We start from the raw sequence: 115,343 nt of genomic DNA, 5'->3' as shown, positions 1-115,343 counted from the left end.
ATCCTACTTGGTGTCGTATCGGCTTTTATTGTTAATTTAGTCTTTATGCCACCCAATTATGAGAACAAGCTCTACCATTTAATCGTTGGGCAAACAACAAAGCTGTTTACGTGGGTGCGCATGGTTACACAACATGCACCTGAACGCGCGACATTAAAGACGGAGTTGAAGCATTTTCAGGATCAAAAGTTTAAGATTGGTCAATTCTTTTTGTGGTATCAAGATGAGCGGAAATATTTAAGAAAGCATCGCTATGCCAAGAATAGAAAGACCGTGCTATTTCGACAAATGATTGCTACGACCAATAAACTCAATGAATTGCTGAGGACCATGAATGAAAATGATCATTTGTATCAGCAACTCCCTGATATCTTAAAAAATAAGATTCAGGATCGCCTGGAAAATATGATGGTCTACCATGAACGTCTGCTCATGCGCTACAATAACAAAGTTCGGGACACTGCAGAAGATCCAGGTGATTCTTTCCAATTAAAAACGGTCGTTACAGATGAATTTATTAAGTTCTATAAAACGCAATCTGAGGAAGAATGGATTCATCTCTTTCCTTTCATTGCTGCCATTATCGCCTATGCCCAGCAGCTCGAACGCCTTGATCGACTGATGGATAGCTTTCAAGCCTTTCATAAAAAGGAAAATGTTGTTGCAGTAAAAAATGAAGATGAGGATTAAACCACCAAGCAAAATACTTGGTGGTTTTTTTTAGAACGTTTGCTGAAGAAGTTAAATGTATAGCTAGATGTGCATGTTTGTTAAATTGAGCGTTCTTTTGTTATTTGGAAGTCAGAGCTTTGTTAGGAAAAACCGGGCTTAAAAACATGCCCGGTCCTTGTCTAGGTACAGAGCATCATCATATATGGAAGAGGCTTCATTGCCTGATCAAGTGGATTGGAGCGCAAGGCGAGAGAGAGTCGGAACACGCTATAATCGACGTGTTTCTGAGCAACGCTGACTCAAGCCAAAGGGCACATATGAGTTTTCCGCAAAGGTATAAATGTTAACGTTATAAAAAAGAGAGCAAGCGCTACATACAGGCTTGCTGCTTTTTATTTCAGCTCTCTAATTGTTGAACTTGGAAGAGGTCATAGTAGCTTCCTTCTCTGTGCATTAGCTCATAATGGTTGCCGATTTCCGTGATGGTTCCATTTTCAATCACGACAATGCGGTCAGCATGAGTAATGGTTGATAGTCTATGTGCCACAATAAAAGTAGTTCTGTTCTTGGCAAGCGCTTCTAATGACTGCTGGATCAGGTGCTCACTTTCAAGATCCAGAGCCGATGTCGCTTCATCTAAAATGAGGAGTGGTGGGTCATTTAAAAAGACGCGAGCTATGGATATGCGCTGCTTCTGTCCACCCGATAATTTCACACCCCGTTCTCCTACTTGTGTATCATAACCGTTAGGAAGAGCCATGATGAAATCATGGGCATTAGCGGCCTTTGCTGCTAATATCACTTCTTCGTCTGTGGCATTTGGATTCCCCATTTTAATATTGGAGCGGATCGATTCGCTAAAGAGCACCGAATCTTGTAAAACCATTCCAATTTTATCACGAAGCTGCCTTACCTTAATGGAGCGGATATCTTGACCATCCAAGGTAATCCGTCCAGAAGTGACATCGTAAAAGCGCGGGATAAGACTGACTAACGTCGATTTTCCACCGCCACTCATCCCAACTAATGCAATCGTTTCACCGGGATGGACATCTAAATTAATCTGCTTTAACGCAGGGCCGTCCTCCTTTTCATATTCAAAAGTGACATCCTCAAATTTAATATGCCCGTTGACCACTTGAAGGTCACGCGCTCCCGGCTGATCGACAATATCATACTTTTCATCAAATAGTTCAAAAACGCGATCCATTGACGCAATGGATTGTGTCAGGGTGGTCGATGAACTGACGAGACGGCGCAGTGGGCCATATAAACGATCCATATAACCAAAAAAAGCCACAACGGTTCCCACTTCTTTTAATCCCCCACTGATCAGTTCATAAGCGCCAACCATGATGACTAGAAGTGGAGCAATGTCCGTAATGGTATTAACCACTGCGAAGGTTTTCGCATTCCATGCTGTATGATCAAGGGCACGGCTTAAGAAATTGTGATTACGCTTGGCAAATTCCTTCTGTTCATGATCCTCTAAAGCAAAGCTTTTAATAACATCCATCCCCTGAACGCGTTCGTGGAGATGCCCTTGAACCTCAGCAAGTGCCTGCGAGCGTCTTCTCGTTAATGAACGAAGTCGGGTGTAGAAGAGCTTAATCGACAGACCATAGAACGGAAACATACAAATCGATACCAAGGTCAAAAGTGGGCTCATTGTTAGCATGATAGCGACAGCAATTAAAAGGGTACTCATATCTAACCAAATATTCATAAGGCCAGTCATAACGAAGGTCTTAGTTTGTTCAACATCATTCATTACCCTTGAAATAATTTCGCCTGCTTTATTGTTAGAAAAGTAGCGTAGGCTAAGGCGCTGGAGATGATCAAACAAGCGGTCACGAATATCATATAACACTTTATTTCCTGTCCATTGTGCGTAGTATTGGCGATAGTATTCAACGGGTGGCCTAAGAATGACAAAGACAAACAAAGAGACTCCTGTGATGACAAAAAGCTTATGGAGCTTAGCATCGGTTGAGAGCGACGTATTGATAATATCATCGATCACATATTTTAAAATCAGTGGCAATGCTAAGGGAATACCAAATTTAATAATGCCGATAAAAATCGTAATAATTATTTCTTTCTTATAAGGAAAAACAAATTTCATGTAACGCTTTATACTGCTCAGAAACCATCACCTTTTTTCTTTCAATGCTTTAAATTGGGCCATCCATTGTGCAAACTGTTGGGGGGCAAAAAGCTCTCTTTGCTCTCTGATCCACTGTTTGAGCTCTTCTACCGCTGCCTCAATAAGAGAGACGAGTGGTGCCGGATAATGCATCGCTTCCTTATGTAAGTCGAATTCGTCCTCATCAAGCAGTTGAAACGTTCGATCGCCTTTAACAGCAATATCTAAATCATAATCAATATAATCCAGCTCTTTATTTTGTAGCACGCTTGGTGAAGCAAGATTACAATAATATTCCACACCCTCTGCCGTTGAGAAGGCAACGACATTAAACCAATGGGACGCACTAAAATACACAATAGCTGACCCTTCTGTTCGCCACTGATCCCCATTTGCTTCTGTAACACGCGTACAGTGATTCCCGCCAATCAGCTTGTATTCATCACAATATAAAACCGTTGTCTCATCCCAAACTCGATGCACACTGCCATCATGTTTGAAGCTCTTGATTATGATGACGTCTCCACTATTTACGTCCTCAAAAAACATCGTTTCCCTACCCTCAATCTTTAAGTTGTTCCGCGCCTTCTACAGGAGCCAGAAGATCCTTAGCATCATTTTTGGCTGAATTGACAGCATCGGATACCTCATAATAGGTCATCTGTTCAGCGGGGTACTGCTGAAGAAGGCTTGTGATCGTTTGGAGATCAGTGCGCGGGTCCAACCAGATGTCTTCGGCTTCTTTTGGGAGGATGACAGGCATTCGATGGTGAAGATTACTCATTAAGGCATTCGCTTCAGTTGTGAGAATCGTACAAGTTGCCAGCTTTTCTCCATCCTTTTCCCACATCGACCACAGGCCAGCAAAAGCAAAGGCTTCCCGTTCTTTTAATGTAATGCGGAATGGCCGCTTTTTCTTTGCTTCTTCCTGCTTCCATTCGTAAAAACCGTCCGCAAGGATTAGGCATCTTTGATTTTTCAAGGCACTCCTAAAGCTTGGCTTCATCGCCGCCGTTTCAGCCCTTGCATTAATCATTTTAAACCCCACTGAAGGGTCCTTTGCCCAAGGAGGTACAAATCCCCAGCGAAGTTGCCCCATTTTATTCCCCTGCTGACCTCTTATAACAACTGTCACATTTTGTGAAGGGGCTATATTATAGCGATAGTCGTATTGAAAGCCAGTAGGATAGCTTATTTGAAAGCGTTCCATTAAAAACTTAAGATCGCAAGTCAATGTAAACCGCCCACACATCCTCCTCACCTCTTTTCTTATGTATACTCAATTTATCATATAAAGAGAAGGAAAGCATATAAAGCGCACTAAAGAACAAACTTAAAACTCCCTATCGCTTTTGATAGGGAGTTTCTTGTGTGCAAGGTGAAACTACTGTTGGTTTTTGCCCTTTTTCTGTTGGGACATTTGATTTTGTTGACGCACTTGTTGTGCGTTTGTTTCGCTACCAAATTCGGCTTGGAATTGGCCAGCTTGTTGAGATTTACCAGCAGAAGCTTGGTTTTGTTGTTTGACTTGTTGAGCATCTGTACCAGCTTTAGTTTTCTTTGCCATTGTGTATCACCTCCACGCTCATTAATTTAACCAGTACACTTGTTTTTATGTAAAAAAATGCTGATTAAATTTTTGGGAGGGACATAGAACTTTAAATGACCGTCATTAGTACGCTATACGCGCTATTTTCATGATCTTTTGCTGAGGAACGGGAAACGGGTAGTCCTTTAATTCAGTTTCAGCAATCCATCTCATAGGTTTTTCCTGTAAGCTGGGGACCTGCCCAGATAAAACCTTCCCCTGCACCACGTTTAACTGCCATTTTAAGTGGGAAAATATATGCTGAGCCGTCTCTTCACAAACAGACCATTTGATAGACAAAGTTCCAAAGGTTTCTTCAATAAATTGCTCCGCACTCGGCAGAACCTCATCTGTGGAAGCACTGATCTCCTGAAGAGGAAACTCCCAAAAGCCGGCTAATAAGCCTTCGCTTGGTCTTTGCTGTATGAGGTATCTTCCCTGATCGTCCTGTAAAACGACCGCCACATAATGGATGCCTTTTTGCTTAAGCTTTTTGCTTTTGACTGGGTAATCAGTCTGCTTTCCTGCTTGCCGAGCTTGACATAAATGAGACAAAGGACACGCTTCACATAAAGGGGTCTTTGGCTTACAAATAAGAGCCCCCAGCTCCATCAGCCCCTGATTAAAGGGGGATGCATCATCTTCCGGAATAAGTGTGTACACTAATTGCTCAAAAGTTTTCCGAGTTTTTGCTTTGGTAATATCCTCATCAATTTGAAAAATACGCGAGAGCACGCGCATGACATTGCCATCCACCGCAGGCTCTGGCTTTTGATAAGCAATGCTTAAAATCGCTCCTGCAGTATAAGGACCAATGCCTTTTACATTCAATAATGTCTTACGATCAGAAGGAATTTGGGCATCATAATTCTCTACTACTTCTCGGACACCCGCCTGCAAATTACGAGCTCTTGAGTAATAGCCTAATCCCTCCCAATGCTTAAGCACTTCCTCCTGTGGAGCTTGAGCAAGGGCGTGCATCGTCGGATAGTGGGTAATAAATTTTTCATAGTAGGGAATAACTGTATCTACTTGTGTTTGTTGGAGCATCACTTCAGAAATCCATATGTAATAAGGATCCACCGTTCGTCTCCACGGAAGGTCACGACGATTTTCTTTATACCATTTTAATAGGTATTTTTGGAATTCTATTATAAAATGAGATTGAAGCATATTGTTTATTGTGTTCCTTTCAAAACATCTTTATTAACGAAGCTTATCATATCATCATAAATTAATAAAAGAAAATACATGTTGTTATAGACAAGAAACTTCTTTGGCCTAATCACTTACTTAGAGTGCTAATTCCACCATTGAGCCAAGGCATTTGCTTTTACCTGAGGAGGGATCGATAGCCAATGGATACAAGCACACATATCGTCATGGGCATTGGGTTAACTGGATTGGCTGCCGTTGATCCTGCACTTGCTCATCATCCTGCAACATCAGATGCATTAATTTTTGGTACCATCATTGGCTCGGTGATTCCTGATATAGATACCGTCCTTAAAATGAAGGACAATGCCAATTATATTCGTCACCACCGTGGCATTACGCATTCTCTTCCAGCGACTCTATTGTGGCCGCTCATTATTACAGCAGCAGCAGCTTGGCTATTTCCACACGCCAATAGCTTCCATGTTTGGATTTGGACATTCCTAGCCGTGTTTCTTCATGTGTTTGTTGATATATTTAATGCCTATGGCACTCAGGCGGTCCGACCGTTAAGCTATCGCTGGGTGGCCTTTGGCATCATTTCGATTTTTGACCCTTTTATATTTAGCCTGCACGTCGCCGGCTTTATCGCTTGGTACCTTTTAGGGCATTCTGGAGGAATTTTCTTAATTGTTTATGGGGTACTAGTCCTCTATTATTTAATGAGGACCTTCCAGCACCACCAAGCTGTTATGAGTGTCAAAACAAAGTTTCCAGACGTCCAAGCTGTTTTCTTATCACCAACCTTTAAGTGGCGACAATATCATATGGCCGCCAGAAGTAATCATGAGCTACTGGTTGGCGAGGTAAAAGACAAGCAAGTAAGACTGATTGATACCTTTGTCCAACACCCACTACCTTCCATTGAAGCAGTGGGTGTTGCGAAACAGGATAAAAATATCCGTGCCTTCCTGTCCTTTTCACCGATTTATCGTTGGCAAATGACAGAAAAAAACGGCTTTACAGAGGTGCGTTTCATCGATCTAAGGTATCTCTCTAAAGGACATTATCCTTTTGTTGCTATTGCTTGGGTCGATTCATCACATCATATCATGTCTTCTTACACCGGGTGGGTGTATAGTGAAGAAAAATTGAGAAAAAAGCTGATTCTCTCTCTTACAGATTACTAGCCACGAAAAAGCTCGCAAGCATGAACCGATAATTCCACATGTTAGTTGGTGCCCTAGCATGTGAATCCGTTCAAAGCCGCGAGCTTTTTTAGGAATCATTCGCCCTCAAGTGGTTCCAATAAAGAAATGGGATAGGCGCTTAATTCCTCCGTTTCACCTCGATACCCCCAGGCAAAGACACCGTTTAAATAGGCGATTGTAAAAGGAATTTTGTCATCGTATTTTATATAATAGACCTCTCCCGGATGGAAAGCATCAGGATTCATTCGGTAGGCTTCTGCCATGGCCATCTTACGTTCATGAACAGCCACCTCATTAATCATCCCCATCTGCTCTGATTTTTGAATGTTTATTTTTAATTCAGCAATAACCGCCTCTAACTCGCGATCTGTCATTTCACTAAATCGTTTTTCCATGCCTTCTCCACCTCAATTATACATTTAAAAGACTGCTTCGCCTCTTTTGCTACTAGGCACAGCACTTCATAGCAGCACATTTTAACCTACCCAAACTTTTGACAAGGCTACACTTATCAAATCCTTTTTTAAAGGAGAACCATCTTATTTAACTTCTTTAGATGCTACAGTGTACTCTAGCCATCATACCCTTCTATGTAGCGTGCAATCAAATCAGAGGGGAACCCTTTTCGATATAGAAACTGCTTAACCTTGAAATTGCGCTCTCGATCCTCCAATTGGCGATACTTATGAGCGGCTTTTTCAGCTTGCCGACATAAGGCTACCCATTCTTCGTTTTCTCCTTTAATGCTGTTCAGATCATTTAGAACCTCCTGAACAACTGCTGCTTCAAATCCTTTTTGCATCAAGGATTGACCAATCTTATTTTTCTTCTCAAGATTAGAAAGCTTGTCCTTCGCCCTTGAACGCTGCCCAGCAAAGCGCAAGGCGTTCCCGTATTGTTCATTAAAGCTGTAGGCTTGAAGTGCAGGAGCCATATCACTATCGCTTACTCCCTTATTTTTCAGCTCTTGGGCGATAAGCCGAGGACCTTTAGTCGATTGCCGCTTGCGAGAGCGTACAAACAGCTCAGCAAACTGCTTATCGTCCACTAGCTTTTCTTCCTTTAACCGCTGTATAACTTCACTTATTCCTGGTTCCACAGCTTCCTTTTTGATGAGATAATCCCGAAGCTCTTTTTCGGTCCTCATGCGATAAGAAAGGTAATTGATCGCCAATAGATAAATTTTATTGACCTCTTGTAGCTTAACAAGCTGTTGGAACTCCTTTTCACTCAATTCCAGATCCTTACGCAAGCCATGCTTCACAAGAAGATCCTCATGGATCGTCATCGCCTGTGATTCCTCAGCCTTTGTAAATTCTAAAATATAGTAGCCTTTCTGTTTTGGATGAACACTAATTTTATCAATTGTAATCATTGTCATCCCCCTATAGCCATTCTATCATATCATTCAAGGGTGAAAAGCATCTTATCGGAGAGCACTAATGCTTTTTACCTGCCTTTAAAAAAATTTACTGGATTCGACATAAAATACCTATTTCCAAGCAAACAAAAATCGGATATAATCTTTTCGTAGGATATGAATAAAGGATTATTTAAAAGAAATAAAGATAATTAAAGAGAATTATCACAATATATTTATATAATCTTAATAAATAAACGGATTTGATAATAAATGGCTTAATATAGCTATATATACTCAACATACCTGGGAAGGCAATTGGGTGCGCCACCAAAGTCTCTTTGGTCCTAGTGGGTTCGATTCCCACCCCGTTCATGAATTAAACTTCGAGGTGGTTCGACCACCAAAATGGGAGGGTATCCAATGTTAAAACCACGTGACTTATTAGAGTGTGGCGCACTTTTCGACTTAATGAAACATCCTGAAGTCTTCCCCTACGTTAGACAAAAAGCAACTACAGCTGAAGAATATATGTTTCTCACCAAGCAACTTATCGAAGCCGAGGCACAGCATCAAGCGATATCTAGAACGATTCTAGATGAATGGCTTCAGCCAATCGGAACCATCACGCTTTACGATATTGACGAGCGCTCAGGCTATTTGGGGACATGGATCGGTCAACCGTATTTTGGAAAGGGCTATAACCAAAAAGCAAAAACTGCCTTTTTTAATGAATTATTTACCCAGACCGAGATTGACACGATTTTCATGCGCATCCGCAAGGAAAACATCCGCTCCCAAAAAGCCGCACTCAAATCACCTTACGTCAAGCCCTTTGAAGATCTTACTTCACCTCATTATCAGAAGCACAAAGAACACTATCACTTATATCACATCACAAAAGACAATTATCTTCTTCATCAATACCAAGTAGAAAGCTTCACACAATCCAGCGAACAAGAATTGCGCGAAGCCTAGACCCGTCTTAATGCGGGTTTCTTTTTTTATAACTTCAGAGTGCATCACTTAGAGGAGGACCTTATAATTTCGTTCTTTGCCTTTCGTCTTCTGTGACTTGACGATGCCCTTAGTGTGCCATTTTAAAAAATTACATTAGGAGCGCCTAGCGAAGTGGTACAAGCTAAATTTTCTAAGAAAATTGCTTTCATTGAAATACCTTGTTTTGGTCGTAGCATAACCACAGAGCTGGTAAAGGATTCGCGTTTCATCAGATGATTAAAATCCCTCTAATAGGAAATGAATAAGGATAATGCCTTTCAATTATTTCTGACGATCCAAAAAGGAGTCTGATACCATGGCAAAAGCAAAAAAGGATGTCCGCACGCATAATAACCTCACTAAAACACAGGCCGTTCTCTATCAACGGGAATTTAAGCGTGCGAACCGTGCCCTTCAAAACAATGACTAAGCATCAAGAATAGACTTCAAGGAGGAATTAAGAGTGGCAAAAAAGAAGAAACAACACGATCAAGAAAAGGAAGCTGTCCCTATTGCACGTGCGGCTGATATGCGCTATGGGCTGCCGCTTGATGAGGATGATTGGGAAGCTCGTGAGCGTATGGAAGCTGCCGAACACCGCGCAATGAAAAAGGATCGACCATAAAATAAAAGGATCGGACTATGGCCCGATCCTTTTATTTTATTCCTCTTCATAACCATTGGGGTGATGGCTATGCCATGCCCATGCGTGTTCAACGATTTTGTCAAGCTCAGTATACACTGGCTGCCAACCCAGCTCCTTCTCTGCTTTTTCTGACGTCGCAATCAACTCAGCCGGATCTCCTGAGCGCCGTGGGGATTCGATTGCCTTAATCTCCTTACCGGTTACCCTGCGACAGGCATTGATCACTTGCCGAACTGAAAAGCCTTGGCCATTGCCTAAATTATAAATGCCACTTTCATTCGTCTCTTCAAGCTTTTTCAATGCCAAGTAATGCGCTTGAGCTAAATCCATGACATGAATGTAATCGCGGATGCATGTTCCATCTTCAGTCGGATAGTCATTGCCAAATATCGAGATATGATCTCTTTGTCCAAGAGCGACTTGAAGAATGATTGGAATCAAATGTGATTCTGGTTTATGGTCTTCACCAATCGTTCCATCCGGGTCAGCACCTGCAGCATTAAAGTAACGGAGTGAAATGGATTTTAAACCGTATGCTGCTTCAGACCATTTAAACATTTTTTCAATCGCTAATTTTGTCTCCCCATATGGATTAGTAGGGGCAGTCTGATCACTTTCTTTGATAGGGATGGATTGGGGCTCCCCGTAAGTAGCAGCCGTTGATGAAAAGACGATTTTCTTAACATCATGTGCGATCATTTGCTTCAAAAGCGATAACGTCCCTGCAACATTATTATCATAATATTTTAGTGGGTCCTGTACACTTTCACCAACAAGAGAACTAGCCGCAAAATGCACCACCGCATCAATCGAATAGCTATCAAAAACTGATTTCAACTGTTCTTCATCATGAAGATCCCCTTCAATCAAGGGAACACCTTGCACAGCCCCCCTATGACCCGTTAGCAAGTTATCATAGACGACCACATCTAAACCTTTTTGTTTTAAATATAAAACGGTGTGACTGCCAATATAGCCGGCACCACCTGTGACTAAAACTGTCATAACCTCACCTCTTCAGTTCTTTCTGTGACACCATCACCCGTATCACAAATATAGAAATCTGCTTCTAATCCAGTTTGCTGCTTATAAATGCGTTGCACAGTTGTCTTGAAGGCCTCTACGCTCTTTTCATGAACAATACTAACAGTACAGCCACCAAATCCTGCCCCAGTCATTCGCGTACCAATACAGCCTTTCACAGCGCGTTGGGCTTCAAATAATGCGTCCAGCTCTTTACCTGTCACCTCATAATCGTCTCTTAAGGAAACATGCGAGGCCTCCATCAGCTTGCCGAAAGTAGAAAGATCATGAGCCTGCAGGCATCGCACGGCTTGTAGCACTCGAGCATTTTCCGTTATGACATGCCTCGCACGCGCGCGCAGGATTGGGGTAAGCTTATCCTGATTGGCCTCAAAGTCGCTTAGAGGCACTTGACTTAAATTTGTCCATTTTGAATTAATCCCTTGGAGTATCTTTAAAGCCTCACGACATTCTTCAAGTCGTTCATTATACTTAGAATCTGCCAATCCTCTGCGCTTATTCGTATTGGTAATAAGCAATTTATAGCTTCCAAGATTAAGTGCAACCTTTTCCTTTTCTAGGGTATCACAATTTAAGAAGAGTGCATGGTTTTTTTCTGCTAATCCAACCGCAAATTGATCCATGATCCCTGTATTCACACCAATAAAATGGTTTTCCATTCGCTGGCATAGAAAGGCGAGCTGCTGTTTATCCATTGGGAATTTTGCAAGCTTTGATAACCCATAAGCAGTGACCATACCAATTGAAGCTGAGGAGGACAGCCCTGCTCCATTTGGAATGTTCCCATAATAAAGGATATCAGCTCCCGTGAGTGGTACACCTTCAGCCATTAATTCATGAATGATACCTTTTGGATAATTTCCCCAATCGTCTTCTTTTATATATACTAGTTCGTTAAGTGAAAAGTCGACAGGATGCTCTTTAAAATTTTCACTTCTAAGCCGGAAAGCTCCATCCTTCCGAGAGCGAATAAGCATATAAGTCCCGATCGATAAAGCGGAAGGAAGAACATACCCGCCATTATAATCTGTATGTTCTCCAATTAAGTTCACGCGTCCTGGCGCAAAATAAACCCGAATATCATCATTATTTCCCGGAAAATAATGATGAAAGCGGTCGAACAGCTGTTGTTCCATATTATCGCTCCTTCCTCCATTCATTAATTTTAACTCGTAAGACTTGTGCTGTTTCTTCAACCTTCATCGGATTGGCTGCTGCCCACCCGCCGGTTTCCGATGAAGCATTATATTTAATGCGATCTTTACCTCGTAGGGGTGGATAAAACTCAATATGAAAGCGGTAAAAGTCCTCATAGTGCTTGCCATCTGAAGGGCGCTGATGCATCACCATCATGTATGGAAATAAACGATCATAAATGCGATCCATTCCTCCAACTACCTGCTGGAGCATCTCACCTAAATCCCTTTTTTCTTGCTCAGTAAACTCCGTTATTGCTGTTTTGTTCGCCTTGGAGACAACAAATGTTCCATAGGGGTAATCTGTAAAGAAGGGAATAAAAGCAATAAAGGAATCATTTTCTAAGACGATCCTTTGAGCAAAGCGTTGCTCCTCAGCAATCATATCCGCAAACATATTGCGTCCATGCTCTTGAAAGTATTCCTGACAGGAGACCAACTCTGTTTTCACCTTTAACGGTATAAACGGATAGGCATAGATTTGTCCATGTGGGTGTGGCATGGTCACCCCTACCTCTTCTCCGCGATTTTCAAAAATCATCACATACTTATGGTCTGGGTCCCTTTCCAATTGCGCAAAAGTATGACTCCAAAGCTCGACAAGCTTTTGCATATGTGCTCTCGATAAGTCAGGAATCGTCGCATAATGGTCAGGAGAATAAAGAATGACCTCACACTTTCCCTTGGCGGGTCTTGTTTTATATAGGGCGCCTCCAACAGCATCGGGCTCAGGGGGATTTTCTGATAATACTGGGAAATCATTGTGATAAACATGGACATCATAATGCTCGGGTACCTTCCCAGAGCCAGGACAAAATGGGCAATGCGAAGTCGGCATATTGGGCCGTTTTTGTCGTGCTGAAGCCACCATCGTCCAATCTCTAAGTAATGGATTATACCTTAATTCAGCCATACACTTTCCTCCTAAATGTCCGATCAGGTATATTAGAAAAACTTGGCTTCTCGTCAAGTCACAGGCGGCGAGAGTCAAATTTCACTTATACTAGATCCTTAAATAGCGTTAGTGAAGAATTATACTTTATGACAGTAGTAAAAAATGACACACTCACTTTATAAAATAAATTAATTAAGTATTAATTCTATTAAAACATAGGTACTGATTGTTGGCAAATGAAATTTCTATTCGCCTTCCCCGTATCCTCTGCGTCCACTTTTAGGTATACTATTAATTAAATAAATTTACTTAGGATAAATTTTTAACATTGGAGGTTTAACATGACACGCTTACCAGCAGGGAGCTTTCAGCTCATGAAGTCGCTCAATCGCTCCTTGATTCTCAATACCATTCGAAAAGATGGACCCATATCACGTGCGGACATTGCTAAAAAAACGCAATTAACACCGCCCACTGTTAGTAATCTCGTGAACGAATTATTAGAAACCAATTTAGTGATCGAGAGCAGTCAAGGTGAATCCAAAGGTGGGCGTAAACCAACGATGCTCATTATTAATGCTAAAAATTTTTATATCATCGGCCTTGATGTCGGTGCAAAATCCATTAAAGGGGTACTTGCTAATCTAAATGCCGACATTCTCAATTCAGTTTCCCTTTCACTAAGTCATCCGCTCACTAATGCACTATTTTTAAATCAGATGGATGAAGTTGTTGAACAGCTTTTAGCCAATACTTCTGCCTATAATAGTGACCACATTCTCGGAATTGGTGTCGCAATGCATGGGATTGTCGATGTCACCGAAGGAGCATCAATTTATGCCCCTTCCCTTCAGCTCCGCGATATTCCCATTAAGGCTCATCTTGAAGAACGCTTTAAAATGCTCGTTAAAGTGGAAAACGACGCACGGGCCCTTGCCTTAGGAGAGGCGTGGTATGGGAATGGGATGGATATCTCTTCCTTTATGTGCATCAATATAGGATATGGAATTGGCGCTGGAATCATCATTGATGGCAAGCTGCATCATGGCGATGATTTTCTAATGGGTGAAATCGGTCATATGACTATTGACCCCGATGGTCCTGTCTGTAGCTGTGGTAATTCTGGTTGTCTTCAGGCCTTAGCTGCGGGTCCATTCATTGCGGAGCGTGCTAGAAAAAGAATCACTGAAGGTCAAGAAAGCCTTCTTGCAGAAATGGTAAGTGACTTAGAAGACATAACGAGTGAGCTTATTTTTCAAGGAGCAAAGCAAAATGATGCGCTTTGTATCGATATTTTAAAAGAAGCGGGGACATATCTAGGCATTGGCATCACAAATCTTATTCACATCGTTAACCCCAGTCTCATTCTTCTTAGCGGTGGCGTCACTAAGGCAGGACACTTTATTTTTGACAGCTTAAGGGAGACGGTAAAAGCGCGTGGTCTAACCGAAAAGGCTAAACAAACAAAAATCGAAGAAGCCAAGCTTGGCGAACACGGGACAGCAATCGGGGCCATCAGTTTATTACTTGTCGAAATGTTTGCAACGCAGAACAGATAGACCCGCAAAACTGATATCAAATCGTACGTAAAAAACTGGAGCAGACGGACTTTACTCATAGAAAAACCCGAAATTTATTCAAATATTTCATTTGAGTCATTCGGATTTTCACCCTGATTTATTGATACTAAAAAAACAAGATTTAAAGTCAAGGCAAACCTTTTTAGGACTAATATTGAGAACTTCACTGCGATGAAACAATAAAATGATCGTGCACTAAAAAGTGAACTGTTTTTGGGCATCCTTCTCCCTTGGCGCCAACATAAATGTTGAAGTTGGGTATAACATTGACAGGTGATTTCCGCTTCTGGTACTCGCTGTCCACGGGCATGACCTCAGCTCACTTGGGAATGGACGATCTGTTTTCCCAAGTATTTATGATGAAAAGTCCCCTGTTCCTGCGTCTACGCGTATTTGCTTCGAAGTCAGCTTTCTCAGAACAACTCGAAGTTTACTCGTGAAGTAACGCTGGCCCCGTTCCCGTATGAGTCTCCTGCCCTGCGCTCCAATCACTCGAGTTTTAGTCTTTGAATGCGTTGCAGTACTTCCCAAAAAAGTGACGCGTACACGAAGCTAGAGGATCATTTAAAAGACAGCGATCGCCTTGATTTCACTCGTTTGCTGGCGGCTTTGATAATCTTTGTCCGTAGGGTTTGGATTGGCATCGTCTGTCGTCCCTTTGGAAAGCATAGTGTACGTAGCCAGTGCGTTTCCACGCCCCCGCTTGATAGTCGATCTCTTCATAGTAAATTTCCGTCTTTGATACATCAGACGGCGTCGTGTTGGGTTGTCGTTCTTTTGCAAGGTGTTGTAAAACGGCATTGGCTTTTAAACGAATGACGTAATAGACGAATTCAGCTTCACATAACGCATACAAAGCCGGGACGGCAAAGTCACTGTCCTACGTAATAGAGTCCTTTCTGATGGCTATTTCTTCGTCGTTTTAGCCTTATCAGAAAGGGATTCTTTTTTCATTTATTTGATGCGTAATCACTTGGACGAATCGCTTGCTGGATAAGTATTTTGACCTCATGACAAATTTTCTATGAATAATCTAGCTTTACTTATGTTTTTAGGAAAGTATAGCATTTTATCACATTGCTCTTTAACCCTTATTCCTTGATCATCCCATTTCTCTTTTTTTAAAAGACCTTTCTTGAGTAATCGATTGGATGGATATCGCTTTATATCACCTCTTCAATCGACGATCCCTGACAAATGCTTGAATTATGTTCTGAATGGTCAGGCATTCTAATAATTTGCCAGGAGTATTTTGATTTGATAAATATTTAAAAAGTCGCGGTTATCTTGATTCAATGATGATAGATGTCTTTTAATCAATGATGTGTGTTTCTCCAATGCTTTAAGAAATATTTTATCGCGGTCAAGGGTAAGCTAAAACCATCGTTTTTTTAGTTTTTTACCTCATAACTCCCTTGATATACATAAACCTTTGGATGTGATGAATGAGTGAAACACTCAAAATTATTCTTGCTTGCTTTACTTATTTTGCCGTGGCTGAGCATACCTTTATTAGGGAAACCCGCCTTCAAAAAATATCTGCCTTCAGCCCTATTCATTTGTACCTTCACGAAGGCTATCGATATCTTCGGTGAAAATAATAAATGGTGGAAATTTTATAAAGGCCTTCCACCACTTAATAGCATGAATTTCTTCAACTTTGGGCCCTATTTGATCACAAGTCTTTGGATATTAAAGTTGACTTATCGGAAGTTCTTTATTTATATGCTCTCTAATACAACACTTCACATTTTATTTACTTACTTCGGCTTGAAATACGTCAAACGTTTTAAAATTTTTTCCTTAGTAGAGCTCACAAAATTCCAATATCTTATTATTGATATCATTCGTGCCGTGCTGCTCTATAGTTTTCAGCGCATTACTGATTTAAGCCATGGTAAAGAGCTTATAAACAAAAATGAATGACCAAACAAAAGTAAGCCTCCAGAACTCTGGGGGCTTTACATTTGGTGCTTTTAACCTATAAATCAAATACTGTCACTCCATGTGACCCCAAATTTTATACCTACTTCTTATTATTAAGACAAAGCGGGCTTAAAAGCGTGCATGGTCAAGTGGAATGGCGCGTAAGGCGCGAGATTCGGAACACTCTAAAATCATGTGTTCCTCGGGCGCCGCTGACTCATGTTGCGGAGACTAGAGTCCTGCGGGAAGTGGGAGATCGGTAAGACCCCCGCAGTGCGAAGGCGCGAGCAGGCTTACCAAAGTGAGCGGCCTGGAGGAGAAATCCGCACCGTCCTCATGACCAGAAATTTTATACTTTCTTTTCTTTTTAAAAAGACTGCCGAGGCTTTTACTCGCGCAGTCTAATGGGACACTATTTATCTATTTATATTCTCCTAAAACAGCCACCGCTTTTTTAGCCAGTGAGGTATCAACCGCTTTATTAATATCTACAGAACCATCGATGCCCCCACGGGATTTGTACCATTCATATTGATCCTTGATGTTTGCTACATTCATCTTTCCATCAGGATCAAGTCCTGGTACACCAACTTTTTCCCATACCTTTTTATCTGTTAGTGATGTGTATTTTGTCATAATATTGATGATCGCGTCCTTATCCCCTGTCCCTTTGACAAAGGCATTATTATAATCTCTGACACCCTTCAAGTAAGCAACCATAAAGCGGAGCGCGACGTCTTTTTCGTCATCGATGAATTTGGGTGAACCCAAAACCATGGCAATTTGCGCATCAGGCGCATAATCGGTTGCATCACCAAAACGAACATTGACACCGTTAGCGATACCTTGGGTGATCAGCGGCTCAATTTGCAGAGCTGCATCAAGTGACTTACTCTTCAGTCCGGCAATCATATTGCCGAAATCAGACATGAGGACAAAATGAACATCGCTTCTTTTCAAACCAGCATGGTCAAGCATCTTTTGGAACATATAATCATCCACACCATTTTTAGTGGAAACCGCAACGTTCAGTCCTTTAAAATCCTTATAGCTCTTGATTTTATCCTGCAAGTCCTTACGAATGACAAAGGAAAAATATGAACTTCCTTTGATGTTGTGACCCTTATCTGCAATCATTTTAACATCTATCCCTTGAGCGATAGAGTTAAAAAACGATGCGGAGGAAATGCCACCAGCAATATCAATCTGTCCAGATGCTAAGGCTGGAAGCATGTCGTCACTATTAGAAAATTTCACAAATTTAACATTAATATTATAGTCTTTAAAATAGCCTTTTTCCTTTGCAACATAAAAACCCGCTCCTGATGAAGAGCCATCCTCAGCAATTTTTACTGTCACTTGTTTTTTCAATGGCTTTAGGTTGCCATCAACTGCCTTGGCGCTTTTATCTACGCCTCCTCCGCTCGACCCGTTACTTTCTTGCGCCCCACAGCCAACGAGTAAGAAGGCAAATAGCGGTATTATCATTAAAACAATACCTAATCTTTTTATCATTCTTCGATACTCCCCCCCTATTTTACAAAGCCTTGTCACGATGCTGCTGAACGGTCTCTTGCAAATGCTGCCAAATATCCACAAACTCTTTTCCCATCTGTGGATTGGAGCGTACGAGTTCTATACTACGTGGCCTGGGCAAATCTATCTTTTTCTCACGCAGGATGGTCCCTGGCTGAGCACTCATGAGAAAGATTCGATCGCTGAGCAATAACGCTTCATCAATGCTATGAGTGATAAAAACCACCGTTTTATGTGTTTCTTCCCAAATGTTCAACAGCTCTTCCTGTAGGATAAATTTATTTTGCTCATCAAGTGCGGCAAAAGGTTCATCCATAAGTAAAATTTCTGGATCGTTAGCAAAGGCTCTAGCGATACTCACGCGTTGCTTCATCCCTCCGGAGATTTCCGACGGATAGAGATGGCGAAATTCCCATAATCCCACTTTGTTTAAATAGTATTCTGTTCTTTCATTCAGCTCTTTTTTTGAGGCATGACGCATTCTCAGGCCAAAAGAAACATTATTTTGAACGGTCATCCAAGGAATGACCCCTTGCTCTTGAAAAATCATCGATTGCAAGGGTTTTCCCGCTTTTCCTGGTGTAATGTGGTAGCTTCCTGTGCTGGGGGTCTCAAGTTCAGCCAAAATCCGCAATAACGTCGTTTTACCACACCCGCTGGGGCCCAGTAAACAGACAAATTCGCCTTCTTTGATATCCAGGCAAATGTCTCTAATCGCTGTCACACTGGAATTTTTCTTAAAAAACACTTTGGTTAAATGATCCACCTTGATTTTCGATTCTGTCATACCAATGCCTCCTTACCTGTGCGCTGAATGCTTATTTTTGCCACGGGATCAGCTTCCTTTGTAAAGCGCGCAACAGTAAGCTAAAGAGATAGCCAAAGAAGGAAATCAGCACAAGACCTACGTACATATCCTTTAAGACAAAGGTTTTGTATTTTGTCCAGATCAAATAGCCAATGCCTGAATTTGCACCAATCATCTCAGCGGCGACAATGGTTAGTAAAGCGATCGCCTGCCCCATTTGAATGCCTTCCATCATCATTGGAAGCGCGCCAGGTAAGGCAATTTTAAAAAAGTAGTCTTTGGATTTTGCTCCATAATTCTTGGCAATATCCACATAGATGTGATCAATGTTGGTCACGCCTGCCACCGTATTAATGAGGACTGGAAAAAACACAGAGCCCGCTATCGTGATCATTTTCGAAAGATCATTGATACCAAAGACAATGATGATAATGGGCATGAGCGCAAGGGTTGGAATAGGCATAAGCGCCATAACTAAGGGTTGCAATGTATAGCGGACTGGCAAATACATTCCCATTAAAAGTCCGATAATAATCGCTGGAATCACGCCCATTAAAAATCCACCTAATATCCTGTATAAGCTGATTCCCACATGATGAAAGAGCTGACCAGTTGCTGCCAAATGAAAAAATTCAACAATAATTGTTGTCGGCGGTGGAAAAAAGCGTGGGTCAATCATTGCTGTTCGCGATAATATCTCCCATACAACAAGAAGCAAAATCGGCGATGCAATCGTTAAAGTTTGAAACGCTCTTGTTCTGCGTACCTTCCTTCTCCACAGCTGACGTTCAATTGATTCGGAACGTGTGATATGATTAGAGCTTTCCTTCATGTACTCACCACCTCTAATAAACACATCATATGCACAAACGCCCAGAGCGTTACAAAATGGGGATAACGCCACTTCCACTTGTGGATAATGTGGAAAACCTGGTTGATAACTTTTAAATAGCTGTTAGTATTGTGGATAAATTTGTGGGTATTTATAGCAGTAGTTCATCTTATGAGAAAATTGTAAGGGCGGGGATGTGGACAGGAGAATTTTCTGGGAAACAAAGTTGGGAGTGCTGCTTGGAAGAGAACCGCTTCGGGCTCCATTGGCCTTTGATTGGAATGCAGGACACGAGACGCCCGCGAAAAGCGCCCCCCAAATACAAATCAGCACCCAAACCTTCCTTATGCGTGATAAAAATAGGAAAACGGAACTTTTTAGTAGCTTCCTTCCTACCTGTCCGAACACGAAAAAGCCCTACCACTATGGGTAGAGCTTACCAAACAAAGGATGGAGTAGCTTGGTGGGCCATAAGATAGTCAAGGCTTCTGAAATGATAGCCCTGCTTTCTTAAATCATCAATGACACGGCCAAGCGCATCGGCATTATCCTTAGAAACACTGTGGAGAAGCATGATCGCACCAGGATGGACACGTCTCATGATACTTTTATAAGCGTAGTCACCACCTTTTTGCTGATCTCTGAGCCAATCTTGATAGGCAAAAGACCAGAAAACAGTCGTGTAACCTTCTTGCTCCCCGAGCTTCAGAGCACGTTCACTAAAGGTTCCCCTTGGAGGCCGGAGATAGACCATATCTGTTCTACCTGTTAATTCCGTGTAAGCTTGCTTCAACTTTTCAAGCTCTATTTTGTACTTTTCATTACTGATTTTGGACAGGTCAGGATGTCCCCAAGAATGATTTCCAATGATGTGCCCTTCCTTAACCATGCGTTGAACTAATTGAGATTGGTCCATAATAAAGTGACCTGTGACAAAGAAGGTAGCCGGTACCTTTTTCTGCTTTAATACGTCTAATATGTCATCGGTATAACCATTTTCATAGCCACAATCGAAGGTTAAATAGATATCCTTTTCCTTGGTATTTCCAATCCAAACACTATGATATTTTTTTAATAAGCTTTCATATTCAGGCTCAGTCGTTGATGGCTGATTGTTTTGACTAGGCTTAAAATACCAATCCTTTGCCGCTACAAACTGTGGCAATAAAAGCAGTGGTATAAGACTTAAAACAAGCATTACAAAAAGTTTGCGCATGGACATCCCTCCATTTTTATTCTTAGGATGACCTGCTTCATGAGATTTATGTTACTTTTTATCATAAAAAGCTCATCGATGAAGCTTGGAGATTAAGCAAGCTCCGATTAACATATAAGAAAAACCGGGCGAAAAGCATGCCCGGTCCTTATTAAAACACGGAATAAGATTTTAATCCCAAAAGGCAGCGTCAGCAACCCAGTTGATCGGAATGGAAGGCGCTCTGACTCCTTCGGGAACAGGGGTTTTTATTCATAAATACTTGGAACACCATTCATCCATTCCAAAATGAGCTGAGGCCACTCAGGACGATCGGCTAAAAACGTCACGTCCTGTGACAATGCCGACCCTACCCACATCGTGTGGGCATGAGGAAAGCGAGCGGCCTGGAGCGGAAATCCGCACTGTCCTCATAATCAGAAATTTTATACTTTCTTTTAGAAAACTTGGCTTGCACACTTCGCTGGTACTCCTGGTGTGATTTTTGCAAATCACACACTTAGGTTGTCACCAATCTTTAATGGCGAAAGTCAAAGCCCGCCTTATACTCTCTTCCTTTATGAGCGTCAGCTGAGTTATACATCCTGATAGTACAAAAAACACACGAGCGAAATCAGCAGGCCGACTTCGTGTGTGTTTTCAAATAGATGCAGGAAGACAAGAAAAAGATCTATCCGTTTGTCTCCCAATCCTTTTTAAAGCGTTCAAGCTTTATTTTAAGCTTATCTAGCATGGTGATGACATTGATTAAATCACTGGCAGTTGCTGACTCATCAAGTGTCCCCACTACATTAGAAAAAAGCTTGACTCTATTTTGAAGATAGCGAATCTGTTCACTTTTGCTCTCAACTGATTTTCCCATGGTGTCACCTTCCTAGGCTTTTCTCCACCATAGCAAAAGGCCGCTGTTTTTTACAATTAATTTGTGACTAAATAGCGGAGAGAGATATGATCCTGAACAGGAATCCATGCGCCAATGCCTTGTTGAGTGACATTTTTGACCTCAATGGATTTTTTCCCACCATGTAAAACTAAATAGACTTCACCATACGTAATCTTACCTTTTTCATTAACTGCAGGAACGTAGCCATTGAGATGTCCTACCTTCTTAGGTGCAACATGGTATGGACGATCAATTTTTGTTCCTGCGCCAACGTATGTTTCGAAGGCAATCGGTAGATGGGTTTTATCTGCAGCCCGATTAAGCATTAATTTCTTAACTTCATCCTGAGCGGGCACCTGTGCTGTTAACCCCCCATTCACCTTAACCTGTCTTTGTTGATTATAGCTCAGTGTTTGTTCCTTCAAACCCCCGCGGTTATCTGACAGGTTTTCGTTCACACGCTTATATTCCCAGTTCACTGTTGTTTTACTGGATTCATAATTAAGTGGCCATTTCCCTAGAAAAATTCGGGCATGATAGCCAATGGATAATTTTGAAGTATGAATATTAGACTCATTTAAGCGATGAATCAATGTCGGGTTTTCAATCTTTATCTTCGATGTATTCAATAATTCTTCAGTTAAAGCACTTGGCTGTAGTTCCGGCTCATCCTGATTGGGATTCGGATAGGTATTGTGTTGAGCAATATCCGTCACAGAATCAGGCTTCTTTATGCCCGCTTCTTTCTTATTTTCCTGCGTATTAGGGGCTTTTTCCTTCTTCATTGGAGTCTGTTTTTCCTGATGCTGCTGATTATCCTTTTGCGGTGCAGGCGCCTCTTTAGCCAGTGCGGGAACACTTATGAATAACATGAATAGGCAGATAACAATGATTTTCTTCAACTTAATCCCTCCTTTATGGTCTCCATTTATTTTTCCTAAGTAGTTTTTTCGGTATGTAGGTGATTTATCCATAAATGACATGAAAAAAATGTTATGATGGACACGATAATCACTTGTTGAAAGGAGATCGGGTATGATTGCAAAAAGTGCTTATGTTGGCATGATTATTCAGATTATTATCTCAGCTGGTGTACCGATCGCTCTTCTCATCTATCTACAGATCAAAAAAGCATTATCTTGGAAAGCTGTCGGTATCGGCATTCTCGTTTTTATTGTTTTCTCACGTATACTTGAGACCGCCGCCCATCATCTCTTCTTGAATGGAAATACTTTAAAGTGGACTGATAGTGGCATTGCTTTTGCCATTTATGGTGGGCTCGCTGCTGGAGTGTTTGAGGAAATCGGCCGTTACATCGGATTTAAATGGTTGCTCAAGGGGAAATCGCACCTTACTGACGGATTATCCTATGGCATTGGTCACGGAGGGATTGAATCCTTATTAATAGGTACCTTTGCTGGTGTCAATGCCCTCATCATCTCCCATTTAATTAATACAGGTACACTCGCTAGTTCACTCGGCAGCCAATTTTCAGCTGAAGATGTTCAGAGCTTAAAAGAAGGCTTTGTCAATCAAGGGTTGGGTCCTTACATATTAGGTTCCATTGAGCGTTTAATGGCGTTTATTTTGCAGCTATTCTTATCATTACTCGTGCTGCTTGGCGTACGGCGTCATGCCTTTAAATATGTGCTCGCTGCAATTGGGTTACATGCAGTCTTTGACTTCTTCCCAGCCCTCTATCAAGCCCACTTGATTTCTTCACTTTGGATCATTGAAGCGATTATCTGCCTTTTTGGCATCGCCGCTGCACTCATGATCTATATCATGAGACCTGCGTTTAATACTGTGGATAAACCGCTAGAATAGTGGTGTTCAAAGGGGCTGGGACAGAAGGATTCAGCTCATAGAGAATCCGAACGCATTTACACCTTGAAGAGATGCGTTCGGATTTTGGGTGAGTCATGAAGCGCTCCGTCAAACTGCTCGCTTTCCATTGGCACCGCCTCAGGCGCGCAGGATGCGCTAGCTTCAGCATTGTCACATGGATGTGGCAATTTTAGCCGAAGTGCCTTGAAAAATGTATGCTGCTTTGACTAAGAAGCCCTGTTCCTGCGTCTGCTAGTCTTGCTTCGTCGTCGGCTCCCTCGGAACAACGCGTCGGTTATCGTGAAGTCACCCTCTCCCCGTTCCCGAAAGCGTCTCACGTCTTCCGCTTTCATCCACTTTGTGCTGACATGCATTGTGGTAAGAAACATTTTAAAAGGCCTGACTGAATGAGGACCGGGCATGCTTTTCACCCGATTTTTCTTATTTATTTATTTTGTATCGAAAATTCGGATGTGCCTCCATCCTCCCTTCCAATAATAAGCCATCGCACAAAGACTGCTCACCACAAAGCTAAAGCCTATACCAATAGCAATTCCTTCCGAGCCGAGCCAATGGCCAAATAAATAAGCCAGTGGAAAGCGCAAGATCCAAAATGAAATTAAATTGAGTACTAAGATTTGGAACATCGCTCCCGCTGCCCGCACCACCCCATTTAAAACAAAATTAATACCCAAAAAAGGATAAAAGAAAGCGACGCCCCGCAGATAGCTTGAGCCAAAAGTCACCGTTTCAGCATCTGATGTGAACAGCCGAATCAGCTCAGGTGCTAGGATAAAAACAAGGATACCTATGAATAGCGATAAACCAAAATTAAAAAGGAGGGCATAACGCGTGATCCCCGCGATCCTTCCCCAATGTTTGGACCCAATATTTTGCCCTGCCATACTTGTCACAGCCACCCCTAAGGTTTGGATTGGGATCATGATGAGATTATTAACGCGCTGAGAGGCCCCATAACCAGCAAGAACCTCCTGACCAAAATGAGCAGCCACACTTGTAATAGCTGCAGAACCACCCGATATCGCCATCATTTGCAGGCCAGAAGGGAGTCCAAGCTTCATAAGCATATTAAAATTTTCCACGCCAGGTAGTCTGGGAATTGCAAAGGGAACCCTTGCTTTTTTAATTGAGAAATACAGACCGTAGAGAAAAGCAACACCTTGAGCAATGACTGTAGATAAGGCGGGTCCCATGATGCCCATACCAAAGCCCTTTACAAAAATAGGGACCAAAACGGCATTCAAGATAACCGCAATAAAGACAAAACGAATGGGTGAGCGGCTATCTCCTAGTGCTCTTAGAACTGTACTGATGAAATTATAACCAAATAAAAACAGAATACCTGTAAAATTAAGCCGTAAATAAATAACTGCCATTGGAAGGACTGAAGTAGGGGCACCGAGAAGCTTCAATAATGGAGCGGCAAACAAGATGCCAAGGATCCCCAAAATAACAGCCATAAACCCTAGAACAAAGACAAAGCCATTTAAGGCCTCCTTTAACCCCTCACCATCCTCTGCTCCTTTTTTCTGTGATAACACGGTTAAAGTTGCGTTGTTCACACCTATGATAAAGGAAAGTACCGTGAAAATGACGGGCCCAGATATTGCTAAAGCAGCTAATGCTTTGGCTCCGAGTAAGTTGCCCGCCCACAGACTATCAATGAGTTGGTAGGAGGTTTGCAGCATGTTCGTTAAAAAAATCGGGAAGGCAAAGGCTATCATTTTTTTCGGAATGCTTCCCTCTGTGAAATCGAGCTGTGCTGTCAAATCTGTCACCTCTTTTTACAACGCCTATCAAATAGGCCCTAGACTAGCTCAAAGGACTCTGTAATATGAATGGACTCGTGAACCGATTGCACCATCGAACAATGCTTTCTCGTCAAATGTAAAATTCTCTCCATCGCTTCTTCACTGAGTCCTTGTGCGCTAATTTGAAAGGTCATATGTATGCTTTCTATTCTATCAGCCGCATCCGGATTACGTACAACTTCTGTCTGAATCCGAAAAGCTTCGATTTTTTTTCGCTTTTTCTTCAATATTTTTCTAATCACTGTGCCACTGCAAATGGCGACTGACGCCACCATCAACTGAACAGGAAGAAAACCTGCTGTTTCATCTGCCGATATATGTAAAGGGCCAAATGCAGTCTCCGTTGTAAAGCCATCCTCTGTCATTTTAAATTCCATCACACGTCTTCCCTTCCATAATAGTCGCTTTTCTTATGATAGCGAATGGATGACGTTTTGTCAGTCCGAAGGTATAATTGAGAAGGATTCTAGTGATATGGAGAAAAACGATGACACATATACAGCACAGTACTTACCGATTAGCCATTCTTGTTGCGGCTGTCTTTGTTTCTGGTGCCGCCCAAGGTATGTTACTCCCGCTTCTTTCGATTCTCTTAGAGAAACAGCATATTTCAGCAGCCCTAAACGGGTTTAATGCCTCAGCCCTTTATATTGGCGTTCTCCTCGCCTCACCCTTTATTGAAAAACCCATGCAACGCTTTGGCTATCGCCCAATTCTATGCATGGGACTCATCATTACCGGAGGTGCCCTCCTTCTATTTCCTATCTGGCAAAGCTTTTGGATGTGGTTCGTTCTGAGACTTTTGACAGGGATCGGAGACAATATGCTGCACTTTAGTGCTCAAGTCTGGATCATGACCACCAGCCCTAAAAAGAAAAAGGGGAGAAACATCGCCATCTATGGTCTTTCCTTTGGCCTTGGATTCGCCTTTGGTCCAACACTCTCACGCTTATTGGATATCAACATTTATATGCCCTTCTTTCTCGTCGCCGCAGGCTGCATTGTCTTTTTGCTTGCCAGCTTACTGTTAGAGAATGCTTATCCAGAAAAAGAGTTTTCAGAGGACATTGGCGAAAGGATAACAAGCTTTAGCCGTTATAAAAAAGCGTTACAGCTTGGCTGGGCAGGCTTAGCCGCAACCTTTGCCTATGGATTTCTGGAAGCTTCATTGAATGGTAACTTCCCAGTCTTCGGCATCCGCAATGGCTTTACGGTTGAACAAATTGCTTATCTCCTTCCCATCTTTGTCATTGGGGGCTTAATCACGCAAATTCCCATCGGCAGTCTTGGTGATAAAATCGGGCGACGGCTTCTGATTTTATGTGTCACCCTATTTGGTATGAGCGGTTTTGTCGGAGCTATTCTTGCCTCAAACTCTTTTATAGGACTGGCGTTGATCTTCTTATTCACCGGCATGTTTATTGGTTCCTTATATTCTAATGGGATGACCTATATTAGTGATCTCCTCCCAAATGCCCTACTGCCAGTGGGCAATATTCTTGCTGGGATCACCTTTAGCTTCGGAAGCATGCTTGGGCCATTTGTTGGCGGAGTATTGATTCGCTGGTTCCCAGATGGATATTTTTTTGGTGGTATCGCTGGTGCCATGGGCGTAGCCTTCTTATGTACACTCTGGAGCAAGCAACCAAATTCCTCAAAAAGGCATATAAATGGTTGACGAGGTTCTCGCTTATCTTTAAAATAAATCTTAATGATAATTATTCTAATTAGGCTAATTACAAACCAATGAACCCGCCATTACATTAAGGAGCTGACATCATGCGTATTAAAGATAAAATGCCTGAGCTTGAGGGCGCAACAACCTGGTTAAATGGAGAAGTAACAAAAGATGAGCTCATCGGTGAAAAGCCGACACTCATCCACTTTTGGTCTGTGAGCTGTGGACTCTGTAAGGAAGCCATGCCAAAGGTCAATGCCTTCCGTGAGGATTTTAAAGATCAATTAAACGTTGTGGCTGTCCACATGCCACGCTCTGAAAAGGATCTTGACATCGAGCAAATTAAAACGATTGCTGAAGAACATGATATTACTCAGCCCATCTTTGTTGATAATGAGCATAAGTTAACCGATGCCTTTGAAAATCAATATGTCCCCGCCTATTATGTTTTTGATGCTGAGGGGAATTTGCGCCACTTCCAAGCAGGTGGAGATGGCATGAAATTATTAACAAAGCGCGTCAACCGTGTACTCGGAATTAAATAATGGATCAAGAAGTGCCCTTAAGTCTTAACTTGTGGGCACTTTTACTTTATAAGGGAGGATGCTTTGTGGAACAAAGATTACATATCATTGTCAAAGGGCTCGTACAAGGTGTGGGATTTCGCTATTTCACACAATCAAACGCAGTCAAGCATCAGTTGAAGGGCTGGGTGCGTAATCTCACTAACGGAGACGTTGAAATCGATGTTCAAGGTGCCTCTTCCAATCTTGAACATTTCATTAATGCTATTAAAGCAGGACCACCTTACGGACGCATCGATGCTATTCACATCAACGATGATTCGCTCCCCCTAAAGGGCTATACAACCTTCAACATTACTTATTGAATCAAAAATACTTTGTAGGCAAATTTATTAAAAGGCCGCCCCAAAGCAACCTATATATGGTACTTTGGGGCGGCCCGATTCATGATCAACTTATCTTCGCACAATCTTTTTGAAAAATAGAGCGTAAAGCTTGTAGACAAGCTTAAACACAATCCAACCAAGAATAGCCCCTGCTGTGTTGAGGACGATGTCATCTACATCAAAGATCCGTTCCGCAAACTCATATTGGCAAATCTCAATCAGGGCACTTGTAAACAATGAGATAAAAAAGCAATTGGAAAAAGAACGCAAAAAATAAAAAAGTGTAGGTGCCAGAAAACCGAACGGGAAAAATAGGACCACGTTGCCGAGAATATTCTTCATAATCAGCCAAATATTCCCGCTATCCAGCATGAGCTTAATGCTATCAAAAAACACTAAATTAAACGACTTTCCATAGACGTAATAGTTATATGTAAACAAAGTTAAATAGACCAAAATAAGCAGATACGTAAAAAAGATTCCTGCACAAAACCGTTTGACCCTTCTCCTAACCAGAAGATATGTCTCTTCCATAATGGCACTCCATTTCTTTCTCTATCTATACTTCTTACTATTATATCGAAACAACCTCATAACTACTATAGGCTTTTCCATATTTAATACATTTGAAACGTTCCTACCTTTATATCCTATGAAAGTCTCCCCCATTCCATGTGAAAGTACACCTCATCCATTTTAATCATTCAAAACCGAATGTATACAATTTTCCCTTGAGTACATGATCGCAAAGCTTGCCTTTCTTCGGCCTGCTAAGTGCCCCGCATTTATTTTGTAAAAAGCAATCATTTTTCTTTATTTTTATAAGAACCATGTTATAATAATAATAAATTCTAATTAATAATTATTATAATTAAAGGAACAAAAGAAAAACACCATTAGAACAGCTTATATTGGTGTATTCGCTGAATTAGAACGATTTTCATTCTCAATTAGAAAGGATGGCCATGATGGCAGAAATAAGTTTTCAATCCAAACTGCACACACAAAAAACCTATTTTCCAAATTTAAAAAAGCATTATGAAATGCTCTTTGCTCTTCTTTCAGGCATTCTATTGCTCATCGGCTGGTTGCTTGAACACTATCTAGACCATTCCGTATGGTATATCTATCTTGCCGCTTATCTGATCGGCGGTTATGCCAAAGCTAAAGAAGGCTGGGAGGAAACCATTCACCAAAAGCGTTTAAACGTTGAGCTTCTAATGATACTGGCAGCTATTGGGGCAGCCTGTATTGGTTATTGGCAGGAAGGGGCCACATTGATCTTTATCTTTGCCCTTAGCGGAGCACTTGAAAGCTATGCCACACAGCGCACCTCCAATGCTCTATCCGAGCTCATAGCCTATAAACCCGCAACCGCACGTTTGGTTGTCAACGGCATAGAAACAGTAGTTCCAGTTGAACAGCTCAACATTAACGATGTGATTCGCATTAAACCTGGTGAAAGAGTCTCAGCTGATGGTCACATCATTCAAGGAGAAACGACGGTTGACCAATCGACGATTACCGGAGAATCTATTCCTGTATTTTGTCAATCTGGAGCACAGGTTATGGCAGGAACAATGAATATAGATGGCTCCATCCTTGTGCAGGTCGATAAAAAGAGTCACGAAACACTCTTTAGCAGAATTCTTAAAATGGTAGAGACCGCTCAAGCAGAAAAGGTCCCTTCTCAACAATTTATTGAAAAAATAGAACCACATTATGTCAAAGGGGTCCTGGTGTTCACAGCATTTATGCTGATTCTCCCTCCCTTTATCTTCGGATGGGCATGGGATGTAACCTTTTATCGCGCAATGATTTTACTTGTTGTCTCTTCACCTTGTGCATTGGTCGCTTCAACGATGCCTGCCGTTCTATCTGCCATCGCCTTTGGCGCTCGACAAGGGATTCTTGTCAAAGGGGGTATGCCGCTCGAACAGTTTGCCAAAATTCGCGCCTTGGCTTTTGACAAAACTGGCACGTTGACAGTCGGTAAACCAGAGGTAACCGCTCTTGCCCTAAGACCGGAAATTAATAGAGAGCGATTTTTAAGTCATGTGGCTGCCATTGAGCATGAATCAACACATCCTTTAGCAACGGCGATCGTTGATTTTGCCGCTCGAGAGTATCAAACTGCTGAACGCCCTACTGTACAATCCATTCGTACTCAGCCTGGCTTTGGTGTAACAGGCCGCATTGACAATATCTCATATACCATTGGTAAAGCAGGTTGGATTAATCAAGAGAAGATCAACGCCTTTCATCAAATGATCGCCACACCACCTTTTGCTCAAGAATCACTCGTTTATGTTGCTGTAGATGATGAAGTGATCGGGTGTATTGCTTTAAAAGATCAGATAAGGACCGATGCTCAGACCGCCATTACAGCTCTCCAAAAAAATGGGATGGCGACCGTCATGCTGACAGGCGATAACAAGCAGACCGCCGAAGCAATCGCTAAAAAGGCGGGTGTTACAGAAGCCTTAAGCAATTGTCTTCCTGAAAATAAGGTCCAGCATCTCAAACATTTACAGAAACGCTATGGCAAAGTCGCTATGATCGGTGACGGAGTCAATGACACGCCTGCTTTAGCCACTGCAGATCTTGGGATAGCAATGGGTGGAGGAACAGATGCTGCCCTTGAGACAGCCGATATTGTTTTAGTAAAAAATGATTTAAAACAATTGGTGAACATCCTGCGCTTTTCAAGAAAAATGAATCGCATCATCAAGCAGAATATTATCTTTTCTTTAGGTATGATCGCCTTTCTCATTATCAATACCTTTCTAGGTGACCTTTCTCTTCCCCTAGGGGTAATTGGCCATGAGGGTAGCACAATCCTTGTCATCTTAAACGGATTGCGCCTCTTAAGAGGATAAGATTTTAAATAAAGCAAAGGGGCTGGGACAGAAGGATCCAGCTCATAGAGAAGCCGAACGCATTCACAATTTTGAAGGGATGCGTTCGGCTTTTTGAGTGAGTCATGAAGCGCTCCGTCAAAACACTTCGCTTTCCTCATGACCAGAAATTTTATACTTTCTTTTCTTAAGAAAAAACGGGCTTAAAAGCCCGCCTGTTCCTCATTCATTCAGGTATTAAAAATGTTTCTTACTAAAATGCTCCGTCAGCACAAAGTGGATAGAGCAGAAGACCTGAGACGCCTTCGGGAATGAGGCGAGAGTTGTTCCGAGAAAGCTGACCACGAAGCCTATCTAGTAGACGCAGGAACAGGGGATTTTGAGTCAATAATACTTTGGAAAAGATATAAACCTATTGCCAAGTTAGCTGAGGCTGACTAGAATCGTCACATCCGTTAATCCATTCACCTTTGTCACGCTCTAGCTCTGACATAAAAACTCCCGCTTTCTTTTTAAAGGGCGGGAGTGCGTGCTGTGAAAATTTATATTACAGTAATATATTTCTCAGATAATTCGTTAAGACGCTGAATGATCGCCTGCTCACAATCCGCATCCATTTCTATACTCTCCGTCGCCAATTCGGCTAATTGTGGATGATGACCAATCATTACAGAATGGAGCGCATGCTGAAACATTGTCAGATCGTTGGCATCATTGCCAAAGGCAATATAGCCTTGGTCTTCGATACCCAGACGATGTAAGGTCTGCCATTTATCAATATGCTTTGGGCTGATGTCTATAATGTGCTCCTGCGTATGTTGGCGGACAACTATATCCATTGACTGTAAGGCTTGTACCATTCCATCATAATCCACCATCGATAAAAGAAGTATTTTCACGATAGAGTCCAATTCTTCGATAGAGCGACGTTGGGCAAGTTGGTGGACATCTAAATGATTTAAAATTGGATGATGTCCTGATCCAGTATAAGCATAATCCCAATCTCCATCAATGAGATAAGTTGCTTGCTGGCTATCTATCAACGCTAAAAGGTCGGCAAGCTGTTGCTCAGTGAACGCTCGCTGTACTGAGATTTTGCCGTTTTTGGAAATCAATACGCCGTTACCACCGATAAGAGTGTGATGATGAAACCGCGGTGCAAGAACAGGAAGCATATCGCGAATAGGGCGTGCTGATGCAAAGAACACGCCATGTCCATTTTGTTCTAAACGCTCAAAGCACTGCAGCAAGGCTTCCGATACTGGTTTTCCCCGAAAACAAATGGTCCCATCCAAATCAAAAACAAAGCGCATCATGCTCCTCCTTAACTAAAAGCAAGGGAGGACATTATGCCTCCCTCTGCTCTCTTACATTTATGATGTTTGTCTGACATCTTTATAGAGCTGATCCAGCGTGAGCATCCGTCCTTTATCATCTTGATAAGCGATATGTTCCTCTGTGAACTCCACTGGTGAATTCAGCCCGGCGGCAGCCGCTGTCGTAAAGAGGCCTTGACGAAGGGTTAACAAATAATTAACCACACGATATTTTTTCTCTTCAATCACAAGCGCCTTTTGTAGCTTCGGATCGGTTGTTGCAACACCAACAGGGCAAGTATTTGTGTGACAGCGCTGCGCCATAATACAACCTACTGAGAACATAAAAGCACGCGCAATATTAACGAGATCAGCACCCATTGCTAACACCACAGCAATGCGATCTGGGGTAAAGAGCTTACCTGAAGCAATCACTTTAACACGGTCTCGCACACCATGAGCCTTCAAAGCCCGATGCAAGGTCATCACTGCGGGTTTTATGGGAAGACCTACGCTATCAGCTAACTCTTGATATGTCGCTCCTGTTCCCCCTTCACTCCCATCTACGGTAATAAAGTCAGGGCCACGACCACTTTCCTTCATAAAAGAAGCCAGCTGATCCGCTTCACTTTGATGCCCAACAACCATTTTCATGCCTACAGGCAATCCAGAGATATCCCGGATTTTATCGATAAGATCAAACATGGATTCAAGGCTGTCAAATTCGTTAAACCGATTGGGACTATCGACTGTTTTCCAAGGCTCTACCCCACGTATTTCAGCGATTTCCGGTGTTACCTTACTGCCGTCCAAATGGCCGCCGCGAGCCTTTGCCCCTTGAGCTAGCTTGAGTTCAATCGCTTTAACCTGCTTGAGATTGGCCTTTCGTTTTAGCTCATCGAAATCCAGTTCTCCCTCTTTCGTCCTCACTCCAAAGAGTCCCGGACCAATCTGCATAATAATGTCCACATCGCCTTTTAAATGATAAGGCGAAAGGCCGCCTTCCCCCGTATTCATCCAGGTACCCGTTGCCATGCCAAGCCCTGTAGATAACGTTGTGATCGCTCGGTCTCCTAGCGAACCATAGCTCATCGCTGACATGCCCACTAGCCCTTTCACCTTAAATGGATGCTTACAGTGCTCACCAATGACGACGGCATCTTCATCAGCCAGTAACCAAGGTTTGGATTGAATCTCCTCCATATGCTCCTTGCGCTTAAAGAGGTCATCCTCTTCAATGGTGTACTTTTTGGTATCAATGATGCCGTTATTATCCACCCGAAGCTCTCTAGCTTGTTTGGGAAACATGGCATTGCGAATGAAATACCCCTTTTGATCAAAGTCTCGTTTAGATCCAAAGCTCAACATGTTGTTTTGATATTTAGCAGGAATAATAATATTTTGATAATCCTCTCTAGAAAAAGGCTTACCTGTCGTATCATGATCAAATAAGTATTGACGCATTTCAGGCCCGATTTTTTCTAATATGTATCTCACTTTTCCAAGCAAAGGAAAATTGCGAAGAATCGCATGTTGTTCCTGTTTTGCATCAAAATAATAAAGATAAGCAACCGTTGCCAAGGGCACCCCAATAAGTAAAATAACAATGATCAGTAACGCTAGTTCTAACCCACTCATCTTATTCCCCTCTCCATCATCTAGGTCGCCAGACAAAGCCCCCCTCTTTGCCTAGCGCTTTCTATGTTTACTTTATATGCTTTATTTAAAAATTACAATCTAATTGTTCTAGATACTCCGTTAACTTCATATTTTCCGAATAATCAACAGGACATTCCACAACAACAGGACCCTCATGGCTCAGCGCCTCTTTTAATACGGCTTCCAGCTCTTCAGTTTTTTCTACACGCATTCCCTTCGCTCCATATGACTCCGCCAATTTCACAAAATCAGGGTCACTGAATTTAATATGTGAGGTGCGCTCAAAAGCCTTTTTCTGCTTCCATTCAATAAGGCCATATCCATTGTCACGCCAGATTAAAACAACCATTGGCAGCTTTAGTCGCACGGCGGTTTCCAGCTCCATCCCTGTCATAAGAAAGCCTCCATCTCCACATACAGCGACGACTTTTTTCTCAGGATAGGTCAGCTTTGCTCCAATGGCGCCAGGCAGCGCAATCCCCATAGAAGCTAACCCATTTGAAATCAAGCAAGTGTTCGGCTTATAGCAATGAAACATGCGAGCCATCCACATTTTATGTGCCCCTACATCGGATAAAACAATATCATCCTCTCCTAATGCCATACGCAAATCATGGATAATTTTTTGTGGTTTTACCGGAAAATGTGTATCTTTTTTAAAGGAATGAAACTCTTCAAGAATCCGCACCCTAATGCGTTTAAAAGCTTCTCCCAACTGTTCGCGTTGAGGGAGACGTTCAGTAAGTGCCGCAAGATTCTTCTTAATATCACCAACGACACTTTCAACCACACGATAGGAAGCATCGACCTCGGCATTTTTTGTATCGATGTGAAGAATAGGAATCTTTCCTTCTGGATCCCAGCGTGTTGGCGGCATTTCTGTCATATCGTAGCCTATGGAAATGATTAAATCGGACTGATCTAGCGCACAGCTGACATAATCCTTATCCGATAGTCCTATCGTCATCAAACTGAGGGGATGCTCCCATGAGATCGCTCCTTTTCCCATAAAGGTTTCCGCAACGGGGGCTTGGAGTTTTTCCGCTAACACTACAAGCTCATCGGAGGCCTGACAACGCGTCGCACCATTCCCCACCAAAATAACTGGGCGCTCCGCCGTCTTAATAAGCTCTGCGGCATCTTGAATACTCTCATGTGTCCCCATCGGGGCATCATTATCTGAAATAGCAAGGGATGCCATTTCCGTTTTAATCTCAGATTTGGCAACATCCTCTGGAAATTCAATCAATGTTGCACCAGGTTTTTCTTCTTTAGCTACTTTAAATGCTTTTCGGACAATTTCTGAAATCGTAGCAGAGGTTGGAATTCTTGCTCCCCATTTTGTTACGGGATGATACATTGAAACAAGGTCGTAGGCTTGATGTGAGGCTTTATGCAGCCGATTCATATCAGCTTGGCCAACAATAGCAACCATCGGCGTGTGGTCCATATTTCCTGTCGCAACCCCTGTGACCATGTTAGTCGCACCAGGTCCAAGAGTCGCCAAACAAACCCCTGGTTTCCCCGAGAGCCTACCAAGCGTGCTGGCCATGAACGCTGCTCCAGTCTCATGACGCGTCGTTATAAATTCAATATCAGAATCGAGTAAAGCATCCATGACATCAATATTTTCTTCACCAGGAACACCAAATATATAACGTACCCCTTCATTTTCTAGACACTTCACAAAAAAATCTGCGGATCGCAAAGTCTTTTCACCCTCTTTATAAAGTCTAAACTCCCTTTTCTATACCCCTTTATTCTTTATAAAAAACAATGAAATCATGTATGGTGATGAGGGGATAATTAAAATTTGACTTTCATCGCTTCAGCATTAAAGTCACCCTTAGTCCCTTAGTAGCAAAAGCCAAAACTCGAACTTAAACTATTTTAGTAAGAAAAGTTGCCCGCCTCTACATTAGCAGACACTGCTGAATTTAATTGTTTGAGTCAGGAGATGCCCTGACTCCGTATCCCTTCCTAAGCGGCTCGCTGTCCGAAGAAGTGCAGGGAGGCTATTAAACAATAAAAAATCCCCCGCTATACCCGAGGGATTACTCACTAAATCCATTCTTTTTTCTCCGTAATCTAAGCGCTGCGTTAATTTCTCCTCCGAGAATTAAAATAAATCCTGTCAAATAAAACCAGATCATTAAGACAATGATCCCACCAAGTGTTCCATAGGTCGCTGAGTAATTATTAAAGACTTTGACATAGACAGAGAAAGCTAATGATGCAACCTGCCATAAGACAGCAGCAAAAATTGCCCCAATAATCACATCACCAACATGTAGCTTCTTATTTGGTGCAAATAAATATATTCCTGCAAAGACCACGATAATAACGAAAAAGCTGAAGATCAAACGAATATAGTCGATGATATTGACAATATGAATCGGGACTTCAAAATGAGCTAAAAGCGTCTTACCAAGCGCTGGCCCAAAAACATTGAGGACCAAGGCAATGATTAGAACAAAAATCATCGCTAAAGTTAACAATATAGCCAAAGCTCTTGAAATGATAAAAGAACGATTCTCCTTCACATCGTAGGCCCGATTGAGCACGCGAATAATTGCATTAATCGCTGTGGACATCGGCCAAATCGTAGCAATGACACTAAAGGATAAAATTCCTGTATGTTTATTGAACACAGTTGTTAAATTTGCTTTGATCAAGGTCATTAATTCTGGTGGGGCAAATCTTTCAAGAAACGGCGTAATATCGTCTTGGGATATACCAAAATAAGGAAGTAATGTGAATGTAAAAATGAGGAGGGGGAATAGCGACAGCATAAAGAAATATGCCAATTGTGCCGCTAAATCAAACACCCGATCCTCAATAATGCATTTAATAAGGTATTTAATAAAGTTCGGAATACTACGTTTCCCCATTTTTGATGCCCCACTTCATTCCGCGCTTAGTGCTACCGTACGGTTTTATTTATTGGATGAATTGGAAGGAAAGTATTCGTGAATCCCCTCACTGCCAAATTCGTTTCCAAAATGACTTGAGTTAAGCGTTGTTGCATCGGTAGACGCTGTTGTTGTCTGCTTTTCTTGCGGCTTTGATTGTGCTGTTGTTGTGGCCCCAGTCCCTGCTACACTAACACTAGGTAAAGCCTGACCCTGCATTGGATGACGAAGCTTATGAGCAATTTCCGAAATTTCACTGCCGGTTTCCATTGCATACTGATAGGCTTGTTTGGAGCTTGTTGTGACTCCATTCATTTTATCAGCCATTTCTGTTAAGTCCTTTGAAACCTCTTGAGCCGTCATTTTAATGTTATCCGCTTTTTCTCTAATATAGTTGGATACACTCGACGGATCGCTTTTCATGTTTTGATAAAGCTTAATGCCACCGTTTTTGGTTGCCCCCATCCCTTTCACCACACTCATTCGGGTTCCACGGTCAAATAATGAGACGGCGGCGCCTACTAATCCCCCAACAAGCATAAACTTTCCCAGTTTACTTCGTCTTGGATAAGCTTCCATGATTGCGCCCCCTTTTTTAATTGCAGCTAAAAAGCTACACGTGTTATTTTACACAAAAGGGAGATGAATATAAGACAAGACGACTGGTAATATTGGGCGCTGATTGTTGATATTTACCTAGTCCATGGTATGTTACATGTTGCAAAAACATGTTAGGAAAACTTAGGAAGCCCTGTTAAATAGGACATAGAAAATCGTTTCTTTATATTCCCACATTCTCCATCTTTAACACTTTTAATTGTTTTTGGCTTGCCGCGCTTCGGTCATCTGTTTCCAGACAGAACCCTTCGCCTGTTGACCACCTTCAATACGCTCAATGGCCATCTTTACTTGTAAAGCCACCTCAAACTCTGAATCCTCCTGAGCTGCCTTTAAAGCTTCAAGAGCACTTGAGTCGCCCACTTCATATAAAAACATAGCAGCCCGCCAGCGCACAATTTTACTTGGATCTTTAAGAGCAGCGATCATTTCTGGGATGGCCTCCGGGAACCCTAGATCAGATAAAGCATCACCTGCAGTCCGGCGCACCGTTACCGTTTTATCATGTAGCGCTTCATAGAGATAAGGGAGCGCCTCCTGAGATTCAAGCATACCAAGATAAACAGTGGCTAAACGACGAATCGCTACTTTTTCATCATGTAAAGCTTTATTTAAAATGGGCAAATCCTCCAAAGATGGATCCATACGATCAAGAGCGGCGTAGCGTTTTTTCCAATCACTTTCCTCTAGGTCTGCCATGGTCACTTTTCGAAATGGCGACATTGATTGCATTTCAGGTTCATCCTTATGAAGGGCTTGATCGACAAGCTGATCGATGCGCTCCTGGTCATAGGCAGCAGCAAGTTCCTCCGCCACATCCTTTTGAACCTCATCCAATTCCCCATAGCGCGGCGCTTGTTCAACCCAGCGTCTCTCAAGGATAATATTCTCTGAAACCGATTGTGCCTTCATGATGGCCTCCATAAAGCGTTCAGGGAGACCAACGCGGATTTCCTCGCCATCCACTTCAAGCTTGGCCTGCATCGGAATATCGCGAAACATTTGAATGAAGACGCGAATTTCTCCATAAGCCTCCCCCTCCTTCTTCTTAGGGCTGGCTTCGCGTTTTGAAGAGGCCTCATCCTCGCCAAATACCGCACGTACTTTAGGAAGAATAGCTTCCCATTCTTGTTTTGGATAGCGCTCTAAAGCAATAAAATCAGCCACGCGGTACAGCCCCTTTACACCTTCAATCGCAAGAAGCTGTCTGAGAAGCTCTGGTGCCGTTTCCTGGGTTTCCGTAGTGAAATTTAAGCTTTCGCCGTTTGGCAAGGTTTCACTGACGGTCAGCTTCATTGAATTTGGGCTAGGTGTTGGCTCAATAGAGATTAAATTCATATTATTTCACTCCTAACTGTTGGTGCTCTTCAAAAATATGAGTGAGCAAGGCATCGGTTCCAGCATCAATCAGAGCGTATACTTCTTCAAAATCCCCAGTATAATAAGGATCAGGAACATCACGGAGTGGCTGCTCTGGGACAAAATCCAATAAGCGCTGCACCCGCTTCTCACTCCTTGAATCAGAATATTTTAATATAGTCTTCACATTGTTTTGATCCATTGCGATAATATAATTAAAATGTGTTAAATCACTTGGGGTCAGCTTTCTCCCCTTCAAATCAGCACAGGAAATCCCCTTACTTTTTAGGATTGCTTGAGTGCCTTCATGGGGAGGATGACCAATATGCCAGCTTCCCGTTCCTGCTGAGTCAACGAAAATTTGGTCACTTAACCCTTGTTGCTCCACTTTATATTTAAACAGTGCCTCAGCCATCGGCGATCTGCATATATTACCAAGGCATACAAAAAGTATATTTATCAATCCTGTCAACCTCCTCATTTTATCATCATACCATATCCCAATATTGGGGAGGTCTGCTAATTCTATTGTGTGCCTTGAAAATGAGCCATGACTTTTCTACTTCTCGGTCCATCAAACTCACAAAAATAAATGCCTTGCCACGTACCAAGAACGAGCTGTCCAGCTTTTACTAAAAGTGTTTGCGTTATCCCAACCGTCGAGGTCTTTAAATGCGCTGCAGTATTCCCTTCAAAATGCCGGTCGTTCGGATCTGTCCATGGATAGATGGCATCCAGTCGCATCAACATGTCACGCTTAACATCAGGGTCAGCATTTTCATTCACTGTTATTCCTGCCGTGGTATGTAAAGATTGAACAACAAGCAGCCCATCTCCGACTTGCTGCGCATCCAGCCATGCCTGCAAGTCACTCGTCATATCAATCATGTCATCATGATGTTGTGTGTTAATGTGAAAGGTTTTAAACATGTTAATCCCCCTTTAGGAGTGATGATTCGATGAAAAAACTCGTGTTGATTATCCTATTCCTAATCATAACAAGTGCCTGTACAAACACCAAGTCAAATAGCTCCTCTAGTCCGACTAAAGCTAACGTGCAGCGTACTGACAAATTAGAGGCTGCTGTAAAGGTTGAGGTTGAGCAGCATCATGCTCACTTTCTATTCTCCATTAAAAATATTTCAGATCAGGCACTTAATCTCAGCTTTCATACCGCACAGCGCTTCGATTATGAAATTAAAGATTCTCAAGGTCGGCTTGTGAAAAAATATTCCACCGGTCAAATGTTTGCTCAAGTTATGGATACTATTTCTCTAAAAAAAGGAGAGGTCAAGCAGTATAAAACGATAGCCCAGGCACTCTCTCCCGGCACCTATCACCTCACCATGTGGCTAAATGATCAAGCGTATAAACCAAGGGTTAGCACCCTATTCACAATAAAATAAGAAGTTATAATGCGATTCTCTTTTGTATTTTCAGACAGATTCCTCCTAATTTGCTATACTCTTCATGAGGGGAATTTCTGAAATTGACCCATTATTTTCAAGTAGGAGGTAAGTTATGACTCATCTTAATCAAACATGGAACCTCGATGCTATATTTCCAGGTGGCAGTGCTTCAGAAGCCTTTTCTGCATTTTTTGAGACACTAGAAAACGAGACCCAAGCTTTTTATGACACACTCCAAAGCAGTACAGCACCAAAGTCTCTTGATCATGCGGACAATTGGTTAGAAAATCTTTATACATATGAAAATTTAGCACAGCGCCTTGTAGAGGCAAGTGCTTTCACAAGCTGTTTGCGCGCACAAAATATGCAGGATAAACACGCGGATATTCTCTCTAACTCTGTGCAGAGCTTATTTGCACGGTTTAAATCCTGCGAAACATTGCTCGATACGCAAATCGCAGCAATTCCTGAAGCCACTTGGGAGGCTCTGCTAAAAACTGACACACTAAAGGATATTCAATTCTCACTCAATGAAAAACGTCGCAAAGCTCAAGAACAACTGCCTGTCGAGCAGGAACAACTTGTCAACGCCCTTTCAGTTGACGGCTACCACGCGTGGGGGGACCTCTATGATGTGATCGTCGGTGAAATGACGATTCCCTTCAACCATCCTGAAAAAGGCGAACAAGAATTATCCGTAGGTCAATTGGCCAATGCCTTAACAAGCAGTGACCGCTCGATCCGTCAGCAAGCTTTTAATGTGTGGGAAAACGTATGGAAGGACCAAGCAGCTCTTGCCTCTAGTGCCCTCAACCATCTCGCTGGCTTTCGTTTATCGGTCTATAAGCAAAGAGGATGGGATGATGTTCTTAAAGAGCCACTGGATTATAACCGCATGACTCGAAAAACATTGGAGACCATGTGGCAAACCATTGAAAGTTATAAGCCTCATGTTGTTAAATATCTGAGACGTAAGGCCGAGCTTTTGGGATTAGAGAAACTGGATTGGCACGATGTCGAAGCGCCTATTGCTAAAGAAGAAAAAGCGGTTGCTTATGAAGAGGCAGCTGAATTCATCATTAAAAATTTCAGTCAATTTAATCCTGCAATGGGAACATTCGCAAAGAAAGCTCTAGAAAACCGCTGGGTTGAAGCAGAAGATCGCTCAGGAAAACGCCCTGGTGGATTCTGTACAAGCTTTCCACTAACAAAAGAGTCAAGAATATTCATGACTTATAGTGGCAGTCCGTCAAATGTATCCACCTTAGCCCACGAATTAGGGCACGCGTATCACCAGCACGTGATGAATGACATCCCTTATCTGAACCAAGATTATGCTATGAATGTTGCCGAAACAGCTTCTACCTTTGCAGAATTAATCGTCAGTGATGCGGCCATTAAATCATCTGAGAATAAAGAAGGACAGCTTTCTTTGCTTGAGGATAAGCTTCAGCGTGCGGTCGCTTTCTTTATGAATATTCACGCCCGCTTCTTATTTGAAACCCGGTTCTACGAAGAACGAAAAAAAGGCTTGGTCAGTGTCGATCGCTTAAATAACCTCATGCTAGAAGCCCAAAAGGAAGCCTTTTGTGATGAACTTAGTAGCTATCATCCGGCCTTTTGGGAGTCCAAGTTACATTTCTATATTACAGATGTGCCTTTTTATAATTTCCCGTATACATTTGGCTACATGTTCAGCACTGGCATTTATGCTCGCGCATTAGAAGAGGGCCCAGCATTTGCAGAAAAATATGATGCCCTCTTACGCGATACCGGGGCCATGACTGTCGAAGAACTGGCTTTGAAGCACTTAGGCAGTAACCTTGAGCAAGATACCTTCTGGAAGGATGCCTGTGAACAAATCGTTCAGGATATCGACTTGTTTCTCAAGCTTACCGAAAAATAAAATAGCTAAAGCAAAAGATTGTCCCAAGAAATTTTTAAGGACAATCTTTTGTTCGTTCTTCAGCCCAATGGTCAACCATCAACATTGCTCTTCTATATATATTCTCCGTTTTATCGTATGCTTTTATTTATCTGATTATTGTATTATTAGCAAGTGCTTTTCATTGCTTTCAATAGGGTTTCGGCATAAAATGTATGGTGATACGTTATGAATCTCATTTTATAACACCCATTGAATTCAGATGATTTGTTAACCCTTTCATAAAGAATTAAGGAAGTGACGAAGATGTCAGAAGCATCGATAACATTACTGAATGTAGATGGAACCTATCAGCAGCAAAAGCAATTACGTACACTTTACTCGCATCAATGGATTAATCTAAGTGATATTAGAGGGAAAAATCTCTTTTGCGATGAGGCGGCGTATCAAGAACTCTGCAGACGCATTGAAGCCTATCCACCCACTCCTGTCTACTTTTTGGGTAGCGGTAATTTTCATTATTTAAGTTACTATTTGCTGTCACAGCTCCAGCATCCTTTCACACTGCTCCTATTTGATCACCATAGCGACATGCTGGAAAGAGACCAGTTGTTGACCTGTGGATCATGGGTATCACGAGCACTCAGAACACTCCCCTTCTTAGAGCAGGTCATTATCATTGGCACACACCCACACGCTAAGAATGCTATTCAAGCAGATTTACAGAATAGAGTTCAAATTTTTTCCGAGGATCAGTGTCAGCCTTCCAACATTGATAAAGCCTTAATGCATCTCTCTACACCATCGCTTTACATAAGCGTCGATAAAGACGTATTCTCAGAACACTATGCCAAGACCAACTGGGATCAAGGCTCCTTAACACTCCCCGCATTTGAGCGCATTCTTAGCAAGGTTATTCAACGGTTTTCAATCGAGGGCATTGACATTTGTGGTGAATGGCCAGCAACGCCCCAGACCCAACATACACCTTCGCATCTTCTTTTTACACAAAAAAACGAGCGCACTAATCTCGCTCTTCTAAAACTTCTCCTCACTATTAATAAGACAGCTCCTTCATTACCCTTTACCAATTAATATAGATTGGAAAAGGCTAAGGTATCAGTACCTCAGCCTTCATAAGCATCTATGCTATGAAATAAGAGAAAGATTATGGCCGGGCTATAATAGCCATATTTTTCCCCTTTCAATTAACCTGCCAGGATTTTTAAGGATTCTCGGTTAAATGCTGGAATATCATCAGGGGTGCGGCTTGTAACAAGCTGGTTGCAGCAAACAGCAACTTCTTCATCCACATAGTTAGCCCCCGCATACTCCATATCCACTTTAATAGATTTGTAACCAGTCGCCTTTCTTCCTTCAAGGGTCTTGGCAGTTATAAGTAATTGCGGTCCATGACAAATCGCAAACACTGGCTTCTTTTTATCCATGAACGCTTTAGCAAAGGCAACAAAGCGATCATCTTCACGCAGTAAATCTGGTGAAAAACCACCAGGGATTAAGAGCGCATCAAAATCATCGGGAGTCACTTCATCGATGGTCAAGTCTACAGGCACCTTTTCACCGTGTTTCCCAGTCAGCGTTTTGCTTTTGTCCTTCTCAATAACGACAACCTCATGCCCAGCTTTTCGATAGGCTTCTGCCGGTCCAGTGAATTCAGTATCCTCAAACTCATCCGTCATCAAAGCTGCTACTTTTTTACCCATTATGCATCGCTCCTTTAACAGTAGATTGTAGATTTAATGTGGTAACATTATACATTTTAATAGGCGGAGGGCTTCGGGACAAATAATTTGTTTGTCCCTTGTCTATCACCATTCCCTTTGAACATAAAAATAAACATCACCCTTCTTCAGTTAGGAGAATAAAGCCTGTTATTTTGCGCTAATACAAAAACCAATATATTAATATATTTATCAAAAAACATTGATTAATCTGAATTATGAAGTTATACTAGCACTGTTATTGTTAGAAAATAGAAAAAAAAGGGAGGAAACATCACGTATGGAGCAGCAGGGACAATTTAAGAAAAGACTTAATTTATTAGACCTCACGTTTCTCGGCTGTGGATCAATCATTGGCTCGGGTTGGCTCTACGGGGCAATGAACGGTGCGGTGCTGGCTGGATCATTAGCCTGGCTTTCCTGGATCATCGGCGCTATTATCTTTATTCTTATCGGTCTTGTTTACGCCGAGCTTTCCGCAGCACTACCACGCTCAGGAGGATTTCTTCGCTATCCTGACTATTCCCACGGATCCATGGTTGGCTACCTTGCTGGATTTGCTTCCATGTTGGGATACACCAGTGTCATTGGCGTTGAAGTAGAAGCTGTGCGTCAATATGCTTCCACATGGTGGACTGGTCTTGAGACAGCAGACCATAGTCCAAGTATTGCCGGTTTTATTCTTCAAGCCGCACTCATTGTTGTCTTCTTTTTAATTAACTATTGGAGTGTCAACGTATTTGGAAAGTTTAATACCGCATTGACCTTCTTTAAATTTATCGTCCCAATTTTAATTGTTATCATTCTGCTTTTTAATTTTCATCCAAGTAATTTCCATGCTTCTGGCGCCGACCCTGGTGGCTTACACGGTGTCTTCAAAGCCGTTGTTGCAGCGGGTATCGCTTTTGCCTTTCTTGGCTTCCGCCAAGCTGTTGATTTTGCGGCTGAAGCCCGCCGACCACAGAAGGATGTACCACTGGCCATTATATTATCTGTTGTGCTCTGCTTGATCCTTTATCTTCTTCTGCAAATTGCCTTTATTGGTGCCGTACCGGGTAATGTGATCAGCGCGGGTTGGGCGAGTATCAATTGGGAATCTCCTTGGGTAGAGCTTGCCAAAACACTTGGTGTTGTCTGGCTAGCCAACCTCGTCCTTATTGATTCAGCAATCTCACCAGCAGCCACAGGAAACATTTTCTTATCTGGAACCGCTCGTGTCATGTTCGCTTGGGCCAAAAACGGCTATTTTTATTCGATATTCCAAAAGGTTGATAAACGCACAGGATTGCCACGCGGCGCTCTATGGCTGGCACTCATCATGGGCATTGCCTGGACGTTACCAGGACAGTTTCAGGCGTGGAGCGGACTCGTTGGTGCCGTGACATCAGCATTTGTATTAACTTATATGCTCGGACCTATCTCTCTTGGATCGTTCCGGAAAACCGATCCTGATCTTCCTCGTCCGTTTAAATTAAGAGGAAGCAGTTGGATTTCACCTCTTGCCTTTATTGCCGCTTCTCTCGTTGCTTATTGGAGTGGTTGGGACACCATGAAAATTTTGATCCTTTTCGTTGTCGCCTCACTTGTTCTTTATCTCGCTTTTGTCGATAAGGATAAGGCATTAAAGGCCACTTTAAAGGAGGATTTTAAAGCGACGATTTGGCTATTTGGTTACTATGCCTTCATGCTTATTGTCCTTTACTTCGGTTCTTTTGGTCCTACCAACAGTGCTGGGGACATGCCTCATAAAGTGATTCCAGGTCCATGGGATAGTATCGTTGTCGCAATTGGTTCCCTTATTATCTACTACTGGGGTGTCGCTAGTGCCTTAAAAGAATCCCGCATTACTACTGATGAAGATGAAATCAGTGAACAAAAGATCTCCTAATCATTCTGTTGTAAAAAGCATCGCCACCTTCGGCGATGTTTTTTTGTACTATCAGAATGTATACCTTCGCTGACGCGCATAAAGGAAGAGAGTATCAGGCGGGCTTTGACTTTCGCCACCTGAGGCTTGCGGGCACCCTAAGTGTGTGAGTGGCAAAAATCACATCAGGAGTACCAGCGAAGTGGTGCAAGCCAAGTTTTCCAAACGATAGATAATATAAAATTTTGAATGTCAATGGAGTGGTTAGTGCCCTTTCCCGCTCCGATCCACTTGCCTTGCAATAAAGCTTCTTCCATATAGATGGTCTATGCCCAAACAAGGTGCCGGCACTTGACCGATTTTCTCAAGTCATCAATGCTCTCCTCGACTTGTTATTTTAAATTTTATTATATTTTACAATATTTCGTTTACATAAAAAGTAACGTACGGTATACTAAACATCGTTACACTTGTCAGAAAATATCACAACATGAAGGGGGTTCCCAAATGGAAAACCGAGAACAATGGGGGTCACGTGCTGGTTTTGTACTAGCAGCCATCGGCTCTGCAGTAGGATTAGGAAACATCTGGCGTTTTCCAGCCACAGCTTATGCGAATGGAGGAGGCTCATTCTTCATTCCATATCTCGTTGCACTACTCACAGCTGGTATTCCCCTACTCATCCTTGAGTTTACAATGGGACATAAGTATCGAGGCTCAGCACCTCTTACACTTGGAAGAATTTCTAAAAAAGGAGAATGGATTGGCTGGTGGCAGGTGGTTGTCTCTTTTATTATCTCTAGCTATTATTCTGTCATTATCGCCTGGGCCGTCGCCTACACATGGTTCTCCTTTAATATACACTGGGGAAAGGACACAGCGTCGTTCTTTAGTAAAGATTATGCACAATTCGCTAATGTCCATCCCGGAAGCTTCGGTGGAATAGTCTGGGGCGTCTTTATTCCTTTAATCCTCGTTTGGCTTGTCGTCTTTATTGTGTTATTCAAAGGTGTGCGAAAGGGCATCGAAGTCGCTAACAAGTTCTTTATCCCTTTACTTGTCATTCTTTTTGCCATTGTGGTCATTCGTGCTGTCACTTTGCCGGGTGCAGCTGAAGGCTTGAATGCTTTCTTTACTCCAGACTGGCATAAAATATGGAGTGGCAGTGTCTGGATCGCAGCTTATGGACAAATCTTTTTCAGCTTATCCATTGCCTTTGGTATCATGGTCGCTTATTCAAGTTATTTACCTAAAAAATCTGACATTACTAATAATGCCTTTATCACTGGTTTTGCTAACTCAGGCTTTGAGCTACTTGCCGGCATCGGTATTTTTGCTGCTCTAGGCTTCATGGCGCAATCTCAAGGGAAGGCAGTCAACGATGTCGTTGATGGTGGTGTAAATCTTGTTTTTGTAGTTCTTCCACAAATCATCAACACTTTGCCAGCCCTCAAAGTACCTTTTGCTGTCTTGTTCTTTATCTCTATTATTTTTGCTGGTCTCTCCTCTTTAATCTCAATTGTAGAGGCCTATGTTTCAGCGGTTCAGGATAAATTTAATATCTCTCGCAAAACAGCTGTAAGTGTTGGCGCGGGATTATCGGCACTCATTTCACTCGTCTATGCCTCCCGTGGCGGCCTGTATTTCTTAGATACCGTCGATCATTATGTCAATCAATACGGGATCGCTCTTGCCGGCTTGGTTGAAGTGATCTTCGTAGCATGGGGAGCCCGTAAGCTAAATGCGCTTCAGCATCATGCTAATCAGATCTCTGATATTCGCCTTGCCTTTTGGTGGAAGGCTTGCCTTGGCGTCATTACACCTCTTATTTTAGGATACATGATGGTTAAAAGCTTTATTGAGGATATTCAAACTCCCTATGGCGGCTACGAGTGGTCATTCTTATCTGTCAGCATTATAGTAACGCTTCTTGCTATCATTATTGGCTGTATGCTCACCCCCTTCAAATGGAAAAAAACTTCAGCTCAGACAGAGGAGGCCAACTAAAATGTCAGCTAGTGCAATAACGATGATGGTGATTGGAATGGTCATTCTTTGGGGCGGTTTACTTGCCAGCATTCTCAACATCTTCCGAGTCGCTAAAAAAAGTAAGAGATAATGGAGAGCTTCTCCCATTTGCCCGACACTCCTGATGTGATTTTTCAAAGGCTTATTTCAGTGGGCAGCCCCCCCTAAGGCCAACCCACAAGTCAAAGCCGCTCTTTTTTCAAAGACGCAGCAGAAGGTAGCAACTTTCTGTGCCGCATACTATACTATAAATCCCCAGAAGTCATAAAGCTCCTGGGGATTTGCAGTTTCACTCTTTTTTCATTCTTAGCTATGCTAAAAAATTTCGTGCAAGCACTGATAAAACTTTTGTTGTTTGCAGCAAATCTTTGATATCCATATATTCATCATAACCGTGCAAATGATTTTCATTGGTTCCTGGTCCAAAATTAATGCTTGGAATACCGTTATTAATATACCATCTCGCATCGGTTTGTCCCATCATCCCGACAACCGGCAAGGTTTGCCCTGTTACCTCTTTGTTTGCTTCTTGAATTGCCGTTATAAGGGGAGAGTCCTCCGAGATAACGGTAGGCTCAGTTTCAAAATCTGGAATTTTTTCAATCTCAATAATCATATCCTGATCTTCTTCAGCTAATTGTTGGATCAAGGCTTTAACCCGTTTATAAATCGCTTCAATTGACTGTTCAGGAATGACCCTAAAGTCTACCTCAATACTACATAAGTCTGGGACAACATTAATCTTAGTTCCTCCGCTGATTGTCCCAATATTAACGGTTGTATACTTCATGCCTGGAATGCTGGAGGGCTGATTTTCAAGCTCCTTCTGGTAGGCCGCTAACGCTTCGATTATCTTTGTCATTTTCTCCAAAGCATTAACCCCCTTCCATTTGAAACCCGCATGAGCAGGGACACCCTTTGAGATGATTTTCAACTGTAGTACACCCGCAGTAGCCCGGACGATTTGATTACTATACCCTTCAACAATGACACTATCACCTGAAACGATTCCTTGCTCCGCAACAAACCCCGACCCAAGAACCCCACCAGTCTCTTCATCACATGTTGCAGCAATGGTAATACTCCCCTTAAAAGGGAGACCTGACTTTTTCAAAGCTATTGCTGCGATAATATAAGCCGCTAATCTCCCCTTAGAGTCCGTTGCTCCTCTCCCATATATGCGTTCCTTTTCAATATGCCCTGAATAAGGTGGATAGGACCATTTGTCCACATTTCCTACTGGAACAGTATCTATATGCGCATTGAAAATGAGGTTACGCCCTGCTTCAGAGCCTTTTAAAGTCGCAATAACATTCCTTCTCGGCTTAGACTTTTCCATTTTTGCTACAAGTTTACTAGGAACCTCTATAATCTCTACTTCAAACCCTAGAATCATCAATTCTTTTTCCAAAAACAAACTGATTTCAGAGTAATCACCCGGAGGATTTTCACTCGGAATCCGTATTAAACCTTGTAATAATGTGACTAATTGATTCTTTAATCCCTCTACAGTTTGTTGAATGTTAGCCTGCAAGCTATCCCCTCCGCTTTCATTCTTGCACATTTATGATTACGCTTCTTCAAATGTCGAGAAAAGCTGTCCAGCCGTGTAGCCCCCATCACTATACAACTCCTGACCTATTATATAGCCAGCCTCTGTGGCATCTGCAAAATATAAAACGCCGTTGGCAATCTCTTTCGGCAATGCCGCCCTATGGATAGGTACTTTGGCTAATTTTTCTTGATGCTCCTTCTCAGCTCCAGTCGTTGTCAGCATACTTAAAACCGTTTCGGTTTCCACCAATCCCGGACAGATGGCATTGACACGGATCCCATAGGCTGCCCATTCAGTGCAAGTACACGCGTCAACATCACAAGTCTTGCTTTTGACGAGCTATAAGCAGCCACTCCAGGTCGTCCCATCCTCGCAGCTGTAGGAGCACTATTTGTCACTGAACCTGCTATTTTTTCCTTAATAAAATATTCAGCTACTGCTTTTGATAAAAAGAAAGGTGCTTTCAAATTCAAGACAGCCTCCCAATCCTTTTCACTTATCTCTAAGGCAGGCTTAGAAGGATAGATTCCCGCACAATTAACAAGATGATGAATAGCTCCAAATGTCTTCACAGTAAAATCAATGACTTTATAAAAATGAGACATATCATATAGATCCAACGGGAAAAAGTGGCATACTTAAACATAGCCTCCCGCTCTTTTCCCATAGTTTCATTTTTATCGACTACTACGCTATTTGCCCCAATATCATTAAACGCTTCAACAATTCCCTTACCAATCCCCGAGCTCCCCCCGGTAATAATCACAGTCTGTCCTTTTAATGCTTGATGTGTATCGCCTTGCCTCCATCTCCTAACCTCAAAATAGAAAATACAATGCAGATCTCTGAACTATTTACTTGACTATCAGCCAAGCTGGTCAAAAGCCGTTGTGATACCAATGCCGTTACAAGTTTTAGAAAGTCCCGCATTTCCCCTCCAATTCACATCCCCAAAGGGATCATGAGAAATGTAAAAAGGACCAACCATTTCATGCGCTCTGTTCCCGGATAACACCATCGATAAATGCAGATTTGCGTAGGTCCCTAATAAAGTATCCCACGGACTAATCAGAACACATTCGATGCCTGCTGCTTCAGCCACCTGGGCAATTTTTATGGCAGGATAGATGCCTCCACATTTAATCAGCTTGATCGCAAAAAGATCGACGGCTTCCCTTTTGATTAATTCTAATGCGTCATAATGATTATAAAGACTTTCATCAGCCATGATGGGTATAGAAACCGCTGCTCTTAAGCGAGCAAGTCCATCAATATTCCAATAAGGAACAGGCTGCTCAACATAATCGATATCATAATCAGCCATGGCATTGATCACACGTATGGCTTCGGCTACAGTATAGCCTTGATTAGCATCAACACGAATCGTAATTTCTGGACCTATAGCCTGTCTTATCTGTTTAATCGCTTCAATATCTAACCGACCATTTGCCCCAATCTTTACCTTTAAGGTGGTAAAACCAAGAGTGATTTTTTCTTTTGCGAGTTGGGCCATTCTATCAGGTGCATCACTTCCTATGACATAAGTCAACGGAATCTCATCCTTGTATGCGGCACCTATTAATTGGTAGATTGGCTTTTCTAAAACTTTTCCTTGTAAATCCCACAAAGCCATATCTATAGCCGACTTTGCTCCAGCCATATGCCCAAGGACCCCATTCATCCGTTTATGTATTTCTTGTAAAGCAAAAATACTTAGACCTTGGATAGCTGGTGCTAATACTTGATCAATTGCTATTTTCATGATATCTGCTGTTTCACCTGTAACAAATGGCAAAGGTGATGCCTCACCAATGCCAAATTGTCCTGTGTCCGTCATAACTTGAACGAAAAGATGAGGGTGATGTGCTGTCATTTTTCCATAAGTTGTATGGAATGTTTGCCTAAAGGGAGTTAACACAACTTTTGAATAGACTTGTGAGATATTCAAGCTATCATACCTCCTGCTTTTTGCTTGCTGATCTTTATTTAAGCTGGACTAAAATACTGTCAACAACACGCTTCGCCTGCTTTAACGTATAATTCACTTCGTTAAAATTTCTTACAAGTGCAGTATAACTAAATTGATAAGCATCGCTCTCCTTGTCTAAAGTTATTAAACGATCAATCTCTGATAGTTTTGGAACGGCCTGCTGATTTAGCGCCAGATCGTGGTTGAAAACACTATTCTTCACATAATTCAACGGAACAAGGAAGCGCGAAAGTGCCATCAATGCTTCGTTGACCCGTCTTATTTCCTCTTGATCGTTAACGGAAATTTCTGTGATTTCATCTTGAAGAGTGGTAACACTTTTTCTCAATTCATCAGCTCTTTTTAAGGAAAGAGATAAATCAAAGTGCTCTCCCGCCTTCTCTTGCCATTTTTGTAAACCTTCTATAATATCCTCTACCGCCGCTAGCTGATTAATAGGAATAAGAGCTTCTGTTAAGGTGCGATAAAGAATAAGAAGATAGACTTTACAGTCACGTTTGAGGTAATCAGGATCAATTTTATCTAATGTATCTTCTGTCGTATGCCACCACCAGCCGAAGCCACCTGAGTCTCCTGCTCCAAATAATTGGCTAAATGCTGATGCCGCTGGATTCGTAGCCGGTGGTTGTTCTGAGCATCCCATAAATAAGGAGGGTGTTCCAGTTCCCCAAAATGATTGATCCCCTGAACGACCAAATCGTGAGCCTCGAAATAAATCTCCCGTAAGTGCACCTATAGCCTCTCTTGCTAAGTCCCTCGTTTCCTTCATGCAATTAGATTCTGTCAGGACGGTGGCACCCTTTCCACCTGAAGAATCGACATTGACATGGAGCACGCAGTGTTCTGTAAGCTCTTCCCAATGAGCATCACAATACGCCGCCGATCCAGAATACCTACCATGTGAGTGTCCTGACCAAAACGCAAGCCGTAACGAGCGATGTAGCTGCTCCTTATATTTTGAAAGAAGACGCCCCACTTCAAGCATAATTGCATTGGCTGTCCCATTATCCATAACGCCATAGTGCCAAGAATCAATATGACCACTGAACATAACAAATTTATCCGGTTCCACGGTTCCTTGAATTTCGGCGATTAATGTGGGAATCGGACGGAAGCGTGTTTCTATTTCTGTATGCATCTCCCCTGTATTCTTTCCACTGCCAACCTTCTCTCTTAAGCGTTTCCCATTAGCATTGGTTATGGAGATGACTGGTATGTTTGGCAGGAGCTTTACGGTATCAGGAACAGGCGTCCCCCATACTGGTGAGACGATCATCTCATGTGTATAGTCGGCGTTAATGAAAATTGCCCCCTTAGCGCCCTGCTCTGTTGCCTTTTTTACCGCTCCTGGAGTCGCAATGCCGTCCATCAATACAATTTTTCCTTGAACATTATTTTCAGAGTAATCCGCATCTTTCCCAAGACCAAGATCAATAATTTCCGCTGTCAAATTCTCTGCTGATAGCGCCATTGCATGTGTAATACACTCAAAATCCACATCGTCTACTTTAAGAGCTGCTTTTCCTGGAAGGCTAATATAGCCATTGGTAAACTGGAGTTCTGTTTCAAATCCAACCGCTTCTAATTGTGCTTTGGCATACTCAAACGCTCTAAGTTCTTCTTCTGTACCAGACAGGCGAACTTCCTTGGCTATATTCCTTGTAAAGTCCATAAGTTGGTCTTTAGAAACCTCTTCTAAAAGCTGATTCTCCTTTTCAGTCACTTCTTTAAAAGCTGTCATTTTACTCACAATCCTTCCATCCTATTTTTTAAAGCCTATAGACACAGGGGCTGATGAAACAGATTAAAGTTTAGGATAATAACATCCACTCCTTTTAAGCAATCACTATTGTGACAATTCCTCTATTAATAAGGCGACTAACGCGCTGCGAATCGGCATTTCTGAGATAATTAAATGCTCATGCTTCGCATGGGCACCATCACCAACAGCGCCTAATCCATCTAAAGTAGGGGTAAATGGCGCTGTAAAATTGCCATCACTTCCACCACCTGTGGCTTTTTCTATTAACTGATAATTAAGCTTTTCTTTGGCAATGGTTTGGGCCTTTTTAAACATGTGTACAACCTGATCCGTCCGCTCTAATGGAGGACGGTTCATCCCTCCAGTGATTGATAGTGAAGTCCCTTTCATATGGGGCTTAATCGATTCAATCAATGGGGACACACGCCTATACTCTTGAAGAGTGGTCACTCTTAAGTCTATTTCTGCATCAGCATGGGCGGCCACAACATTCCGTGTTGTCCCCCCTTTTACTCTCCCGACATTAATGGTTGTTCCTTTGTCGTAATTAGTTAAACCATGCAGATATGAAATTTGTTCCGCCATTTCTTGAATCGCACTTTTCCCCTTTTCTGGATCAATACCAGAATGTGTGGGCTTTCCTGTAACCTCTAAATTAAACATGCCCACACCTTTACGCGCTGTTTTTAGTGCACCCTTTTCTGACATGGCGGGTTCTAGGACTAAGACAAATTTACTTTTCTTTGCTTCATCTTCAATCAGCTGACGCGAAGTAGGACTACCAAGCTCCTCATCGGAATTAAATAAGAAAACCACCCGTGATTTCACGCTGCGTTGCAATTGAGTTAAAGCGTGCAGGGCATATATTCCTTGAACCAAGCCACCTTTCATGTCAAAAATACCAGGCCCATAGGCTTTTCCCGCTTCAATCCGAAAGGGCATCCGTTCTAATTCACCCTTTGGCCAAACCGTATCAAAATGCGCAAGCACTAAAATTTGCTCCTCACCGCTGCCCCATTCTCCTTTGATGTGATTACCGTAGGTTTGATTAGGTATGACAGAGGTGCTCCCACCTGTTAGCTCCCGAAACGTATCAGCAATAAATTTCCCTGTTTTATCCGTTAACCGTTTCTCACGAGAAGGTGACTCTAATTCTACTAATGCTTTTAGTGTCTGTAGCAGTTGATCTTCTCTTTCTTTTAAAAAAGTATAAAGTGTATCCATATTGCCTTCATCACTCCTTTTTAAAGATTGTCAAGACTCTTATGCGAAAAAGGCGGGTTATCCAAGGCTAAGAGGTAGACTGGCATTTCCCGCTGAGCTTCCGCCGTCAATAATTAGTGTCGTTCCCGTTATATAGGAGGCTTTGTCTGAACATAGAAATAATATCGCTTCCGGAACGTCCTCTGGTCCTGATGTTCTTTGTAATGGAATGCCTCGTTTCATGATATCTACATATTCTTGTGAAAGATGACTCACTTGACTTCCTGGTGCAAAGCCAGGACTAACGGCGTTAATCCGTATGTTATAGGGTGCTAACTCCAAAGCAGCTGCCTTTGTCAGCATATCGATCCCCGCCTTAGAAACTGCATAATGTGCAGCCCCTAAACGCGCCCGCGCGGCAGAGCCTGAACTAAAATTAATCATTGTTCCATGAATATCATGCTGTATCATCAATTTAGCAAAGCTTTGAATGACCTCAAAAGCAGCTGAGAGATTAATGTCTATAACAGCATCCCAATCCTCACGAGTCATGTCTAGAAATCGTTTGCTTGGATAAATACCTGCACAGTTAATAACGATGTCGGGTGTTTCCCATTTTTGCTTCACTTCATCCACAAGCGCTGCAATCGAATGACTCTCTCTTAAATTCGTAGCATGAGTGAGTACCTCAACATTCTGCAGGCTTTTGGTTTGACACAGTTCTTTTAAAGGCGCTTCCCGGCTATCGACAAGAAAAAGCTGGGCACCTTGTTTGGCGAATGCTTTCGATGTCCATGAGCCGAATATCCCTGCAGCTCCGGTAATCAAAACGCGTTTCTCTTTAAATTCCATGAGTATCCTCCCATTAAAAATGAATTGGTGATGCGAGCTTTAAAGAAGCAACGGCATCGTTCTCTATACAAAGCTGTGTTTGTAATTTCTCTGAGTGCCGTTTTAATCGGTGTAGCACCTCTTTAGCCCGCCTCCCAGTTAAAAATTCTGGCTCCCCCTCACTATTTAAAGTTACGGGATAAAAATGAATGCGCTGCTTCTTCTTTTCTTCCAGGTTGATCTCCATAACAACAGCTTCCCGTGCCTCACCGGTTTCTAGGCTCATAACATCATATGGAGGATCTCCAACCTTTAAACGATGCTCACCTTTATTCCCCATTGAATGAAATAAAAAGTTCCCCAAGCTATAAGCAATAATGCCTTCATTATATTTTTCCACTCCATGAATAACATGGGGATGATGACCTAAAATAAAGTCCGCTCCCGCATCGATCAGTGCGTGCGCTAACGGGCGTTGATAATCTGCAAGTGGTCCCTGAAAAGCGGCACACCATCCATTTGGAACACCCCAGTGCATATTGACAATCACCACATCGGCTTGTCTTTTTGCCTGTGTTATCACCTCACACGCCATCTCTTGATCTTTTATCACAACTGATGTTTCCACCCACGGAGCCATTCCAGGCTGTTCATCCAATGTCATACTATCAATCCGAAATCTAGCTATAGCGCGAATGGGTGCAATACCGGGGCGACCAACGCCAGCAGCATAGCCTGTGGGTAAGGCGCTACTAAATCCTAAAATAGCAATCTTCGTCTCTTTCAATGTTAAATAGTGGGGACGAATGGCTGAAGCTAAGTCCTCTCCAGCCCCGACACTAATAAACCCCTCTTCCTGTAATAGCTTTTTCGTTTCTAGTATGCCTTGGCTTCCAAAATCCAGCGCATGATTATTAGCTAAGGTAAAAACATCAATACCACTCAACGACAGACTATTAGAAATGTCTGGATGTGCTTTAAGAGTAATAGCCTTGTCAGCTTTGACTTCACTTGTCGTTAGAGGAAGCTCCAAATTGGCAAGTACAATATCTTTTTGATTCAAATAGTCCCAAACATCATTCACTGCTGAATTTTTCTTTGTTAGCGGAAATATAGGAGCAAAATCACCAAGCCCAATAACCGACACTTTACTACTCACACGCCTCACCTCTCCTCTGTTTTCCTTAAGCAATCCCATCTATCTTAATCGATTTCCGCATTTGCCTTTTCCTTCATTCCCAAAATCACAAAGAACGTTATAATCCCACATATAATGACATAGAAGGTGGGTGAAATCTTATTATCTGTCCACTGAACGAGCGCTGTAGCAATGAACGGTGCTGTTCCTCCAAATAGGGCTACTCCGATATTGTAGCCAATCGATAAAGAACTATTTCTTACCCGTGTTGGAAAGACTTCAGCAAGCGCAGCTGGCCCTGGCCCTGCAAAACACACGATAAAAATAGCAAGAAGCAGCTGTGGCAAAAGAATAGATAGAAAGGAAGAACCAATGAGTAAGAAGAGTGGATAAGAGAAAACCGCTAATCCACCACATGAAATTAGGAGAAGGGGTCTTCGTCCAAAACGATCAGACAGTAACCCGGTAATCGGAATAAAGATCATCAGAAAAATAAGAACGATGAGATTTGATACTAAGCCATCCGCATAACTTAAATCCATTACTTCTTTGATATAAGTAGGCATATAAGTGAGCAATACATAGTAACAAACCGTCCATGAAATGGTAAATCCAATAGCAACAAATATACCTTTGGGATGTTTAAGAATTTCTAGCAAGGGACTTTTGCTATCCTTTCCTTCTGATAGGGTTTCTCGAAATTTAGGGGTTTCCTTTACTTGGCTCCGCATATAAAGACCAATAATACCGATAATAATCCCAATGATAAACGGTATTCTCCAGCCCCATGCATTTAAGGCCTTATCTGACAAGATGGTGACAAAAAGAGTCGCGATGAGCGAGCTCAAAAGCATGCCACCAATGGTACTGAATTGTTGAAAGCTCCCGTAGAATCCCCTTCTATTTTGCGGTGCATATTCTACCAAAAATGAGGTCGAGCTTCCCCATTCAGCTCCAGCCGAGAAGCCTTGAATAAGCCGTGCCACAACCAATAAAATCGGTGCTAAAACGCCGATCTGATGGTAAGTGGGTAGAATACCTATGAGTAATGTGCCTATCCCCATCAAAATAACAGATAGTGATAGAACTTTTTGCCTGCCAAATCGATCGCCAAGTGGTCCAAAAAAGAGCGAGCCTATAGGTCGCATGAAAAAGCCTACGGCAAACACAGCGAATGTTGAAAGAAGTGCAACAAAATCATTCCCTGGTGGAAAAAATTTTTCAGAAATGACAGCAGCAAAATACCCATAAATTCCCCAATCATAAAATTCCATTGCATTACCAATTGACCCGGCAGCAATCGCCTTTCGTGTACTTTTTTCCACAAAATTCCCCCCATTTACACTTTTTATCCCTTCACGCTTTTTAATAATGCAAATTTTGTGCCAAATTCAATTTAACCTCACTTTTGATCTCTTGAATAAGCATTCCCAAAAACCGAAAAGCTTGATAATGCCGCCATCTATACTTCTTTACCATGAACATACAATTTTATTTTTTTAATAGACTTTCATAAGAGCTTTATTACATATCAATTTTAAATTTTCTAATTTTTTGGTTCATTAATGTTTTTTACAATACCCTAAACACCCTAATTTATTTTTTTGATCGTATCATCTCATAAATAAAGAAAAAATTACCCATTGCCGGCTCCTATCCTCCGATGTAACCTTCCAAATCACAGACTATGGATGTACCGAAGGCCTAATAGTGAAGGGCAAAGTCTCTTTTAAGCTTTCATCCTTACATGACGTTTCAGATAGTACTAAAAAGTGCGGGAAATCATTATTCCCACACCCTTTTTTAGGAATCAGTGTATTTGAAATACCCTAATCGATTCTCAATCATCTCATGTAAAATCAAACCCTTTTCCAAAATTCGACTTCCTTGTCCCTTCAATCCTGAATAAATCAATCCAAAATCACTTAAAATTTTCATTCTGTGTCTCACTTGTTGTTCCGTTAAATAAAAATCTTTTTCATTTAAATAATCCACTACCCTACCTCTACCAATGCCTTTCCTTGTCATGTGCAATTCTTTTAGACAGGATAGAATCATATAAACATCAACCAACAGTCCTTCTTCCTCTAATGACGTAATGAATTCTTTTTCGACACTTGCATCGTATCTGGACTTAAATTGTTCTGGTAAGTCTTTTACATCAATCTGATTGCCCTCCATCACAATGGATATATATTGAACTACGTTGATCAATTCTCGTACATTTCCGGGCCAATTGTAATTGAGTAGCTTTTCCATTACCGCATCTGCTATCTTCGGCTGTGTTAATGAAAATTCTTTTATAAAGTGATAAAGCAGTTCAGGTATATCCATCTTTCTTTCTCTTAAGGGAGGAATACGCAGTGGCAGAACAAAGAGGCGATAATACAAATCCTCACGAAAGCGTCCTTCTTCAACAAGCTTTTTTAAATCTTTATTCGTTGCTGCTATTATTCTTATATCTACTGGTAAAATGCTTCTCCCCCCTACTCGCATGATCTGTTTCTCTTGCAAGGCTCTTAAAAGTAGGGTCTGCAAGCTCTTCGAAGCATCACCAATTTCATCTAGGAAAATTGTACCATTATGAGCAATTTCAAAAAGACCTTGTTTTCCTCCTTTATTTCCTCCCGTAAAGGTTCCCTCTTCGTAGCCAAACAACTCACTTTCAGCTAAAGACTCTGGTAATCCCGCTATATTTACAGGAACAAAGGGTCCATTTTTTCTTTCTGACATGGTGTGTATCGATTGCGCAAATAATTCCTTACCCGTCCCATTTTCTCCTAGTATTAAGACCGTTTGCTCCGTCTTCGCTATTTTTTTCATAACTGAAATGATCTCTTTAATCTTCTCGCTTTTTCCAATAATATCTTGAATCGTGTACTTCGTTGCTAACCCCTTTTCCTTCATTTTCTTTCGTATATCGTGTTCTAATTTTTGAATTCGAGTCACGTCCTGAAAAGCAGTGACTTCCCCAATATTCTTATCATTCATTGAGATAGTAGTCTTATTAACAACTATTTTTTTATCACTGATGGTGATTAACTGATTGTGCCTGGTCTCATCACCATCTTCCAAATCAAGCATAGGTAAAAGATCAGTGATTTTATTATTGAGCGACTCGCTAGTTAAACCTAATATGCTTTCAGCTGAACGATTGATATTAATAATATTTTTATCCATATCCGTTGCGATGATCCCGTCATGGACAGTATTCAATATGGCTTCAAGTTGGTGATTTAATTCCATTTCCCCTTTTAAGGATAAAGAAAGCTTCCTGCTGAGCTTAATAATTTCTTGAATATACCTTGCAGTATGCCTGTTAATTTTTTCCATATCAATATTTAATTTTACGGAGATCTCTACAAGAGAGGAAAAATCCATGGGACGAATGCCGATATCAATTATTCTTTTAATAGATGGGGGAACAAGTTCTAATAATGAAGGGGCAATAGCTACTTCAACCGTTTTAGGATAATGACCAGCTCCAGGAAAATAGGGATACAGCTTTAAGTTAAAACCGAGAGCATACAGCAATTCGACCATTTCATTGGCTGCTTCAGCTAGATTACTAATCGCAAGACATTCTGTCCCTTCTGGAAGAGAAATGAGCTCCTCAAGCTTAGCAATATTAATCGCTCGCCGTACAATCAGCTTTTTTTCAGGTGGACATGGAATATCTTCTATTAAAGAATAAGAGGTAGATAAAACAAGCGAAATTTGACGAATATCTTCAACCTGTTCTAATGAAAGAATCTCTAGTGCATTGTGAAAATAATTATGTAACTGATTGAAAAGAACATTGAAGGTTCTTTCGTCCTTTGTATATAGAAGAACTTTTGGCATTTCAATCACCCTTTCTTTCGTCTTGAAAACCATGCTATACCCCCAATTGAATTGATTATCTATTATATCAAAAAATTCTAACAGCACAGCTTTCCCTGCCTTCAACTGAATTTCTATGATGGCAAAATGCTTTGCGGATGATAAGAAAAATAAATCGAGCAAATGCCGGTGTTTGGGCATAGCACATCAGGGAGAGGCTTCATTGCCAGATCAAGTGAATGGAGCGCATGGCTTCAGCCCACTCTAAAATCATGTGTTCCTGAATCTCCACTGACTCATGATGCCATACTAGAGTCCTGCGGGAAGTGGAAAATCGGTAAGACCTTAGCAGTGCGAAGGCGCGAGGAGGCTTACCACTCCCCCGCGGAAAGCGAGCGGCCTGGAGCGGAAACGTGCACCGTCCTCATGAACAGAAATTTTATACTTTCTTTTCTTTCAAAAAAACCGGCCCAAAAGTAAAAATACTTTAGGCCGGCTTTCGATTTCCTAGTATAAACTCAATCCACATATCAGCTGACTTTTAACTCAAGAAGGGAAGAATGAAAGGAGTATTATGGCTTTCTGCTTAAAACAGAAGGGAAAAGTCTTCAATCGTAAATTTTAAAAAGAGGATATCCTAAAAGATAGACTTTTTTGGAATACCCTCTTTTAATCGTTTTATTTTACCCTTTCACAGAGCCTGCTAACATACCGCGTATGAAGTATTTTCCTAAAAGGATGTAGACCAGCAAGGTGGGTAAAGCAGCGAGAATTGCGCCTGCCATTTGGACGTTCCAGTGTACAACCTGACTTCCTGCAAGATTTTGCAAGGCAACCATAATCGGTTGCTTATCTGAGGAAGTGACTGTTACAGCAAAGAGAAATTCATTCCATATGTTCGTGAACTGCCAAATGGCGACAACCACAAAGCCAGTGACAGACAACGGCATGATCACATAGCGGTAAATTCTTAAGAATCCCGCTCCATCGATTTGTGATGATTCGATCAAGGCATCTGGAATACTGGCATAGAAATTTCGAAACATAAGCGTGGTAATCGGAATACCATAGACAACATGTACGAGAATTAACCCAGGAATCGTATTGTATAATCCGATATCGCGAATAAACTGGATTAATGGAATGAGAATACTTTGGTAGGGAATAAACATCCCGAACAAGATAATAATGAATACCCAATCCGCACCTTTAAACTTCCACTTGGATAAGACATACCCATTCAAAGATCCGAGCAATGCTGAGATCAAGGTGGCTGGCACGACGAGATAAATTGAATTCATAAAATTGGGCGCCAGCTTCGAAAAGGCTTCTCGGTAGCCTCCCCAATCGATGGCCTTTGGAAGCTGCCACATATGATCAAGGGATACTTGATCAAACGGTTTTAAACTCGTAACAAGCATGACATAGACAGGAATGAGGAAACAGATACCTATAACAATCAAAATAAGATAAATGAGACTACGTGAAATACTTCGTGGCATTAGGCATCCCCCTTCCTGCTCCTGATAAGATACGGCACGATAAAGATAGCAACCAAGACGAGCATAACGATCGCGATCGCAGCCCCTTGAGCATAGAAATTAGATTTAAACGTCGTCTCGAACATATTAACCCCTGGCATATCCGTTACAAAATTGGCACCAGGACCCGTCATGGTATAGATAAGATCAAATATCTTAAGCGAAATGTGAGCCATGATGATAATAACACTAAACATGATCGGCTTGAGTTGTGGCAGAATCACCCGCCAAAAGATCTGCCATTCAGATGCGCCATCAATCCGTGCAGCTTCTTTAAGCTCTTCTGGAATGCCACGAAGTCCTGCTAAAAACATGGCTAATGAGAACCCGGTCTGCTGCCATGTTGCCGCAATGACAAGCGCAATCACCGCTGCTGGAATGCCGAAATCGATCGCACCAATGTGTAATGACGGATAGACCGCCGTTGACGTGTACCATTTGAAATGAATGCCAAAATGTTCAAGTAATAAATTGACCCCCGAAGAAGGATTTAACACCCAGCGCCATACAACACCCGTCACAACAAAGGAGAGTGCCATTGGAAAGAGAAAGATATTGCGGAAAATAGCCTCACCCTTCAATCTCTGATCAATAAATATGGCGAGAAACATGCCAAGAACAACAACAGCGATGATAAAAAATAGGGTGAAGAAAATCGTATTGCGAATATCTGCTTGAAAACGAAAATCTTTGAAGATATATAAGAAATTATCAAACCCGGCAAAAGAGAAATCAGGTAAAAATGAATTCCAATTGCTTAATGACACATACCCTGTCCATCCTATAAAGCCATAGACAAAAATAGCAATGAGTATAATAGACGGAGCAATAAAAGCTAAAGCAAGCCAGCGGTCGCCAGTCATTCGTTTTCGCTTGCGCGGCTTGGACCCTAATGTCGTTTTTCTTGCTGGCGTCTTCTTATCTGTTAGAATCACTTCCGACACGTTGGATGCCCCCTTGATCAATCAAGATGTATATAGAAAAATGTGACTGCAAGTTTTTACATTAGAAAACTTGGCTTGTCGCCAAGCTTTAATGGCGAAAGTCAAAGTTACACTTATACTATCTTCCTTTATGAGCGTCAACGAAGTTGTACATTCTGATAGTATAAAAAATCCTTTTAAAAGAAATGCAAGGAAAGGGGCCACGATGAGCCCCCTTCTCTGCCAATCGATTATTTTAAGGATGAACTTGCTTGCTTCAATGAGTTAATAAAGTTACCAACGTTCTTTTGTGTAACAAAAACATTGACCGCTGTATCAACTTTTGTTAAAAATCCTTGAGGAGCTGCTGAACCATTTTCAAGACTTGGGACCAGTGCATTGTCTTTGAAATCGTTCATCGCATTTTTACTATATTCATCATATTTTGAAGCATCGGCATCTGTCCGTGCAGGAATTGAACCCTTTTTCGGATTAAAGGCATCTTGACCCTCAACAGAACCTAATTCTGTTAAATATTTATCGACTTGTTTTGAATTTTTAACGCCTTTTGGCTTTCCAAAAGTATCGGTAACAATCATGAATGAACCATCTGTATTAGGCGTATTCACTGCACCGAAGTCTTTTCCATAAGTCATATTTTTACTTGTAAAGTAACCTTTTGCCCAGTCACCCATGATATTCATTGCCGCTTTGCCATTTGCCACTAATTCATCAGCATCCTGCCATGCAAGTGAGCTGTGATCATCGTTGATGTAGCCTAGCATTTTCTTAAAGATTTCAGCTGATTTTTTTACGCCTGGATCATCAAAGCTAAGGTCACCCGTCCAAAGCTGTTTGTATTTATCTGGACCGAGAACACCTAACAAGACATCTTCAAAAATTGTCGTTGCACCAAGAGGTTCTTTATCCCCCATTGCAAGTGGTGTAATCCCTTTAGCCTTCAGTTTATCTGCCACTTTAAAGAAATCATCGAAGGTCTTTGGTGGTTGAAGGTTGTTATCATCAAAGATTTTTTTGTTATACCAAAGAACATTACCGCGGTGGACATCAACAGGAATCCCGTAGATTTTTCCATCCTTGCTAACGAGATCCATCAAATCTTTTGGAAATTTACCGTCCCAGCCATTCTTTTTATAGAGATCGTTAAGCGGTTGCATTTTTCCAGCATCAACATAAGCCATTAGTTCAGCCCCACCATGGACTTGGAAGGTTGATGGCGGATTGTTTCCTTGCATACGCGTTGCTAGCACAGCTTTGGCATTAGAACCAGCTCCCCCAGCCACGGCCTCATTCTTGACACCAATGTTTGGGTATTTTTTATTAAAGGCACTATTTAAAGCCTTTAAACCATCTGCTTCACCACCGGCTGTCCACCAGCTAAAGATTTCTAGCTTGCCATTATTACTAGAGCTGCTGCCGCTTGAACTTTTAGAATCAGAATTTCCACAACCGGTAAGTATCAGTGCAAGAATAACAATAGATCCTAAAAGCAAACTCAGACCTTTTTTCACTTTGTATTACCCCCTCTTATTTTTAATTAGAGCGCTACCAAAATCAAGGTTTGGCTGTAAGCGCTTAATTAATAATATAAAGGATAGACCTTCCCTTGTATTTTTTATCTGCTTCACTTTTTTGCCATTCATCTGCACTTTTTTGCGATCGGAAATGGAGGACCGAGGACCATAGAGGAATACTATGCTTCAGGACATCACGGGGAATGAACTAGTGGCTAAAACCGTACATCTATGTAACAGTGCCGAAGCTGGCATAGCCTGTTGTGATTTTTGCAAATCACATACTTAGGTTGGCGCCAAGCATAGCGAAAGTCAAAGGTGTTCTGATACTATCTTTGCATGCGATAGGAAGTTAGAAAAGCCGAGCCCTTCCGTTAGCACTTGAAGGTGTTCGGCTTCTCCATGACAAAATACCGCCTGTCCAAAGACTTCTTCTTTCCTAAAGCTCTTTTGTTCCAACCTCCTCCTGTCGATAGCCTGTGGGTGACAGATTCGTCCACTTTTTAAATACTCTACTAAAATAATTCGGATCGCGATAACCGACCTCAAAACAGATTTCCTTCTGTGATTTGTTCGTTGTCCGCATCAAAACCTTTGCCTTTTCAATTCGAATCTTCGTTAGATAATCAATATAGGTCATTCCAAAGTGTTCTTTAAATAGCTTACTAAAATAATATGGGCTGAGTTGAACCTGATTGGCAACATCCTCCAACGAGATGGATTGATCATAATGCGACTCGATATACGTCCTTGCTTGAAAGAGGACACCCTCAAGATCATGTGTTTGCCAATGGGCAATTTCCTCAGCGACTTTTAATAACCTGGCTTGTGCAGATTCTCTTAAACGTTGAAGTGTCGTAGCAGATGATTTTTTTATTTCAATAGATACACCCATGTCCTTTAACATCCGTGATAGCACCACCCACATTTCCCATAGGCTTTCTTTGACCTGCTTCACATCGCGATGATAGCTTTCACTTAAAAGTGTGAAATAAGAATGAAAAGCAGTCATAATTTCTTCAACCTGTCCATTTTTAACAGCGGTCATAAGCTGTTGTTCATATTCAGCAGCATCCTCCATGCCCTTTTCTTTATTCCCCAATAACTGATGATAATATAAGTAACGGACATTCTCGTTGGTTTCCTCCAAAGCCACTAATGCCTCATTATAGGAATCAACATACGCCTTGGCCGAATTGACAGGTGTCCCGATGCCAATATTGATCAATGGATTCGCAAAGGTTTTGTCGAGTTCACGAATTAACACCCTCGCTAAGTGAATCGCATGGGATTGAGAACTATACTCTAAAGCGGATTGGCCAAGCACTAATACAGGAATTTGACTGTCCGCCATCGGTCCTGCATATCCCCTATTCCCATGTTGGAACCATTGTTTTATCGCTTTATAGATCTGTTTTTTCAAGGGCTGGGCTTCCGATGTATCGGGAGCATTGACTCTGATCACCATGGCATAAATCTCTTGCTCTTCGGGGTTAAAGACAGATTCCCATTCTTCATTACTCACCTCTTGAATATGATCGAAAAGAAGGGCAGATACCCATTCAGATTGTACAAAAGATAAGGCCTTCTTATAGGAGTCACGAATAGCTTCATTTTCCTGCTCACTCTTTCTTTCTTGTTGGATCTCTTGAGCCACACGCTGGATCGTTTCTAAAATTTCCGTCCTCCTGCTCGGTTTAAGCAGATATTCCTTCACTCCTTCACGCATCACTTGCTTCGCATAATCAAAAGTATTATAGGCAGAGACCATGATGAATTTTACATCGGGCAAGTGTCGACGTATCTGTTTGACCGCTTCCACCCCGTCAATTCCAGGCATCTTAATATCCATCATGATGATATCAGGCAATAAAGCCTGCGCTTGTTCTATGGCCTGTCTCCCGTTGGCCGCTTCACCAACAACAGTAAGTGCAGGTAAGCTATCTTCAATCATCTTTCTAAGCGCTTCTCTTTCTATACTTTCATCATCAACAATTACTAGCTTTAGTTTCATAAAGAAATGCCCCCCTTATTTTCTTGACCGTCCTTCTGAGGTATTTTAGGTAGTCTCAGCCTTATTTCAGTTCCTTCTCCTTTTTTAGTACGAATGGTGAAAATATCCTGAATACCGTAATAAAGCTGCAGGCGTTTCATCACGTTAATAAAGCCAAGACCTGTTGATTGACTATCCCCCTGTTGCTGCTCTTTACGCGCTTCTAATCTTTCTAATCGCTGTTTCGTCCCTTCATCCATCCCTACGCCGTTATCGCTGACTGAAATGTATACATGAGCAGCACCATTGCGAATCACCAGGCGAATGAATGCTCCCTCCTCGCGCGATTCAATCCCATGATTAAAGGCATTTTCAATAATCGGCTGTAAAATAAGATTAGGCACTGACGTATCCATGGCAGCGCTATCTGTTTCGATTTCAAAGCGGACGCGTTCTCCAAACCGCGCTTTTTGTAAAAAAAAGTACTCTTGGATACTCTCGACCTCTTGCTGCAGCGTTGTCGGCCTATCTAACGTTCGCAGGTTATGGCGAAGCATGATGGCTGTTGAAGTAATCAAGTCACTTGTCCGCTCAGCCTTTTCTAAATAAGCGGTTTTGGACATGATATTTAAAACATTAAATAGAAAATGAGGATTGATTTGACTCTGTAAATTTTTCAATTCCATTTCCTTTAGCAACTGATCTAACTTTGATTTCTGCTCTATCTCCTTGATTAACTTGCGAATATTTCCACGCATGTCATTAAACGTTGCTGCTAAAAAGCGCATTTCATCCCGAGTATTCGCAATAACTGGTGGCCCATTAAAGTTCCCTTTGGAAATCTCCCTAGCGGCACGCGTGAGCCGACCAATGGGCCTCGTGATGCCTTGAGAGAACCATAAAGCAAATAGAATGGCCAAAAGAACAGCTGCGATAAACATGGAGATACCCATTGATTGATAGAAATGATTTTTCTCATTCAGGTCATGATAAAAGCCTTGATAGTGAGTCAGCTCACTGTTAATTAAAGTTAAGGTCGCACTTTGAATATACTGCTTAATCTTCAATACTTCTGATAAGTGCTCTGAATAGACATCGACCTTTTGATTCTGAAAAGCATCCGATACAATACCACTTTCATCAAGATAGCTTGTAATCATATTCATATAATTATCAACATCAAGCTGGTTCGCATCATCTTTAATGCTCTTGGACAAAGCATCGGCATCATCCTGCAATTTTTGTCTCTCATCTAAATAATCCGCATAGTATTCCGGGGAATGCTCTACCATATAATCATTTAATTTGATATACACTTGATTAGTTGTTTGCGACACCTTATTCAATAAAAAATACCTTTGTAAAAACTGATCATATTGATCAACAGTACGTTGCCCATTTTGAAACAAAAAGTAAGCCACGGCATTCATTAACAAAATGATCACCAGAAAAAACAGCATAAGCTTTGTTCGAATCCGCATCATTTCTTCTTCACCTCAGCATCTTTGGTTGAAATAGGGAGGTCTGAGGCATGTAAAATTTTCGAATCCGTATAATTTAAAGGCTTTACTTGTTTCCCTTTCAAAATATCGAGCAGCATCATCACGCTTTTATACCCCATTTGGTAGGGCTCTTGACTAACGGTCGCATCAATATTGCCCTTTTTAATTAATGCTTGGGTATCCTTCAGCGTATCAAACGCCATGATATACGTATCCTTCTTACGTGCTAATTGCTCTACAATGGCCGAGATCCCAGTGCCATCAAGCGCACTTGTACCAAAAAAGGCATTGATTTTAGGGTACTTAATCAGCATGTTATAGGTTTCCTCGGCCGCCCGTACACGCGTGATATGCGATTCCTCAACATCTACAATGTGGACATCTGGTGCTTCGGAGATAGCCTTTTTAAAGCCAGCCACACGTTGTTTTTCATTAGCAGAATCAAAATTGCCTGTCACCACTCCGACTTCAGCCTTTCCATGGGTTGCTTTGACCAATGCTTTGCCTGCCTGATAGCCTGCCTTAAAATTATTCGTGCCTATATAGGCAACACGCCGACTGTTAGGATCATCGGAATCAATCGTTATGACCGGAATTCCCTTTTGAATCGCCGCATTGATGACAGCAGTCATTTTGGGATTGGGTGTTCCTTGTGTAATAATCCCATCAACCTTGGCAGCAATCGCTGTATCAATCGCATCAATATGCTCCTCCATATTCGTCTGAACAGGACCCTTATATTCAATAGCAGCATCGATCTTCGCCCCAGCGGCCTTAGCACCCTCTTCAACAAGGTGCCAGTAGGGGTTGTCCATCTCTTCTGGAATAAGAATAAAATGATAGGCGGGGGATTGTATGGGTTTGCCGTCTGTTAAACGCGCATTATTATTAAGCGCTTTCAGATAAAAGTAAATGGATAGGGAAAAAGATATAATGAAACAGATGAGTAATACCGAAATAATGACATAACGCACACGCATAAATCAACCACTCTCTATCCTTTTTTGTCTTGATACCCATATCATGCCTTAATCTTCTTTATTGGTAAAGTAAAAAGGATATTTAAAGCCAATTTTTACATAAATATGGTATTCGATATTAATTTTAAGAGTAGCAGCTCGTTTATTTGTACACCTATCGCCAATACCAAAGCGGTTCCTTTAGCAGGCGTGCTCCAACACACCTCTATTAGACAACCGGCCCAAAGCATTAGCCCATTAACTAGAAATGGTAAGAGTAGCCTTTTGTTACTTTGAAACAGGCATTTGTTAACTTGTCTCAACCTTTTGTTACGCTCACCTCTGAATTCGGAAACTTGACCCACTTCGCCATCCTGATGTATTTTCAAATCAAGCGCTAAGTAAAGCAGCAAGTCTCATGGTGGTACAGGTCAAAAGCCCGAACTTATAAGGGTTTCGCAAGGCTATAAATGCTAAGGATATAAGAAAACCGGGTGAAAAGCATGCCCGGTCCTTGTCTGGTACAGAGCATCATCCAATATGAAAGAGGCTTCAGTGCCTGGTCAAGTGGATGAGAGCGCAAAGCGCGAGATTCCTTCGGGAACTGCACGTGTCCGAAGATCCACTTGGGAACCTCACTATATTATTCCCAAGTTAGCTGAGGCCACTAAGGACGATCGGCTAAAAACGTCACGTCCTGTGACAACGCCGACCCTACCCACATCGTGTGGGCATGAGGAAAGCGAGCGACCTGGAGCGGAATCGCGCCCATCCTCATGACCAGAAATTTTATACTTTCTGATCTTTTAAAAAAGGTGCTGCCACCAAAGACGTTGACTCGCTTAACTCGAAGCAGCAGGCTTTCAAGTCATCCCGTCTTCCTTCACTCATGGCACCACCTTGAGAATACTCTCGTTTATTTTATTTTTTGATTAACTTGTTCTTCATAACGTCGATAGCTTGGATTCTGGTCGAGCTGTTTTCCGTGCACAAGCTTTTCAAGCATTAAGGTTTTTTCATTTAACTTTTTCTGAAGGGTGTGACGTTCAGAAGGATCCTCACATACCTTTAACAGGTCACGCAAGCTCAGAATCTCTTTATTAAGCTGTTTTTCATCCGTGATTAGACCGGCATTCTTTAAAAGCTTATAGCCCATTCTAAGCTCAGGGGGTATGGCAGATAGATCTTCGAGCTCCAGCGGTTTACCCTTTCCAGGAAGATCGTCAAACACTCCCTTTTCCATCGCACGCTTGATTTTATCTTCTGCTATCATACCAATGATATCCATCAAGAGCCTCCTTTCACTTCCCGCCTTACATCTAGTGTATTAAAAATGTCCTCAATAGAATAGTGCTCTTTTTAGATGTTCGACACATTGTCATTACCGGCCAATATTCCTGAGCGAATGTCCTAATAATAACTTGGCCTCGCCGACGGCCGTTTGTGTGCCTACAATCAAAATAAGCTCTGGTGCTTCTGCCTTTGCATATGAAAGTGCCCGCTGCAATGGTAAAATCTCTTGACTCGTTGCGTGATAGCGCTTGGCAACGGCTAAAGCAGTCTTGGGAAACTGTTTATGGGAATGCTCTGGAGCTGTCACAATCAAGGCCGTAGAGAAGCTTGCACAAACAGCGATAACGCCAGGATAATCCTTGTCCTCTGACACTGCAATGAGCGTCATAACAGATGCCGGATGCAGAGCGTGAACGATGCGCTTTAGATACTCAGCAGATTCACGATGAATCGCTCCATCCAAAATAATCGTTGGCTGCCTGCAGACGATTTCACATCTCCCCGGCCATTGCACAGACCTAAAGCAAGCTTTCACCCTATAATCATCCAACTTACCGCCCGTTATCGCTTCAACCGTCTGAATAGCTACAGCCGCATTGTCTGCCTGAAAGTCCCCAAGCAATGGCAATCTCAAGTGTGGGTATGGCTTAAGCTTAGTGTGCACATCAAAACGCGTTCCCTCCGCTGTCATACGAATATTTTGGGCACTAAACGCTATATTAAAAGCATGCACCTGCTTATCCTCCCACGCCTTCATCTCCCCAAGATTTAGTCCCTTCTGTCTGCCAATGATAACCTGCTGGGTCATCGCTTTGACAATGCCCAGCTTATGCCAAGCAATATGCTTTAATGTAGGACCCAGCTGTGCCTTATGCTCCGTCATAATCGGTGTGATCACTGCCCATGAATTTGCCAGCACATTCGTATCATCAAAGCGACCACCACGACCACACTCAATGACGACAATATCTGTTTTCTGCTCTTTAAAATAAAGCATGGCAATAGCTAGATTGATACCAATAGGTCCTAAATATTTGGACTTAGGAAGCTGATCAGAAATCTCAAGAATGAAAGGACGAATCTGAGTCATCAGCCGGACAAAATCAATTTCAGGAATCGCTCTGCCCTCGACACGGATCCGTTCCGTAAAACTCACAAGATGCGGAGAGGTAAACAGCCCAACCCTATACCCATGATGGCTTAATAGCGATGAAATTAAGCGACTCGTAGATCCTTTCCCCTTGCTTCCTGTCACAAGCACAGTGGGCATTCCCTCATCTGGAGACCCTATTGCATCTAATAAACGCCGAGTTAAAGCAATATCACGGGTCACCGCATCATCAGCTTGAGGAATATAGGGCTCAGCTTTAAGAAAAGAGCGGTAGACGAGAGCCTCCGCTTCATGCATGGACATCATTTTATTCACTCACCACCGCAATAACCATTTTATTCGAAGCTTTGGCTTGCACCACTTCACTGGGTACTTCTAAAGTGATTTTACAAATCACACACTTAGGTTGCACCCTATGGGTACTCCTAATGTGATTTTACAAATCACACACTTAGGTTGCACCCTATGGGTACCCCTAATGTGATTTTACAAATCACACACTTAGGTTGCACCCTATGGGTACCCCTAATGTGATTTTACAAATCACACACTTAGGTTGCACCCTATGGGTACCCCTAATGTGATTTTACAAATCACACACTTAGGTTGCCGGAAACTTAGTGGCGAAAGGCAAAGTGTCACTTATACTTTCATCCTTTGAGAGCGTCAGCGAGGTTATAAATTCTTATCGTATTAACAACGCTCTAAATTCTGAAGCATTTTCGGGTCTGATTCACTAGCTGCGGACTGGCTTAACGAATGAGCTGCTCTCGGACAGCGCCCACAAGATATAATGAACCTGTGACTAAAAGCACTTCGGATGCTTTTAAGCTCGCCCGTGCCCATTCAAGCAGCTTTCCCAGCGATGCATCATATTTATAGTTCAACCCTAATTGTTGAAAGGCCGCTTCCACTACCTGCTGACTTTGTCTTCTTTCTAAAAAGGGAGATGGTGCAACCAAATACAAAGCTTGTGGAAAATGCAGCGCTTTTAACATCTCCAGGCTATTTTTACGTGACGCAAAGGAGATGACAATGATAGAAGGCTCACAATTTAAACAGATTAAACTATCATGCAATGTCGCCAATTCAAATGGATTATGAGCACCATCAAGAATCACTGCACCATTGCCAAAGGAGAGCCTTTCTAAGCGCCCTGGCCATTTTGCTTGAGCCACCCCACATCGCATGGCCGAGTTGGGAATGTTATAGCCTAAGGCGCGCAACGCTTCAATAACACTAATGGCATTGCTCGCATTTTGATATTGATGTTGCCCAGGAAGACTAGGCATAAGCTGCTTAGCTTCAATGGTTTTACTCTTGAAATTCATGGCCCCCTCGCTTGCTTGATAGTCATAATCCCTTTCAAAAAATGTAAAAGATTTCTCTAGCTCCCTCTCTAATTTTCCCATTATTTCCCGGGCAATTGGGTGACGCATCCCACAAATGACCGCTTGCGTTTGCGGCTTGACAATGGCTGCTTTATCGATCGTTATCGCTTCTATCGTATCTCCAAGTAAATGCATATGATCTAAAGTGATTTCAGTTAAACACGCAACGAGAGGATTGAAAAGATTCGAAGGGTCTGCTGCACCCCCAACCCCATTTTCAAAAACAACCAGCTTGATCCCTTTTTCTTTAAACCAAAGCAAAGCGATGAGTATCATCATATGCATGTGCCCAACAGCCTGGAGGTCATCCTGGGTCAAGGTCCTTTTAATACGATCAACCACCTGAATAAATTCTTGCCGAGAGATATTGTGACCCGTAATAGCAAAGCGCTCTTCATAATCCGCCAAATGCGGCCCAGTAAATAAGCCATGTTTAAGACCAGCCTGCGTTAACATCGAAGAAATAAAAGCTGCTGTCGATCCCTTCCCACATGAACCTGCAATTTGTACGAAGATAAAGTGGTGATGATAAATAGCGAACCGCCTGAGGAGCCGTTCCATCACCAGCAAATGCCTGCCGTCCCTAGGCGTTTTTCTCGTATAAAAAGCTTCTAAATATTGAAGACATTCCTGGTGATTCACTAAAGCATTCTTCCTTTCAAAACAACGCTACATTCCACTAGTTCTATCGTAGCTTGTCCTAAAGCCGTTGGCAATCATAAGTTATAGAAATAGATTCCTTTAATTTAGCTCTATCAATTGTTAGGCTAAAATAGAATCCCTTAAAAATATTGTTCAAATTCAGGGCATAACCAATCATTCTAGGAAGGACTTTTTTGTTTAAAAAGAGTGATCTCATGGTTATTTTCATTTTATTATTCACCGTAAGTGCCTGTTCAACAAGCGGAACGCCTGAAAAAAATTCACTTGCCCAACCGCGATCCATTCAATGTCTTTTGGATGCAAGGACTGATGCCAGAGGGAATGCAACAGCAAAGACACCGTTGAAGGCCCCCAACAGTTAAAAGATGTATTTAATACTCTAAAAGATATAAAGGCAAGACACATTTCAAAGCAAGCTATAAAAAAGGAACTCCCTCAATTAAATTAGTGTCCTTCACCGCTCATTAATACTTGAGGGAGAACGAAGCTAACCGGAGCTCACTTCTAGTCAAACAACTAGCCACCCAAAAAAAGGGTGGCTAGTTTCGCATTATTAATGATTGGTTTGTGGAACAGGTCGCTTTTGCTTTTTGGGTAAGCGCAGGCTGAGTGCTAAGACCACTAAGCTTCCTATCGAACACACCCAGACGACTAAGTGAAAATGAGCGATATCCAAATGTGAACTAAATAACAAGCCAAGAATAGTGGACGAAGAAATCGATCCTAAATACCGACTCGTTTGGAATAACCCCGAAGCCGATCCCGTCTCTTCAGGCGTGACATAATCGTATAGAGCCGTTTGCATCGATATATTATTAAAGCCATTACTGATGCCAAGCACAATCATGATGATAATCAACCACCAAAGCGGTGTGCTATTATGCAGGGTCAGTAACAAAAGCGTCCCCAACAATATAGCGGTTCCCCCTGCAACAAGCGGCGGCTTCGAACCTTTCCGATCAATCCAGCGGCCTGTCATAGGGGCTATGAAGACCGCACAGCCAGCCATGGCCAGCATGATCAAACCTGTTTTTCCTTCGCTATAGCCCCTCACCTGCTGTAAAAACAGTGGCAAGCCGAAGAAATAACAGTAAAAGACAAGATTAATGCAGATAAATTGTAGATAGACAAAGGATAGGTTGGCATTGCTTTTCAATGTTTTCAAGTCGATAAACGGATCATGACGGCGACGCTCATAAAAATAAAAGGCAATAAAGGCCACAACTGCAACCGGTAGTGCCCACCAACGCGGGCCATTCTCAATCGACAATAAGAAGAGAATGAGCGTTACGATGCCAATGACGAATAACAGAATCCCTACAAAATCAATGCGTTTCAGCTCAATCTTCCCTGTTTTTTGACCAGGTAAAACAAAGAGGGCTAACACAAAGGATACGATGATAAAAGGAAAATTGACCAAAAAGATCGACGGCCAATCCCAAGATTCAATTAAAAAGCCACCAATTGAAGGACCAAAGGCGGCAGATATGGAAGCGAAAACTGAAAGGGTCGCCAGCGCCTTCCCTTGTCCCACAGTAATCTGGGTCCGCACCATTGACATCCCACTTGGAAACAGGGTCGAACTCCCGATAGCTTGCAGAATGCGGCAGACTAATAGCCAACCAAAATTAGGCGCAAAGGGAGCTAAGCTTGAGGACAAGGCGACAATAATAAGTCCAGCAAGGAATAGCCGCTTGGGGCCAAACATATCACCAAGCTTGCCAAAAACAGGCTGTCCTGCAGCGCTTGCTAAATAAAAGGCTGAGATCAGCCATGAAGCTGTCGCCACGGATAAAGCAAACTCGTGCTGCAAGCGCGTGAGAGCAACCGAGATCATCGACGAATTAAGCGGATTGAGTAGTGTACCTAAACCGACGGTCAATACAAGCAGCCATGGTTTAGGGTTTTGCATTGTTCTAATCATAAAAAATCCATCACCTTATTCTAGTATAAAACCCAATAGAACTATCATACGCAAAAAAAGGGGATGGGAAAAGTTTCATGCTTATTTTTTTATTCAAAATAATGCGTTTGACTTGCGTTTGTATTTTCTCTTTGTTCTCTTTTGTTACTCTCTCAAGGACTCTGGTTGATAAAAATAGTGCTGACGCAGGTCATCGATAATCGCTTCTGGATTGTTGTAGGTTTGTCTGAGTCCAAAGCCAACATACAGTGGCGTCGTTACATACCTCGGAATAATTTTCACATAAAAGACATCGAGCCAGTGGTAAAAAAAGATGTTGTAGCTCCTACAGCTGCCACCATTAAAACGATTTAAAATATAATGGCAAATAGATTGGACCGATCTTGCGACTTCATGGAGTTGATCCAAATCTGTAAAACGGATATTGAATTCTGTAAACCCAATCATTGGATGGGTGGAAAGATTGACTTCTAGCGTATCGGAAGCAATAATGCGATGACCCACAAAGAACTCTTCCTTTAGATTGTCGTGATAATCGACCTTCTCAAGGCCAATGATCTGCATATGAGGATGGCGAATGGAGCCTCCTGATAGCGGTCCTTGATTCTTAAAGAATATCACGGATTTAAATCGTTCATTATTCTCCATTTCCAACCATTTTTCAAAAGCGAATGCCATCAAATTATATAAATGGGGGAGTGCATAATCCGCCAATTCTGATTGACACTCATCTGTCTCTATAAGTACAGTCGGAAAGGTTTCCTCAAGAACAGGATACTTATTTTTAACGAGAATCATATTGTCTCGTGTATCTATGATTTCATCAAGCTGGTCCTTTGCACAAAAAGGACAAAGACTGTTGTGATGCACGCTATTTGGTTTTTCCTTGGCGATCATGGGGTTGAAATGTAAAATTTGATCATCAGACAAAGAGATCACCACATTTCTTAAAGTTTGTACATACTCCATCCTATTCACATTCCTACTATAGGATTCAAGCAGATCGGTAAAAAAATTGAATGAAATAGAAGCCCTTTGCCGTGCTTCTATCCTTATTATAAATCCATACGTAGTGATCTGAAAGCATTCCGCTCGCTTTTAACAAAATTTTCATCACTGCATCCCTACTGCCTCTCTCCTTTAAACCATCGCCTTTGAAAATCCGGCACTTCTACTAGACGAGGCTTTTTAACCACTCAATCCCCTCATTCACAAACGTTTGTCCTGGCGAAAGGTGAGGTGTGTGTTCAAGGATAAAAATCACATCAGGTGCTTGCGATAGCAATGTAAGGAGAGGTACAATCTTAAGATGTTCTGGATCTTGTTCATGAGATGGGTGAATAGGCACCCAAAAATGCTGTTTACCTTGGAACTCGATATTATGCAGGTGAACGACCTTGACAAATTTTAGCCACTTTTTTAGTACCGCCATCAGTCTTTCTCCCACTGCAAGTGCATAATCACCCACATCAATACAGAGCTTGAGATTATAAGTCTCCCAGATTTCAATAGGAAGCTGTTGCAAGGTCTCTATGGCTAGCGGTGAGCGGTCGGGACCGAGCTTGGGTTCACAAACAATAGGTAAGCCATAGCGATCTTGGATACCTTTTAATCTCTGCAAACTCCTTTCAAGCTGTACATGAGCGTCTTCTCCAAGCGAGGTGGCCAAAAAAGGGAAATGGACAAGGATGTATTTAGCACCTAGGATAGAGAGCTGCTTTGCTTCCTTCTCTAATTGCTCCCATGCCAGCTCAGGATCAAAGCTGATTTTCTGCAAAAGATCATTCTTACTGCCCGTTCGATACAATGGAGCATGTATCCCAAACGTCATCCCTCGTCCCTTTTGTAGCTGCATGAATCTTTCAAATCCTTGAGGATCCGCAAACTCCCCAATCTCTATATGTGATAAACCATAGGTAAATAATGTTTCAAGCTGCTTTGTATCAGACATGATGGTGCTTCCGGAAATCCCGAGTTGTGTTGCCAAAAATAATCCCCCTCAACTTTTTGAATCATCGTTTCCGCTAAAAAGGCGAAAAAATTATTACACTTATTCTACACTTTTTACAAGCGTCACTCTATCGCATCTTTAATTTATCTAAAGGAGAGGATGCTTAATGATTCATATCCATCACTTAAAACGCCACTACAGTCGCGCAGTTTGAATTCGCATTATTAGAGAAGTGGAATGCTTGCCCCCTCTCTCGTATTCTATCTTTCTGACCGTTTTAAAGGTCATGTGTTACTTCCTATGCTAACAGCATTTATTCTGATAGTAGAATAAAACCGAACACCAATCCGAATGCGGCTTAATTCACTCGGATAAAGCGTTCGGTTTCTGTTTACCTAAATATTTTAGTCAATTCTATTTTATACCAAACACTCCCCCACCCTGCTAAACATGAAAATGGAGAAGCTGCCAAAGCTTATTCCAAATGACTTCTAACCACTGCTTCACATCTGTTGGATGATTGACATTAGCTTCAGCAATATCGCTTTCTGAGCGTGGTTTGAGCTCATAAGTTCCTTTGAAAATAGAGGCAACACCTGTGAGCGTTAATGTTGCATTCCTTTTGTATTTCTTCGTAAAGTCTGTATAATCCAATCCTGAACGGCTATCAATACGCACACGCGTGGTGTGCTTACCATTGACAGCATCAAATTTAAATGTTCCATAACTATCGGGATCACTTATATTTTTTACCTTGATATCCTCCAGTGTCACGAGCTCGCCCTGATTGGAATCGGAAACCTCAGAGACCACTTGTGGCTTTGGCACTTCAGCCGTTCCCTCGGGAGTAAATTGAATTAGATCAGAGAGCTCTACCTCACCATTGTAAGTCGTTTTCTTAGCAGAAATTTTCACCTTATCCCCGATCTTGAGATTACTCTCTTTGCTCTGATAGACATAGACACCTCCCGAAGCGTCCTGCAGATAAAAGCCTTGTCCACCCCAAATGCCTGGAGTTGTCGTTACGACACCCTCAACCGTCACTGATCCCCCATCCTGCTCAGCCCTTGCCTTGGCAATCGGCATTAATTCTGGAAGTGACTCATTCTCTCCAGGGGGAAGTGGCTCAGCAGCCACATCGGCAATCGTCACATCCTCAGTCACGGCGTTAGTCCCGTCAACCTTTAAGCGCAGATTGGCTTCTCCACTGTAAGCGGGGTCTAGCATTACAGTTAAGTCCTTATGACCCACGCCTTGATTATCTGCAGTAATAGTAAAAGGTGCGCTATAGCCATAACTCACTGGATAGTCCCCATCACCCACTTTGAATTTTGCCAGTTGCTGTCCACCTGCTTTGTAAATCCCTACTTTTAAGTTGGAAAGCGTCTGCCCTGGTGATAGATCCTTTACATTTAGACGAAGCTGAAATTCTTGATGATTAGGCAATGTCGCTTGATGCTGGAAGCTATAGGCCGGCTGAGAAGGAGCTTCTTTGTCTGAACCATAAGCCCCCGCTGCAAAGGTCGAAGGATCCCACCATTTATAACCAGCTACTGGTGTTGTCCAGGGTTCCTTCTCAGGTTCTGTCGAATTCTCCGGCACTTCAAAATCATGAAGCTTAGTTTTTTCGCTTAAAGGCACCTTGCCATCAAAGCTCGTATAATCCTCTTGCTTAGCCAACCACTCCATTGTATTAAGGAGAAAGGTAGCGTCATCTCCTTCTTTAGAGAACCCATCATAGGTGGTTTTCTTTTCACCTGTGTCTTCACGTACATATTTTGGTGTGGCGTCTTCCACAGGTGAGGAATCTCCTATGAATGCCGCCTTTCCTTTTCCTACCTTCGCAATCGCAGCAAAGGCGCCTTCCGCAACACCTCCATTATCATAGACACCTTGATCCACTGCAGGTCCCCATGCTGGAGGATTTTTCGGTAAATAGATTAAGCCTTTTGCTTTCTTCGGATCAAGAATGGCAATGGTAGATCCCGAGTGCATTTCTACACTGTTTACACCAGAGGTAATACCAAAATCGTCACTTGGCGATACAATCGTTTCACCAGAAGTAATATCCCCTAAAGCATTATAACGAAACCGAACGCCAAAGTGTTCAGCCAACCAATCACTTGATGAAACACCCTGCATCGCGGGGGACTGTGCTTCTTCAGTACTCATTCCCTTTGTTGGATCAGCAAACGCTCCTCGCCTGTAACCATTATAAACTTCTTCTGCGTCCCAACGGTTAAGATTGCGGTCTGAATTATAATGATCAGCAATAAAAAACACACTTCCACCATTTTGAACATAGTGCAAAATGGCCTCTTGCTCTGAGGCTTTAAATGGTATATTGGCTTCACCGAGAACGAACACATCATAGTTCTTTAAATCATCATAAGTGATCGGTGACGTTTTTCTTAATTCCTTCACTTCATAGCCCTTTTTTGCTAAACCATTTCCAAAATCTGAAAACGCCCCATCAATCACCCAGTCCGCGGCCCCAGCTGTTTCACCATGGGTATTATCAAATAGCACCTTCTTACCATTTACCGACCCAACAGGCTGAATCACCGGCGGAGGATCCTCTGCGGTTTCTGCATGGGCAAGCTCGTGCCGGGAAACAAGTAGACTTGATAATGGGAAAGCCAGCATGACAACCATCAACATTTTCACTATTCTACTAGGTTTCATTTGTTTCCTCCTTAAGATTAAGTTCTATGAAGTGTGCCACTTCCATTTCATAGTACAAAGCTAGTCAGCATAAAGATAGTCAATTTTCAAAAAATAATGCATTTGACCTAGTCTATTTTTTTATGAGCATCGCAAAGAATTCCTTGCCTTTTTTTATGTGCAAAAGGATTTCAAGGTTTTAGTGGATAAAACCCGAGTAGAAGCTACCTGTTTTTCAATCTATCAACAGTCTGCTAGTTAAGTTTAACAGATTCGAAATTTAAAAGAATGGATATTAAAGATTCTTTGATGACTTAATATAATTTTAGCAATAGCTACACGCACTTTAACAATTTCACATCTCTTTACCCGCGGTCTACATTCTCCCTGTAGATAGAGCAAGAGCTTTATTAAAGTTCATTTTCTAAGTGCGCATCATCCCTGAAATTCGGCAGTTACGACATGCTACTATTAGAACCTAACGGGATGGATATAAGCGTGCCCACACTCCCTATGGATAGAGGCGGCATCTACAAAATATCGAGGCATATTCTTTTTAGTAGCAAGCAGGTTTAAAGTATGATCATTAGGAAAATAACTATTATGCAGAGATTGTTTTATAAGGAGGATTTACTATTGGACTATATCACTATACCTCGTACAGATATCAGGGCTTCACGAATCGGCCTTGGCACTTGGGCAATCGGCGGTTGGAGCTGGGGGGGTACAGATGAAGCTGAGTCTATTCGTACGATCCATACAGCAATTGATGAAGGCATTAATTTCATAGACACCGCTCCCGCTTATGGACAAGGAGTATCAGAAGAAATCGTCGGGAAAGCTATCCGATCCCATGGACAGCGCGATCAACTGGTCATCGCAACTAAAGCTGGCATTGATTGGAATGCGACAGATGTCTTTCGAAACGGGGCTAAGGAGCGTATCAAAAAGGAAATTGACGATTCATTAAGGCGACTACAAACCGATTATATCGATGTCTATCAAGTCCACTGGCCTGACCCGAATGTACCTATCGAAGAGACCGCACAAGCGATGTATGATCTTTATAGCGAGGGAAAGATTCGGGCAGTAGGTGTCAGCAATTTCACGATTGATCAGTTGGAAGCCTTTAAAGCAGTCTCCATCCTCCATACCCATCAACCGCCTTATAATCTCTTTGAGCGCGCCATTGAAAAGGATATTCTCCCATGGTGTCGAGAGAATAATGTAAGCACCATTTTATATGGAAGCTTATGCCGCGGACTCCTCTCTGGCAAAATGAATAAGAAGCGTGAATTTAAAGGGGATGATTTAAGAAAAACAGACCCAAAATTTCAGGAACCGCGTTTTAGCGATTATTTATCTGCCGTTCAAGCCTTGGATGAGCTAGCGGAAGACCGATTCGGTAAAACCGTTCGTGATCTGGCCGTGCGTTGGGTGCTTGACCAGCCCGGTGCAGGCATCGCATTATGGGGGGCTCGTCGTCCTGAGCAAATTCAGTCTGTCAATGGCATTATGGATTTCACACTTGATTCAGAAACCCTGCGTGATATTGATAAGATTCTAGAAACCCATATCAAAGATCCTGTTGGACCAGAATTCATGGCGCCACCCGCTAGAAAAGCTTAATGAAAGCTCACGAAACAAAGGGAGCCCTTTCACAGAGGCTCCCTTTGTCTTAAAAACGTGGTCATCTAGGTTTGTTTGTTATTTTGTTTGAGGCTTTTGTTAAAATTAGCGCGCCTTTTGTTGCGTTACCCCAAGCTTTTGTCCCACTCACACCTGATTTGAAAACTCACACCCCGGATTTGTTCCCTATTTGGAAACTTCATGTTTGATTTGTTAGTTTAGCCGAGGCTTTTGTTAAAACAGCCACACCTTTTGTTTCTTTGCAGCCAGCTTTTGTTCTCTTGCCTCACTGCCTCTTTTTATTAAATTCCTGCTCACCTGTTGTTATTCCCGCTACTAAGGATGTCTTAGTGGCTACCTTCCTTTAAAGGGCTTGAAAAACACTTCTGGTACAGGGGATTCAAAAGATTTGATTTGATTGGTCTTAGGATGTTTAAAAGCGAGTACAGCCGCGTGTAAACCAAGCCTACCGATAGCTTTCGTCTTAGCGCCATAAAGTTTATCGCCGACAATGGGATGCCCCATTTCCTGCATATGTACCCGAATTTGATTTTTTCTTCCTGTTTCTAGATGGACTTCCAAGAGCGAATAATGTCCACTCGTTCGCAGTACTTTATAATGGGTAATGGCCTTTTGCCCGTCGCCTGTTTTCTTGCTTGAGTACATACGATGCGTCTTTGTCTCTTGTAACCAAGAGGTGATAGTCCCTTGCTTTTGGCTGACACGCCCCTCTACAAGAGCGATGTACGTTCGCTTCGTCACCCGCTCCCGCCACTCATTTTGCATACGTTCTTTAGCGCGCATACTTTTAGCAAACATCATAACTCCAGATGTTTCTTTATCCAAGCGATGAACAATAAATAAGCGCTGACGAGCGTCTTGGTTTTTAATGTAAGTGGTCAACTGATGATAAGCCGTTCGTTCTCTTTCCTTGTCTGTTGCAATGGTCAGTAAGCCTGAGGGTTTGTCAATGATTAAGACATCCTCATCCTCATAGATCACTGTGATGCCGGTCTCTTTAGGCAAAGTGGTGACCCAGCGAATCATGACCTTGTCACCTGGCTTTAAGCCATAATTATGCTGTGTCTGTGCCCGTTCATTGACGTAAACCTGCCCCCGAGTTAATAAACTCTTTACAGAATTTCTGCTCCTATTATTAAAAGATTGTAGTAAAAAAGGTAAAAGCTCTTCGGCTTCAGTAACTTCAAAAACGGTGTTTTCCTTCGAGCGTTTGCTTTTAAAATTTACCATATGCGTCCCTCTTTTTTAGCTTTGGCCAATCCAGCGTGTAAATGTTTTAAATTCGAGTCTTTCAAAAATAGCTTTAACTTTCTTGCGGTCCATTTTGTATTCCGCCTCATCAAGCGGACAAGCGATGGGTACTTCACAATGAATCTTAGCCAATTGTCGCGAAAGATGCAGCATATCCAAGTCATTCTCAATTTTGCTGCGAATGCCTGTTGAGAGCTGGTTGATGTTGGAAAGGATGCCCTCAATGGTTTCATACTCTTGCAAGAGCTTCAAGGCCGTCTTCTCTCCTATGCCTTTGACCCCAGGATAGTTATCAGAGGTATCCCCCATCAGCCCTTTTAGGTCAACGATCTGGTGGGGATATAAGCCTCTTTGCTCATAGAAGTTATCCGTTTGATAAACCGCATAATTGCCTTGTCCCTTTTTCATAATGGCGACAGAGATATTATCATCAACAAGCTGAAGAATATCCTGATCTCCCGTGAGAATAAGGACAGGTGTTAGCTGACTAAACTGTCTTGCCAGCGTTCCCATACAATCATCGGCTTCATAACCCTTGAGGCCAATGTTCGGAATATCAAATGCTTCAACAACCTCTTTTACCAGATCAAATTGTGGAATCAATTCCTCTGGAGGCTCATCACGATTGCCTTTATAGTGTTCATAAAGCTCATTGCGGAAGGTCTTACTCCCCATATCCCAGCAACAAATCACATGGCTGGGCTCGAAGGTTTCAATCGCATCTAAGAGATACTTCAAAAAGCCGAAAATCCCGTTTGTCGGAACACCACTGCTTGTTTTCATGTAATTTCCGCGAAAGGACGTGGCAAAAAATCCGCGAAAAAGCAAAGCCATTCCATCCACAAGTAAAATATTGTGTTGTTTTTCCATAACCGTACTCCTTTTACCTTCCTAGCTGTCCTATTTATGCTCTTTTTTTCGATTTATTCATCGTGTTAAAGTGCCATTATATCACAAAGCCTCTATAAGAGCATGGTGGCAATTCAATCCACTTGTTGATAGACCACTTAATTGCTATATTAAGAACAGTAAAATTCGCACGTATTCATGCTTAGAGTTAGAGGTGAGTGGCTTTGCCAAATCAAAACTTATTAAAGGTTAGCGGTTTAAAAACGTATTTTTATACAGAACCTCAAATCATCCCAGCCGTTGACGGGGTGGATTTAACCATTAAAAAGGGGGAAATTCTCGGATTGGTCGGCGAGTCTGGCAGTGGAAAAAGTGTCACATCTCTATCTATCATGCGTCTCTTCCACAATACACCTGGTAAAATCGTTGACGGCTCCATTACTTTTGAAGAGAAAGACCTACTCTCGCAATCTGAGCGTGCCATGCAATCAATAAGAGGAAACGAGATTGCAATGATCTACCAAGAACCCATGACTTCTCTCAATCCAGTGCTTACGATCGGTGAACAAATTGAAGAAGCGATCATCAAGCATTTGGGTTATTCCCGAAAACAGGCCACAGCCCATGCTAAAAAGATGCTTGAGCTCGTCGGTATTCCAAGAGTGGACAGCATTATTCATGATTATCCGCATCAGCTTTCAGGAGGGATGCGCCAACGTGTGATGATCGCCATGGCTATGTCATGCTCACCAAAACTACTGATTGCCGATGAGCCTACGACAGCTCTTGATGTTACGATTCAAGCTCAAATCTTAGATCTTATGAAAACTTTACAGACCACCCATGATCTCTCCATTCTTTTGATCACCCATGACTTGGGTGTCATTGCCGAGGTCTGTGATCGGGTGGCTGTCATGTACGCAGGACGAATTGTTGAGGAAGCTGATGTTTTCGAACTGTTTGAGCATCCTAAGCATCCTTACACACAAGGATTAATGCAATCGATGCCTAGATTAGGAGAACATCAAGAGCGCCTTTCATCTATTAAAGGACAAATCCCCGCCCCACAAGAGTGGCCAAAGGGCTGCAAATTTGCCACACGCTGCCCCTTCGCCTTTGAAAAATGCTGGCAAAATGAGCCTGAACTCATTCTAGCCAATCCGCACGGCCATCGTAGCCGTTGTTGGCTGAGCGATGAAGTCAAGGAAACCGAGGGCGTGAAACCATGACAAAACCTCTTGTTAAAGTGGAGCAACTGACGAAAATCTATAAGCTTAAAACGAAAAAAAAATCAGATTCACCCAAGACCTTAAAGGCTGTCGATGGATTGAGCTTTCATATCGCTGAGGGTGAAACCTTTGGTCTTGTAGGTGAGAGCGGATCAGGAAAATCAACGACAGGACGGATGCTGCTTCGTCTTTTGGATGTGACAAGTGGGCGGATTGTATTCAACGGCAAGGATATTACCCATTTAAAAGAGCGACAGCTGAGACCGATGCGCAAGGACTTTCAAATGGTTTTTCAAGATCCTTACGCTTCACTTAATCCGAGATACACAGTGAGCGATATTTTGGAGGAGCCGCTTATTGCTCATAAGCTCTATCCCCATCGGGCGGATCGCCTCAAAAGGGTAAAAGAGCTGCTTTCAACTGTTGGCTTAGCAGAAACGCATATGAAACGTTATCCTCACGAATTCAGTGGAGGGCAACGGCAGCGCATTGGTATTGCTAGAGCACTTGCCGTCAATCCCAAGCTCATTGTTGCCGATGAACCTGTCTCTGCTTTAGACGTCTCGATTCAATCGCAGATTCTTAATCTCTTTAAGGATTTGCAGGAGGCCTTTAACTTGACCTACCTTTTTATTGCCCACGACTTAAGTGTGGTGGACTTTATTAGTGATCGAATTGCAGTAATGCATCGCGGGCGGATTGTCGAGCTGGCGGCTCGTGAGGAATTATACAACAGCCCTTTGCATCCTTATACGAAACGCTTGCTGGCTTCCGTCCCTGTCCCCGACCCTAAACAACGTAGAAAACGCCATGACATCTATGAACCATTACCGCAACAGACACCCCCACTCAAAGAAGTGTCTCCCGGGCATTTTGTTGCTTTATAAACGAGGATTAACTCGCAACACTCTAAACTTAACTGTCTATTAAACGACTCGCTTTTCATCGAGTCGTTTTCTCAGCATCGCTGTTTCACTCCGGAAGGTTGACCCAAATCACAGCTCCTAAAGGATGCTTATAAGGAATGGGCGTTTTATAGACTTTAGGCTGAGCTTCCGGCTATCAACAATCGTCACCTCACCCACTATAGTCCCTGTGCCACTTTTAATAAGCGCAACGAGACCTCTTATGGTTGTATTTGAGCCGCGAATTTCCCACACTTTCTTTCCCGCAAGAATAAGCTCAATCCATGGTGATTTTATGATTAAACCCTTCATCCCTACACTCTCCCTATATTGAGCTATTTTCATAGATAAAGTTACAACGAAACTGATCCATACGCTCCTGCAATTCCGCAACAATTTGGCTCGGCTGCTTATTCACCGTATTATTTAAGAAAAACCGGGCGAAAGCATGCCCGGTCCTTGTCCTTAGTATAGAGCATCATCCAATATGAAAGAGGCTTCATTGCCTGGTCAAGTGGATGGGGTGCAAGGCGCGAGATTCGGAACACTCTAACATCGTGTGGCCCCGAATCTCCGCTGACTCATGAAGTGATACTAGAGTCCTGCGGAAAAGTGGGAGATCGATAAGCCCCCGTGGAAAGCGAGTGGCCCCGAGCGGAAACGTGCACTATCCACTCCGTTTGCATCAAATTTTTATACCTTCTTATTATTTTAGGAAAACCAGATAAATTGCACCCAGTCCTATTGAGTGAGATGTTAAAGTGCAGGCCAGGCTTGGTTTCTACTTTCGGATTGTATAAAAAGCGACCTCCTCATATCAATTAGAAGGTCGCTTGAGTTATAGCCTCTTATTTTTCTTGCTCTTGGACGATCTGACGTAAGGCTTCGCTTATTGGTGTCGTCGGGCGACCAAGAAGCTTTTCGAAATCATTGCTTTCGATTTCTAAAGTCCCCTCCCGAATGTCCTTCTGAATACCAACAAGCATCGGTATGATAAATTCTGGTACACCAGCACTCTTCATCGTTTCCGCATAAATTGCATCATCTACATGCTGAACGTTAACCTCCTTACCCAAAATCTCACCAAGGATGGATGCTAATTCTTCCTGGGTAAGCAGCTTACCTGACAGCTCATAGATCGTATTGTCATGACCCTCACCAGATAAGACGGCCGCTGCAGCTTCCGCATAATCTTGTTGCGGTGCCCAGCCAACCTTGCCATTTCCTGCTGAGGTGACCCATGGCGCCCCTGCTAACACAGCTTGAACACTAGATGTTTCATTCTCCAAATACCAGTTATTGCGTAAAAAAGAATAAGGGATTTCTGTCTTTATGATCGCTTGTTCAGTTGCTTTATGCGTTGGTGCGAGGAGATTGGTACTTTCCTGTGCATTGACAATGCTCGTATAAGCAATGAATTTAACACCCGCACGCTCAGCCGCTGCCACAGCATCTGCATGTTGACGAATACGCGTCTCATTATCACCATCTGCCGAAATGATTAACAACCGATCAATCCCGGCAAAGGCTGTATCCAAGGTTTCTGGCTGATCAAAATTGCCTTGGCGAATCGCAACGCCACGTGCCCGCAATCCCTCAGCTTTCTTCGGATCTCGAACACTGACAACAAGGTCACTTGCCGGTACCGTCTTCAGTAACGTTTCTATAACTTTAGAGCCAAGCTTCCCAGTAGCTCCTGTGACTAACATTTTCATGCGCCATTCCTCCCAGTGTAAATAGGTTCAAAAATCTATGTGTCATATCGCTTCAGAATAAATTGTAACTATTTTAGTTACCTGTAATTATAATAATTACAATAAGGATATTTGTCAATGCATTTGCATCCATTTATAGTATGACATGAAAGTTCCGTGATATATACTTGCACATAGAGTATAATAAGGTCTGTAACCATTATACTTACATCTCGAATACGATTGGCTATATATAACACGCAAGGAAGGTGGTTATGATGTCTATCAGCAGTCGTTTTGCTGTCGGCGTTCATATATTAACACTGATTGAATTCAATAAGGACGGAGTAAGCTCTTCAGAGTATCTCGCTGAAAGCGTCAATACCAATCCAGCCCTCATCAGAAAAATCATCGGCATGCTAAAAAAGGCAGATTTAGTCGACGTCCATCCTGGCATCGCAGGAACAAAGCTTGCTCGAGATCTCTCGGATATCACACTCTTAGATGTCTATAAAGCGGTAAATGTCGTTCAAGACAATAAGCTATTTAGTATGCATGAAAACCCAAATCCCAAATGTCCTGTCGGCAGAAATATTCAAGAGGCGATTATGCCAATCTTTTCAACTGCTCAACGCGCATTGGAAAAGGTCCTCGGTAACGTAACCTTAGAGGATATCGTTGCGGATATTGTGGAAAAGGAACAGATTAACTAAGCAGCACCTAAAAAGAATGTCCCAGAGAAGGCGACGGGACATTCTCCTTTCATTAAGTCAGCCTACCTTCATATTGTCTAATTAAGTAAAAGGAAGAGAAACTTTAAACTCTAATTAGCTATTCGCAGGTCTATAAATTTTTAAAGATTTTTGCAGGATCACCTCTCTTGAACACTATTCCACTCAGCGTCTAACAAATCCAATTGAATGGCAGCTGCTGTTGTTGCACCACTTGATGCTGCGGCAATTAATTGAAATGGCACTCCAGATGCATCCCCAGCTGCATACACGCCTGAGACATTCGTTCTCCCCATTAAATCCGTATCGATTTTCATAACATGATGACCATTACTTGACACAACACATCCCATTTTTTTCGGTATATCTGTACTTTGAATCAAAGTTGGCGAAAAGAATATCCCTTCACATTCCACAGGTGGAGCGGAGTGAAAGATTATGCGTTTTACATCACCCTGTGACGATTCAATATGCTCAATTTTATCTTCAATAATCGGGATCCCGTGAAGGTGTATTTCAGAGCGTTGGTCAGGCGATAAAACGGCTGACCCATCGGTGAGTAAAGTCAATTTTTGAGTCCACCCAGATAGCAGCTTTAGAAGATGCAAGCTCAAATCATTCAGCCCAATAACACTAATCTGTTTATCTCGTAATTCCCAACCGTCGCAAAACGGACAGACAAAAGCACTCGTTCCATACACTTCTGAAATCCCATTAATATCAGGTAATACATCCTTCAAGCCCATAGCGAATAAAAGCTTTCTGCTCTGGACTGCCACTTCAGAGCCCGCTAATTGGAGCTGAAAATCCCCATCCTTTCCCGTTACCGACTTCACTATGTCAGGTTGAAATGTGACCGAAGGGTATTTCAAGATTTGCTCCTTAGCAATTCTGCGAAATTCAGTGGGTGTTATTCCATCTCGTGTCAAAAAACCATGTGATTCTCTCGTCACCGCATTCCGTGGCAACTCTTCATCGATGACCACGACACGTCTACGTGAACGTCCCAGCACTAAAGCCGCATTAAGTCCTGCCGGGCCACCCCCAATAATTGCAACATCATACATTTCATCGCCCTGTTTATTATTCATATTCAAAAGCCCCCCTACCTTCCAAAATTTTTTCTTCCTCCTTACATGTTGACAGCCAAGAGAAAGGACAACGTCTGACACAATAGTGCCCCTACCGCTTCAACATCTAGAGCGCAATTAGAATGCTTTATCCCCACAGCCCAGACAGATTTTCTTTCATATTACTCGCTGATTATGCATATAATAGACTTATTATATCTATAATTAAATACTATTTAAACACATGGCTTGCACCGCTGCGCTAGGTATTCCTGATGTGATTTTTTCAAATCACACATTAAGGGTGTCGCCAGAATCTCAGGTGTGAAAGCCCAAGCCTGAACTTATAAAGTCTTCCACAAAGCTACAGATTCTGACACAAAAAACGGATATTATTCCGTTTTCACTCATTGAATTAAGTCCGCTATTTTCTTATGCTGTAAATACTCTTCCATCTGACGTTCAGCATCAAGCACAACCTGTTGGATCAAGCATTCACTTCCATGATCTAACGTGCATTCATAGAATGAAGCAGTCCCTTCAATCGCTTGGATAACATCAAGAAAAGAAATATCCTCGCTTCGTTTTCTGAGACGATACCCACCATTTACACCAGAAACAGATTGAATTAATCCTGCCTTAACCAATTGTGCCATCATCTTAGAAAGATATGTACGCGACACGTTTAACCTCTCAGCAAGCGTTTGCACACTTACTGACTTATCAGGATCTGACATGACAAGATGTAACATCACATGAAGTGCATAGTCAGTCGCTTGAGAATATTTCATCGTTCTCCTCCATTATCGACTTTATAGCTCTATAATAGAGTGATTTATATCGTAAGTCAAGCTTTATCTTCATCCCATCATACGATTATGAAGATGTAGGAATATACCTAAAGGTTTGTCCATTTTCATTAATTCAGATTCAACTTAAAGCTAAAGGATCGAAGCAGACGTTATTAAGAATAATAGATTCATCCCATACAAATACTCTTTAGCAAAATTGCTAAGATGAAAACATATACTTAAAAAGGAAAGCATGACACAAGTTTAGCCTGCACTTAGACAGAGGAAGTTTTTTTACTTTCTAAAATTAAAAAGTGAGAGGTGGGATTGGTGTGACATTCACCTATCGCATGATTGAAGTGGCTACAGCTTTGTTCATCGTTATAACAGCATGGCTGATTTATCAGGATCCCTTCGTCAGTCAGCAGAAACACGCGCCCAAACAACATGAAGCACTGAGCCAAAGTGCCAAAGCCCCTTCTTCAGCTCAATTACAGGCTTCTGACCTTTTTAATCAAATCATGAAACAACTCAAACAAAAAGGACTTCCTGTGTCTTCTCTTACATCTGAAGCTCATTCCCCAACACATATTCAATTAACGGTCCTACCTACTACCCCAAACTTGAAGGAAAACCAAAAACAAGACATCGAAGCCGTTATTCATGATGTGGCTGAGTCAAATGGATTCAATCCAGATACCTTTCAGGTAAAAATGACTGCAAAAGGCAGCTCCTCTCGAAACTAACTCAGCCACAGTGCATTAACAAAATAGATAGCCTAGATCTAAGCATGTACTTTTAAAATTAACATCTCATTTACATCCACAACTATAAAATATCAACCCCTGTTCACTAAGACAATACCTTTTATAAAAGCAACAGGTGCGCTTCTATGAATATGAATTGGACAGGACCAGCAAAGAAAATCCCTCATCACCATCACTCTTTTGATAGTGAACAGAATATTTTGGCGACCTCCTTTAAGATCATTAGATGCAAAATGGCTTCTTGCCATCTCCCCTCCTCGCTCTCAACGTCAATAACCCCCTTATTTTTTTAACAATGGCAAGAAAATATCATCCACAATTTCAGTTAGAGTCTGTTCAGATATAGGCTGATAAGTGATAAGCAGTTCATGTCTGACTAAGTCCATAGGCAGCCTAATAATTCTTTCCGTTATCTTTTCAGAGTGAATCTCACCACGCTCCACCGCACGCTTTAAAATCAATGGCATGACATTTGTCCTTCTTAAATTCAATAGCTCGGAAAAGGGGATACCACCAAGAACCGACATTAAGCCATGAAGAATCTCAGGACCGATCTCCTCAATAAGACGGTTCATACGCTTTAGCACGATTATCACATCATGTCGCAAACGCCCTGTATCGGGTATCTGTTCAGAAGGCATTGGAAGATGATGCTGTATTGCTGCTAAAACAAGCTCCTCACGATTCCCCCACCGGCGATAAATAACTGGCTTACTCGTTCGTGCCCGTGTCGCTACCCTTTCAATAGTAAGGTTGGGAAATCCAACCTCCATCAGTTCATCCCAAGCGGCTTGAAGAATGGCAGCAACCAATTCATCGCCTCTTCGTCTGACGCCTACAGCTGTCACATCTATCGATTTATCTTTCATTTTCAATCCTCCCAATAAAATACGTTGCGTTTCTTATTAACTTATTATATCATATGGGTAAATAAGAAACTAATAGTATCTTAAAATTCATTAAAGGAGTCTTAATCATGGATGTAGAAAAAACACAAACTGCCGTTAATAATACAATTGATCCCGCCATCATGAAAATGGCCTGGATACTCCTCATCGGAATTTTGGCCCCCTTGTTCGATACGACAATCACCAACGTCGCCATTGATACACTAGGCCATGCGCTTCATGCTTCTGTATCCACCATTCAATGGGTCATGACAAGTTATTTAATTGCACTCGGAATGGTTATTCCTTTATCAGGATGGGCAGTGGATCACTTTGGCGATAAGCGCATGTGGATGCTTTCTTTATTGTTATTTTTAATCGGCTCAGTCCTTTCTAGTTTATCCTGGAATGTCGGAAGCTTAATTCTTTTCCGGGCGATTCAAGGTCTTGGCGGCGGATTAATGATGCCCATTATGCAAACCATCATCGTTCGGGCAGCTGGGGGCAACAAATTGGGAAAATTAATGACCATTGTTGGTTTACCTGCACTCTTAGGCCCTATTCTTGGCCCTGTATTCGGCGGCATAATCATCAATTATCTAGATTGGCGCTGGATATTTTATGTCAATATTCCTATTTGTATAGTCGCCTTCATTCTCGCTGGATGGGGCTTGCCTCAAAACACTGTCTCTAAGGCTAAGCAATCAATAGATATCATTGGGCTTTTCCTATTTTCACCGGCAATTGTCCTTATCATTTTCGGACTCACACAAGTAGAAGTCCGCCATGGTTTTTTTAACGGTGCTGTGCTCAACCCGATAATCGTCGGCCTTATATTTATCATGTTCTTTAGTATTTATGCTTTAAGAAAAAAGCAAGCTCCCATCATGGACTTGAGACTTTTTAAGAGTCTTCCTTTTTCGCTCTCTTCCATCTTGTTATTTTTTTCCGGTCTCTCCTCTTATGGAGGAATGTTATTATTGCCACTATATTATCAACAAGTTCTTGGCAAAAGCGTCTTAGCATCTGGTCTCTTGCTCATTCCTCAGGGCGTCGGCATGCTTCTGACACGTACGCTGGCAGGTAAACTAACAGATAAAATAGGTCCACGATTCGTCGTATTAGCAGGAATTTTACTAACGCTCATCGGTACCTTACCATTTGCTGTCGTCGGCCCACACCCAAACTCATTCTTATTAGCCTTTTCACTCATTGTCAGAGGCGCAGGACTTGGAGGCATCATGCTCCCTGTCATGGCGACATCCTATCAAGGCTTATCCAAAAGTCAAATTCCTGACGCAAGTAGCATGACGCGAATTCTGCAACAAATCGGCGGTGCCTTTGGCGCTTCAGTGCTGGCGGTCATCCTCCAGCATCATATGACATCTGATTCTCTCTTGGCGCGCGCCGACGCCTTCAATGATACCTTTATGTGGACTGTGGGCTTTACCCTATTTTCGCTCGTCTTTGCCCTCTTCCTTCCGCATAAACAAACTAAAGCCAGCTAAGCATGACTTGGCTTATCCTTAGAAAAAAAGGGGATTTCTTCATTGCACACATAGCCATGCCCTTCTCTTTTGTTGTTTTGAAGGAGGCTTTTGTTAAAAGGACAGGCTTTTCGTTGTACTGAAACCGGCTTTTGTTCTCTTGCCTCAGCCTTTCGTTGCACTTACACCTTGATTCGGAAACCTGTCCCCTGGATATGTTTCCCTTTTGTAAACTTCTAGCTTATTTTATTTATTTGAGCAAAGCTATGATTTGTTACATTCCTACACAGTAGCTAAATTTAACTATAAACCTTGAATAGCCTTAGCCAAGCTCAACACTTCCGATAGTAAAAATCAACCCCCTCTTCGGTCAAATCACCAAGAGGGGGCTTGAATGCTCTTTTTAATGCTTAAGGGCATTAATTTGTTGGGTCAGCTCTTTAAATCTTTGGTCCAGTTCCGCATAAGCCTGATCCTTTGAGGTCATAAAGCTAAGCTTGCCTAAAACCTCCTGTCTTTCTGTTTCAAGCGCCAAAAGCCATTCTTTCTGGCTGTCACGTTGGGAAGCCCCCTCATTTATTTGCTTTAGTATCTGATGCTGAGTAATGACTAGCCTTTCCCTTGTCGTCTTCTCTCGAAAATAACGATCATGCGAGACCACAATAAGTGTCCCATCGTACTGTGCCAATGTCTCTTCAAGCTGTTCACGTGAGGGTAAATCCAGATGATTGGTTGGCTCATCTAAGATCAGTACATCTTTTTCTTCTAATATATACGCCATCAATTTGCATTTAACACGTTCCCCCATGCTCATGGTCTCAAGGGGCTCTGTCCACTGAGAAGCAATAAATCCCAAGTGCTTCATTAAATTTTGGACGCGTCCCCTCTCTACAAGAGAGTCTCTATGAAAAAGCTGTTCGGGAGTCTGATCAAGTGGTAAATCAAATACTTCCTGCGTTAAATAACCTACAGTTGCAGCGGGCGACATCCAAATCTCTCCCTCAGCAGCTTCTTGTCCCATAATAATTTTTAATAAAGTTGTCTTTCCACTACCGTTTGGACCCATTACGGCGATCTTCTCTCCATGCTGGATGGTAAAGTTTACATCTTTAAACACCACACGATCACCATAAGTTTTGGATAAGCGCTTAACCTCTAAAAAACGTTTCCCCACCTTCCCCTTGGCTTTCATGGAAAATTGAACCGTATACTCTTTCTCAACGGGGACAATTTTTGTTTTTTCTAGCTCTTTCTCAAGACGCCTTTTTTTGGATTTGACCTGAGCATCCATTCGCTTTGCCTTGGCACGATAATATTCTTTAGTGCCTTCTTGCTTTGTCGATTGCGTATGGGCCTTTGATGACCACGAAGTAAGCGTACGAAGCTGACCCTCAATCTGCTCAATCTTTTGTTGTTGTTTTTCATAGTCCCGTTGTTGTGTGAGTCTCTTCTGCCTACGCGCCTTCATATAGCTTGAATAATTCCCCTTATGCTCCATTAACCTTTTATCTTCGAGTGACCAAATCTTCGTAGCGACCTCATCCAAAAAATAACGATCATGGGAAACAAGGAGGATGGTGCCCTTGTAATGCTTAATTTGTTGCTTTAACAGGCTTAAGCTTGCTTCATCCAAATGATTCGTTGGTTCATCTAAAAGCAATATGTCAGCCTCTTGTGAAAACCCTTTGGCAAGTCGTGCCTTCAGTTTTTCTCCACCACTTAAATGAGTGAAGTCATGCAGCGGTACCTGCCATTTTTCTAACAATTTAACTTCTGAGGGATGGGTTCCTTTGACATCATGGCACATTGTTTCTTGCACCACCATCACCATCCCAAGGTCAGGCTGCAACCATTGTATCTGCCCCTCTGTCGGTGCGACATCTCCATTAATCAACTGTAGAAGCGTCGATTTCCCAGCACCATTTTTCCCAATAACTCCAACAATGTCCCCCTGTTGTACATGGGCGTTCACTGCCTTAAACAACTGTATATTTTGAATTTCAAGGCTCACATTCACTAATTTTAATAGTTCTTTCATAGCATTGATCCTCTCTTTAACAGGGAGAATAACCATCGACACGAGCACTGCCAATAAAAAAATCCTCCCAGATGCGTTGGAAGGATTAGTCATACCTATACCTATATACAGATGTACAGCAAAAAAGCGCTATGCATCTATCGCTCGATAATAAAAACAAATGGGCAGACTAATCCTATTCTTAATTGATTTGAAATATGAGATTTCAAATTTAAAAAATAAGATTAGTTCTTCATCGTCCACCCATCACTCCTTAAAAGTTCATTACCCTTAGTATAGCAAAAATACCAGGCCATTCAAACAGTTCATGAACAAAATAGGCAGTGAATCCCTTTATTGTTTCTACATCACCTCTTTATTGGACATCTTGCAATGCCTCTTCAATGGCGACTTGTCCAGATAACACCTCAAACGTCTTATTTTTGACATGAGGCTTATCTAAAGAGGCAACCAAAACATGAGCAACATCCGCTCTTGGAATGTCTCTTCCCTCATGATTCTCAAAGTGTGTTTGTATCTCAACAGTGCCTTTGGCGGCGTCATGGGTTAAGCGCCCCGGGCGCACAATCGTATAGTCTAACCCACTTTCCTTCAAATAGCGATCCGCTTTTCCTTTTGCTTCGTGGTAATGTTTAATGGCTCCATAAGGATGCTCTGCCCCAATGGAGCTGAGCATAACAAAGTGTCTTACGCCGCCCGCCTTCGCAGCAGCAATCAATCTTTTAGCCCCCTCTTGATCAACGGTGATTGTTTTCTCAGGACCTGTTTTGGATCCAGACCCAGCAGCAAAGATGACCGCATCACAACCATTTACAGCTTCTCTGAGGTCTTGCGCTTCAAGATCAGCAACAATAACTTGCTCTGCTCCCAGTTTTTTAAGCAGTTCAGCTTGTTCTGCGTTACGCACCATAGCATAGGGATGATGCCCACCGTCGGCTGCAAGTTTTTGAATGATTAACCGTCCTGTATACCCATTGGCGCCAGCTACAAGTACATTCATATACACAACCTCCTTAATAGGATTCAGTTACAATCTTAGTCCACATTTTATAGCATTTAAAGCAGGAGGCTCACTTCACTCTCTATTATCCTTTCCCCTCATATGTAAAGTCCATCTAAACTAAGTTATGCAAGCCTACGTCATGCTATACATAGCAGCCATCTTAATGCGCAAACTAAAGCAGGGGGTGATTGGTATGACCAAGGCGAAAAAATCACAAAAAAAGCGAGCTTAGAGCACCAATACGATCACGAACTGGCTAACGAACCGTTAACAGAAGCACAGAGACAAAATAATAAAAAAACAAAAAAGAGACACTAATCCCTGGAGCTAGGACAGAAGTCTTCAGCTCATAGAGAGGCCGAACGCATTCACCATTTTAAAGGGATGCGTTCGGCTTTTTGAGTGAGTCATGAAGCACTCCGTCAAAACACTTCGCTTTCCACGGGCTCGGCCTCAGACGCGCAGGATGCTCTAGCTTTGGTGTTCGACACACCATCGGGGTCTCCTAAAAATGTTCTTTACTTTTTGGGGTGGTAGCGATGTACTCGCTTCGGTGTTGTCACAAATGCCTTTATGGATGTGATGTTTTTAGTCGAAGCGCCTTAATGACGTGACGTTTTTAGCTGATCGTCCTTGTGGCCTCCGCTCATTTTGGAATGGTTTTATCTATGTTCCAAAGTATTTATGATAAAAAGTCCCCTATCCCTGCGTCCACGAGTATGGCTTCGAAATCAGCTTTCTCGAAGCAACTCGAAGTTTACTCGTGAAGTAATCCCCCCCGAAGGCGTCTCCGCCTTACGCTCCCATCCACTTGATCAGGCAATGAAGCCTCTTTCATATGTGATGAATTCTATACTAAAGCACAGCCCGATTTTCTTATTATTTTTAAAATGTAAGAAAACCTTACATTTTAAAAATACAATACAAATCCCTCCTCATCTCCAAGGGGATTTTTATACTTTTTTTTGAAAAGTCTTTGCATTTTCGAACCTTTTGCATTATATTATTACATATAATGTTATATAACTTAACATATAGGGGGAGATTTAATGAGCTTAAAAGACGTCGCTTATGGCTTAGATTCGCTTTGGGTTATTTTAGCAGCCATTCTTGTTATTGGTATGCAAGCCGGATTTGCGCTTTTAGAAGCAGGTTCAACCCGAATGAAAAACTCTGGACACGTCGCAGGAAAACAATTATTAAGTTTTGCTATCGTCTCTATCTTTTTCTGGGCCTTTGGGTTCGCTATCATCTTTGGAGATGGCAATGCAATGTTTGGAACCACAGGTTGGTTTTTAGATGCCGGAAAGCATACCTTTGATTCCATTTCTTGGGCCAATGTCCCGCTGTCATTAAAATATCTTTTCCAAATGGCCTTCGCCGCGGTCTCTCTTGCAATTGCATGGGGAGGTTTTGCTGAAAGAGGAAAGCTTTCCGTCTACCTTGTCTTTGGTATTCTATTTACTGTTATTATTTATCCTGTGATCGGTCACTGGGTTTGGGGCGGCGGCTGGTTAGGTGAAATGGGTATGCAGGATTTTGCTGGTTCAACAGTTGTTCACCTTCAAGGGGCAATCGCTGCTTTAATCGGTACCCTTTTACTTGGACCCCGTATCGGAAAATTCAATAAAAATAAAACACCTAATTTGATTCCGGGGCATAACCAAGTTTACTCTGTAATTGGAGGCATCATTTTATGGATTGGCTGGTTTGGCTTTAATGCCGGAAGTACAATGTCTACTGCAGATGGTTTCTTTGGATTTGTTGCGCTAACAACGAATCTTGCAGCCGCCGCCGGAGCCATTGCAGCAATCATTACCGCAAAAATCCTTGTCGGTAAAGCTGACATTGGCGCGATGATTAATGGTGCACTTGCGGCCTTAGTCGCAATCACCGCTTCGTGTGCGTTTGTTGAAGCGTGGGCCGCTATTATCATCGGTGCCGTCGCCGGTGCAGTCACCTTCTGGACTTCTGTATACTTTGAGAAAAAAGGCTTAGATGATCCTGTATATGCCTTTTCTGTCCACGGTATCGCTGGGATTATCGGCACCATTTCAACAGGCTTCTTCGCCTCCAACCGTCTTGTTGCATCTGCAGGTGTAGGTAAAGCAGGTCTCTTTTACGGCGGAGGCCTTCACCAACTTGGCGTTCAAGTTCTCGGTGTTGTCGTGTCCATGATTTATGTTGCTGTTATTTCATTCATCATCCTATTTATTCTTAAGAAGACAATCGGTCTTCGAGTCACACCTGAAGAGGAAGTCTCTGGTTTGGATATCAGTGAACATGGCGCATATGGCTATCCCGAACACCTTGATCCACACTATAAATCGGTCGACTGATCAAATGAAGACTATTTTAAGTCACTGGGCCTTAGACAGCTCAATGGCGCTTTATAGGTGATAATGTGGTGAACAATGCTTTTACGCGACTGGCTAAGCAAATCGAAAGAACAGAGAATCTTCAAGGCTTGAGAAGCTGTCATCAGCATATTTTTTCAGCACTCCAGGAAATGTATTTTTCGCAACAAACCATTGTGCAAATGCTCGATCATGTCAACCGCATTCATGATGCTTTAATGAAAAAGGCAATCTCCATCGCTGAACAAGAGACTCTTGCTTCAGGGATCGGAACAGCGCCCCCTCATTTCTGCGTCTATCTGCTCGGAAGTGGCGCACGGTTTGAACAAACGATTTGGACGGATCAAGATAATGGGATCTTATATTGCTGTGAGAGTGAAGACTCGTATCATTGTCGTTCTTTTATCGGGGATTTGGCTAAACGCATGACCAACGCCTTGCATACCATCGGCTATCCTTATTGCCCAGGCAATGTCATGGCCACCAATCCGCGCTGGTCAAAAGCTTTTAAGGACTGGCTGGCATCTATGCAAGCGCACATCCAAGCCTCTCAGCCTGATGATATTCGCTATCTCTACATCGCGTCTGATTTACGTCCCATCTACGGGAGCACACAATTAATCTATCACGCCCAGACTCAATTGAATCAGGCAATCAAAGCATCCAAACATGCGATCAAGCGGATGCAGGAGCATTTAGAACAACCCAAGGTACCACTTGGCCTCTTCGGACAGGTGCACAAAGAACGCTGGGGGGAACACAGCGGGGAAATCAATATAAAAACCAGTCTCTATGTCCCCATTGTTAATAGCGTTAAATTTTTGGCCATTCAACATGAGATTCAAGCCACCACAACACTAGAGAGGCTCGACATGCTAAAAAATAAGGGGTTCATTTCAGAACGGGTATCTATAGAGATAAAAAAGGCATTCACCTCTAGTTTATATTTTCGGCTGCACTCTTCTCTTGGTCAGGAAGAGAACAATAATTATCTCCGGTTGAATCGGTTGTCTTCACAAGATAAAGCTGTATTAAAGGCAGCAATGCGAACAGCAAGGCATTGGCAAAAACACGTTTTGAATTGGAATGGAGTCAAGAGCTATGAATGAAAATCCTTTCAGAACTTGGATCGGCAGACTATTAACATCTGGTGTTCCCACCAATCAAACGGGCTCCTTTCAAAATGAAGCCTTTGTACGCTCTATCCTAAAAGAGGCCAAGCAAAAGCGCTACACCTTAGAAAGTGAGATCAAACAGATTCCTATCACTATATTAGATACAGAAACCACCGGCTTCCATCCAGAAGCCGGTGATCAAATTATTTCTATCGCTATCGCCAAAACCATTAATGGAAAAGTGGTCGATGACTATTACACCTACGTTAACCCGCAACGGGCGATCCCCTACCACATTTCTGAGCTAACCCAAATTAAAGAAGAGCATGTGCAACATGCCCCAGCTTTATCAGAGATCATGGATCAAACCCTCTCCTTGCTCTCTGGTTCCATTATCACAGGTTACCATATTCAGCACGATCTCTCTTTCTTAAATCATTATCTGTGGGGGCACGGGCGTTTAAAATTGACTCAACAGTCGCTAGAACTAAGGCAGATCATGGAGAGTTTGAACAAGCAGACCTTTAAAACATTGGATGACGCCTTACAGTTCTATAATATCTCTTGCCAAGAGCGTCATACGGCGAAAGGGGACGTCAACGCGATGGTCCATCTATGGAAGGGCTTACTTGAAACGTTAGCAGCCAAGCATATTCACACTCTATCCGATCTATATGGTCATCTCAATGTTAGGCGCTAGACATTGCCTACTCCCTTTTCTTTATGCGCTGTAGCTTAAGACTCGTTTTTAAGATACAAATTAGCAGGACACCCAGTATCATAGGATAAAGGATTTTAAGAACAAGCATGAACACATAGTCGTTCTGTAGAACAATCAAGAAATAAATAGCCAATAACGGAAGGGCACATGAAATTAAGGTCGTGAGCAGCTGCTTATATTTTTGCAAGAGTGAGTCAGAATCTGAGTAAATTTCAGGTAAAACCTTTGCCGTCGCTGCTGATTTAAAATAGTGCCAGCCCATATAGTCATCGACATGCGTCCAGCCAGAATCCTCAAAAAGAGCCACATATTCTTCATGTTCCACTTTTTTTAGAGCCTTGCGATAATCCAGCTTATATACCACCTCTTCTGGTTCACCTTGAACAAACGAATAGACAAATGAATGATAGCCTCGTAAATGCCAGCCTCGCCGCGCCATTTCCATGAGCCACCCGGCTTCCTGCTCTTCCTGCCAAGTTAAAAACACTTTAAACACTTTTTCTTTTTACGCACTTGCCTTCCTCCTTCATTTCTGCTGTCTCGCAATCCCTCGCATCTTCAACTTCAGCTTCGTTAAACCATATAGTGTGATGAGTAGCCCTAAGCCATCGATATACTTCATAAAGTTAAAGGGGGGCTTTTCACCCAAAAAGTGAACCACGCCATTTAAGCAAAAAATGAAGGCAAGCATCGATAATAGTGTCGTCTGCTTTTTATAGCGCTCCAGCTTTGATGGCTTATCCGTATAAATGTCCTGAGACATTAGCTCAGTGCCCTCACCTTGAAAGTAATAACGGTCACCACGCTTAATGATAAATTCCCAACCACTATCCGCAAAAACCTGTTTATACTCTCCGCGATCCTTCTTGCGCAATTCTGGCTGTAAATCAATTTTAAATACCGCAGAGTGCGATTTCTGTTCTTCAAAGATATAAACAGGAATAACTGGCAGGCATCCCGTTAATTGCCACCCCTGCTGGGCCATTCGGCTTAACCATTGCTCCTCTTCCTCCATCTGCCAAACCGGGAACATTTTCAGAACCTTCTTTGCCTGTGACATCATTCATCCTCTCCTTCTAACCCCTGAATGAGCTCACTGCTATTTTCTACAAGGCTTTTAATACGCTCATATTCAGCTTTTACAACCTGCCTACCTAGGGGAGTCAATGTGTAATACTTGCGACGATTGGTCGCAAATTCTTCAAGTTTAGTAATCAAGCCTTGTTTTGTCAGCTTACTGAGCGCGCCGTATAAAGTTCCTGGGCCGAGCGCTATTTCTCCATGCGTGATTGCTTTGACCTCTTGCATAATGCCATAGCCATGAGCTGGTGAAATCAGCGCTAATAAAATGTAATACGTTGTATGCGTCAGCGGTAAAAAACTCTCGATCTTTTTATACTTTGCCATTCCAACACCTCAATCAGGCATCTATATCGACTATCGTTATATCGTATATCGATATATTAACAGCTGCAAAATTTTCTGTCAATAAGAAGGCGGATTGCATTCTTTAGCACATTATCATAGAGTAAAAGGTATTGTTATCTTTTTTACGGTTCTAAAAATGCCATTTTATATCATAAAAGAGAGGAAGTAGCCAATGGAACCAAAAGAACAATGGACATCAAAAATTGGATTTATCTTAGCTTCGGCTGGAGCGGCAATTGGACTAGGGGCCATCTGGAAATTTCCTTATGAAACAGGGATAAGCGGGGGCGGAGCCTTTTTCCTTCTTTTTATTATCTTTACTCTCCTTATTGGACTGCCCCTTTTGATTTCCGAATTCATTATTGGAAGAGGCTCGGGGGAGGAAGCCATTCGTGCCTATCAGAAGCTGGCGCCAAAGAGTTTATGGACAGGTATTGGGCGCCTCGGTGTCGTGGGCTGCTTTTTATTATTATCCTTTTATAGTGTAGTCGGCGGCTGGGTCACCATCTATTGCATCCTTTCTATCCCTGGGATGCTGATCAAACCCCAGCAAAATTACGGAGAAGTGTTCACACACATTACATCTAGTCCTGGGATCACCTTTATAGGGATGGCCATCTTCTTACTCATTAATTTAATCGTGGTCGCTTTTGGCATTCAAAAGGGGATCGAAAAAACGAATAAATTTCTTATGCCATTATTATTTCTCTTTTTTCTCGTCCTTGTGATTCGTTCACTGACACTGAACAATGCTATGGAGGGCTTGCGCTTCTTCTTACAGCCAGACTTCTCTAAGATCACTGGTCAGGGCGTGCTCTATGCACTTGGACAATCCTTTTTCTCCCTAGCCGTTGGCTTTTCATGTATGGTAACCTATAGCTCCTACCTAGGCAAAAAGGTAAATCTGCCTTCTTCTGCTGCAAGCGTGAGCCTCATGAACATTATCGTTTCTTTATTAGCTGGCTTCGCTATCTTCCCAGCCGTATTTGCCTTCGGTCTTGAACCAACACAGGGCCCAGGTCTGTTATTCATTGTCTTGCCAACCGTGTTTGCACAAATGCCATTTGGAGAGGTTTTCTTATGCTTGTTCTTGCTCTTGTTTCTTTTTGCCACTCTCACATCGTCATTTAGCCTATTAGAGGTCATTGTTTCAGCATTTACGCGATCAGGTAAGCGCTCAAGAGTCACAGTCACTATTTTGGCCAGTATCATCATGTTCGTCGCAGGGATTCCGGCAGCACTCTCACAGAGTACGCTCAAGCATATCCACATTTTTGGCAAAACAGCCTTTGATGCGACTGATTTTCTTGTCAGCAATATCCTATTGCCTGTCGGTTGCTTTTTGATCGCTATTTTTATCGCGCATAAGATGGATAAACAGCTGGTTAAACAACAATTCTTAGAAGGCGGCAGACTAGGTCAGGGCTGGTATACCTGCTGGCACTTCCTGATGAAATGGCTCGTGCCCATCACGATTATCCTAGTCTTCCTAAGCACCCTCGGTCTTTTTAAATGATAAAAATGTATAAAACTACTCCAAAATTTTATCCCTTTCTTATATATTCGAAAAAATAAGGAGCTGGGATAGAAGCGTTCAGCTCATAAAGAAGTCGACCGCATAGAATGTGAATGCGTTCGACTTTTTGAATGAGTTATGAAGCGCTCTGTTAAAACACTTCGCTTTCCGCGGGGAAGTCTCCGTCTTTTGACTACACTTCTGGTTTCCCTGACTCCTTTTAAAATCTTAGCGTTCGATATTAAGGTGATCTCTTTTAGCTTTGTCCCACCCTCTTACGTAAAGCGACCTTTAAGCCTTTTCATGGACAGAGGCGGAGGCGAAGAATTCATCGTACAACGCCTGAACTGCGCGGGCTTCCTCTGTTTCTTTTACCCCAAACATCATGCTGACCTCAGAAGAGCCCTGGTTGATCATTTCTATATTTACCCCAGCCTCAGCAAGGGCCCTAGCTGCTCTTGCTGTTGTCCCTACATTACGCCGCATCCCTTCTCCAACCACCATCAAGAGGGCAAGATTATATTCAATTGCTATTTCATCAACAGCTAACTCCTCTTTAATACGTGTTAAAATACCCGTTTCAATTAATGGCTCCAATTGATTTTGTCTTAATATAATGCTCATATCATCAATTCCTGAGGGAATGTGTTCATAGGTGATGCCGAAGTCCTCTAAAATATTGAGGACCTTTCTACCAAAGCCAACCTCTCTGTTCATCAGATACTTGCTCATATAAATGCTACAAAAACCCTCATCACTGGCTATACCAACGACAGGGCCATTGGTGAGTTCACGGTGACTGACGATTTTTGTTCCTGGCGCATTCGGATTATTGGTATTTTTTATATTGACGGGGATACCGGCACGAAAGGCAGGAATCAAAGCCTCATCATGAAAAACGGAAAACCCAGCATAAGAAAGCTCACGCATCTCTCTATAGGTCAATACTGTGATTTCCTTCGGATGTGAGACAATGTGGGGATTAACGGAAAAAACGGCATCCACATCAGTAAAATTCTCATATAATTCTGCTTTAACCGCATGAGAGAGGACCGAGCCTGTGATATCCGAACCACTTCTTGAAAAGGTATAGACCCTTCCTGCCTTACTGTAGCCGAAAAATCCAGGAAAAATTAGGACACCTTGCCGCTCCCTTAATTGATATAAATGGTCATAGGATTCTTCTAAAACCTGTGCATTGCCCGCTTCGCTCGTGACAAACAGCCCAGCCTCATGAGGGTTCACATATTGAGCAGGCACACCTTGAGCTTCAAAATAAGCTGCAATCAGCTTCGCATGGTTGTCCTCCCCACAGGCTTTAACGGCATCAATATATTGCAGCGGTTCACTTCTATCCCCTTCAAGTACAGCATTCAGATCCCTGCGAATACGCACTATAACCTTGTCAGATAAGCCTAGCTCATCAGCAATGCTGGCATAGCGCTGAAGGATGCTATCCACCTTATCCGTCGAATGCTCCCCTTTGAGCTGGGACTCTGCACACTGAATCAATAGATCTGTCACCTTCTCATCATCAGGTGCACGCTTTCCCGGAGCAGAAACAACAACAATCCTCCGCCTCGGATCAGCCATTACGATATGCAACACTTTTTGAATCTGCTCTCCTGAAGCCAAAGATGATCCACCAAACTTTACAACCTTCATTACCACAACTCCTGTATATTGAAAAATTCAGTAAAAATAAGATAAAAATAGATACGCCTTTGTAGGTACGTACGCTCCCAACACTCACAGAGCGTTTTATTTGGCCTATCTCCTCTTGTAGCTCACTCATAATAATTACTCATTATTACTCTTTCAGTGCAGAGAAGCAAGTCATTTCGTAAAAAAAGTCTAAACATTTCGTGAAAACTAAAGAAGACTTGCTGTAGCGCGCTTCATTATGTTCAAGCACGCCACCCATTCATAATCCTCAGATAGCAAAGGCAAAGCCTAAACTTTTATTTATTCATTCTGATGATAAAATACGGACGTCTGAAATTACGACATAAAGGAAAGAGCATGACTCCCCATAAAAGAAGAGGCATGCCCTTTTAAAAAGCAAGACTGCAAGTGTCCGACTAATGGTTTCTATGATTATGATTATCGGCTCAGACTCATGCAACCGGTCAGCCTTTGAAGGAACGAGCAGCTAGCAAAAAGCCTTTCCTCCAAACAATAACATTGACTGCTAATAAAACAAGTAAATACCCATATAGAACAAAAGAGAAAATCGTACAGAGCCAATGAAGCCCCACAAAACCTAAGATAATAAATATAAGAAAGAAAATTTTAATGCCATCGCTTTGCTGTATATTTTCAAACGGACGCGAAAATGGAATGACCTTTCCAGTCATTAGAAAGCAGATATAGACATATAACAAGGCATTCAAAAAAGTAATGATGAGGTCTGGAACAATCCGAAAGCCAAACAAGACAATAAACACGACAGCCAGTATGAGAAATAAGGGGACAAATAGCTTGTAAACAAAGGCCTTTATCGCCCCTTTATAAATGTCTCCATGCTCTTCAATCGGCAGCGCCTTGTAAATCCAAGCCCCCTTATAATTGCCAGAATACTTCAGCATCACCACCACACTAGGGATAATCACCAGTGAGAAATAAAAGGACAGATACCACTTAGAAGTCGAAAGATCAGCCAAAGACCCGTCATGCAAAGCATTAAAGATAAAAATAAACGGCAAGACAATGGAAAAACCCAGTGATGGATAAACCTTCAACTTAAATTCCCTTTCCTTTTTCATCATTAGACATGAAAATTGGAAAACGGCCTGTTCTATTTTTGAGCGACAAAGCACCTTATGACTTTCTAAAGAAAATCGTCGTTGACTTTTCTGTTTGCCCCCTCTGTTGACGAGCTTTTGCAAATTCCTTTCAAAGGTAGGCATCAACTTCATGTAAAACGCAAGCGCTAGAAGCGGCACAAGCAGTGTCATGAATGAAAAAAGGATCAGATAGCCATTCACCCTATCGTGAAGCACCAACTCAAAGGGTGCACTGAACCAAATAGGTGGAATAAAGACATCCCACCATTTCAAATGGAAGGTCACATTCAGACTAACAAGGTCAAAGGACCGCACAACAAACTGGTACCCTATCATGATTGCAATAATAAGACCAATCTGTACGTAATTGATCACATCTTTAAGCTTTTCCCCATCGAAATAACGAAGAATACAAAAGTAGAGCAGAGCTGTAAGGAAAATGATCAGAATATCACTCAACAAAACCTCTATGAGTGCAATAAGAAAAAATATAACCCCATGCCGCAATAAGCCGACGACTAACGGAATTCCAGTAGTTGCTCCTGTGAGAAGGGTCATATAAATTAAAATATGTAATGTCTTTGCCATATTGATTGTTCGCGTATCAACCGGCTTTGAAGCCAAAATATTGCGATCCCTGATATCCATCAACACAGAAGAAAAGTCCGAAACCATTGAAGTCATAATGATAAACATGATGATGGCGTAAGCAAGGCTCATTTGAAAAGTATAATTTCCCCCCATAATCATGAAGGGGACCAAAACCAAGCCAATCAATGCGTAAAACCAAAGCGAACTGAGAAAATGGTTTCTCTCCCTCTGTCCATGCTTTTTCCTTCCCGACCCACTCATAATCGTCGGGACTCGGCGCTGATCCATGAGTAGCTTTGTTTGTAATATCGCTCGCAGCGCAGGGTAATTCACATGGCGTTTTTCGAAAAAGCCTCGGCCGTGATCCATTAGCTTTAAAATTTTAAACGCCTTCATCCCCTACACCTCTTGGACGACCGCTACAAAATCCTGAGCAATATCGCGATGGCGGTCAAAGCCTGTCAGCTGATTAAAGATTTCCTCAAGGCTTCCTTGCTGCCCCTTTGCCTGCAGCGCTTCAAAACTGCCATCAGCAACGATCCTTCCTTCATTTAATAGAATGATTCGGTGACTGATTTTCTCAACGACATCCATAATATGCGAGGAGTAAAAAATCGTTTTACCTTGTGAAGCCAAAGCCGACAAAATCTCCTTAAAGATCATAACACTGTTAGCATCTAAACCACTGATCGGCTCATCAAAAAACAATAGGTCAGGATTATGCAACAGACTGGAAACAATCAGCACTTTTTGGCGCATCCCCTTTGAATAGGAGGAGATTCGCGAATGGAGCACATCCTCATCCAAGCCGAAGAGTTCCAAAAGCTTTTTAGCCTTGCTCGTGACTGGGTCTTCCTGCAGCCCATATAATTGGCCAACAAAACGCAAATATTCAAAGGCTGTAAGACTATCATACAGTTCTGCCGTTTCCGGCACATAGCCGATCCTGCGCTTGTATGCCACATCGCCACTAGCTATGTCCTGATTAAAGATGGTAATCCTGCCGGTGTAGTCTTCAGTAAGCCCTAGCATTACTTTGACTGTTGTACTTTTCCCCGCCCCATTTGGACCAATATAGCCAATAATTTCTCCACTAGACACCTTTAAGTTGACCCCATTGAGAACGTACATCCCATCATAGCTCTTATAAAGATCCTCAACTACAAGCACGGGGGCATTTTTCATATCGATAACCGCCACCTCCACTTTCCTTTTACTGCCATTCTAACATAAACAGAATGTTTCAAAATACCATTCTATATAAAATTTTATAATAGTAAACTTATCTATTCCCCACTGCCTCTGTAAACCTTAAAACAGAAAGTTTATTACAAAAATCGGTAATTAAACTCATAAGTTTGAGCCTACTACTTGAAACCAGACAGTGAAGTCACTAAAATTGATGTATTCGAGAAGAGGATCACTTTGCACTATATATCAATGAAATGAGGCGATAGAGTGAAGACTTCAGAGCAAAATGATCAAGTCATCGGGGGACTGGCGGCCGTCGGTGCCTATGTTCTTTGGGGAATCATGCCAATTTATTGGAAGCTTATTCATGGTGCATCATCTGAAGAGGTGTTGGCCCACCGAATTATTTGGTCATTTGTTTTTATGATTCTTGTCATCCTGTTTACAAAAAGCACCAAAAAACTACGTGAGGATTTTCGCGCCATTTTCACTGATTTTAAAAGATTGCTTATTATTGCCAGCGCTTCAGTTGTCATTACCGTTAACTGGTACACCTTTATTTGGGCTGTAGATAACGATCACGTCATCCAAGCCAGTCTTGGTTATTACATCAATCCTTTAATCAGTGTGTTACTCGGCGTCTTTTTCCTAAAAGAGAAATTATCCATGTGGCAAATCATTTCAGTTCTTCTCGCACTTATTGGCGTCTTAATCATGACCTTTCAAGCCGGCGTTTTCCCTTGGATTTCACTCACCTTAGCCGTAAGCTTTGGACTATACGGCCTACTTAAGAAAACCGTTCACTTAGCGGCCATGACCGGACTGACCATTGAAACATTAATCATCACACCCGTTGCACTCATTTATATTCTCTTCTTTGATAGCAATGCCAGCAGCTCATTCAGCACAGCTAAACCTGGGTTAGCACTTTTACTGATGGGGGCAGGTGTGATTACAGCCATTCCCTTGCTTTTATTTGCGGCAGGAGCCAATCGGATTTCTTTGGCTATGATCGGTTTCTTCCAATACATCGCGCCAACACTCATGCTTATCCTTGGAACGCTTTTGTATCATGAACCCTTTGACTCAGAGCATCTGCTGTCCTTTATCTTAATTTGGGTCTCCCTCGTTCTGTTCACCCTTTCTCGCACGAGATGGTTAAAACAGATTGAGGATAAAATCTTTCATAAAAAGAACGCAGAAAACCTGCCCATTAGTAAATCCTAAGCTATACGTCTGCCAAGTGCGAAGGATGCCCCTATTCCGCTCCCTTAAGGAAGCGGAATAGGCTTTTTATGGAGCGTTGCGCGTATTTTCTTTTTGGACTGTGAATGCTATCATATGAATAGATTTTTAGTAAAGACAAGTGCGGGTATAAAGGCTATATAAAATTATAGAAATGAGGCAATAACTTTGAAATTAGTATTTTTTGTTGGTACTGCGGGGACTGGTAAATCCTATCTTTCACAACGCTTATCCGAAACCTTTTCATGGGCTTACCTCGATATGGACACCATTGGTACCCCTTTTGTTAATAAAATGTTAGAAATGAATGGACAGGATCCTGATGACAGGGATTCTGCTTTCTATAAACAGCATCTGAGAAATCTACCCTATCAAGCGCTAATGGACGTAGCAATGGAAAATATTAAAGCGCATCAAGATGTCGCCCTAATTGGACCATTTACAAGAGAGCTTGCTACCCCTACTTGGATCGAAGAAATTTTAAAAGCGAACGGCTTTACACTTTCAGATGTGGATGTCAAAGTCATTATCGTTGAGGTGCAAAACGCTGACGTTGAAAAAGACCGCATTCGCGAGCGCGGTTATGATCGCGACCAATGGAAGTTAAAGCACTGGGACACTTATAAAAGTGAAAAGAAGACATATAACGTTACATGGAACATTCCTAATGCATCCATTCTCCGCTTTGATAACTCAGGTGAACTCACCAATCAGAAATTACAGCAATTAATCAACTTCATCAATAGATAATTTTTTCACGCTTAAAACATCACTCAAGAGCTTCCCATGCGGAATCCTTAAGTGGTGTTTTTTATCTCCTGCATCATTAATCGAAAATAAATGGGAATTTTATGTCAAAACGGAGAAAGAATATTTAAAAAATGGTGTCCTTTAGTATAATAAGAAACAATCAAAAATCATAAGAAAGGGTTTTTTATAGCTATGGGGAAGTAGCGCTCAGTAATTTCTCGGTATTTATTCTTGCCTTGATTTCAATCTTATAACATCATATACTTGTTCGTTAAAAGAACGATTGAAAAAAAACGATGAGGCGTTTAATCTAAAGGCAAAGGAGCGGAACAGAAGAGCTTTTCTGAGGAATTTTATCTTTACATTTTTATATTTAGCACTGCCTGTTTCATCTACCTTGTATTTAGCGATAAAGTAAGTGCTCTTATTTACTTCATTGTATTTTTCATAATGAGATTATTAACAATGGAGAGAACACACAAATCAAAATCTAGCAAAACAAAGATGGTTTACATCGTTTGCTTACTCTTATTGCTCTATTTAACGACCATCTGGACTGTCAGCATTCGTATTAAAGTTGGTGCCTGGTCGATTTTATTGATCATTTATTGCCTTGAAAAGATTGAAAAGAAGTATTTTATCTCAAATCACGCGAGCGATCACAATTCATAGCCTTATGGTGGGAACACGATAAGATTTTTAAAGGAGACTAGGAAAACGGAAGCGCAGTCAAAATACGGGGACTCCTGCGGGAAACGAAGTCGTTTGGCGGAGTGCTTCATGATTCACTCAAAAAGTCGAACGCATCCCTTCCAAATTATGAATGCGTTCGACTTCCCTATGAGCTGAATACTTCCATCCCAGCTCTTTACTTGTTGTCAACAGTGCTAATCCTCTTAAGGAAAACCGGGTGAAAAGCATGCCCGGTCCTTGGCTTGGTACAGAGCATCATGATATATGAAAGAGGCTTCAGTGCCTGATCACCACGTGGATGGGAGCGGAAATCCGCACCGTCCTCATGATCAGAAATTTTATACTTTCTTTCTTTTCAAAAACTAAACCCTTTAGACTTCACTCGCCAAGAGCTTTAAGTTTTATCGTTGGCCTTTAATATATGGCACACCACTGGCCTTTGGTGCATCGGCACGCCCTACAAAACCTGCCAGAGCAAGAATGGTAAGGACATACGGAGCAATCAGAAGATAGACATCTGGGATGCTCTTCAGGAATGGGATCGATTCGCCGATAATGCTTAAAGATTGGGCGAAGCCAAAGAATAAAGCCGCTCCCATTGCCCCTAATGGGTTCCATTTACCAAAGATCATCGCGGCAAGAGCAAGGTACCCTTCCCCCGAGATCGTCGTCGCTCCAAAGTTTGTCGCAATTGTGACAACATAGACAGCACCACCTAAGCCGCCCAAAGCACCACTTAATGCTACCCCGAGATAACGCATGCGTGAGACGTTGATTCCCAGCGTATCCGCTGCAGCTGGATGCTCCCCTACAGAGCGCAAACGCAAACCAAAGGAGGTTTTAAATAGCACATACCAGACCACAAAGGCAAGAATGATGGCGATATAAGACGTATAGGCAATATTCGAAAAGAATAACGGGCCAATAATCGGTATATCGTGCAGCAATGGCACATCAATTTTATTTATGCGGTGATCGATATAAGGCGTTTGCCCACTTCCAGCAAAGAGCTTTTTCACGAGGAACACGGTGATCCCCAAGGCTAAGAAGTTGATAGCCACACCGCTGACCACCTGATCCGCTCGGAAGGTAATGCTCGCCACTGCATGAAGTAATGAAAAAGCAGCGCCGATAATGGCAGCAACGAGGAGGGCCAGCCATGGAGAGGCAGCTCCCAAACCTATATGCTCAAACAAGATGGTGAAGACCGCACCGATAAAGGCACCAATGATCATGAGACCTTCCAACCCAATGTTAACAACACCTGAGCGTTCGCTGAATACACCTCCAAGAGCTGTGAGAATCAGCGGAGTCGCAGAAAGAATGGCACTCGGAATGACAATTTCAAGAATTTCCATTATAGTCATTTGGCGCCTCCTCCTTTCTTTTTCAGTCTGTCGCGTGTCCAACGAATAATATAATTAGAAGCCACGAAGAAAATGATTAAAGCAATAATGACTTGGACAAGGTCATTTGGAATCCCTAAAGATTGCATGCCGATTTCACCTGTTTCAAGAGCGGCAAATAAAATAGAGCCTAAAATAACACCGAATGAGGAGTTAAGACCAAGCAAAGCAACAGCAATACCATCAAAACCAATGCCCGTGAAGTCTTGGTTAATGGTCATATAATGATATGTCCCTAATCCAAGCATCGCACCAGCTACTCCGGCAAAAGCACCGGAAATAAAGAAAGACAATACCATATTGCGATTCACATTCATTCCTGCATAGAGGGAAGCGTCAGGGTTAAAGCCGACTGCCCGCAGCTCGTAGCCTTTCGACGTCCGCCATAAAATGAACCACATCACGACCGCCCCTATGAGCGCAACAATAATTCCCCAGTGCATCCGTGAACCTGCTGTCAAGTTATAAAGAAACTGCGAAGAAAGAGACGCAGAATCAGGAATATTTGGCGTTCGTTCTCCTTCAGCATAAAAGTATTTGCGAATAATGGCATTCGTTGTGTGTAAAGCAATATAGTTCATCATGATCGTCGTAATCACTTCATGTACTTTAAAGCGTGCCTTGAGTAATCCCGGTATGAAGCCCCAGATTCCACCGCCGATGATCGCCGCGATGATACACGCTGGAATCATGATGACTTTTGGCAGCCCTGCTGGGAGCAGTAAAGCTGTCGCAACCGATGCTAGCCAGCCCACTAATAGTTGCCCCTCAACACCGATATTAAATAGTCCTGCACGAAAAGCGAAGGCAACTGAAAGTCCTGACAAGATCAGTGGGATGATGGTTACGACCGTTTCTCCAGAATAATAGGGGGTCAGAAAAACCATCTGAAAGATATCTCCATACGCTTGAAGCGGATTGTAGCCACTAATCAGCATGATAATGGCGCCGGCAATCAGCCCTAATAAGACAGAAATCACAGGAACCATTGCACCAGAAAGTCGCTTAGTGTTCATTTTCATGTGCTCCTTTCAAGTGATGACCAGCCATTAATAACCCCAATTCATCCTCGGTTACTTTGCTTGGTTCAACAATGTCAATAATTTTCCCTTCATAGATCACAGCGATACGATCACTTAAATTTAAGATCTCATCGAGTTCAAGTGAGATTAAAAGTACTGCTTTTCCATTTTTTCGTTGTTCCAATAAGCGTCGATGAATGAATTCTATCGCCCCTACATCCAGTCCCCTTGTGGGTTGAGCTGCAATTAATAAATCTGGATCACGATCAATTTCCCTGGCAATGATCGCCTTTTGTTGATTGCCTCCCGAAAGCGCGCGTGCAGGTGTATCTACACTGGGAGTCCGCACATCAAATTCTTTAATCAATTTTTCCGCTTGTTTGCGGATTTTATCAAAATGGAGAATCCCTGCTTTGGAATAAGGGCGTTGGTAATATGTCTCAAGCACCATGTTATGGCCAATCGAAAAATCCAAAACAAGTCCGTGCTTGTGACGATCTTCCGGAATATGAGCAATGCCCGCTTCGGTAATTTTTCTTGGACGGTGCTGGGTAATCTCTTTGCCATTTAATAAAATTTGGCCGCTTGCTGCCTTGCGCAAGCCTGTGATGGCTTCAATGAGCTCTGATTGACCATTGCCATCCACACCCGCTACACCTAAAATTTCTCCACTTTTTACAGTGAGACTCAGTGAATTGACTGCCGCAACCTTTCGGGAGTCAAGAACGGTTAAATCTTTTATTTCTAATACGTTTGCTCCAGGATGATAGGGTTCTTGATTGACTTGGAATTTGATATCTCGTCCAACCATCATGCTTGCCAGCTGACTGGGCTCAGCATCCGCCACATCAACGGTACCTATCCCCTTTCCTCGACGAATAACCGTACATTTATCGGCAACCTCTTTAATCTCCTTTAACTTATGCGTGATTAAAATGATGGATTTGCCCTCGCTTACAAGCAGCTTCATGATCTTCATCAATTCGCGAATTTCATGTGGTGTCAAGACCGCCGTAGGCTCGTCAAAGATAAGAATTTCCGCGCCTCGATAAAGCGTCTTGAGAATTTCCACACGCTGCTGCATGCCAACAGAAATGTCCCGAACTTTGGCATGCGGATCAACATTCAAACCATATTGATTGGAAAGCTTCCGTACTTGCTCCTCAGCGACTTTGATATCAATTTTCCCTGCTTTTGTCGGCTCACTACCTAAAATGATATTCTCCGTGACCGTAAACGTATCGATGAGCATAAAGTGTTGGTGAACCATGCCAATTCCAAGATCTCCTGCAATATTTGGACTTGTAATCTTCACCTTTTGTCCCTTTACATAAATCTCACCCTGCTCCGGCTGATAAAGACCAAATAACACATTCATTAGCGTTGACTTGCCCGCCCCATTCTCTCCAAGTAAGGCGTGAATTTCCCCAGGTTGGACCTGTAATGTAATATCATCATTGGCAACAATTCCTGGAAACTCTTTGCGAATGTTTCTCATTTCTATTACATAAGTCACGTTTTTCACTCCAAACGTTTATGAAACAACGGACAAAGGCCATAAAAAGATACCTTTGTCCGCATGATTGTTCAATTATTTTAAAGAAGCAAGGAAGTCTTTATATTCAGCATCTGTTTGAGGTGGTTTAATATCTCCATTGATGATTTTCTTTTTGTAATCATCCACTTTTTTCATGACATTATCAGGAATGTGATCGTGGTGCTCTGATAGCCCCACACCATTATCCTTTAAGCCATATTGAAGATTTTCTCCACCATGGTAATTACCGTTCATCGCATCTTTTGAAAGCTGTTCAACAGCATTGTCCACGCGTTTTACCATCGACGTAAGGGTGACATCCTCGGGCATTCCCGCATCGTATTGATCGCGGTCAACACCGATGACCCATACGTTATCTCCTTTTTTCTTACGGTTTTGCGCTTCATTGAAGACACCATTCCCCGTTGCTCCGGCTGCATGATAAATGATATCTGCGCCTTGACCATATTGGCTGTTGGCAATCGCTTGTCCTTTATCAGCTGCCGAAAAGCTTCCAGCATATTGAACAAGGACATCTGCTTTTGGATTAACAGATTTCACACCTGCTTTGAAGCCATTTTCGAATTTCTTAATCAGTGCCGATTTTTCGCCACCGACAAAGCCAATTTTATTCGTCTTTGTCATCATTCCAGCAACTACACCAACGAGGAATGAACCTTGCTCTTCCTTAAAGGTAATGCTTGTCACGTTCTTTGCATTCACGACATCATCAACGATGGCAAAATGCGTGTTGGGATTAGCAGCTGCTACTTTCTTCACTGCATCTTCCATCAAATAGCCAATACCAAAGATCAGGTTATAGCCACCATTGTTATGTACGAGTGTATTTAAGTTTGGTTCATAGTCTGAAGCTTGATTAGATTGCAAATATTTATAGTCTGTATTTAATTTTAGTCCATTGTCTTTTCCGAACTTTTGCAGGCCTTCCCAAGCAGATTGGTTGAAGGATTTGTCATTAACACCGCCAGTATCGGTAACCATGGCAACCTTGAAGCCTTTCTTCTTGTCCCCGCCACTGCTTTTGCTTCCGTCATCGCCATTAGACGAGCCACAGGCCGAAAGCACAGTACCAAGAACGAGTACCGCAATGAATAGAAATAAATATTTTTTCACTGACCAATAAACCCCCTAAATCTTTTTAATAATCCTACCTTTATAATATTAACCTGAATCCGTGACAAAACATCTTTACAATGGTCGCAAACCGTTGATACGATAAGGGAAAACGACGTTGACGATTCTTCATCAAGTAGGTGATGTGATGAAAG

Annotated in this window: 104 protein-coding genes and 1 pseudogene (1 of these 105 running past the window's edge); 32 read left to right on the top strand and 73 right to left on the bottom strand. The window is 42.2% G+C overall.

What is annotated here, in order from left to right:
- On the top strand, nucleotides 1–690 hold the 3' portion of the coding sequence (locus IEW82_RS12395; protein ID WP_188694552.1) for an FUSC family protein. The gene continues 387 nt to the left of window position 1, outside the view; the window shows 690 of its 1,077 coding nt (coding positions 388–1,077); its start codon lies off the left edge, out of view; it ends in the stop codon at nucleotides 688–690.
- A 379-nt stretch (nucleotides 691–1,069) separates the two neighbouring features.
- Here IEW82_RS12395 and IEW82_RS12390 read toward each other — a convergent pair whose 3' ends face one another.
- From IEW82_RS12390 to mutY, 5 genes are all read right to left on the bottom strand, one after another.
- Nucleotides 1,070–2,797, bottom strand: coding sequence for an ABC transporter ATP-binding protein (locus tag IEW82_RS12390; RefSeq protein WP_188694549.1), 1,728 nt, complete (start codon nucleotides 2,795–2,797; stop codon nucleotides 1,070–1,072).
- 27 nt (nucleotides 2,798–2,824) lie between these two features.
- Nucleotides 2,825–3,367: a DUF402 domain-containing protein gene (locus IEW82_RS12385; RefSeq protein WP_188694546.1), complete on the bottom strand. Its 543-nt coding sequence runs from the start codon at nucleotides 3,365–3,367 to the stop codon at nucleotides 2,825–2,827.
- Nucleotides 3,368–3,380: 13 nt separating this feature from the next.
- Entirely contained in the window at nucleotides 3,381–4,070 is a 690-nt protein-coding gene (locus IEW82_RS12380) for an SOS response-associated peptidase (RefSeq protein ID WP_188694543.1), read from the bottom strand.
- Nucleotides 4,071–4,202: 132 nt separating this feature from the next.
- Nucleotides 4,203–4,385, bottom strand: coding sequence for a gamma-type small acid-soluble spore protein (locus tag IEW82_RS12375; RefSeq protein ID WP_188694540.1), 183 nt, complete (start codon nucleotides 4,383–4,385; stop codon nucleotides 4,203–4,205).
- Between the two features lie 105 nt (nucleotides 4,386–4,490).
- Nucleotides 4,491–5,579 (bottom strand): A/G-specific adenine glycosylase, encoded by a 1,089-nt coding sequence (mutY, locus tag IEW82_RS12370; RefSeq protein ID WP_188694537.1) that lies wholly within the window; start codon nucleotides 5,577–5,579, stop codon nucleotides 4,491–4,493.
- Between the two features lie 185 nt (nucleotides 5,580–5,764).
- Between mutY and IEW82_RS12365 the strand changes: the two genes are divergently transcribed.
- Nucleotides 5,765–6,751: a metal-dependent hydrolase gene (locus IEW82_RS12365; protein ID WP_188694534.1), complete on the top strand. Its 987-nt coding sequence runs from the start codon at nucleotides 5,765–5,767 to the stop codon at nucleotides 6,749–6,751.
- 95 nt (nucleotides 6,752–6,846) lie between these two features.
- On the opposite strand, the gene IEW82_RS12360 is transcribed toward IEW82_RS12365, so the two are convergent.
- Together IEW82_RS12360 and recX are read right to left on the bottom strand one after the other, a co-directional pair.
- Entirely contained in the window at nucleotides 6,847–7,167 is a 321-nt protein-coding gene (locus IEW82_RS12360; RefSeq protein WP_188694530.1) for a YfhH family protein, read from the bottom strand.
- A 176-nt stretch (nucleotides 7,168–7,343) separates the two neighbouring features.
- Nucleotides 7,344–8,147, bottom strand: coding sequence for a recombination regulator RecX (gene recX, locus IEW82_RS12355; RefSeq protein ID WP_188694526.1), 804 nt, complete (start codon nucleotides 8,145–8,147; stop codon nucleotides 7,344–7,346).
- Nucleotides 8,148–8,555: 408 nt separating this feature from the next.
- Between recX and IEW82_RS12350 the strand changes: the two genes are divergently transcribed.
- The 3 genes from IEW82_RS12350 (at nucleotide 8,556) to IEW82_RS12340 (ending at nucleotide 9,756) form a co-directional block, all read left to right on the top strand.
- On the top strand, nucleotides 8,556–9,110 hold the full coding sequence (locus IEW82_RS12350; protein ID WP_188694524.1) for a GNAT family N-acetyltransferase: 555 nt from the start codon (nucleotides 8,556–8,558) through the stop codon (nucleotides 9,108–9,110).
- 337 nt (nucleotides 9,111–9,447) lie between these two features.
- Nucleotides 9,448–9,561: a YfhE family protein gene (locus tag IEW82_RS12345; protein WP_188694521.1), complete on the top strand. Its 114-nt coding sequence runs from the start codon at nucleotides 9,448–9,450 to the stop codon at nucleotides 9,559–9,561.
- Nucleotides 9,562–9,594: 33 nt separating this feature from the next.
- Entirely contained in the window at nucleotides 9,595–9,756 is a 162-nt protein-coding gene (locus tag IEW82_RS12340) for a hypothetical protein (RefSeq protein ID WP_188694519.1), read from the top strand.
- 36 nt (nucleotides 9,757–9,792) lie between these two features.
- On the opposite strand, the gene galE is transcribed toward IEW82_RS12340, so the two are convergent.
- The 3 genes from galE to galT are packed head-to-tail and all read right to left on the bottom strand — an operon-like array spanning nucleotide 9,793 to nucleotide 12,930.
- A complete protein-coding gene (gene galE / locus IEW82_RS12335) occupies nucleotides 9,793–10,782 on the bottom strand; it encodes a UDP-glucose 4-epimerase GalE (RefSeq protein ID WP_188694516.1) in 990 nt (329 codons plus the stop codon).
- On the bottom strand, nucleotides 10,779–11,957 hold the full coding sequence (locus tag IEW82_RS12330) for a galactokinase (RefSeq protein WP_188694513.1): 1,179 nt from the start codon (nucleotides 11,955–11,957) through the stop codon (nucleotides 10,779–10,781). The genes galE and IEW82_RS12330 overlap by 4 nt, the downstream gene beginning before the upstream one ends.
- Before the next feature lies 1 nt (nucleotide 11,958).
- Nucleotides 11,959–12,930 carry a galactose-1-phosphate uridylyltransferase gene (gene galT, locus IEW82_RS12325; protein WP_188694510.1) on the bottom strand — a complete coding sequence of 324 codons (972 nt, stop codon included), beginning with the start codon at nucleotides 12,928–12,930 and terminating at the stop codon, nucleotides 11,959–11,961.
- Nucleotides 12,931–13,253: 323 nt separating this feature from the next.
- Between galT and IEW82_RS12320 the strand changes: the two genes are divergently transcribed.
- On the top strand, nucleotides 13,254–14,471 hold the full coding sequence (locus IEW82_RS12320) for an ROK family transcriptional regulator (protein WP_188694507.1): 1,218 nt from the start codon (nucleotides 13,254–13,256) through the stop codon (nucleotides 14,469–14,471).
- A 509-nt stretch (nucleotides 14,472–14,980) separates the two neighbouring features.
- On the opposite strand, the pseudogene IEW82_RS12315 reads toward IEW82_RS12320, so the two are convergent.
- A pseudogene (locus tag IEW82_RS12315) lies at nucleotides 14,981–15,372 on the bottom strand (transposase); the annotation flags it as partial.
- Nucleotides 15,373–15,941: 569 nt separating this feature from the next.
- Here IEW82_RS12315 and IEW82_RS12310 point away from each other — a divergent pair.
- Entirely contained in the window at nucleotides 15,942–16,418 is a 477-nt protein-coding gene (locus IEW82_RS12310) for a hypothetical protein (RefSeq protein WP_188694501.1), read from the top strand.
- Between the two features lie 420 nt (nucleotides 16,419–16,838).
- Here IEW82_RS12310 and IEW82_RS12305 read toward each other — a convergent pair whose 3' ends face one another.
- The 6 genes from IEW82_RS12305 to IEW82_RS12280 form a co-directional block, all read right to left on the bottom strand.
- Nucleotides 16,839–17,933, bottom strand: coding sequence for an ABC transporter substrate-binding protein (locus IEW82_RS12305; protein WP_188694498.1), 1,095 nt, complete (start codon nucleotides 17,931–17,933; stop codon nucleotides 16,839–16,841).
- A 22-nt stretch (nucleotides 17,934–17,955) separates the two neighbouring features.
- Nucleotides 17,956–18,741, bottom strand: a complete 786-nt coding sequence (locus tag IEW82_RS12300) for an ABC transporter ATP-binding protein (protein ID WP_188694495.1) — start codon at nucleotides 18,739–18,741, stop codon at nucleotides 17,956–17,958.
- A gap of 31 nt (nucleotides 18,742–18,772) precedes the next feature.
- On the bottom strand, nucleotides 18,773–19,594 hold the full coding sequence (locus tag IEW82_RS12295; RefSeq protein WP_188694492.1) for an ABC transporter permease: 822 nt from the start codon (nucleotides 19,592–19,594) through the stop codon (nucleotides 18,773–18,775).
- A 436-nt stretch (nucleotides 19,595–20,030) separates the two neighbouring features.
- Complete coding sequence (gene pdaA / locus IEW82_RS12290; RefSeq protein WP_188694488.1) at nucleotides 20,031–20,810, bottom strand: delta-lactam-biosynthetic de-N-acetylase; 780 nt, start codon at nucleotides 20,808–20,810, stop codon at nucleotides 20,031–20,033.
- A gap of 670 nt (nucleotides 20,811–21,480) precedes the next feature.
- Nucleotides 21,481–21,672, bottom strand: coding sequence for an SE1561 family protein (locus IEW82_RS12285; RefSeq protein ID WP_188694485.1), 192 nt, complete (start codon nucleotides 21,670–21,672; stop codon nucleotides 21,481–21,483).
- A gap of 56 nt (nucleotides 21,673–21,728) precedes the next feature.
- Nucleotides 21,729–22,595: a YfkD family protein gene (locus IEW82_RS12280; RefSeq protein WP_229672586.1), complete on the bottom strand. Its 867-nt coding sequence runs from the start codon at nucleotides 22,593–22,595 to the stop codon at nucleotides 21,729–21,731.
- 133 nt (nucleotides 22,596–22,728) lie between these two features.
- Between IEW82_RS12280 and IEW82_RS12275 the strand changes: the two genes are divergently transcribed.
- Nucleotides 22,729–23,520, top strand: coding sequence for a YhfC family intramembrane metalloprotease (locus IEW82_RS12275; RefSeq protein ID WP_188694483.1), 792 nt, complete (start codon nucleotides 22,729–22,731; stop codon nucleotides 23,518–23,520).
- A gap of 449 nt (nucleotides 23,521–23,969) precedes the next feature.
- On the opposite strand, the gene IEW82_RS12270 is transcribed toward IEW82_RS12275, so the two are convergent.
- On the bottom strand, nucleotides 23,970–25,319 hold the full coding sequence (locus tag IEW82_RS12270) for an MATE family efflux transporter (protein ID WP_373285721.1): 1,350 nt from the start codon (nucleotides 25,317–25,319) through the stop codon (nucleotides 23,970–23,972).
- Between the two features lie 29 nt (nucleotides 25,320–25,348).
- On the bottom strand, nucleotides 25,349–25,729 hold the full coding sequence (locus tag IEW82_RS12265) for an OsmC family protein (protein ID WP_188694480.1): 381 nt from the start codon (nucleotides 25,727–25,729) through the stop codon (nucleotides 25,349–25,351).
- Between the two features lie 110 nt (nucleotides 25,730–25,839).
- Between IEW82_RS12265 and IEW82_RS12260 the strand changes: the two genes are divergently transcribed.
- From IEW82_RS12260 to IEW82_RS12250, 3 genes are all read left to right on the top strand, one after another.
- Nucleotides 25,840–27,030 (top strand): MFS transporter, encoded by a 1,191-nt coding sequence (locus IEW82_RS12260; RefSeq protein ID WP_188694477.1) that lies wholly within the window; start codon nucleotides 25,840–25,842, stop codon nucleotides 27,028–27,030.
- A 101-nt stretch (nucleotides 27,031–27,131) separates the two neighbouring features.
- Complete coding sequence (locus tag IEW82_RS12255; RefSeq protein ID WP_188694474.1) at nucleotides 27,132–27,575, top strand: redoxin domain-containing protein; 444 nt, start codon at nucleotides 27,132–27,134, stop codon at nucleotides 27,573–27,575.
- Between the two features lie 65 nt (nucleotides 27,576–27,640).
- On the top strand, nucleotides 27,641–27,919 hold the full coding sequence (locus tag IEW82_RS12250) for an acylphosphatase (RefSeq protein ID WP_229672582.1): 279 nt from the start codon (nucleotides 27,641–27,643) through the stop codon (nucleotides 27,917–27,919).
- Between the two features lie 90 nt (nucleotides 27,920–28,009).
- On the opposite strand, the gene IEW82_RS12245 is transcribed toward IEW82_RS12250, so the two are convergent.
- Nucleotides 28,010–28,474: a VanZ family protein gene (locus tag IEW82_RS12245; protein ID WP_188694468.1), complete on the bottom strand. Its 465-nt coding sequence runs from the start codon at nucleotides 28,472–28,474 to the stop codon at nucleotides 28,010–28,012.
- A gap of 431 nt (nucleotides 28,475–28,905) precedes the next feature.
- Here IEW82_RS12245 and IEW82_RS12240 point away from each other — a divergent pair, with 431 nt between their 5' ends.
- Nucleotides 28,906–30,819: a heavy metal translocating P-type ATPase gene (locus tag IEW82_RS12240; protein WP_188694465.1), complete on the top strand. Its 1,914-nt coding sequence runs from the start codon at nucleotides 28,906–28,908 to the stop codon at nucleotides 30,817–30,819.
- Between the two features lie 521 nt (nucleotides 30,820–31,340).
- Here the strand turns inward: IEW82_RS12240 and IEW82_RS12235 are convergent.
- The 8 genes from IEW82_RS12235 to IEW82_RS12200 form a co-directional block, all read right to left on the bottom strand.
- Nucleotides 31,341–32,111, bottom strand: coding sequence for an HAD-IIB family hydrolase (locus tag IEW82_RS12235; RefSeq protein ID WP_188694625.1), 771 nt, complete (start codon nucleotides 32,109–32,111; stop codon nucleotides 31,341–31,343).
- Nucleotides 32,112–32,171: 60 nt separating this feature from the next.
- Nucleotides 32,172–33,752: an FMN-binding glutamate synthase family protein gene (locus tag IEW82_RS12230; RefSeq protein WP_188694462.1), complete on the bottom strand. Its 1,581-nt coding sequence runs from the start codon at nucleotides 33,750–33,752 to the stop codon at nucleotides 32,172–32,174.
- Nucleotides 33,753–33,837: 85 nt separating this feature from the next.
- The gene (locus tag IEW82_RS12225) at nucleotides 33,838–35,481 is read right to left on the bottom strand and encodes an acetolactate synthase large subunit (protein WP_188694459.1); all 1,644 of its coding nucleotides are present in this window, start codon (nucleotides 35,479–35,481) and stop codon (nucleotides 33,838–33,840) included.
- 346 nt (nucleotides 35,482–35,827) lie between these two features.
- Nucleotides 35,828–36,664, bottom strand: coding sequence for a YihY/virulence factor BrkB family protein (locus IEW82_RS12220; protein ID WP_188694457.1), 837 nt, complete (start codon nucleotides 36,662–36,664; stop codon nucleotides 35,828–35,830).
- Between the two features lie 45 nt (nucleotides 36,665–36,709).
- Nucleotides 36,710–37,264 (bottom strand): YtxH domain-containing protein, encoded by a 555-nt coding sequence (locus IEW82_RS12215; protein WP_188694454.1) that lies wholly within the window; start codon nucleotides 37,262–37,264, stop codon nucleotides 36,710–36,712.
- Between the two features lie 234 nt (nucleotides 37,265–37,498).
- A complete protein-coding gene (locus tag IEW82_RS12210) occupies nucleotides 37,499–38,641 on the bottom strand; it encodes a conserved virulence factor C family protein (protein WP_188694452.1) in 1,143 nt (380 codons plus the stop codon).
- A 1-nt stretch (nucleotide 38,642) separates the two neighbouring features.
- A complete protein-coding gene (locus tag IEW82_RS12205; protein ID WP_188694448.1) occupies nucleotides 38,643–39,125 on the bottom strand; it encodes a low molecular weight protein-tyrosine-phosphatase in 483 nt (160 codons plus the stop codon).
- 62 nt (nucleotides 39,126–39,187) lie between these two features.
- Complete coding sequence (locus IEW82_RS12200; RefSeq protein ID WP_188694445.1) at nucleotides 39,188–39,592, bottom strand: secondary thiamine-phosphate synthase enzyme YjbQ; 405 nt, start codon at nucleotides 39,590–39,592, stop codon at nucleotides 39,188–39,190.
- A gap of 29 nt (nucleotides 39,593–39,621) precedes the next feature.
- Between IEW82_RS12200 and IEW82_RS12195 the strand changes: the two genes are divergently transcribed.
- From IEW82_RS12195 to IEW82_RS12185, 3 genes are all read left to right on the top strand, one after another.
- A complete protein-coding gene (locus tag IEW82_RS12195; RefSeq protein ID WP_188694442.1) occupies nucleotides 39,622–40,068 on the top strand; it encodes a BsuPI-related putative proteinase inhibitor in 447 nt (148 codons plus the stop codon).
- A gap of 115 nt (nucleotides 40,069–40,183) precedes the next feature.
- Nucleotides 40,184–41,977 carry a M3 family oligoendopeptidase gene (locus IEW82_RS12190; RefSeq protein WP_188694439.1) on the top strand — a complete coding sequence of 598 codons (1,794 nt, stop codon included), beginning with the start codon at nucleotides 40,184–40,186 and terminating at the stop codon, nucleotides 41,975–41,977.
- Between the two features lie 285 nt (nucleotides 41,978–42,262).
- On the top strand, nucleotides 42,263–43,051 hold the full coding sequence (locus tag IEW82_RS12185; RefSeq protein WP_188694437.1) for an arginase family protein: 789 nt from the start codon (nucleotides 42,263–42,265) through the stop codon (nucleotides 43,049–43,051).
- A gap of 113 nt (nucleotides 43,052–43,164) precedes the next feature.
- Here the strand turns inward: IEW82_RS12185 and IEW82_RS12180 are convergent, their stop codons facing one another.
- A complete protein-coding gene (locus IEW82_RS12180) occupies nucleotides 43,165–43,680 on the bottom strand; it encodes a type 1 glutamine amidotransferase domain-containing protein (protein WP_188694434.1) in 516 nt (171 codons plus the stop codon).
- A gap of 298 nt (nucleotides 43,681–43,978) precedes the next feature.
- Between IEW82_RS12180 and IEW82_RS12175 the strand changes: the two genes are divergently transcribed.
- The 3 genes from IEW82_RS12175 (at nucleotide 43,979) to IEW82_RS12165 (ending at nucleotide 47,684) form a co-directional block, all read left to right on the top strand.
- Nucleotides 43,979–45,586, top strand: a complete 1,608-nt coding sequence (locus IEW82_RS12175) for an APC family permease (protein ID WP_188694429.1) — start codon at nucleotides 43,979–43,981, stop codon at nucleotides 45,584–45,586.
- A gap of 486 nt (nucleotides 45,587–46,072) precedes the next feature.
- Nucleotides 46,073–47,572, top strand: a complete 1,500-nt coding sequence (locus IEW82_RS12170; protein ID WP_188694426.1) for a sodium-dependent transporter — start codon at nucleotides 46,073–46,075, stop codon at nucleotides 47,570–47,572.
- Between the two features lies 1 nt (nucleotide 47,573).
- Nucleotides 47,574–47,684: a methionine/alanine import family NSS transporter small subunit gene (locus IEW82_RS12165; protein ID WP_188694424.1), complete on the top strand. Its 111-nt coding sequence runs from the start codon at nucleotides 47,574–47,576 to the stop codon at nucleotides 47,682–47,684.
- 219 nt (nucleotides 47,685–47,903) lie between these two features.
- Here the strand turns inward: IEW82_RS12165 and IEW82_RS12160 are convergent, their stop codons facing one another.
- From IEW82_RS12160 to IEW82_RS12040, 25 genes are all read right to left on the bottom strand, one after another.
- The gene (locus IEW82_RS12160; RefSeq protein ID WP_188694421.1) at nucleotides 47,904–49,127 is read right to left on the bottom strand and encodes a M20 family metallopeptidase; all 1,224 of its coding nucleotides are present in this window, start codon (nucleotides 49,125–49,127) and stop codon (nucleotides 47,904–47,906) included.
- Between the two features lie 36 nt (nucleotides 49,128–49,163).
- A complete protein-coding gene (locus IEW82_RS20230) occupies nucleotides 49,164–49,394 on the bottom strand; it encodes an SDR family oxidoreductase (RefSeq protein ID WP_268237361.1) in 231 nt (76 codons plus the stop codon).
- A complete protein-coding gene (locus IEW82_RS20225) occupies nucleotides 49,373–49,768 on the bottom strand; it encodes an SDR family NAD(P)-dependent oxidoreductase (protein WP_268237360.1) in 396 nt (131 codons plus the stop codon). Before IEW82_RS20225 ends, IEW82_RS20230 begins: the two co-directional genes overlap by 22 nt.
- On the bottom strand, nucleotides 49,717–49,914 hold the full coding sequence (locus tag IEW82_RS20425) for a hypothetical protein (RefSeq protein WP_373285719.1): 198 nt from the start codon (nucleotides 49,912–49,914) through the stop codon (nucleotides 49,717–49,719). Before IEW82_RS20425 ends, IEW82_RS20225 begins: the two co-directional genes overlap by 52 nt.
- A gap of 99 nt (nucleotides 49,915–50,013) precedes the next feature.
- A complete protein-coding gene (locus IEW82_RS12140; protein WP_188694414.1) occupies nucleotides 50,014–51,096 on the bottom strand; it encodes a mandelate racemase/muconate lactonizing enzyme family protein in 1,083 nt (360 codons plus the stop codon).
- A 34-nt stretch (nucleotides 51,097–51,130) separates the two neighbouring features.
- On the bottom strand, nucleotides 51,131–52,879 hold the full coding sequence (locus tag IEW82_RS12135; RefSeq protein ID WP_188694617.1) for a M28 family peptidase: 1,749 nt from the start codon (nucleotides 52,877–52,879) through the stop codon (nucleotides 51,131–51,133).
- A 105-nt stretch (nucleotides 52,880–52,984) separates the two neighbouring features.
- Nucleotides 52,985–54,124 (bottom strand): M20 family metallopeptidase, encoded by a 1,140-nt coding sequence (locus tag IEW82_RS12130; protein ID WP_188694411.1) that lies wholly within the window; start codon nucleotides 54,122–54,124, stop codon nucleotides 52,985–52,987.
- Nucleotides 54,125–54,181: 57 nt separating this feature from the next.
- Nucleotides 54,182–54,955, bottom strand: a complete 774-nt coding sequence (locus tag IEW82_RS12125; RefSeq protein WP_188694408.1) for an SDR family NAD(P)-dependent oxidoreductase — start codon at nucleotides 54,953–54,955, stop codon at nucleotides 54,182–54,184.
- A 13-nt stretch (nucleotides 54,956–54,968) separates the two neighbouring features.
- Complete coding sequence (locus tag IEW82_RS12120) at nucleotides 54,969–56,093, bottom strand: CapA family protein (RefSeq protein ID WP_188694406.1); 1,125 nt, start codon at nucleotides 56,091–56,093, stop codon at nucleotides 54,969–54,971.
- Between the two features lie 44 nt (nucleotides 56,094–56,137).
- Entirely contained in the window at nucleotides 56,138–57,397 is a 1,260-nt protein-coding gene (locus IEW82_RS12115; protein WP_188694403.1) for an MFS transporter, read from the bottom strand.
- 478 nt (nucleotides 57,398–57,875) lie between these two features.
- Complete coding sequence (locus tag IEW82_RS12110; RefSeq protein WP_188694400.1) at nucleotides 57,876–59,948, bottom strand: sigma-54 interaction domain-containing protein; 2,073 nt, start codon at nucleotides 59,946–59,948, stop codon at nucleotides 57,876–57,878.
- A 629-nt stretch (nucleotides 59,949–60,577) separates the two neighbouring features.
- On the bottom strand, nucleotides 60,578–61,396 hold the full coding sequence (locus tag IEW82_RS12105) for a carbohydrate ABC transporter permease (RefSeq protein WP_188694396.1): 819 nt from the start codon (nucleotides 61,394–61,396) through the stop codon (nucleotides 60,578–60,580).
- On the bottom strand, nucleotides 61,396–62,298 hold the full coding sequence (locus IEW82_RS12100; RefSeq protein ID WP_188694613.1) for a carbohydrate ABC transporter permease: 903 nt from the start codon (nucleotides 62,296–62,298) through the stop codon (nucleotides 61,396–61,398). The genes IEW82_RS12105 and IEW82_RS12100 overlap by 1 nt, the downstream gene beginning before the upstream one ends.
- A gap of 311 nt (nucleotides 62,299–62,609) precedes the next feature.
- Nucleotides 62,610–63,890 (bottom strand): ABC transporter substrate-binding protein, encoded by a 1,281-nt coding sequence (locus IEW82_RS12095; RefSeq protein WP_229672580.1) that lies wholly within the window; start codon nucleotides 63,888–63,890, stop codon nucleotides 62,610–62,612.
- A gap of 442 nt (nucleotides 63,891–64,332) precedes the next feature.
- A complete protein-coding gene (locus IEW82_RS12090; protein WP_188694393.1) occupies nucleotides 64,333–65,907 on the bottom strand; it encodes a response regulator transcription factor in 1,575 nt (524 codons plus the stop codon).
- Nucleotides 65,904–67,370 carry a sensor histidine kinase gene (locus IEW82_RS12085; RefSeq protein WP_188694389.1) on the bottom strand — a complete coding sequence of 489 codons (1,467 nt, stop codon included), beginning with the start codon at nucleotides 67,368–67,370 and terminating at the stop codon, nucleotides 65,904–65,906. The genes IEW82_RS12090 and IEW82_RS12085 overlap by 4 nt, the downstream gene beginning before the upstream one ends.
- Nucleotides 67,367–68,368: a sugar-binding protein gene (locus IEW82_RS12080; RefSeq protein WP_188694386.1), complete on the bottom strand. Its 1,002-nt coding sequence runs from the start codon at nucleotides 68,366–68,368 to the stop codon at nucleotides 67,367–67,369. Before IEW82_RS12080 ends, IEW82_RS12085 begins: the two co-directional genes overlap by 4 nt.
- Before the next feature lie 895 nt (nucleotides 68,369–69,263).
- The gene (locus IEW82_RS12075) at nucleotides 69,264–69,635 is read right to left on the bottom strand and encodes a DnaJ family domain-containing protein (RefSeq protein WP_188694383.1); all 372 of its coding nucleotides are present in this window, start codon (nucleotides 69,633–69,635) and stop codon (nucleotides 69,264–69,266) included.
- A gap of 93 nt (nucleotides 69,636–69,728) precedes the next feature.
- Entirely contained in the window at nucleotides 69,729–71,057 is a 1,329-nt protein-coding gene (locus tag IEW82_RS12070; RefSeq protein ID WP_188694381.1) for a bifunctional folylpolyglutamate synthase/dihydrofolate synthase, read from the bottom strand.
- A 446-nt stretch (nucleotides 71,058–71,503) separates the two neighbouring features.
- Nucleotides 71,504–72,784, bottom strand: coding sequence for a bifunctional folylpolyglutamate synthase/dihydrofolate synthase (locus IEW82_RS12065; RefSeq protein WP_188694378.1), 1,281 nt, complete (start codon nucleotides 72,782–72,784; stop codon nucleotides 71,504–71,506).
- 58 nt (nucleotides 72,785–72,842) lie between these two features.
- Entirely contained in the window at nucleotides 72,843–73,088 is a 246-nt protein-coding gene (locus tag IEW82_RS12060) for a hypothetical protein (RefSeq protein WP_188694375.1), read from the bottom strand.
- 270 nt (nucleotides 73,089–73,358) lie between these two features.
- Complete coding sequence (locus IEW82_RS12055; protein ID WP_188694372.1) at nucleotides 73,359–74,729, bottom strand: MFS transporter; 1,371 nt, start codon at nucleotides 74,727–74,729, stop codon at nucleotides 73,359–73,361.
- Nucleotides 74,730–74,873: 144 nt separating this feature from the next.
- On the bottom strand, nucleotides 74,874–75,698 hold the full coding sequence (locus tag IEW82_RS12050) for a DUF4931 domain-containing protein (RefSeq protein ID WP_188694369.1): 825 nt from the start codon (nucleotides 75,696–75,698) through the stop codon (nucleotides 74,874–74,876).
- A 205-nt stretch (nucleotides 75,699–75,903) separates the two neighbouring features.
- Nucleotides 75,904–76,716: a sugar phosphate isomerase/epimerase family protein gene (locus IEW82_RS12045; protein WP_188694365.1), complete on the bottom strand. Its 813-nt coding sequence runs from the start codon at nucleotides 76,714–76,716 to the stop codon at nucleotides 75,904–75,906.
- Nucleotides 76,717–77,124: 408 nt separating this feature from the next.
- Nucleotides 77,125–79,365, bottom strand: coding sequence for a DUF5689 domain-containing protein (locus IEW82_RS12040; RefSeq protein WP_188694362.1), 2,241 nt, complete (start codon nucleotides 79,363–79,365; stop codon nucleotides 77,125–77,127).
- 615 nt (nucleotides 79,366–79,980) lie between these two features.
- Here IEW82_RS12040 and IEW82_RS12035 point away from each other — a divergent pair.
- Nucleotides 79,981–80,973 carry an aldo/keto reductase gene (locus IEW82_RS12035; RefSeq protein ID WP_188694359.1) on the top strand — a complete coding sequence of 331 codons (993 nt, stop codon included), beginning with the start codon at nucleotides 79,981–79,983 and terminating at the stop codon, nucleotides 80,971–80,973.
- A gap of 354 nt (nucleotides 80,974–81,327) precedes the next feature.
- Here the strand turns inward: IEW82_RS12035 and IEW82_RS12030 are convergent, their stop codons facing one another.
- Together IEW82_RS12030 and IEW82_RS12025 are read right to left on the bottom strand one after the other, a co-directional pair.
- Nucleotides 81,328–82,224, bottom strand: coding sequence for an RluA family pseudouridine synthase (locus IEW82_RS12030; RefSeq protein WP_188694354.1), 897 nt, complete (start codon nucleotides 82,222–82,224; stop codon nucleotides 81,328–81,330).
- A gap of 15 nt (nucleotides 82,225–82,239) precedes the next feature.
- Entirely contained in the window at nucleotides 82,240–83,115 is an 876-nt protein-coding gene (locus tag IEW82_RS12025) for a 5'-3' exonuclease (RefSeq protein ID WP_188694351.1), read from the bottom strand.
- A gap of 203 nt (nucleotides 83,116–83,318) precedes the next feature.
- Here IEW82_RS12025 and IEW82_RS12020 point away from each other — a divergent pair, with 203 nt between their 5' ends.
- Together IEW82_RS12020 and IEW82_RS12015 are read left to right on the top strand one after the other, a co-directional pair.
- Nucleotides 83,319–84,323, top strand: coding sequence for an ABC transporter ATP-binding protein (locus IEW82_RS12020; protein WP_188694347.1), 1,005 nt, complete (start codon nucleotides 83,319–83,321; stop codon nucleotides 84,321–84,323).
- Nucleotides 84,320–85,210: an ABC transporter ATP-binding protein gene (locus IEW82_RS12015; protein ID WP_188694345.1), complete on the top strand. Its 891-nt coding sequence runs from the start codon at nucleotides 84,320–84,322 to the stop codon at nucleotides 85,208–85,210. The genes IEW82_RS12020 and IEW82_RS12015 overlap by 4 nt, the downstream gene beginning before the upstream one ends.
- A 117-nt stretch (nucleotides 85,211–85,327) precedes the next feature.
- Here the strand turns inward: IEW82_RS12015 and IEW82_RS12010 are convergent, their stop codons facing one another.
- Both IEW82_RS12010 and IEW82_RS12005 read right to left on the bottom strand, forming a co-directional pair.
- Nucleotides 85,328–85,540 carry an ASCH domain-containing protein gene (locus IEW82_RS12010; protein WP_229672571.1) on the bottom strand — a complete coding sequence of 71 codons (213 nt, stop codon included), beginning with the start codon at nucleotides 85,538–85,540 and terminating at the stop codon, nucleotides 85,328–85,330.
- A gap of 536 nt (nucleotides 85,541–86,076) precedes the next feature.
- Nucleotides 86,077–86,943 (bottom strand): SDR family oxidoreductase, encoded by an 867-nt coding sequence (locus IEW82_RS12005; protein WP_188694341.1) that lies wholly within the window; start codon nucleotides 86,941–86,943, stop codon nucleotides 86,077–86,079.
- A gap of 257 nt (nucleotides 86,944–87,200) precedes the next feature.
- Here IEW82_RS12005 and IEW82_RS12000 point away from each other — a divergent pair, with 257 nt between their 5' ends.
- Nucleotides 87,201–87,635 carry an Rrf2 family transcriptional regulator gene (locus tag IEW82_RS12000; RefSeq protein ID WP_188694607.1) on the top strand — a complete coding sequence of 145 codons (435 nt, stop codon included), beginning with the start codon at nucleotides 87,201–87,203 and terminating at the stop codon, nucleotides 87,633–87,635.
- Nucleotides 87,636–87,793: 158 nt separating this feature from the next.
- Here IEW82_RS12000 and IEW82_RS11995 read toward each other — a convergent pair whose 3' ends face one another.
- A complete protein-coding gene (locus IEW82_RS11995; protein ID WP_188694339.1) occupies nucleotides 87,794–88,744 on the bottom strand; it encodes an NAD(P)/FAD-dependent oxidoreductase in 951 nt (316 codons plus the stop codon).
- 386 nt (nucleotides 88,745–89,130) lie between these two features.
- Entirely contained in the window at nucleotides 89,131–89,514 is a 384-nt protein-coding gene (locus tag IEW82_RS11990; protein ID WP_188694335.1) for an RrF2 family transcriptional regulator, read from the bottom strand.
- 332 nt (nucleotides 89,515–89,846) lie between these two features.
- On the opposite strand from IEW82_RS11990, the gene IEW82_RS11985 reads away from it, so the two are divergent.
- Nucleotides 89,847–90,260, top strand: coding sequence for a hypothetical protein (locus IEW82_RS11985; protein ID WP_188694332.1), 414 nt, complete (start codon nucleotides 89,847–89,849; stop codon nucleotides 90,258–90,260).
- Nucleotides 90,261–90,562: 302 nt separating this feature from the next.
- Here IEW82_RS11985 and IEW82_RS11980 read toward each other — a convergent pair whose 3' ends face one another.
- A complete protein-coding gene (locus IEW82_RS11980) occupies nucleotides 90,563–91,150 on the bottom strand; it encodes a TetR/AcrR family transcriptional regulator (RefSeq protein WP_229672569.1) in 588 nt (195 codons plus the stop codon).
- Nucleotides 91,151–91,257: 107 nt separating this feature from the next.
- Between IEW82_RS11980 and IEW82_RS11975 the strand changes: the two genes are divergently transcribed.
- On the top strand, nucleotides 91,258–92,676 hold the full coding sequence (locus tag IEW82_RS11975) for an MDR family MFS transporter (RefSeq protein WP_188694329.1): 1,419 nt from the start codon (nucleotides 91,258–91,260) through the stop codon (nucleotides 92,674–92,676).
- A 382-nt stretch (nucleotides 92,677–93,058) separates the two neighbouring features.
- On the opposite strand, the gene abc-f is transcribed toward IEW82_RS11975, so the two are convergent.
- Together abc-f and IEW82_RS11965 are read right to left on the bottom strand one after the other, a co-directional pair.
- Nucleotides 93,059–94,693, bottom strand: coding sequence for a ribosomal protection-like ABC-F family protein (abc-f, locus tag IEW82_RS11970; RefSeq protein WP_188694601.1), 1,635 nt, complete (start codon nucleotides 94,691–94,693; stop codon nucleotides 93,059–93,061).
- Nucleotides 94,694–95,048: 355 nt separating this feature from the next.
- Nucleotides 95,049–95,693, bottom strand: a complete 645-nt coding sequence (locus IEW82_RS11965; protein ID WP_188694326.1) for an SDR family oxidoreductase — start codon at nucleotides 95,691–95,693, stop codon at nucleotides 95,049–95,051.
- Nucleotides 95,694–95,906: 213 nt separating this feature from the next.
- Between IEW82_RS11965 and sspO the strand changes: the two genes are divergently transcribed.
- From sspO to IEW82_RS11945, 4 genes are all read left to right on the top strand, one after another.
- Nucleotides 95,907–96,014, top strand: coding sequence for a small acid-soluble spore protein SspO (gene sspO, locus IEW82_RS20560; RefSeq protein ID WP_188694600.1), 108 nt, complete (start codon nucleotides 95,907–95,909; stop codon nucleotides 96,012–96,014).
- A 731-nt stretch (nucleotides 96,015–96,745) separates the two neighbouring features.
- A complete protein-coding gene (locus IEW82_RS11955; RefSeq protein WP_188694322.1) occupies nucleotides 96,746–98,035 on the top strand; it encodes an ammonium transporter in 1,290 nt (429 codons plus the stop codon).
- A 68-nt stretch (nucleotides 98,036–98,103) separates the two neighbouring features.
- The gene (locus tag IEW82_RS11950) at nucleotides 98,104–99,162 is read left to right on the top strand and encodes a DUF294 nucleotidyltransferase-like domain-containing protein (RefSeq protein ID WP_188694320.1); all 1,059 of its coding nucleotides are present in this window, start codon (nucleotides 98,104–98,106) and stop codon (nucleotides 99,160–99,162) included.
- Entirely contained in the window at nucleotides 99,155–99,868 is a 714-nt protein-coding gene (locus tag IEW82_RS11945; protein ID WP_188694317.1) for an exonuclease domain-containing protein, read from the top strand. Before IEW82_RS11950 ends, IEW82_RS11945 begins: the two co-directional genes overlap by 8 nt.
- A gap of 7 nt (nucleotides 99,869–99,875) precedes the next feature.
- On the opposite strand, the gene IEW82_RS11940 is transcribed toward IEW82_RS11945, so the two are convergent.
- Genes IEW82_RS11940 through IEW82_RS11930 form a run of 3 tightly spaced genes read right to left on the bottom strand, consistent with a single transcriptional unit; the run spans nucleotide 99,876 to nucleotide 101,296 of the window.
- The gene (locus tag IEW82_RS11940; protein ID WP_188694314.1) at nucleotides 99,876–100,376 is read right to left on the bottom strand and encodes a DUF2812 domain-containing protein; all 501 of its coding nucleotides are present in this window, start codon (nucleotides 100,374–100,376) and stop codon (nucleotides 99,876–99,878) included.
- A gap of 39 nt (nucleotides 100,377–100,415) precedes the next feature.
- Nucleotides 100,416–100,952 (bottom strand): DUF2812 domain-containing protein, encoded by a 537-nt coding sequence (locus tag IEW82_RS11935; RefSeq protein WP_188694311.1) that lies wholly within the window; start codon nucleotides 100,950–100,952, stop codon nucleotides 100,416–100,418.
- Complete coding sequence (locus IEW82_RS11930) at nucleotides 100,949–101,296, bottom strand: PadR family transcriptional regulator (protein WP_188694308.1); 348 nt, start codon at nucleotides 101,294–101,296, stop codon at nucleotides 100,949–100,951. Before IEW82_RS11930 ends, IEW82_RS11935 begins: the two co-directional genes overlap by 4 nt.
- A 193-nt stretch (nucleotides 101,297–101,489) precedes the next feature.
- On the opposite strand from IEW82_RS11930, the gene IEW82_RS11925 reads away from it, so the two are divergent.
- Nucleotides 101,490–102,833 carry a sodium-dependent transporter gene (locus IEW82_RS11925; RefSeq protein WP_188694305.1) on the top strand — a complete coding sequence of 448 codons (1,344 nt, stop codon included), beginning with the start codon at nucleotides 101,490–101,492 and terminating at the stop codon, nucleotides 102,831–102,833.
- A 291-nt stretch (nucleotides 102,834–103,124) separates the two neighbouring features.
- Here IEW82_RS11925 and IEW82_RS11920 read toward each other — a convergent pair whose 3' ends face one another.
- From IEW82_RS11920 to IEW82_RS11910, 3 genes are all read right to left on the bottom strand, one after another.
- Entirely contained in the window at nucleotides 103,125–104,498 is a 1,374-nt protein-coding gene (locus tag IEW82_RS11920; protein WP_188694302.1) for an aspartate kinase, read from the bottom strand.
- Nucleotides 104,499–104,962: 464 nt separating this feature from the next.
- A complete protein-coding gene (locus IEW82_RS11915) occupies nucleotides 104,963–106,606 on the bottom strand; it encodes a hypothetical protein (protein ID WP_188694299.1) in 1,644 nt (547 codons plus the stop codon).
- Between the two features lie 3 nt (nucleotides 106,607–106,609).
- Nucleotides 106,610–107,395: an ABC transporter ATP-binding protein gene (locus IEW82_RS11910; RefSeq protein ID WP_188694596.1), complete on the bottom strand. Its 786-nt coding sequence runs from the start codon at nucleotides 107,393–107,395 to the stop codon at nucleotides 106,610–106,612.
- A 273-nt stretch (nucleotides 107,396–107,668) separates the two neighbouring features.
- Between IEW82_RS11910 and rarD the strand changes: the two genes are divergently transcribed.
- From rarD to IEW82_RS11895, 3 genes are all read left to right on the top strand, one after another.
- On the top strand, nucleotides 107,669–108,628 hold the full coding sequence (gene rarD / locus IEW82_RS11905; protein WP_229672567.1) for an EamA family transporter RarD: 960 nt from the start codon (nucleotides 107,669–107,671) through the stop codon (nucleotides 108,626–108,628).
- Nucleotides 108,629–108,814: 186 nt separating this feature from the next.
- A complete protein-coding gene (locus IEW82_RS11900) occupies nucleotides 108,815–109,396 on the top strand; it encodes a P-loop nucleotide/nucleoside kinase family protein (protein ID WP_188694297.1) in 582 nt (193 codons plus the stop codon).
- 465 nt (nucleotides 109,397–109,861) lie between these two features.
- Nucleotides 109,862–110,068 (top strand): hypothetical protein, encoded by a 207-nt coding sequence (locus IEW82_RS11895; protein ID WP_188694294.1) that lies wholly within the window; start codon nucleotides 109,862–109,864, stop codon nucleotides 110,066–110,068.
- 422 nt (nucleotides 110,069–110,490) lie between these two features.
- On the opposite strand, the gene IEW82_RS11890 is transcribed toward IEW82_RS11895, so the two are convergent.
- From IEW82_RS11890 to IEW82_RS11875, 4 genes are all read right to left on the bottom strand, one after another.
- Nucleotides 110,491–111,456, bottom strand: a complete 966-nt coding sequence (locus tag IEW82_RS11890) for an ABC transporter permease (protein ID WP_188694291.1) — start codon at nucleotides 111,454–111,456, stop codon at nucleotides 110,491–110,493.
- Nucleotides 111,453–112,511 carry an ABC transporter permease gene (locus tag IEW82_RS11885; RefSeq protein ID WP_188694288.1) on the bottom strand — a complete coding sequence of 353 codons (1,059 nt, stop codon included), beginning with the start codon at nucleotides 112,509–112,511 and terminating at the stop codon, nucleotides 111,453–111,455. Before IEW82_RS11885 ends, IEW82_RS11890 begins: the two co-directional genes overlap by 4 nt.
- Nucleotides 112,501–114,033, bottom strand: a complete 1,533-nt coding sequence (locus tag IEW82_RS11880; RefSeq protein ID WP_188694285.1) for an ABC transporter ATP-binding protein — start codon at nucleotides 114,031–114,033, stop codon at nucleotides 112,501–112,503. Before IEW82_RS11880 ends, IEW82_RS11885 begins: the two co-directional genes overlap by 11 nt.
- 75 nt (nucleotides 114,034–114,108) lie before the next feature.
- Entirely contained in the window at nucleotides 114,109–115,188 is a 1,080-nt protein-coding gene (locus tag IEW82_RS11875; RefSeq protein ID WP_188694282.1) for a BMP family lipoprotein, read from the bottom strand.
- Nucleotides 115,189–115,343: the final 155 nt, after the last annotated feature.

Origin of the sequence: Pullulanibacillus camelliae (assembly GCF_014642655.1) — a bacterium.
In the GTDB taxonomy this organism is placed as follows: domain Bacteria; phylum Bacillota; class Bacilli; order Bacillales; family Sporolactobacillaceae; genus Pullulanibacillus; species Pullulanibacillus camelliae.
This window is presented reverse-complemented; position numbering and strand designations above follow the sequence as displayed.

Bases quoted from the DNA above. Each gene is read 5' to 3' on its own strand.
- IEW82_RS12195 (WP_188694442.1), top strand. From the start codon at position 39,622: ATGAAAAAACTCGTGTTGATTATCCTATTCCTAATCATAACAAGTGCC.
- IEW82_RS12375 (WP_188694540.1), bottom strand. From the start codon at position 4,385: ATGGCAAAGAAAACTAAAGCTGGTACAGATGCTCAACAAGTCAAACAA.
- IEW82_RS12265 (WP_188694480.1), bottom strand. From the start codon at position 25,729: ATGGAATTTAAAATGACAGAGGATGGCTTTACAACGGAGACTGCATTT.
- galE (WP_188694516.1), bottom strand. From the start codon at position 10,782: ATGACAGTTTTAGTCACAGGTGGTGCCGGCTATATTGGCAGTCACACC.
- IEW82_RS11910 (WP_188694596.1), bottom strand. From the start codon at position 107,395: ATGAAAAATGCCCCCGTGCTTGTAGTTGAGGATCTTTATAAGAGCTAT.
- IEW82_RS11995 (WP_188694339.1), bottom strand. From the start codon at position 88,744: ATGAATAATAAACAGGGCGATGAAATGTATGATGTTGCAATTATTGGG.
- IEW82_RS11890 (WP_188694291.1), bottom strand. From the start codon at position 111,456: ATGACTATAATGGAAATTCTTGAAATTGTCATTCCGAGTGCCATTCTT.
- IEW82_RS12285 (WP_188694485.1), bottom strand. From the start codon at position 21,672: ATGGGAAAATCAGTTGAGAGCAAAAGTGAACAGATTCGCTATCTTCAA.
- IEW82_RS12320 (WP_188694507.1), top strand. From the start codon at position 13,254: ATGACACGCTTACCAGCAGGGAGCTTTCAGCTCATGAAGTCGCTCAAT.
- IEW82_RS12185 (WP_188694437.1), top strand. From the start codon at position 42,263: ATGTCAGAAGCATCGATAACATTACTGAATGTAGATGGAACCTATCAG.
- IEW82_RS12030 (WP_188694354.1), bottom strand. From the start codon at position 82,224: ATGGTAAATTTTAAAAGCAAACGCTCGAAGGAAAACACCGTTTTTGAA.
- IEW82_RS12380 (WP_188694543.1), bottom strand. From the start codon at position 4,070: ATGTGTGGGCGGTTTACATTGACTTGCGATCTTAAGTTTTTAATGGAA.
- IEW82_RS11935 (WP_188694311.1), bottom strand. From the start codon at position 100,952: ATGATGTCACAGGCAAAGAAGGTTCTGAAAATGTTCCCGGTTTGGCAG.
- IEW82_RS12015 (WP_188694345.1), top strand. From the start codon at position 84,320: ATGACAAAACCTCTTGTTAAAGTGGAGCAACTGACGAAAATCTATAAG.
- IEW82_RS12070 (WP_188694381.1), bottom strand. From the start codon at position 71,057: ATGATGTCCATGCATGAAGCGGAGGCTCTCGTCTACCGCTCTTTTCTT.
- IEW82_RS12060 (WP_188694375.1), bottom strand. From the start codon at position 73,088: ATGGATCGCGGTTGGGCAAGTGAATTTTTTTCAGGCGTTCCGCTTGTT.
- IEW82_RS12080 (WP_188694386.1), bottom strand. From the start codon at position 68,368: ATGCGTGTGCGTTATGTCATTATTTCGGTATTACTCATCTGTTTCATT.
- IEW82_RS12130 (WP_188694411.1), bottom strand. From the start codon at position 54,124: ATGGATACACTTTATACTTTTTTAAAAGAAAGAGAAGATCAACTGCTA.
- IEW82_RS11920 (WP_188694302.1), bottom strand. From the start codon at position 104,498: ATGAAGGTTGTAAAGTTTGGTGGATCATCTTTGGCTTCAGGAGAGCAG.
- IEW82_RS12105 (WP_188694396.1), bottom strand. From the start codon at position 61,396: ATGCCACGAAGTATTTCACGTAGTCTCATTTATCTTATTTTGATTGTT.
- IEW82_RS12075 (WP_188694383.1), bottom strand. From the start codon at position 69,635: ATGGATATCATTGGTATGATAGCAGAAGATAAAATCAAGCGTGCGATG.
- IEW82_RS11895 (WP_188694294.1), top strand. From the start codon at position 109,862: ATGGAGAGAACACACAAATCAAAATCTAGCAAAACAAAGATGGTTTAC.
- IEW82_RS11975 (WP_188694329.1), top strand. From the start codon at position 91,258: ATGGATGTAGAAAAAACACAAACTGCCGTTAATAATACAATTGATCCC.
- IEW82_RS12275 (WP_188694483.1), top strand. From the start codon at position 22,729: ATGATTGCAAAAAGTGCTTATGTTGGCATGATTATTCAGATTATTATC.
- IEW82_RS11885 (WP_188694288.1), bottom strand. From the start codon at position 112,511: ATGAACACTAAGCGACTTTCTGGTGCAATGGTTCCTGTGATTTCTGTC.
- IEW82_RS11930 (WP_188694308.1), bottom strand. From the start codon at position 101,296: ATGGCAAAGTATAAAAAGATCGAGAGTTTTTTACCGCTGACGCATACA.
- IEW82_RS12000 (WP_188694607.1), top strand. From the start codon at position 87,201: ATGTCTATCAGCAGTCGTTTTGCTGTCGGCGTTCATATATTAACACTG.
- IEW82_RS12135 (WP_188694617.1), bottom strand. From the start codon at position 52,879: ATGACAGCTTTTAAAGAAGTGACTGAAAAGGAGAATCAGCTTTTAGAA.
- IEW82_RS11955 (WP_188694322.1), top strand. From the start codon at position 96,746: ATGAGCTTAAAAGACGTCGCTTATGGCTTAGATTCGCTTTGGGTTATT.
- IEW82_RS11915 (WP_188694299.1), bottom strand. From the start codon at position 106,606: ATGAAGGCGTTTAAAATTTTAAAGCTAATGGATCACGGCCGAGGCTTT.
- IEW82_RS12050 (WP_188694369.1), bottom strand. From the start codon at position 75,698: ATGGAGTATGTACAAACTTTAAGAAATGTGGTGATCTCTTTGTCTGAT.
- IEW82_RS12230 (WP_188694462.1), bottom strand. From the start codon at position 33,752: ATGAGTGGGTTAGAACTAGCGTTACTGATCATTGTTATTTTACTTATT.
- IEW82_RS12300 (WP_188694495.1), bottom strand. From the start codon at position 18,741: ATGACAGAATCGAAAATCAAGGTGGATCATTTAACCAAAGTGTTTTTT.
- IEW82_RS12255 (WP_188694474.1), top strand. From the start codon at position 27,132: ATGCGTATTAAAGATAAAATGCCTGAGCTTGAGGGCGCAACAACCTGG.
- IEW82_RS12330 (WP_188694513.1), bottom strand. From the start codon at position 11,957: ATGGAACAACAGCTGTTCGACCGCTTTCATCATTATTTTCCGGGAAAT.
- IEW82_RS12110 (WP_188694400.1), bottom strand. From the start codon at position 59,948: ATGGTTTTCAAGACGAAAGAAAGGGTGATTGAAATGCCAAAAGTTCTT.
- IEW82_RS12240 (WP_188694465.1), top strand. From the start codon at position 28,906: ATGATGGCAGAAATAAGTTTTCAATCCAAACTGCACACACAAAAAACC.
- IEW82_RS12305 (WP_188694498.1), bottom strand. From the start codon at position 17,933: ATGATAAAAAGATTAGGTATTGTTTTAATGATAATACCGCTATTTGCC.
- IEW82_RS12350 (WP_188694524.1), top strand. From the start codon at position 8,556: ATGTTAAAACCACGTGACTTATTAGAGTGTGGCGCACTTTTCGACTTA.
- IEW82_RS12055 (WP_188694372.1), bottom strand. From the start codon at position 74,729: ATGATTAGAACAATGCAAAACCCTAAACCATGGCTGCTTGTATTGACC.
- IEW82_RS12365 (WP_188694534.1), top strand. From the start codon at position 5,765: ATGGATACAAGCACACATATCGTCATGGGCATTGGGTTAACTGGATTG.
- IEW82_RS12235 (WP_188694625.1), bottom strand. From the start codon at position 32,111: ATGCGCTTTGTTTTTGATTTGGATGGGACCATTTGTTTTCGGGGAAAA.
- IEW82_RS11925 (WP_188694305.1), top strand. From the start codon at position 101,490: ATGGAACCAAAAGAACAATGGACATCAAAAATTGGATTTATCTTAGCT.
- IEW82_RS12385 (WP_188694546.1), bottom strand. From the start codon at position 3,367: ATGTTTTTTGAGGACGTAAATAGTGGAGACGTCATCATAATCAAGAGC.
- IEW82_RS11945 (WP_188694317.1), top strand. From the start codon at position 99,155: ATGAATGAAAATCCTTTCAGAACTTGGATCGGCAGACTATTAACATCT.
- IEW82_RS12170 (WP_188694426.1), top strand. From the start codon at position 46,073: ATGGAAAACCGAGAACAATGGGGGTCACGTGCTGGTTTTGTACTAGCA.
- IEW82_RS12360 (WP_188694530.1), bottom strand. From the start codon at position 7,167: ATGGAAAAACGATTTAGTGAAATGACAGATCGCGAGTTAGAGGCGGTT.
- IEW82_RS12040 (WP_188694362.1), bottom strand. From the start codon at position 79,365: ATGAAACCTAGTAGAATAGTGAAAATGTTGATGGTTGTCATGCTGGCT.
- IEW82_RS12345 (WP_188694521.1), top strand. From the start codon at position 9,448: ATGGCAAAAGCAAAAAAGGATGTCCGCACGCATAATAACCTCACTAAA.
- IEW82_RS12175 (WP_188694429.1), top strand. From the start codon at position 43,979: ATGGAGCAGCAGGGACAATTTAAGAAAAGACTTAATTTATTAGACCTC.
- IEW82_RS12125 (WP_188694408.1), bottom strand. From the start codon at position 54,955: ATGGAATTTAAAGAGAAACGCGTTTTGATTACCGGAGCTGCAGGGATA.
- recX (WP_188694526.1), bottom strand. From the start codon at position 8,147: ATGATTACAATTGATAAAATTAGTGTTCATCCAAAACAGAAAGGCTAC.
- pdaA (WP_188694488.1), bottom strand. From the start codon at position 20,810: ATGCGCAAACTTTTTGTAATGCTTGTTTTAAGTCTTATACCACTGCTT.
- IEW82_RS12190 (WP_188694439.1), top strand. From the start codon at position 40,184: ATGACTCATCTTAATCAAACATGGAACCTCGATGCTATATTTCCAGGT.
- IEW82_RS12025 (WP_188694351.1), bottom strand. From the start codon at position 83,115: ATGGAAAAACAACACAATATTTTACTTGTGGATGGAATGGCTTTGCTT.
- IEW82_RS12215 (WP_188694454.1), bottom strand. From the start codon at position 37,264: ATGGAAGCTTATCCAAGACGAAGTAAACTGGGAAAGTTTATGCTTGTT.
- IEW82_RS12200 (WP_188694445.1), bottom strand. From the start codon at position 39,592: ATGTTTAAAACCTTTCACATTAACACACAACATCATGATGACATGATT.
- IEW82_RS11980 (WP_229672569.1), bottom strand. From the start codon at position 91,150: ATGAAAGATAAATCGATAGATGTGACAGCTGTAGGCGTCAGACGAAGA.
- IEW82_RS11965 (WP_188694326.1), bottom strand. From the start codon at position 95,693: ATGAATGTACTTGTAGCTGGCGCCAATGGGTATACAGGACGGTTAATC.
- abc-f (WP_188694601.1), bottom strand. From the start codon at position 94,693: ATGAAAGAACTATTAAAATTAGTGAATGTGAGCCTTGAAATTCAAAAT.
- IEW82_RS12220 (WP_188694457.1), bottom strand. From the start codon at position 36,664: ATGGGGAAACGTAGTATTCCGAACTTTATTAAATACCTTATTAAATGC.
- IEW82_RS12005 (WP_188694341.1), bottom strand. From the start codon at position 86,943: ATGAAAATGTTAGTCACAGGAGCTACTGGGAAGCTTGGCTCTAAAGTT.
- galT (WP_188694510.1), bottom strand. From the start codon at position 12,930: ATGGCTGAATTAAGGTATAATCCATTACTTAGAGATTGGACGATGGTG.
- IEW82_RS12100 (WP_188694613.1), bottom strand. From the start codon at position 62,298: ATGACTGGCGACCGCTGGCTTGCTTTAGCTTTTATTGCTCCGTCTATT.
- IEW82_RS12390 (WP_188694549.1), bottom strand. From the start codon at position 2,797: ATGAAATTTGTTTTTCCTTATAAGAAAGAAATAATTATTACGATTTTT.
- IEW82_RS12180 (WP_188694434.1), bottom strand. From the start codon at position 43,680: ATGGGTAAAAAAGTAGCAGCTTTGATGACGGATGAGTTTGAGGATACT.
- IEW82_RS12085 (WP_188694389.1), bottom strand. From the start codon at position 67,370: ATGATGCGGATTCGAACAAAGCTTATGCTGTTTTTTCTGGTGATCATT.
- IEW82_RS12010 (WP_229672571.1), bottom strand. From the start codon at position 85,540: ATGAAGGGTTTAATCATAAAATCACCATGGATTGAGCTTATTCTTGCG.
- IEW82_RS12295 (WP_188694492.1), bottom strand. From the start codon at position 19,594: ATGAAGGAAAGCTCTAATCATATCACACGTTCCGAATCAATTGAACGT.
- mutY (WP_188694537.1), bottom strand. From the start codon at position 5,579: ATGCTTCAATCTCATTTTATAATAGAATTCCAAAAATACCTATTAAAA.
- IEW82_RS12245 (WP_188694468.1), bottom strand. From the start codon at position 28,474: ATGGAAGAGACATATCTTCTGGTTAGGAGAAGGGTCAAACGGTTTTGT.
- IEW82_RS12260 (WP_188694477.1), top strand. From the start codon at position 25,840: ATGACACATATACAGCACAGTACTTACCGATTAGCCATTCTTGTTGCG.
- IEW82_RS11990 (WP_188694335.1), bottom strand. From the start codon at position 89,514: ATGAAATATTCTCAAGCGACTGACTATGCACTTCATGTGATGTTACAT.
- IEW82_RS12165 (WP_188694424.1), top strand. From the start codon at position 47,574: ATGTCAGCTAGTGCAATAACGATGATGGTGATTGGAATGGTCATTCTT.
- IEW82_RS12090 (WP_188694393.1), bottom strand. From the start codon at position 65,907: ATGAAACTAAAGCTAGTAATTGTTGATGATGAAAGTATAGAAAGAGAA.
- IEW82_RS12210 (WP_188694452.1), bottom strand. From the start codon at position 38,641: ATGAATTTAATCTCTATTGAGCCAACACCTAGCCCAAATTCAATGAAG.